The organism is Streptomyces sp. NPDC102258 (assembly GCF_055584685.1).
In genome coordinates, this window is sequence record NZ_JBVJLO010000025.1 from 1 (window position 1) to 81,876 (window position 81,876).

Here is an 81,876-nt window from a genome sequence, read left to right on the forward strand (position 1 = left end):
CCACCGAAATCGAAACCACCCTCACCACCCACCCCCACATCACCCAAGCCACCCTCGCCACCCACCCGGACCACCACCGCACGCCCCAGCTGACCGCCTACCTGGTCACCACCGACGCGGGCCTCTCGCCCCAGGACGTCCGCCTCTGGCTGCGCACGCTCCTGCCCGACCACATGGTCCCGGCCTTCGTCGTCCTGCTGGACCGGCTGCCGCTGACGCCCAACGGGAAGATCGACAAGAGCGCCCTGCCCGCACCGCAGGCCGTGACCACGGCGGGCGGCCGCGCCCCTCGCACGCCGCTGGAGGAGCGGGTGCGCACCTGGTTCAGCGAGGCCCTGGCCACGCCCTCCCCGCTGTCGATCGACGACAACTTCTTCGACCAGGGCGGCCACTCCCTCCTCGCCGCCCGTCTCACGCACCGCATCGGCAGCGCCCTCGGCGTCACCCTCACCCTGCGCGACGTCTTCCAGCACCCCACCCCCGCCACGCTCGCCCAGCACATCGAGACCCGGCTGCTGGCGCCCGCGGCGCCCGCACCCCGGCGCGCCAGGCCCGCCCTGCGCCGCCGCACCACCACCGACCAGGAACGGAGTTCCTCATGAGCGTCATGAGCACCGACGACCAGGACCAGGCCGGCTTCACCCCGGCGCCCGACGACGTCGTCTGGGACCTTCCGGGCGAGGGCCCGCAGCGCACGGCGCTGCTGGTCCTGCCGCACGCCGGCGGCAACGCCCACGCGTACGCGGAGTGGCGCGCGCACCTGCCGTCCGACGTGCGCCTGCTGATCGGCCAGTACCCGGGCCGGGGCGCCCGCTTCGCGGAGGACCTGCCCCGCGACATCGCCGACCTGGCCGGGCCGGTCGTGGCGGCGCTGCCCGCCGGGGTCACCGAGGACCTGGTGGTGCTCGGGCACAGCATGGGCTCGCTCGTCGCCTTCGAGGTGGTACGCCGCCTGGAGGCGGCCGGACACGCCCCCCGGGCCCTGGTCGCGTCGGCCTGCCGGGCCCCGTTCCTGGCCAACCCGTGCGCCGTGTACCCGGAGCTGCTGGACGACGACGAGCTGGTCGCCGCGATCAAGGAGCGCGGCGGCACCGACGACGGCATCCTGGACGAACCGGAGCTGAGGGAGATCATCCTGCCGTCCATCCGGGCCGACTTCGCCATCGACGACGTCTACCGCTGCGAGGAGTCCGACGCCAAGGTCTCCTGCCCGGTGACGGTGATCGGCGGAGACGCCGACCCGGTCGCCCCGGCCGTCTCGCTGGGCCGCTGGGCGCAGATCACCGACGGGGACTTCGACGCGTACGTCCTGCCCGGCGGCCACTTCTACTTCCAGGAGCAGCTGCCGGAGTTCTTCTCCGTGCTGGCTCCCGTGGTCGGCGGCCACACCACCGCCCCGGCCGCCGCCTGACCCGCCCCGGCCCGCGCCGCCGCTCCGCCTCCCGTAAATCCCGCTCTCCCCCTCAAGGACGTTCCATGACCACGTACGCAGAGTCCCCCGCCGCGGCCACCGGCGTCAGCCCGGTCCGCGAACCCGGCAAGCCCGTCGTCGTCCACACCCCGGCCGGCCTCGACCAGGCCGCCGCCGTGGCCTGGCTCACCGCGCACCGCCCCGCGATCCAGGCCGAGTTGCTGCGCAGCGGCGCCGTGCTGCTGCGCGGCCTGCCCGTCGAGGACGCGGCCTCGTTCGCCGCCGCCCGGGACGCGCTGATCGAGCGGCGCGCCGGGTACAAGGAGAAGGCCACGCCGCGCACCGACTTCGGCGAGGGCGTGTTCTCCTCCACCGATCTGCCGGCCGTCCAGCCGATCCGGCTGCACAACGAGAACAGCTACACCCTGGACTTCCCGGGCGTGCTGCTGTTCGGCTGCGTGACCGCCCCCGAGGAGGGCGGGGCGACCACCGTCGGTGACATGCGCGAGGCGCTGCGGCTGCTGCCGCCGGAGCTGGTCGCCCGGTTCGAGCGGGCCGGCTGGCTGCTGGTGCGCAACTACTCCGAACTCGCCGGGCTGCCCTGGTACAAGACGTTCGCCACGCGGGACAAGGCGGTCGCGGAGGCCTACTGCGAGGAGAACACGGTCGGTTACGAGTGGGTGGAGGAAGACGATTCGATGATCACCCGGCAGCGCCGGTCGGCGATCGTCACCCACCCCGTGACGGGCGAGCGGACCTGGTTCAACCACTTCGCGTTCTGGAACAGCCGCACCCTCGACCCGGACGTCCGCGAGGTGCTCGTGGAGACCTACGGCGAGGACGGGCTGCCCTTCAACACCTACCTGGGCGACGGCTCCCGGCTCACCGACGCCGAGGTCGACGCGGTCAACGCCGTGTACGACCGGGTCACGGTACGGGAGACCTGGCAGGCGGGCGACCTGATGCTCGTCGACAACATCCTGTGCGCGCACGGCCGCGAGGCCTTCAAGGGCGACCGGAAGATCCTCGTCGCCATGGGCGAGCCGGTCGCGCTGGCCGACTGCGCCCCCGCCACCCAGCCCGCCACCACCGTCTTCGCCGGGGAGTGACCGCCGTGACCGCCGTACTTCCCGAGCGCCCCCGCACCCACGCGGGGGGCACCGCCCCCGACCTGCTGGCGCGCCTCGCGCTGGCCCCGGCCGACCGGACCGCCGTCGTGGCGGGCGGGCGCGAGCTGGACTTCGGCGCGCTGCGCGCCGAGGCCGCGCGGATCGCGGCCCGGCTGGCCGCCCGCGGCATCGGGCCGGAGAGCGTGGTGGCGCTGTGCCTGCCGCGCGGGGCCGAGCTCGTCACCACCCTGATCGGCACCCTCACCGCGGGCGCCGCCTATCTGCCGGTGGACCCGAAGCTGCCGGCCGAGCGGCGGCGTTACCTGGTCGAGGACGCGGGCGCCGACCTGGTCGTCACCGCCGGGCCGGACACCGCGCCGCTCGCCGAGGGCGTCCCGCACCTGGCGGTGGAGGCGCTGACCGCGCCGGGCCCCGACCTCCCGTACACGCCGGCGGCGGTGACGGGCGACACCCTGGCCTATGTCATCTACACCTCCGGCTCCACCGGCCGCCCCAAGGGCGTCGAGGTCGGCCGGGCCGCCGCGTCCGCGCTGCTCGCCGAGCTGGAGGGCGCCGCGATCGCCGTCACCGAGGGCGGCCGGGTCGGCTGGAACGCCTCCCCGTCCTTCGACGCCTCCGTGCAGCAGTGGGTGCGCCTGTGCCGGGGCGACACCCTGGTGATGATCGACGACGAGACCCGCGCGGACCCGGCGTTGCTGGCCGCCCTGGTCGACGAACAGGCCCTGACCGACCTGGACATCACCCCCGCGCACGCCGATCCGCTGCTCGACCTGCTCAGCGCCGACGGCGGCCCCCGCCCGCTGACCCTGCTGATCGGCGGCGAGGCCCTCAGCCCGGCCCTGTGGCGGCGCCTCGGCGAGCTGGGGGCGCGCGGGGTGCTGCGTACGGTCAACCTCTACGGGCCCACCGAGTGCACCGTGGACGCCACGGCGGGCTGGGTGGACGCCGCCGACGCCCCGCACATCGGCACCGTCCTGCCGGGCCTGCGGATGCGGGTCCTGGACGAGAAGCTGAACCCGGTCGCCGAGGGCGCGAGCGGCGAACTGTACCTGGCGGGGCCCCGGGTGGGGCGCGGCTACCGGGGCCGGCCCGCGCTGACCGCCGAACGGTTCGTCGCGGACCCGGCCGGAGAGGGCGACGGCGGCCGCATGTACCGTACGGGCGACCTCGTACGGCTCCTGCCGGGCGGCCGGCTGGGCTACCTGGGCCGGGCCGACGGCCAGGTCAAGCTGCGCGGCCACCGCGTCGAACTGCCCGAGATCGAGGCGGCGGTGGCGGCCTCCCCCGGGGTCGCCGAGGCGGTCGTCGTCCTGCGCGAGGACGTGCACGGCGCCCCGGGCCTGGTGGCCTACTACCGGGCGGACCGGGCGGACCGGCAGGCCGGCGGGGTCACGGAGGCGGCGCTGCGCGAGCGGCTCGCGGCCGTCCTGCCCGGCTACATGGTCCCGGCCGTGTTCGTGCCCCTGGAACGGTTCCCCGTGACGGTGGGCGGCAAGGTCGACCGGGCCGCGCTGCCCGCCCCCACGGCGGCCCCCGCGCCCGCCCCCGCCGCGGCCGGGGGCATGACCGCCTCGCAGGCCCTGATCGCGGGCGTGTGGGCCGCGGTGCTCGGCGCCGAGCGGGTCGGTCCCGACGACAACTTCTTCAAGCTGGGCGGCCATTCGCTGCTCGCGATCAAGCTGGTCTCGCGGGTCCGCGCCGAACTGGGCGTCTCCCTCCCGGTGAAGGCCGTCTACGCCAACCCGCGCCTGCGGGACCTGGCCGCCCACCTCGACACGCTGGTCGCGGCCGCCGCGAGCCAGGACTCCTGAAGGACATCACCGTGATCCCGTTGTCGTACGCCCAGCGCCGGCTGTGGTTCCTGGGCCGGCTGCACGGCCCCTCCGCCACCTACAACGCCCCGGTCGTCCTGCACCTCGACGGCGAACCCGACGCCGGGGCCCTCGCCCTCGCGCTGGCCGACGTCGTGGACCGGCACGAGGTGCTGCGCACCGTCCTGCCGGCCGGCCCGGACGGAGAGCCGTACCAGCGGGTGCTGCGGGACGCCCCCGCCGCCCGGCTGACCGCCGAGGAGTGCGCGACGCCGGGCGAACGGGACACGGCGGTGGCCGCCTTCGTCCGCACCCCCCTGGACATCACCACCGAACCGCCCCTGCGCACACGGCTGTTCCTGCCGGGTGACGGCACCTCCACCCTGGTGCTGCTGATCCACCACGTGGCCACCGACGGCTGGTCGGTGCGCCCCCTGCTGCGCGACCTCGCCCGCTCGTACGGGGCCCGGCTGGCCGGACGGGCCCCCGGCGGGGAGCCGTTGCCGGTGCAGTACGCCGACTACGGCCAGTGGCAGCGCGAACTGCTCGGTGACCCGGCCGACCCGGACAGCCTGGCCGCCGAACAGGTGGCCTACTGGCGGACCGCGCTGGCCGGAGCCCCCGCCGTGCTGGACCTGCCCGCCGACCGGGTCCGGCCGGCCGAGCCCTCGGGCCGGGGGGCCGCGCTCACCGCCCGGCTGGACGCGGCCGCGCACGGCGGCCTGCTCGCCCTGGCCCGCGGCCACCGGGCCAGCCTGACCATGGTGGCCCGGGCGGCCCTCGCGGCGGCCCTGTCGGCGGCCGGGGCGGGCGAGGACGTGGTGATCGGGACACCCGTCGCGGGGCGCCCCGAGGAGGACCTGTACGACCTGGTCGGCTTCTTCGTGAACTCGCTGGCGCTGCGCACCGACCTGTCTGGCGATCCGGCCGTCGGGGAGCTGGTGGAGCGGGTGCGGGACGCGGACCTGGCGGCGTACGAGCACCAGGAGCTGCCCTTCGACCTGCTGGTGGAGCGGCTCAGCCCGGAACGGGCCCTCGGCCACCACCCCGTCTTCCAGACGATGCTGACCGTCGACGCGGGCGGCCCGGGCGGCGACGGCCGGGTGGAACTCGGCGGCGGCATCACCGGCCGCCTGGCCGACGTCGCGCTGGACGCGGCGAAGTTCGACCTCACCTGGTACTGCGCGCAGCGGCACACCGCCGACGGCCGCCCGGACGGCATCGACGTCAGCCTCCAGTACGCCGTCGACCTCTTCGACGAGGACACCGCCCGGCTGCTGCTGGACCTGTGCGTACGGGCCCTGGAAGCGTTCGCCGCCGATCCGGCGGCCCGCCTCGGCGCCCTGGAGCTGCTGGCCGCCGGCGCGGCGAAGGCCCTGGCGGCGCGGCCCCACCGCACCGCCGCGGCCCCGGCGCCCGCACCGGCCCGGGGCGCCGCCCCGGCCCGGCGGGACGTCCGCGCGCCCCGCGAGGAGATCCTGTGCGGGCTGTTCGCGGAGGTCCTCGGCCGCGCCGAGCCGGTCGCCGCCGACGCCAACTTCTTCCGCAGCGGCGGGCATTCGCTGCTCGCGAGCAAGCTCGTCAACCGGATCCGGGGCGCGCTCCGCCTGGAGCTCGGCATCCGGGACCTGTTCCTCGCGCCGACCCCGGCCGCCCTGCACCGGCGGCTGGCGGCGGCCGGCGGGGCGGGGGCGGCGCGGCCCGCGCTGGTCCCCGTACCGGACCGGCCCGAGCGGATCCCGCTGTCGGCGGCGCAGCGGGCGCTGTGGCTGCTGGGCCGCATCGAGGGCCCGTCGGCCGCCTACAACGCGCCGCTGGTGCTGCGGCTGGAGGCGGTCCCCGACCGGGTGGCGCTGGCCGCCGCGCTGGACGACCTGGTGGCCCGGCACGAGGTGCTGCGCACGGTGTACGGGTCCGAGGGCGGCGAACCGTACCAGCGGGTGCTGGCCGGTCCCGCCGAGCCCCTGGAGGTGAGCGGCTGCACACCGGCCGAACTGGAGGCGCTGGTCGACCGCTTCGGCCGGGAGACCTTCGACCTGGCCGGACGGCCACCGCTGCGGGCGCGGCTGTTCGTGCCGGGTGACGGGCGGGCCGTCCTGGTGCTGCTGGTGCACCACATCGCCACCGACGGCTGGTCCCTGGCCCCGCTGCTGCGCGACCTCGGCGAGGCGTACGCGGCGCGGCTGGCGGGCCGCGGCCCGGCCTGGGAGCCGCTGCCGGTGCAGTACGCCGACTACGCGCTGTGGCAGCGGGAGCTGCTGGCCGATCCGGCCGGCCTGCTCGGCTTCTGGCGCGAGACCCTGGCGGGCCTGCCCGCGCGGACCGCGCTGCCCGCCGACCGGCCGCGTCCGGCCGAGCCCTCGGGCCGGGGCGCCACCCTGTCGGCCGCGGTGGGCGCGGACGCGCACCGGGCGCTGGCGGCGCTGGCCCGGGAGCGGCGGGCGAGCCTGTTCCTGGTGGTCCGGGCGGCCCTCGCGGCGGCCCTGTCCGCCGCCGGGGCGGGCGAGGACCTCGCGATCGGCACGCCCGTCGCGGGCCGCCCCGACGAGGACCTGCACGAGCTGGTCGGCTGCTTCGTGAACTCCCTCGTCCTGCGCACCGACCTGTCCGGGGACCCGGCGGCCGGTGAGCTCGTCGAGCGGGTCCGGGACGCGGACCTGGCCGCCTTCGACCACCAGGACCTGCCCTTCGATCTGCTGGTCGAGCAAATGGCGACGCCGGACCGGGTGTTGGGCGAGCACCCGTTCTTCCAGGTGATGCTGACCGTACGGGAGGCCGCCGACGACCGGGTGCGGCTGGGCCCGCTGGCGGCCCGGGCCGGGAGCACCGACCTGGGCGCCGCCAAGTTCGACCTGAGCTTCCACTGCGCGGAGCGGCACACGGCCGACGGCGGCCCGGGCGGCCTCGACGTCCACGTGCAGTACGCCGTCGACCTCTTCGACGAGGACACCGCCCGGCTGCTGCTGGACCTGTGCGTACGGGCCCTGGAAGCGTTCGCCGCCGATCCGGCGGCCCGCCTCGGCGCCCTGGGGCTGCTCCGGGAGCCGGAGCGGCGGGCCCTGGCGGAGCGCCGGGCGCGGTGCGCGGCGCTCGCGGCGGCGGAGGTGGTACCCCAGGCCACAGCCGCCCCCGCCGTGCTCTCCCCGCGCGAGGAGATCCTGTGCGGGCTGTTCGCCAAGGTCCTGGGCAAGGGCGGGGCGTTCCCCGCCGACGCCAACTTCTTCAAGTCCGGCGGCCATTCGCTGCTGGCGAGCCGGCTCGTCAACCGGATCCGGGCCGTCCTCGGCGTCGAGGCGGGGATCCGCGACCTGTTCCTGGCCCCGACGCCGTCGGCGCTGCACCGGCGCCTCGGCGCGGCCGCCGGGGACGGGGCGGCACGGCCCGCGCTGGTCCCCGTACCGGACCGGCCCGAGCGGATCCCGCTGTCGTACGCGCAGCGCCGGCTGTGGTTCCTGGACCAGCTGGAGGGGCCGTCCGCCACCTACAACATCGCGCTGGTGCGGTGCCTGGAGCGGCCGCTGGAGCCGATGGCGCTCGCGGCGGCGCTGGCGGACGTCGCCGCCCGGCACGAGGTGCTGCGCACGGTGTACGGGGCCGAGGGCGGGGAGCCGTACCAGCGGGTGCTGGAGGGGGCCCGGCCCCAGCTGGAGCTGGTGCACACCGCCGACGTGGCGGCGGCCGTCGACGCGGCGGCCGGGCACGTCTTCGACCTGGCGCGGGACCTGCCGCTGCGGGCCTGGCTGCTGCTGCCGGAGGGCGGCGGCCCGCAGACCCTGGTGCTGCTGCTGCACCACATCGCGGCGGACGGCTGGTCCACCGGGCCGCTGCTGGCCGATCTGACGGCGGCGTACGAGGCCCGGGCGGCGACGGGCCGGGAGCCCGGCTGGTCGCCGCTGCCCGTGCAGTACGCGGACCACACGCTGTGGCAGCGTCGGCTGCTGGCGGACGCCGAGCCCGAAGCGGCCTACTGGCGCCGGGCGTTGGCGGGGATGGCGCCCCTGATCGACCTGCCGACCGAGCGGGAACGGCCGCCCGTGCCCTCGGGGCGGGGCGCCGTCACCGGCTTCGAGGTGGGCGCGGACACCCACCGGGCACTGCTGCGGATCGCGCACGCGCAGGGCGCCACCCTCTTCATGGTGGTCCAGGCCGCGCTGGCGGCGGCCCTGACCCGGGCCGGGGCGGGCACCGACCTGGCCATCGGCACCACGGTCGCGGGCCGCGACGACGACGCCATGTCGGGGCTGGTCGGCTTCTTCGTGAACACGCTGGTCCTGCGGACCGGCACGGCCGGCGACCCCGCCTTCGAGGAACTGGTGGCGCGGGTGCGGGAGGCGGACCTGGAGGCGTACGCGCACCAGGACCTGCCGTTCGACCTGCTGGTGGAAGCCCTCAACCCGCACCGCTCCTCGGCGCACGACCCGCTCGTCCAGGTGATGCTCCAGGTGAACCCGGCTCCCGCGGCGGCGCCCGGCGGGCCGCTGGCGGGCACGGAGCGGTCCTTCGCGGCGCGGACCGCGAAGTCCGAGCTCACCTTCGCCCTGACCGAGCGGCCCGGCGGCGGGCTGTCGGGGGTGCTGGAGTACGCCACCGACCTGTACGGGCCCTCGGGCGCGGGCCGGCTCGCGGCGCTGCTGGTATCGGCGCTGGAGCTGTTCGCGGCCGGCCCGGCGCGGCGCCTGTCGGAGCTGCCGGGCCCGGTGGACCGGCGGCCCGCCCGGCCGTCGGCCGGGGGTTATCCGGTGGACCCGGCCCGGGTGGCGGCGGTCCTGGCGGAGCACCCGGCGGTGGCGTCGGCCCGGGCCCGGGTGGAGGACGGCCGGCTGCTCGCGGAGGCGGTCCCGGCGGGCGGCGGCGGGGTGACGGAGGCGGAACTCCAGGCGTGGGCGGCGGAGCGGCTGCCGGAGTACGCGGTCCCCTCGGCGGTGCTCCTGCCGCGCGCCCCGGCCCCGGCCGCCCCGGATCCCGATCCGGCCGCCGCCACGCCCCTCACCGACGCCCTGCTGCGGCTGTTCGCGGAGGTGCTGGAGCGCGGCCGGGTCGGCCCGGACGACAACTTCTTCAAGTCCGGGGGGCATTCGCTGCTCGCGGTACGGCTGGTGAACCGGGTCCGGGCGGAGCTGGGCCGCGAGGTCACCCTGCGCGAGGTCTTCCGCCACCCCACCCCGTCCCGCCTGGCCACCCTCCTCGCCCAGACCCCCACCTCCCCGCCCCCCACCCCCACCCTCCGCCGCCGCACCCACGCGGGCTCCCGGGTCCACACCTGAGAGCCCCCCGCCCGCCGCTCATCGGCACCCGGCCGGTGAGCGGGGGGAGGGCACCTGCGAGCCGCCTGCTCCGGCCCCGCGCGTTCCCCCGCGCGGGGCCGTCCGCGTGTGGCTCCCCAGCGCCCCCGGCGGGCCCGGCGGCAGTGGGGAGCGGCAGTCGGGGTGGGGGGAGCTGCCGGAGGGACTGCCCGCCGGGGGTGGGGGTGGTGCCTAGCGTGGGGGCACGGACTGCGGTCCGCTCCCACCCCCTCGCCTGGAGGCCCCGCGATGCCCTCGACCGCCCCCACCGCCCGCGCCGTCCTGGACGGCGGCCCGGCGATCACCCCGGCTCCCGGTGTGCTCGACCGGCTCGACGCCCAGGTCGCCGCCGGACCCGGGCGGCTCGCGCTGGTGCACGGCAAGCGCCGGATGACGTACGGGCAGCTGGCCCTGGCGGTGGCGCTGCGGGCCGACGCGCTGGCCGCCGAGGGGGCCGGTCCCGGCCGGCTGGTGGCCGTACACCGCCCGCGCGGCCTCGACGCCGTCGTCGGTCTGCTCGCCGCGCTGCGGACCGGCGCCGCCTACCTGCCGCTCGACCCGGCCGCGCCCGCCGCCCGCAACGCCGCGATCCTCACCGACTGCACCGGCACCGAGGCCATCGCCCTGGCCGAGGGCGAGTTCACCCTGGACGGCGCCCACGTCCCGCCGGGCGCCGCCTACGTGATCTACACCTCGGGCTCCACCGGCACCCCGAACGGCGTCGTCGTCGGCCACGCCGCCCTCGCCCACTTCACGGCCGGCGCCACGGCCCGGTACGGGATCACCGCCGAGGACCGGGTGCTCCAGTTCGCGCCGCTGCACTTCGACGCCAGCGTGGAGGAGATCTTCCTCAGCCTCGGTGCGGGCGCCGCCCTCGTCCTGCGCGACGAGGAGATGCTCGACGTCCCCGGCCTGCTCGCCGGCTGCGCCGCCCACGGCATCACCGTCCTCGACCTGCCGACCGCCTACTGGCACGAGCTGGCCCACGCCCTGTCCACCGGAGTGGCCGAACTCCCCCCCACCCTGCGGACCGTGGTCATCGGCGGCGAGGCGGCCCTGCCCGAGCGGGTCGCGCAGTGGTGCCGGGCCGTGGACCCGGAGCGGGTGCGGCTGCTGAACACGTACGGGCCCACCGAGGCCACCGTCGTGGCGACCGTCGCCGACCTGTCGCGCCACCCCGGCGGCCCGGTGCCGATCGGCACCCCCCTGCCCGGGGTGCGGGCCGCCGTCGTGGACGGCGAACTGTGGCTGCTGGGCGGCGGCCTCGCCGAGGGCTACCTGGGCCGGCCGGAGCTGGACCGCACCCGCTTCGCCGCGCTGGACGGGGAGCGCGCGTACCGCACCGGGGACCTGGTCCACGTACGGGAGGACGGCCAACTGGGCTTCCAGGGCCGGGCGGACGACGAGGTGAAGATCAACGGGCACCGGGTGGACCCGGCCTCCGTGGAATCGGTGCTGACCGCCCACCCCGGGGTGCGGGAGGCGGCCGTGGTGGCCCAGGAGAGCGCGGACGGGGTCCGCCGGCTCGCCGCCTTCGTCGTCACCGACCCCGGCGTGGGCGCCGCCGAACTGCGGGACGCGGCCCGCGCGCGGCTCCCCGCGGCCGCCGTACCCGCCACCGTGACCCTCGTATCCGCGCTGCCCCGGACCCCCTCCGGCAAGATCGACCGCAAGGCGCTGCGGGCCCCCGCCCCGGACCCGTACGCGGTCTTCGACGGGGTGGTGCTGCCCACGGAGGACCGGGTCCCGCTCTCGTACGCGCAGCGGCGCCTGTGGTTCCTGGCCGGGCTGGAGGGCCCCTCGGCCACCTACCACCTGCCGGTCGTGCTGCGCCTGGACGCCGTCCCGGACCGGACCGCCCTGGCCGCCGCCCTCGCCGACGTGCTGGAGCGGCACGAGGTGCTGCGCACCGTGTACCCGGCGGTGGACTCCGAGCCGTACCAGCACGTGCTCCCGGCGCCTCCGGTGCCGCTCGCGGTACGCGACTGCGCGCCCGGGGAGGTCGCGGAGCTGGTGGCCCACTTCACCGCCACCGCCTTCGACCTCGGCGCCCATCTGCCGCTGCGGGCGGCCCTGTTCCTGCCCGGCGACGGCTCCGCCACCCTCGCCCTGCTGACCCACCACATCGCCACCGACGGCTGGTCCGTGGGCCCGCTGCTGCGCGACCTCGGCCGGGCGTACGCGGCCCGGCTGGCGGGCACCGGCCCCGACTGGGAGCCGCTGCCGGTGCAGTACGCCGACTACACCCTGTGGCAGCGCGAACTCCTGGAGGATCCGGCCGAGTTGCTGGCCTACTGGCGCGGGGCGCTGGAGGGGATGCCGGCCCTGCTGGACCTGCCCACCGACCGGCCCCGGCCCGCCGAGCCCACCGGGACGGGCGCCACCCTCACCGCCCGCCTCGACGCGGACGCGCACCGCCGCCTGGCCGCGCTCGCCGCCGAACGCGGCGCCAGCCTCCTCATGGTCCTCCAGCCCGCCCTCGCGCTGGCCCTGGCGGCCGTCGGCGCCGGGACGGACCTCGCGATCGGCACCCCGGTCGCGGGGCGCGGCGACGAGGCCCTGGACGACCTGGTCGGGTTCTTCGTCAACACCCTCGTGCTGCGCACCGACGTCTCGGGCGACGCCCCGTACGCGGAGCTGGTCGACCGGGCGCGGGACGCGGACCTGGCGGCGTACGCGCACCAGGAGCTCCCCTTCGACCTGCTGGTGGAGCACCTGCGGCCGCGCCGCGAGCTGGCCGTGAACCCGTTCTTCCAGGTGATGCTGACCGCGCAGGAGCATTCCGCCGCGGACACCGGCGTCGTCGCCGGGCCGCTGTCGGGGAAGTTCGTCGAAGCGGGCCTGGAGGCCGCCAAGTTCGACATCAGCGCCTCCTGCGTGGAGCTGCCGGGCGGCGGGCTGGAGGTGTGGTGGCAGTACGCGGCGGACCTGTTCGACGAGGGGACGGCGCGGCTGCTGCTGGACCTGTTCGTCCGGGCCCTGGAACGGGCCGCCGCCGACCCCGCCGCCGTGCTGGGCGGCCCGTCGCTGCTCACCCCCGAGGAGGGCGCCACGGTGGCCCGGCTCCGCGAACGGCGCGACGCCGACCGGCCCGCCGAGCCTGCCGCCGGGGCCCGGAACACCCCCGCCGAGCAGGTGCTGTGCGCGCTGTTCGGGGAGGTCATCGGCCTGCCCGGACCGGTGGCCCCGGACGCCAACTTCTTCTCCGAGGGCGGGCATTCCATGATGGGGGTGCGCCTGGTCAACCGGATCCGGGCCACGCTGGGCCTGGAGGCCCGGATCCGGGACCTGTTCCTCGCACCGACCCCGGCCGAGCTGGCGGTGCGCCTGACGCGGGCGGCCGGGCCGGCCGGGCGGCCCGCGCTGGTCCCCGTAACGGACCGGCCCGAGCGGGTGCCGCTGTCGTACGCGCAGCGCCGGCTGTGGTTCGTGGACCAGCTGGAGGGACCGTCGCGTTCGTACACGATCCCCTTCGCGCTGCGCCTGGAACGGCCGCTGGATCCGGCGGTGCTGGCGGACGCCCTGGCCGACGTCGCCGCGCGGCACGAGGTCCTGCGGACCGTGTATCCGGCGGTCGACGGGCAGCCGTACCAGCGGGTCTGCCCGGACGCGCGGCCCGTGCTGGACCTGGTGACCGCGCCGGAAGGGGGCCTGGAGCGGGCCCTGGACGCGGCGGCCGGGCACGTGTTCGCCCTCGCCTCCGATCTGCCGCTGCGGGCCACGCTGATCACCTGCGGGGAGGTCCAGGTCCTGGTGGTGCTGGTGCACCACATCGCCGCCGACGGCTGGTCCGCCGGGCCGCTCTTCGACGACCTGGCCGCCGCCTACGAGGCCCGCCTCGGCGGCTCGGCCCCCGCCTGGGAGCCGCTGCCGGTGCAGTACACCGACTACACGCTGTGGGAGCGGGCCGCCCTGGAGGGCGGGGCCACCGCCGAACACCTGGCCTTCTGGGAGCGGACCCTGGCGGGCGCGCCGCCGGTCCTGGAGACCACCTCGGCCCGCACCCGGCCCGCCGACGCCTCCCACCGGGGCGCGGCGACCCCGCTGGAGCTGGACGCCGGCACGCACGCCCGGCTGGAGCGCCTGGCCCTGGACCACGGCACCACCCTCTTCACGGTGGTCCAGGCGGCCCTGGCGGCCACCTTGACCCGGCACGGCGCGGGCACCGACCTGCCGCTGGGCACGGTCGTCGCCGGGCGCGACGACGAGGCGCTGGACGGTCTGGTCGGCTTCTTCGTGAACACCCTCGTGCTGCGCTGCGACACCTCGGGCGACCCCCGCTTCTCGGAGCTGGTGGACCGGGTGCGGGAGACGGGCCTGGCCGCGTACGCCCATCAGGAGCTGCCCTTCGACCTGGTCGTCGAGCACCTCAACCCGGAGCGCTCCACGGCCCGCCACCCGCTGGTCCAGGTGATCGTTCAGGTGCATCCGGCGGAGCAGCCGGCCGCGCCGGGCAGTGCGCTCGCCGGGACCCCGCTGGGCGCGGACTCCGGGTTCACCAAGTTCGACCTGACGCTGTCGCTGCGCGAGACGCGGGACGCGTACGGGGCGCCGGGCGGGCTGGCCGGCGTACTGGAGTACGCGACGGACCTGTACGACGAGGGGGCCGCGGCGCTGCTCGCCGATCACGTGGCGCGCACCCTGCGGGCGGTGGCCGAGGACCCGGAGCGGCGGATCGCGGACGTGCGGCTGCTGTCGCCGCAGGAGGAGCGGCGGCTGGCCGCCTACAACGACACCGCCGTGCCGGGCGCGGCGTGCGGGCTGGTGCACGAGCGGTTCGCGGAGCGGGCGCGCCGGACGCCGGGGCGGATCGCCGTCTCCTACGAGGAGGAGACGCTCACCTACGCGGAGCTGGACGCGCGGGCCAACGCGCTGGCGCACCGGCTGATCGAGGCGGGCGTGGGCCGGGACGCGGCGGTGGGGCTGCTGCTGGAACGCACCCCGTACCTGCTGGTGTCGGCGCTGGCGGTGCTCAAGTGCGGGGCGGCGTACGTACCGCTGGACCCCCGGCTGCCCGAGGCCCGGGTCGGCATGATCATGGAGGACGTGGGCGCGCGGGTGCTGCTGGTCCGCGAGGAGCACGCGGGGCTTCCCCAGGTGCGCCGCCAACTGGACGCCGGTGCGCGCGTGCTGTCGGTGGACACGGCCGTCCCCGGCTACCCGGAGAGCGACCCGGGGATCGCGGTGGGCGAGGACGCCCTGATGTACGTGATGTTCACGTCCGGGTCCACGGGCCGCCCCAAGGGCGTCGGCGTCACCCACCGCAACGTGGTGGAGCTGGTCACCGACCGCTGCTGGGACCTGGCCCACCACCGCCGGATGCTGGTCCACTCGGCGATCGGCTTCGACGCCTCCACGTACGAGCTGTGGGTGCCGCTGCTGAACGGCGGCCAGCTGGTGATCGCCCCGGGCGACGGCGCCGACGTCGCGGCACTGGACCACACGATCCGTACGCACCGGGTCTCGGCGGCCTACTTCACCATGGGCCTCTTCCACATCATGGCGGACGAGGGCCTGGACACCCTGAAGCTGCTGGACGAGGTGTGGACGGGCGGGGACGTGGCCTCCCCGAGCGCCCTCCAGCGGGTCCTGGACCACTGCCCCGAGACCGTCCTCGTCCATTCGTACGGGCCCACCGAGGCCACCTTCGCCTCGCACCAGCAGCGCTTCCCCCTCTCGCAGCGGGTGGTGCGCGGGGTGTACCTGGGCGCGGCCCTGGACAACACCCGCGTCCACGTCCTGGACGAGCGGCTGCGCCCGGTGCCGGCCGGGGTCGCCGGGGAGATGTACCTCGCCGGGACGCAGGTGGCGCGCGGTTACGTCGGCCGGCCCGGACTGACCGCCGAACGCTTCGTCGCCGACCCGTTCGCCGCGGACGGCGGCCGGATGTACCGCACCGGCGACCTGGTGCACTGGACCGCCGACGGGGAACTGCGCTTCATCGGGCGGGCGGACGGCCAGATCAAGCTGCGCGGTTTCCGCATCGAGCCCGGCGAGATCGAGGAGACCCTCGCCCGGCACCCGGGGGTGGGGCAGGTCGCGGTGGTGGTCTTCGAGGACGGCCCGGGCGGCAAGCGCCTCGTCGCGTACGCCGTCCCGCGCGCCGGACACACCCTGACGGACACCGGGCTGCTGCGCTGGGCGGCGGGTGAACTGCCCGAGCACATGGTCCCGTCGGCGGCGGTCCTGCTCGACGCGATCCCGCTCACCGTCAACGGCAAACCCGACCGGGCGGCCCTACCCGCCCCGGCCGTGGCCCCGCGCGGCACCGGGCGGGCGCCGCGCACCCCGCGCGAGGAGGTGCTGTGCGCCCTGTTCGCGGAGATCCTGGGCGTCGAGCGGATCGGCATTGACGACAACTTCTTTGCCCTGGGCGGGCATTCGCTGCTCGGGGTGCGGCTGGTGAGCCGGATACGGAGCGTGCTGGGGCTGGAGCGCGGGGTCCGTGACCTGTTCCGTACGCCGACCGTGGCCGGCCTGCTGGGCGACGAGCCCACCGGCTTCGACCCGATGGGCGTGGTGCTGCCGCTGCACACCGGGGGCTCCCGGCCGCCGCTGTTCTGCCTCCACCCGGGGACGGGCGTGGGCTGGCCGTACGCGGGCCTCGCCCAGCACCTGGGCCCGGACCAGCCGCTGTACGCGATCCAGGCGCGGGCGCTGAGCGAGCTGGGCCACTCCCCCGCCTCGGTGGAGGCGATGGTCGAGGACTACCTGCCGCTGATCCGGGAGGTCCAGCCGCACGGCCCGTACCGCTTCCTGGGCTGGTCCTTCGGCGGTACGGTCGCCCACGCGCTGGCGGTGCGCCTCGCCGAACTGGGTGAGCGCACCGACCTGCTGGCCATGATGGACGTGCACCTGCTGCCGACCGAGCCGGAGCGGCGCCGGATGACCCCGGCGCAGAAGCGGGACATGCTGGTCGGCGACGCCACCGGCGAGCCCGCGGACGCCCCCTTCGACGTGGACGCCCTGATCGGCCTGGTCCGGCTGAAGGACCCGGTGCTCGGCGCCTTCTCCGACGCGGAGATCCGCTCGGTCATCGGCGCCTCCATCAACCACGCCGAAATCATGAACCTGTACGCCCCGCGCCCGGTCGCCACCGATCTGCTCTTCCTGGCGGCCATCGAGGACGGGGAAACGGAGAACACCCTCGCCCAGCACTGGATTCCGTACATCGAAGGCCCCGTGGAAAACCATGTCATCGGGGTCCCGCACACCAGAATGGGCGAACCGGAACCTCTCGCACTGATCGGCCGTATCCTTTCCGAGAAATTGAGGAGTCTGTCATGACCAATCCTTTCGACGACACCGAGGGCACCTTCCACGTCGTGGTCAACGCCGAGGGCCAGCACGCCCTGTGGCCCGTGTTCGCCGAGGTCCCGGGCGGCTGGGAGGTGGTGTGGGGGGCGGGTACGCGCGCGGACGCGCTCGCGTACGTGGAGCGGAACTGGACCGACATCCGCCCCAAGAGCCTGATCGCCCAGTACGCGTAACAGCGCGACAGAATTGCCGAGGAAAAGCCGTGTCCCGCACCGCGGGCACGGCTTTTCCCATGCCTGACGACAGTCGCGTCGAATTCCCTGATACTGCCGCCGCAACTTCCCCTCGGCCGGTCCCGCGCTTCCTATATTCCTCGTATGCGACGACGGAATATGGACATCCTGCTGAGCGGTACGGCATCGGATTCCCACACCTGGAACCTGGTCTACCTCCAGCTCTTCCTGGAGGAACTGGGGCACCGGGTCCACAACCTGGGCCCCTGCGTACCGGACGACCTGCTGGCCGGCGCCTGCGCGGCCGACGTGCCGGGCGGCCCCGAGCTCGTGGTCGTCAGCAGTGTGAACGGACACGGCTACCGGGACGGGCTCAGCGCCGTCCGGGCCCTGCGCCGGGCCGGGGTGACCCTGCCCTGCGTCATCGGCGGCAAGCTCGGCGTCGCCGGGACCCCGGACCCGGAGCAGCGCGGCCGGCTCCTCGACGCGGGCTGTGACGCCGTCTTCGACGACGGGGACACCGACGCCCTGCGCGCGTTCCTCGACACCCTCGCCGGAGACACCCTCATCGAAGGCGCCCTCATCGGCGGCGCCCGCACCCGCAGCGCCGCCCGCCAGGCCGTGGCATGAGCGCCGGTGCCACGCTCCTGGCCCCGGCCGTGCCCCGCCCGCCGGCGATCCCGGCCGCCGCCACCGCCTCGTTCGGCGGGTTCGTCGCCCGCGCGGCCGCCGCCGGGCAGCTCGTCGTACAGCCCCGGATGGGCTTCAGCGACCCGCGGCGGATGCGGACCGGGCTGGAGCGCACCAAGCGGGCCGCCGCCACCACCGTCGGCACCCTCACCATCGACAGCTACACCCGGGTCGGTGACCACACCGGCGCCCGCGCCGCCGTCGCCGAGGGCACCCCGCTCAACGGGTACCCCATCGCCACCCACCCCACCGACCTCACCCGGCACCTGCTGGACGGCGTCGTGGACCCGGCGTTCCCGGTCCAGGTCCGGCACGGCTCCTCCCGCCCCGAGGCCATCATCCGGGCCCTCGCGGCGGCCGGGCTCGACGCCACCGAGGGCGGACCGGTCTCGTACTGCCTGCCCTACGGACGCACCCCGCTCGCCGAGTCCGTGGAGAACTGGGCCCGCTGCTGCGAACTGCTCGCCGAACTGGCGCCGGCGCCCCGGCTGCCGCACCTGGAGAGCTTCGGCGGCTGCATGCTCGGCCAGCTCTGCCCGCCCGGACTCCTGGTGGCGCTGAGCCTGCTGGAGTGCGTCTTCTTCGTCCGGCACGGCGTGCGCAGCGTCTCCCTCAGCTACGCCCAGCAGACCGACCCCGCGCAGGACGCCGAGGCGGTCCGGGCGCTGCGGCGCCTCGCGGACGAGTTCCTGCCCGCCGACGTCGACCGGCACATCGTCCTCTACACCTACATGGGCGTCTTCCCCCGTACGGCGGCGGGCGCGACCCGCGTCCTGGAGGACTCGGCGCGGCTCGCCGTCCGGTCCGGGGCGCAACGCCTGATCGTGAAGACCGCCGCCGAGGCGCACCGCATCCCGACCGTGCTGGAGAACGTACGGGCCCTGGAGACGGCGGCCGCCGCGGCCCGGTGCGCGCCGCCGGCCGATCCGCCCGGCCCGCCCGGCCCGGCCAGCCCGGCCGGCGGCGAGGTCTACCGCGAGGCGCGGGCCTTCGTGGAAGCCGTGCTGGAACTGGCCGAGGAGCCGGGCCGGGCGCTGCGCACCGCGTTCGCGCGCGGCGTGCTCGACGTCCCGTTCTGCCTGCACCCGGACAACGCGGGCCGCTCGCGCAGCTTCATCGGCGCGGACGGGCGGCTGCGCTGGTCCGAGACCGGCGCGATGCCGGTGCCCGCCGCCCGCGTGCGGGGGCCCGCCCGGCGGGCCCTGACCCCGGACGGGTTGCTGGTGGCCCTCGGGTCGGTGGCCCGGCGCTACGACGGCCCCGGGACCGGCGGCCCGTGAACCCCCTTTCGCTTCCCCCTTCCCCCTTCGGACAGCCAGGAGTCGGCATGGACCTTCGCACCCCTCCCCCGCTCGGCGAGCACCTGCGGTCCCCGCAGCTGCGGTCGGCGATGCTCGTCCAGCAGGAAGCCCTGTACGCCGTACGGGAGTTCCTGCGCGGCGCGGACTTCGTGGAGCTGCTGCCGCCGCTGGTCGGGCCGGTCACGGATCCCGGCGGGCGCGGCGCGAAAGCGCTCGACGTGGACTACTACGGGCAGCCGTACAAGCTGATGACCAGCGCGATCCTCTACAAGCAGGCGTCGCTGAAGGGTTTCCCGAGACTCTTCTACATCGCCCCGAACGTCCGGGTGGAGCCCCCGGAGACGGCGGGCACGGGCCGGCACCTGGTGGAGTTCCACCAGATCGACGTGGAGCTGGCGGGCGGGACCCGCGCCGACGCGCAGGAGGTGGCGGCCGGACTGCTGACCCACGTCGTGGAGCACGTGTGGACGGAGGTCCCGCACCTGCTGCGTGAACTGGGCCGGGAGGAGCTGGACTTCGCCGAGCTGCGGCAGGGCAAGTTCGACGCGCTGACCCACACGGAGGCCGTGGCCCGGCTGATCGGGCGCGGGCATCCGCAGAGCCCGGACGCGGAGATCGACTGGGAGGGCGAGAGGGTGCTCTCGCTGGAGGCGGACCGGCCCTTCTTCGTCAACGACTACCCGAAGGGCTCGCGCGGGTTCTACGACCGCGAGGACCCCGAACAGCCGGGCGTGCTGCGCAACTTCGACCTGATCGCGCACGGCGGGTACGGCGAGCTGGTCAGCGGCAGCGAGCGGGAGAGCCGGTACGCGGCGATCGTGACCCGGATGCGGGAGAGCGGGGAGAACCCGGCCAAGTACGCCTGGTACCTGGAGCTGGCCCGCGAGGGCATCGAGCCGAGCGCCGGTTTCGGCATGGGCCTCCAGCGCCTCGTCCGCTTCCTGACCGGACTCGACGCGTTGTGGCAGGTCAGCGCCTACCCGAAGCTGCCGGGGGTGATCGCGCCGTGAGCGGACTGCGGGCCGCCGGGTTCCCGGAGCAGGCGGTACGGGCCCGGGCGCGGGCCGGGACCGCGGAGGTGTTCCCGGAGGCGCGGGGGTATGGGGCCGCGCTGTTCGGGGCGGGCGCGGAGCCGCCTGCGCAGGGCGCAGACGGGGACGCGGACGCGCTGGACGAACTGCGGATCGTCCCGCCGGTGTTCATGCCCCGGCGGCTGGAGAAGCTCATCGACCTGGGCCGGGAGCCCTCGTACGAGGACGTGGACCTGCGCACGGAGCTCGGCGGCTTCGCCTCCGCCCTGCCCCTCTACCTCTCGGCGTTCGGCTCCACCCGGGCCGGCAGCGGCGACCTGGGCGTGGCCGCGGGCCGGCAGGCGGCGCGGCTCGGGATCCCGATGGTGATCGGCGAGAACATGGTCCCGGTGCACGGCTACGGCAGCAGCTCGGCGCTGCTGGAGCGGGTCGCGGCGTACGCGGACCACCTGCCCGACGGGGTGGGCGGGGTGGTGGTGCAGCAGTCCACCGAGGACGCCGACTCCGAGGTGTGGAACCTGCTCTACAGCGACCCGGGCACCCGGCCGCTGCGGGACTCCGGCCGGCTCGGCTTCGAACTGAAGGCGGGCCAGGGCGCGAAGCCGGGCCTCGGCGGGATGACGGTGGTCGGCGCCGCCGAAGCGGAGCGGCTCGGCGGGCAGTTCGCGGTACGGGACCTGCTGGGCGGCTCCGACGGCCGGCGGCTGCGGTGCGCCACCCCGGGGACGTTCACCGAGGAGATCGTGCGCCAGCAGCTGCGGTTCATGCGGAACAACTTCCCGCTGGCCCGCACCTGGGTGAAGTTCCACCCGGGCCGGGACATCGCCGCCGCGGCCGCCACCGCCTGGGCGGCGGGCGCGGACGCCGTCACCGTCGACGGCGCCGAGGGCGGCACCGGCTGGGCCCCGCGGGCGTTCCTCGCCGGGGCCGGGCTGCCGCTCGGCGAAGCCCTGCGGCGCATCGGCCGCCCGCCGGGGGTCCTGCTCGCGTCGGGCCGGATGTGGGAGGGCGGCCGGGCGGTACGGGCCCTGGCCCTGGGGGCGCGGGCGGTCGGCCTGGGCCGGGCGGCGCTGCTCGCGGTGGACGAGGACCCCGAGGAGGGGCTGGTCCGCCTGGTGGAGGCCCTCGCGCTGGAGGCCCGCCTGCTGATCAGCGCCCTCGGCAAGTACCACCCCGCCGACCTCGCCCCCGAGGACCTGTGGTCGCCCGGCACCCCGGCCGCCGGGGCCCCGTACGTCCCGGCCGCGGCTCCGGCTCCGGAACCCCGGTGACCGGGCCCGGACGCCCGAGAGGTGCTCCCGGAAGCCCGCCCGCCGCTCGGGGCGGGCCCGGGCGGGCCCGGCGGGGCGGGGGCCTGCGGGTGCGGTTCCGGTTCGCCGAGGTGCCCGGGGTGACCCTGGGCGCCCGGCCCGCCCCGCTCCCGGGCCCCGGGGCCCGCGCGGCCTGCGCGGCCGCCGCGAGGGCCCTGGCCGAAGCCGGGCTCGGGCACCTCGGGGGCCGCCTGGAACTGCGTACGTACGGACCCCCGCCCCGGGCCCCCCGGCTCGTCCGCGCCGCCCGCCGGGCCGTGGCCCTCGCGCTGACGGCCCGCCCCCGGCCCTGACCGACCGTCGATCCCATCCCCTGACCCCCTTGTGAAGAGAAGGTGCACCATGGACATCCCCGGACAGCCACGCGAGCGCGTGCAGTGGGGCCGCGTCAGCTCCCTGGTGGGCGGCCAGGCCGCCGTCCAGCTCGGCAGCTTCGCCCTGCTCATCGCCATGAACTGGACGGCCGTACAGCTCGGCGGCACCCGCGCGGTGACCGTGCTGATGCTCGCCGCGACCGTGCCCCGCGCGCTGATGCTGATCTTCGGCGGGGCGGTGGCCGACACCCTCGGCCCCCGCTTCGTCCTGCTGCGCACCACCGCCGCGCGCGTCGCACTGCTGGCCGTCGGCGCCGTACTCACCGCGACCGCCCAGCAGTTGTGGCCGCTGGTGGTGATCGCCCTGATCGAGGGGGTGCTGCTCGGGCTGGCCGGTCCCGCCTCGGGCGTGCTGCTGCCGATGTTCGCCCGGGGGGAGCAGCTGGCCCGTGCGAACTCCCTGTACGCGATGGTGCTGCGCGTCGCCCCGATCCTCGGCGCCCCGGCCGGGGCCTTCCTGATCACCGTCGGGGAGCTGTGGGTGGCCCTGCTGGCCGGGGCGGTCACGGGGGCGATCTGGTTCGGCTGCCTGCTGCACGTGACCCACGGCTTCGTGCGCCCCGAGCCCGAGCCCGGCGTCTCCCTCGTCAAGCGGTCCGGCGACGGGTTCCGGCTGCTGGCCCGCCACCCCCGGCTGCGCTGGATGTTCGTCGCCGCCCTCTGCCTGGACATGGCCTTCAGCTGGCCCGCCGAGGTGGCCCTGCCGCTGCTGGTCTCCGAGCGCGGCTGGGGCGTGAGCGCGGTGGGCGTGGTCCTGGCGGCCTTCAGCGTGGGCGCGCTGGGCTCCAGCGCGGTCGGCGCGGCGCTCGCCCACCGCATCCCGATGTTCGTCCGGCTCGTCGCGACCGGGGCCGGGCTGGCCGCCGGGATCCTGGTGATGGCGCTGATGCCGTCCGTGGTGTCGCTGACCGCCGTCGCGGCCGGGGTCGGGCTGCTGTCGGGGCTCAACGGGCCGGCCATCGTCACCCTGTACCAGCAGTCCGCCCCGGAGGAGCGGATGGGCGCCGCGATGTCGACGCTGTCGCTCGCCGGGATCGGTACGGCGCCGATCTCCATCGCCGTGTTCAGCTCCCTGTCACTGGCGCTGGGTGTGCAGACCACCTGGCTGGTCTGCGGGGCCATCGCCTTCGTGTCCCCGGTCGCCGCCGTCCTGGCCCTGCGCCACCCGGCGCACACCGAGGAACCCGCCACGCCGAAGCTCCCCGTCGCGGCGGCGGCATGACCACCCCGACGGCCCCGGCCCGGGGAACCCCCCGTACGGCCCTGAGCAGGCGGGCGGCGGTCTCCGGTGCCACGGCGGGAGCCGGCTCCGGGGGGCTTCCCGTCCCCGGGACGCTCCTGGTGCCCCGCCGGCTCACCGGGCCCGGGCCGGCGACCGCCGTGCCGGTGGCGGCCGGGGCGCCGCAGCTGTGGCTGGTGGACACCACCGCCTATCGGGAGCACGCGGCCCGGCACGCGCCCGGCACCCTGGACGCCCAGGAGCTGGCCCGCGCCGCCGAGTTCGCGCTCGCCGCCGACCGGGACAGCTACGTCTGCGCGCACGTCGCGCTGCGCCGCCTGCTCGGCGCGTACCTGGGGCTGGCCCCGCGCGAGGTCACCGTGGAGCGGGCGCCCTGCGCGCACTGCGACGAGCCGCACGGGCGGCCCGTACTCCCGGGCGGGGCCCTGCACTTCTCGCTCTCCCACTGCACCGGCATCAGCCTGCTGGCGTTCGCGGACACCCCGGTCGGCGTGGACGTGGAGGAGCTGGTGCGGCCCGAGGTGATCGCGGAGACGGCGGACGTCCTGCACCCCGAGGAGGCCGCCGAGCTGGCCGTGCTGCCCGCCGGGGAGCGGGCGTTGGCCTTCACCCGGGTGTGGACCCGCAAGGAGGCGTACCTGAAGGGGCTGGGGGTGGGCCTGTCGGAGGACCCGGCGGCGGACTACGTGGGCTCCGGCCCGCTGCCGGCGCGGATGCCGGGGTGGTCGCTGTCCGACGTACGGGTCCCGGAGGGGCACTGTGCGGCGCTCGCCCTCCAACTCCCGCCACCCATCTAGCGGTCACCTGTGACATGTGAAATATTACCTGCGCTCCGAGCCCCGGCCGGACCTCCCGGCCGGAACCCCGGACGGAACCCGGCCGAACTCCCCGAAAGGTCACCTCCGTTGCGCAGACTCGTCGCGACGGGAGCGGCGATATCCCTCGCCGCCCTCGCGCTCCTCTCCTCCCCCGCGGCGGCCGCCGCACCACCCCCCGCCCCGCCGGCGGCCACCGGCGGACCCGGCGCCGAGCACCGGGCCGCCGCGCCCCCGCTCGCCCCCCTCGAACTCCAGCGCCAGGCCCTGCGCCGCCAGGCCCTGGAGGAGGTCGCGGCGGGCGGCGGCGCCGGAACCGCGGCCGGCCTGCGCGCCGACGCCGACCGCACCCTTCCCCGTACGGTCAAGGTCGGCAAGCAGTACGTCGAGCTCGCCCAGGAACGCCACGACAAGGTCTTCGTCATCCTCGCGGAGTTCGGCGACCAGACGGACCCCCGCTTCGGCGGCACTCCCGGCCCCGCGCACAACACCATCGGCAAGCCCGCCGCGGACGACAACCACACCCTGTGGCGCAAGGACTTCGACCGGGCCTTCTACCAGCGGCAGTTCTTCTCCGACGAGCCCGGCGCGGCGAGCATGCGGGCCTACTACCGGATCCAGTCCTCCGGCCGCTACGACATGGACGGCACCGTCACGGACTGGGTCAAGCTCCCGTACAACGAGGCCCGTTACGGCACCGACGACTGCACCGAGACCGGTCAGTGCCGCACCAACTGGGACATGATCCGGGACGCCACCACCGCCTGGTACGACTCCGAGCGCGCGAAGGGCCGTACGCCGGAGCAGATCAAGGCGCAGCTCGCCGAGTACGACGTGTACGACCGCTACGACGCCGACCACGACGGGAACTTCGACGAGCCCGACGGCTACCTCGACCACCTGGTCGTCGTGCACGCGGGCAAGGACCAGACCTGGGGCGGCGGCGCCCAGGGCAAGGACGCCGTCTGGGCGCACCGCTGGTTCGCGTACTGGAACCAGGCCGGCAGCGCGGGCCCCGAGGGCAACAAGGCGGGCGGCACGCCGGTCGGCGACACCGGGATCTGGGCCGGTGACTACCTCACGGGCGGCGAGAACAGCGGCGCCGGCCTGTTCTCCCACGAGTTCGGCCACGACCTCGGGCTGCCGGACCTGTACAGCTCGGACGGGGACAACGGCGTCAACTTCTGGTCGCTGATGTCCTCGGCGTCCTACCTCGGCACGGGCCCCCGCACCACCGGGGAGGTCCCGGGCGACCTCGACCCGTGGAGCAAGCTCCAGCTGGGCTGGCTGGAGTACACGGAGGCCGACGCGGGCCGCCGCACCCGGGCCGTCCTCGGCGTCTCGGGGTACAACACCCCCGACCCACAGGCCCTCCTGGTCCATCTGCCGCCGTCGCAGACGCGCACCGAGCTCGCGGACCCGTACGAGGGCTCCAGCCAGTGGTGGAGCGGCACCGGCGACTTCATGGACAACACCCTGACCCGTACCGTCGAGCTCCCCGCCGGGGCCGCCGTCCTCTCCTCCCGGGTCTGGTACGACACCGAGCAGGACTTCGACTTCGTGACGGTGGAGGCCTCCACGGACGGCGGTCGGACCTTCACCGCCCTGCCCGGCAGCGTCAACGGCGCCCCCGTCCCCGCCAAGGGGCTGTCCGGCATCTCGGCGGGCTGGGCCGAACTGAGCGTCCCGCTGGACCGGTTCGCGGGCACTACGGTGCAACTGCGGCTCCGGGTCACCTCGGACGGCAACACGCACGGGCGCGGCGCGTCCTTCGACGACATCCGGATCACCGGCGACGGCGGCCGCGAGCTGCTGCGCGACGGCGCCGAGCAGGGCGCCAACGGCTGGACCGCGCTCAAGTGGTCGCGTACGGAGGGCCGTACCGGCAGTGAGCAGCACCCGCGCGCGTACCTGGTCGAGAACCGCCGCTACACCGGGTACGGCAGCCTGCTGAAGACCGGCCCGTACAACTTCGGCTTCACCGGCGACACAGTGGAGTTCTTCCCGTACCAGCAGGGCGTGCTGGTCTGGCTGTGGGACACCGCCTACAGCGACAACACCACGAAGGCCCACCCGGGCGCGGGGCTGCTGCTGCCGGTCGACGCCCGGCCGGAGCCGCTGAGGTTCGCGGACGGGAGCCTGCTGAACGCGCGCGCCCAGACGTTCGACGCCCCGTTCTCCACGAAGCCGACGGACCGCGTCACCCTGCACAAGGCGGGCACGCCGCTGAAGATCCCCGCCCGGCCGGGCATCGCGGTCTTCGACGACCACCGCGGCTCATACTGGAACCCGGAGCTGCCCCAGCTGGGCGTCAAGGTCCCCGACACGGGGACGCGGCTGCAGATCCTGAAGGAGTCCGGCACGCAGACCACCCTTCAGCTGAGCCCCTCCAGCTGAGGCCCGCCGGCTGATGCCTCGTACTGGGGGCGCCGACGCCCGGCCGGGATGTCCCCGGCCGGGCGTCCGGCGTCAGCCGCGCGGGACGACGGTGGAGAGGACCTGCGGCAGCGGGTACCAGTCCGCGGAGGTGATCGAGGCGTGGTGGCCGGCCATCAGGGCCAGGCGGGCGCGGGCCTCGGCCTCGGTGGGGTGGACCGCGTCGATGGCCGGGGCGACGTTCTGGGCGTCGGTGGCGATCAGGAGGTAGTGGTTGCGGTCGTACCAGCCCGTGTCGATGGACCCCGAGGCATAGGCCCCGGCGTCACCGTCGAAGACCACGAACCAGGGGCGCAGCGTGGCGTCCGCGTAGCGGCCCCGGGGGTCGCCCGCCTCGGCGCGGTGGACGGCCGGGAAGGCGGCGGCCTGGGCGAGGCGCCCCGCACCGGCGAGGGAGCGCAGGTGCTCCGCGTACTCCCGGTCCGTCCAGAGCTTGTCGGCGGCGTTGCCCTCCTCCAGCGTGCCGGGAATCAGCTCGACGAGGAACTTCCCGGCCATCGCCGAGCGAGCCGGCCAGGCTCCGGCGCGGGCGGCGGTGTCCAGGTCGGGGTGGCCGGCGGCGAGCTGGGCCGGGCGGTACAGGGCGTCGCCGAGCTTGGCGGAGAGCAGCGCGTCGAGGTCGGCGGGGCCGCGGCCCAGGTTGGCGGCGAAGCCGTCCTTCATTTCGAGCTTGAGGACGATGGGGCGGTGCCCGGGGTGGGCGTCGTGCCAGCTGCGGATGTCGGAGAGGCAGCCCGCGAGGTTCTGGTCGCGGGACTTGGTGCGCAGCTGGGCCGGGCTGGTGGCGTTCTCGCAGTTGCTGTTGTTGCCGAAGGGGTTGTCGTGGGCGACCCGCCAGGAGCTGCCGAAGAAGTTGGTCCACACGTCCAGCTCCAGCATCGCGGCGCCGGAGTCGAGGGCGTCCGCGAAGTAGGGGTACTTCGCCTTCTCGTACGCGTTGTGCACGCCGACGCCGGTCGAGCCCGCGTACGGCAGGTCCGCGACGGCGGCCCGCCCGGTTCCCGCGGCCCCGGCCGGGGCCGTGCCCAGGGCGAGGCCCAGCGCTGTGAGGCAGGCCACCGCCGCGCCCGTCGCACGCTTCCGTATGCTCATGTTTTCGGCTCCCGTTCGCCCGTACGTCTGTCCGGCTCAAGTCGGCTGGATCGTAGGGGAGTTGGGTGACGTGCGGAAGGACGGCAGATGGCGGTCGGCTTCGGAAGCGGGAACGGGAGCAGCACATGGCCGTCACGATGAGAAGCCGGGCGCTACGGCTCTGCGTCCTGGCCGGAGTCTGCTGCGCCCTGGTCGCCGCCGGACTGTCCTACCGCGCGGAGCTGCGCGCCCTGCTGGGCCCCGTCGCCGAGGGGGACCCCTCCCGTGGCCGGTACGTCCAGGACGAGGAGCTGGCCGACGAGGCGGCCCGGGCCGCGCTGGAGGGGCTCACCGAGCCGGCCCGGGGCGCCGAGGAGGCCCCGATCCTCGCGGAGACCGCCCCCGACGCCGCCCCCTGGCGGGACTCGGACCCGCTGGAGGCCGCGGTCGCCCCCGCCGAACCGGCGGTCGGGGCGCTGTTCTCCCCCGGCCCGGACTGGGACTCCGACCACCACTGCACGGCCGGCGTGGTCCACTCCCCCGCCGGGGACCTCGTCGCCACCGCCGCGCACTGCGTGTACGCGGGCGGCTTCCGCACCAACCTCGCCTTCGTCCCGGGATACGAGGACGGCACCGCCCCGTACGGGGTGTGGGTGCCGACCCGCGTGTACGTGGACCCGCGCTGGTCGGAGTCCTCGGACCCCGACCACGACGTGGCGTTCCTGCGGGTGCGCCGGCCGGGGCACCCCGGGCAGCGGCTGGAGGACCTCACGGGGGCGCGGACCATCGCCTTCCGGCCCCCGCTGCCCGCGCCCGCCCGCCTGGTGGGCTACCCGAACGACACCGAGCGGCCGCTGGCCTGCTCCCACACGGCGGTCGCCGAAGGGCCCACGCAGCTGCGGCTGGACTGCGCGGACGTACCGAACGGCACCAGCGGCGGGCCGATCCTGAGCGGGCGGACCCTGATCGGGGTGATCGGCGGGCGCGACGGGGGCGGCGACGAACTGACCTCGTACAGCAGCTACTTCGGCGACGGCACCCGCGCCCTGTACGAGCGCGCGGTGGGCGACACCCCCTGACGCGGGCCGGGCGGGGGCCGGGCGGGCTGGCGGGAGGGCGTCGACCGGCGGCCGTCGGCTCCTCGCCGATCCCGGGCCACCGCGTGGTCGCGGCCTGCTGGGTGGTTGTCCGGAGTGTCGTCCATGCCGAGGAGTTTCGTCGGCGCCCTCCCCCGGGGGTCACCCCGCAACCGGGGCGGACGGATGCACGACGGGGGCGGACGGACGCACGCCCGCGCGAGGCCTCACCGCACCCCGAGAACGATCACCCCGAGCAGCCCGAAGGCCACCACGACATAGGCCAGTTGCCGCCAGACCTCACTCACGCCACACCGGCCGTCTCCCGCTCGCGCAGCACCCTGACCATGCTCCGCACGATCCGGGCGAGGCCGCGCGCGTAGTTCCAGTTCGCGTGGTCCCCCGTGGTCAGCGGACCGGCGTCGAGGAAGTACGCCCAGTCGGCCAGCACGTGCCCGGCCCGCTCCCCCCGCTCGGCCCGCGGAAGCGCCGCCAGCGCGTCGTAGAGCGGCTGCCCGGCACTGATCAGCCGGTCGACGAGCCCCGCGACCCCGAGGGCGTCCATCCGCTCCCCATAGGGCACGAGGGCCTCCCGGGCCGTCTCCTCGGCGGCCCTCATCCGATCAGTCGTCATGGCGGTGCTCCCTACCGTCGTCCGGGGTGGTGAGACGACGGTAGGGACCCCCGGCAGGGGCGAGGGGGAGAGGTCCTACCCCCTTGACCGGGGGTAGCGTTCCTACCCCTCGCCCTTACACGGGGACGCCCAGTTCCTGTGCGAGGTGCCTGGCGTCGCCGCGGACCGTTCGGGGCCCCGTCTTCGCCAGCTCCGGGAGGACCATCCGGGTGTGCATGTTGTAGCGGACCGTCTCGGGGGACGCCTTGTGTGCCTTCTGCAAAAGGGCCACGGACGCGACACCCTCCCCGCGCAGCCCGTGCGCGCGGGCCATCTCGACCAGGTGGTAGGCGCGACGGGTCGCCGACGGCACCGTGTCCAGATCGAGCGCGGCCGCGACCTCCAGTGCCTTGCCGGGCTGCATCAGGTCGTTGTGCAGGGTGAGGGCGTACGCCTGCACGATGCCCTGTCCGAAGATCAGCCAGGGGTGTGCGTAGTCCGCGCCCAGACGGCCCGCAGCATCGTGCGCCCGGTCCCAGTACCGCCAGGCATCACCGGCTCGGCCGACCTTCGCAAAGCTGAGGGCGACGGCGAGTTGCAGCAGGCCCCATCGGGCGAGGTCTTCCTGGTCGTCCTGGCGCAGCAACCCGGCGGCCTGCTCGGCCAGCTCCACGCGAGCCTCCGCTGCCTCGTTGGCGTCGCGGTGGATGTGGTTCATGTACCAGGCCGCGCCGGCGATCGCGCGGGGGCTGTCCGCGTCCTGCGCGGCGGTCATGGCCCGGTCCCCGGTCATCATGACGAGCTCCGGCGCGGGCTGGAACGAAAGGAACAGTTGGACCAGGTGGTATGTCTGCGCCTGTGCCACCAGTGCTTGGCGCCGGGCCGCGCCCTCCAAAGCCCGTGCGGAGTGCTGGGTGTCCCTCAGCAAGTCCGGGAGCATCGCCGCGACCCGCGACCGATGGTCGCCGGGACCGTGCCACAGCTTCCAGGCCTGTCTCACGCGCGCGTGCAGGATCTCCGCCGACTCGGCCGGGTTGTCGGCATGGCTGAGCAGGTAGGTGGTCAAGGCCCTTTTAATGACGGGCAGTTCGGCATGCGACGCCTTGGTGTAGCTGGCGGCGCTGATTCGGTCGTCACCAGTCAGGTCGGCAACGTCACACTCGTAGATCGCCGCGAGGCGGATGAGCATGGGCAGTCGGGGCATTCCGATGGCGCCGGTCTCGATTCCCTTGACCCACTCGGCCGAGCGGCCGACGAGTCCGGCGGCGACGGGCCGGGTGAGCCCGGCGCGGTCTCTTGCGCTACGGGCGCGCTGGGCGAATGTCTGGGGGGCGGGTGCGGTGTCTTGCTGCTCGGGCATGCGGGACTCCGTTCTGGCCTGGACACTCAGAACGCTACTCCCGTTCGGCGACGAGGAAATGAATCCCGGGCGAGGCGGCCCCCAGGCAGCGAGACGGCCCGCCGGGCTCAGCGGGGCAGCGAGGCGTACGAGACGCCCGTGAGTTTCTCCGAGGCGGTCCAGAGGCGGGCTGAGGCCGCGTCGTCCAGGGTGCGCTTCGCGCGCCAGGACGGGGCCGGGGCGCCGCGCCAGCCGAGGCGGGGGCCGTAGAAGGCGTCCTGGGTGACTCCGGGGGCGGTGGCCGCGTACAGGGTGGGCAGCGCGCCGCCGGCGGCGGGCTGGGCGAGCAGGCCGTTGCCGAGGGCCATGACCCGGGATCCGAGCGTGCGGCCCTCCTGCGCGGACGCCCCCGCGTGCAGGTTGGTGGAGGCGTAGCCGGGGTGTGCGGCGGCGGCCGTGACCGTGGCGGCGGCCGCGGTGAAGCGCCGGGCGAGTTCGTGGGTGAAGAGCAGGTTGGCCGTCTTGGAGCGCCCGTACGCGGTCCAGCGGCGGTAGCCGTCCGCGCCGTGCGCCGGGTCGGGGTCCAGGTCCTCGGGGCGTACGTCGCCGAGGACGTGGAAGCCGCTGGAGACGTTCACGATCCGGGCCCCGGGGCCGGCCGCCCGCAGCCGCGGCAGGAGCAGGCCGGTCAGGGCGAAGTGCCCGAGGTGGTTCACGCCGAACTGGGTCTCGAACCCGTCGGCGGTCCGCCCGTACGGCAGCGCCATCACCCCGGCGTTGTTGATCAGGAGGTCCAGGCGGGGGTGCCGCGCCCCGTACGCACGCGCGAACTCCCGTACGGAGGCCAGCTCGGCCAGGTCCAGCGGGGCGAACTCCACCTCGGCCCCTGGCACTTCGGCGCGCAGCCGGACCACGGCGGCCCGGCCGCGCGCGGCGCTGCGGCAGGCCAGGGTCACGGCGGCGCCGTGCCGGGCGAGTTCGCGGGCGGTGACGTAACCGATGCCGCTGTTGGCCCCGGTCACGACGGCGGTCCGGCCGCTCTGGTCCGGGATGTGCGTGGCGTTCCAGCCGGTCACGGCGACTCCCTCGACTCCCTCGACACGAAGGTGCGGCCCACGGCACACCCGTCGCCACCCTACCCAGCCCCCACCCCCCACCGGCAGGGCCCCACACCACCCGCGCGAACCCCCGGGCCCGCACGGGGCCCCGGGCCACGCCGGAACAGGGCTCCCCGCATCCCCGCCGATCACCTGGCGCCGCTCCCGCCCCACGCAGACCCGGGCCCGCGGCCCGACCCGGACCACTAAGTCCCCCACGCCGCCGGGCCGCGCCCAACCCCGCCCCACCACGCCCACAAAGGCCCCGCCCCGGCGCCCCGCCCAGACCGCCGTATCCCGCCGGCCGCCCGGGGCCGTGCCCACGCCCCAACCCCCGCCCCACAGGCCCCCAGCCCCCACCCCACCCCGCAGGGATCCCGCAGGTCACCCGGCCCGGGATCGCCGGCGGGGGCGGCGGTAAGCTGCGGAGCCGCCCGTTCCCGCCCGCATCCCGAGGTACCCACCGTGAGCTCCGCAGCACCCCCCACCCCCGTCACGGTGGTCGGCGTCGGCGCCGACGGCTGGGCCGGGCTCACCGCCGCCGCCCGCGAGGCGCTGTCCGGCGCCGACGTCCTCATCGGCGGGCCCCGGCAGCTGGACCTGCTGCCGGCCGGCCCGTGCGCCGGACTGCGCGTGGCCTGGCCGAGCCCGCTGCGCCCCGCCGTCCCGAAGCTGATGGCCGAGCACGCCGGCCGCCGCATCGCGGTGCTGGCCAGCGGGGACCCGATGTTCTACGGGATCGGCCGCGCCCTCTGCGAAGAGCTCGGCGCCGGCGCCCTGCGGATCCACCCGCACCCCTCCTCCGTCTCCTACGCCTGCGCCCGCCTGGGCTGGCCGGTGGAGGACACCGAGGTGGTCACCGTGGTCGGCCGCCCCGTGGCCCGCCTCGCCGCCGCCCTGCACGAGGGCCGGCGCGTCCTGGTGCTGAGCGCGGGCGCGGGCAGCCCGGCCGAGATCGCCGCCCTGCTGTGCGAGCGCGGCTTCGGGCCGAGCCGGATGCGGGTGCTGGAGCGGCTCGGCTCCGAGCACGAGGACGCGTACGAGGGCACGGCCGCCCGCTGGGAGCACCCGCCGGGCGATCCCCTCAACGTCGTCGCCGTCGACTGCCGCCGCGACCCCGCCCACCCGGCGCCCCGGCTCGGCGCGACGCCCGGCCTGCCCGACGCCGCGTACGAGCACGACGGCCAGCTCACCAAGCGGCACGTGCGCGCCGCGACCCTGTGCGCGCTCGCCCCGGCCCCCGGCGAGCTGTTGTGGGACATCGGCGGCGGCTCCGGATCCATCGGCATCGAGTGGATGCGTACGCACCCCTCCTGCCGCGCCGTGACGGTCGAGCGCGTCCCGGAGCGCGCCGCCCGGATCGCCCGTAACGCCGCCGCACTCGGCGTCCCCGGCCTGCGCGTGGTCGTCGGCGCGGCGCCCACGGCCCTGGACGGCCTCCCGGCCCCCGACGCGGTGTTCATCGGCGGCGGCCTCACCGCACCCGGACTGATCGACGCCGCCTGGTCGGCGCTGGCCCCGGGCGGCCGGCTCGTCGTCAACACCGTCACCCTGGAATCGGAGGCGGTCCTCGCGGAGCGCTACCGGCGCCTCGGCGGCGACCTGGTCAAGCTGGCCGTCTCGCACGCCACGGCGGTCGGCGGCTTCACGGGCTGGCGGCCGGCGATGCCCGTCACCCAATGGTCGGTAACCAAGGAGAAGGATCAGTCATGACCGTGTACTTCATCGGAGCGGGCCCCGGCGCCGCCGACCTGATCACGGTGCGCGGTGCCCGGACCCTGGCCGCCGCCCCCGTCTGCCTGTACGCGGGCAGCCTGGTCCCCCGCGAACTGCTGGCCGAGTGCCCGCCGGGCGCCCGCCTGGTCGACACCGCCGGACTGAACCTGGACGAGATCGTCGCCGAGTTCGTACGGGCCCACGCGGCGGGCCAGGACGTGGCGCGGCTGCACTCCGGCGACCCCTCGGTGTTCAGCGCGGTCGCCGAGCAGATGCGCCGCCTGGACGCGGCGGGCATCCCCTACGAGGTGGTCCCGGGCGTACCGGCCTTCGCCGCGGCGGCCGCCGCGCTCAAGCGGGAGCTGACCGTCCCCACCGTCGGCCAGACCGTGATCCTGACCCGGATCGCCCAGCAGGCGACGCCGATGCCGCCCGGCGAGGACCTGGCCACCCTCGGGCGCAGCGGGGCGCTGCTGGTGCTCCACCTGGCCACGCGTTACGTCGAGCGGGTCGTGGACGAACTGCTGCCGCACTACGGCGCCGAGTGCCCGGTGGCGGTGGTCGCGATGGCGAGCCGCCCCGACGAGCTGATCCTGCGCGGCACCCTGGCCGACATCGCGCCGCAGGTGAAGGCGGCCGGGCTGGTGCGCACCGCCGTGATCATCGTGGGCCGGACGCTGGGCGCGGAGCAGTTCCCCGACAGCCACCTGTACTCCCCCGAGCGCGACCGGCATGTCTGCTGACCAGGCCCGTTCCCAGCCCCCGTCCCGGGCCCGGCCCCCCGCCCACGTCCTGATCCTGGGCGGTACCACGGAGGCCCGCCGGCTGGCGGAGGCGCTGGAGCACGACCCCTCGTACCGGGTGACGAACTCCCTCGCGGGCCGGGTCGCGGCCCCGGTGCCGCCCCCGGGCGAGACCCGGATCGGCGGCTTCGGCGGCGTCGCCGGGCTGGCCGGCTGGATCACCGCCCACGGCGTCACCCACGTCGTGGACGCCACCCACCCCTTCGCGGAGCGCATGAGCTTCCACGCCGCCGGGGCCGGGGCGCTCACCGGCGTGCCGCTGCTGGCACTGCGCCGCCCCGGCTGGACGCCCAGCCCCGGTGACGACTGGCTCCACGCCGACTCCCTGGAGGGGGTGGCCGGGCTGCTGGCGGAGCGGGGCGCGGACCGGGTCTTCCTGACCACCGGCCGGACGGGCCTGCACACCTTCGCGCACCTCACCGAGCCCTGGTTCCTGGTGCGTTCGGTGGACCCGCCCGACGGGCCGGTGCCGCCGCGGCTGGAAGTGCTGCTGGAGCGGGGCCCGTTCACCCTCGCCGACGAGCGGGAACTGCTCGCCCGGCACCGCATCGACGTCCTGGTCACCAAGGACAGCGGCGGCACCGCGACGGCCCCCAAGCTCACCGCCGCCCGCGAGGCCGGGATCCCGGTCCTCGTCGTACGCCGCCCCCCGGTTCCGGCGGGGGTCACCGAGGCCCCGTCGGTGCCGGCCGCCCTGCGCTGGCTCTCCACGACGGACGCCTCCGCCCGCAGGCCCTGAAGTGACCTCCGCACCCTCTAGGCTGAGGGAATGCGGATACGTCACTGCTTCGCCCTGGTCCTCGCCGTCACGGCGCTCGTCACCGGCTGCGGCGAGAAAGCGGCTCCCCGAGGGTGGGAGCCCGACGACGCGCTCCAGCGGGCCGACGAGGTCCTCGGCAAGGGCACGGGGAACGGCAAGGTGACGATGCGCGGCACCGCCTTCCTCGCCAAGGGGCTGGAGAAGAACCTGGAGACCGGCGGGGAGCGCCCGTACCGCTTCGACGTCGCCTGCGACAGCGAGGAGCGCCCCCGCGTCACCCTCGTTCTGTCCCGGGAGGGCGGCGCGGGCGACCGCTCGTTCGACGTGTCCTGCACCGCCGGGGAGGTCACCCGGCTCAACCTCCCGGCGGGGGCGGCGGTGTCCGCGCACATCGAGCCCGTGCAGCAGGACGACTCGCCCCCGGCCGGCGTCGTCTCCTGGCAGCTCCTCACCCTGGACCCCCGGGAGGTACAGGGCTGCGCCGACGTCCTGACGGGCTGCGCGGGCTGACCCCCCGCGGCCCTGAGGGTCAGCCCTAGCGGCGCGTGGTCACGTCATCCGCGACGTCAGCCGTAGCGGCGCGGGGTCCACGTCACCCGCGACCCGTCGGGCCGCTCGGTGACCCGCGTCTGCGAGGAGCCGACCAGCAGGATCGTGCGCATGTCGACCTCGGCGGGCTCCAGCTCCCCCAGCGTGAGGACGCGCACCGACTGCTCCGGCCCGCCCACGTCCCGGGCGACGACCACCGGCGTCTGCGCCGAACGCAGCTCCAGCAGCAGCTCCTTGGCCCGCTCCACCTGCCAGGTCCGGCTGCGCGAGCCCGGGTTGTACAGGGCCAGCACCAAGTCGGCGGCGGCCGCGGCGCGCAGCCGCTCCGCGATGACCTCCCACGGCTTGAGCCGGTCGGACAGCGAGACGGTGGCGTAGTCGTGGCCCAGCGGGGCCCCGGCCGCGGCCGCCGCCGCGTTGGCGGCGGTCACCCCCGGCAGCACCCGTACCGGCACGTCCGCGTACGCGGGCTGCGCGGCCACCTCCAGGACGGCGGTGGCCATGGCGAAGACGCCCGGGTCACCGCCGGAGACCACGGCCACCCGCCGGCCGCGCCGGGCGAGGTCGAGGGCGAACTCGGCCCGCTCGGACTCCACCTTGTTGTCGGAGCCGTGCCGCACCTGGCCCGGCCGTACGGGCACCCGGTTCAGGTACGTGGTGTACCCGACGAGCACCTCCGCGTCGGCCAGCGCCCGCCGCGTCTCGGCGGTCAGCCACAGCGGCCCGGCGGGCCCGGTGCCGACGACGGCGACCTGTCCGGGGCCGGAGGGCACGCTGCCCGGGTTGCCGGTCCGGCTCGGCACGACGGCCACGGCGAAGTACGGCACGCTGTCCGGGTCGGTGTCCGCGAGGAGGCCGGTGCGCTCGCCCTCCATGGTGGCGCGCTCCACGTAACGGGCCTCCGGCAGCCGCCCGGCGGCCTCCATCGCCCGCCGCACGGCGGGGAAGGTGCGGCCGAGCTTCATGACGACGGCCGAGTCGGTGGCGGCGAGGCGTGCGGTCAGCTCCTCCTCGGACAGGGTGCCGGGCAGGATCGTCAGCACCTCCTCGCCCTCGACGAGCGGGGTGCCGAGGCGGGCCGCGGCGGCGCTCACGGAGGTCACGCCGGGGATCACCTCGGTCGGGTACCGGTCGGCGAGCCGCTTGTGCATGTGCATGTACGAGCTGTAGAAGAGCGGGTCGCCCTCCGCGAGGACGGCCACGGTGCGCCCGGCGTCCAGGTGCGCGGCGAGGCGGGCCGCGGCGGCCTCGTAGAACTCCTCCATCGCCCCCTGGTAGCCGCCGGGGTGGTCGGTGGTCTCGGTGGTGACCGGGTAGACCAGCGGTTCCTCGATGTGGTCGGAGCGCAGGTGCTTCGCGGCGATCGAGCGGGCGATGGAACGGCCGTGGCGGGCGCTGTGGTAGGCGACCACGTCGGCTCCGGCGATGGCCTCGACGGCCCGCAGGGTCATCAGAGAGGGGTCGCCGGGGCCGAGCCCGACGCCGTACAGCTTGCTCATTCTTCCTCGCTCGCGATCGCGTTGACGGCGGCGGCCGCGATGGCGCTGCCACCGCGCCGGCCGCGCACGATCAGGTGGTCCAGGCCCGAGGGGTGCGCGGCGAGCGCGTCCTTGGACTCGGCGGCGCCGATGAAGCCGACGGGCACGCCGATCACGGCGGCCGGGCGCGGGGCGCCCTCCTCGATCATCTCCAGCAGCCGGAACAGCGCGGTGGGCGCGTTGCCGACGGCGATCACCGAGCCCTCCAACAGGCCCCGGTCCCGCCACACTTCGAGGGCGGCGGCGCTGCGCGTGGTGCCCATCTTCGCGGCGAGCGCGGGCACCGCCGGGTCGGAGAGGGTGCAGATCACCTCGTTGGCGGCGGGCAGCCGCTTGCGGGTGACGCCGCTGGCGACCATCTGCACGTCGCACAGGACCGGCGCGCCCGCGCGCAGCGCGGCGCGCGCCCGCAGCACGACGTCCGGGGTGTAGCCGAGGTCCCCGGGCAGGTCGGTCATCCCGCAGGCGTGAATCATGCGCACCGCGACCTGGGCGACGGAGGCGGGCAGCCCGGAAAGGTCCGCCTCGGCGCGGATCGTGGCAAAGGACTGCCGGTAGATCGCGGCGCCGTCCTTCTCGTACTCGAACACGGTGTACTCGCTCATTTCTTCACTGGGTGGTGCTGCGGGCGGTCGTCAGGGCCGCCGCCAGATCTGGGTGCCGGACGGTCGCGGGGGCGCGGCCGGCCGCGGAGACCTCGTAGCCGTCCGGGGTGGCGACGAGGTCCACCCAGGCGGCGGCGCGCGGATGCCCGCAGCGGCGTTCGCATCCGGACCAGTGCACGGGCAGCGGCCCGGGCGTCCGCCGTACGAGGGCCAGCGCGTCGGCGCGTACGTCGGCCCGGGACTTGGCGCAACCGGGCCGCCCGGTACAGGCGGTGACGGAGCGCCAGGGGTCTTCGGGGGTGGTGACGAGGCCGGCGTCGGCGGCGGCGGCGAGCGCGCGGGCGGCCGAGGGCCCGGTCAGTCCGGGGACGACGATCCCGCGCCAGGGTGTCAGCCGCAGCCCCGCGCGGCCGCCCGCTCGGGCCAGCGTGCGCCACTGGCCGCTGCTCAGCCGGCCGAGGGGGGCCAGTACGGACAGCGCGGCCCGCCCGTCCGCTCCGCGCACCAGCCCCGGCTCGGGCCCGTCACCCGGCGGGGGCACGGACGCGTCCGCGACCCGGCCGGTGATCCCGGCGGCGGCCAGCCGACCCGCCAACTCGTTGGTATCCAGGGCGTGTTCGGGGGGCAGTTCGCTCACCCGCCAGGCTCGCGTACCGGCCGACCGGGCGGCGTCGAGGAAGTGGCGGGCGGCGAGCAGCGCGGCCCGGGGGGCATGCTCCGCCGCGACGCGGACGCCCTCCCGGGCGCCGGCGGTGGACACCAGGGCCGTGCCGTCGGGGCGCGCGACCACGACGACGTCTCCGGCGAGGGCGGCCACGTCGCCGCGCCCGTCGTCGAGGGCGAACAGGAAGCGCCCGGAGAGCCCGGCCGCCGCCGGATCGGCGCACAACAGCCGGTCCAGCTCCGGCACCCAGGCCGACACATCGGGCAGGCCGGAGCGGTCCAGGCCGGTCAGCGGGGAGGCCACGATGTTGCGGACGCGCTCGTGCGAGGGCGCGGGGAGCAGCCCGGCCCGGTCCAGCAGCGCGGCGAGTTCCCCGCCGCAGGCCGCGCCGAGGCCGCGCAGTTGCGCGTTGCCGCGCGAGGTGAGGTCGAGGTGGCCGTCGCCGAGCCGGTCGGCGGCGTCGGCCAGCGCCACCGCCGCCGGGCCGTCGAGGAGCCCGCCGGGGATCCGGACGCGCGCCAGGAACCCGTCGTCCGCCGCGTGCAGGCGCAGCGCGCCGGGGCAGGCGTCACCGCGGTCCCGTATGACGGGTTCGTCCCGCGATGTGACGGAAGGGGGCTGGGGCATGGCCGCGAGCATACCCACGATTCCCCACGCCCGGCCTGTGTCAGACGCCACCCTCCCCACCCCGCAGCCCCCTCCCCCGTACGGTTCCCGCCGCCCCGTCGGCGTTTCGCGGCGCGGCCCCCGGGGCAGGTCCCCCGCGCTCCCGCCCGAGCGGGCCACCCCCACTCCCGGCCAGGGACGACGCCGCCTAGGATGACCTTCCGACGGGCCGTTCGGCCCGTCATCGCCGAGGACGGCGACATGGGAGGAAGCCCGGTGCGATTCCGGCGCGGTCCCGCCACTGTGAACCCCGCGGAGCGATCGGCGGGGTGAGTCAGGAACTCCCGTCGTCCTCACTGCCCGGGGCGCGGAAACCCCGAGGAAGGCCTGCCGCCGCATGATCCTGCTGCTGTCGACGTCCGACACCGATCTGCTGAGCGCTCGCGCCGCCGCGGACGGCCCCGTCCCGTACCGGTTCGCGAACCCCTCCCGCCTCCCCCTCGACGACCTCCCCGGGCTCCTCGACGGCGTCGGGCTGGTCGTCGTACGCCTCCTCGGCGGCCTCCGCGCCTGGCAGGAGGGCCTCGACGTCCTCCTGGCCCCCGGCCAGACCCGCCCGGTCGTGGTGCTGACCGGCGAACAGGCCCCGGACGCCCAGCTGATGGAGGCCTCCACCGTCCCCATCGGCATCGCGGCCGAGGCGCACGCCTACCTCGCGCACGGCGGCCCCGCCAACCTCGACCAGCTGGCCCGCTTCCTCTCCGACACCGTGCTCCTCACCGGCCACGGCTTCGAGCCCCCCGCCGCCTCCCCCACCTGGGGCCACCTGGAGCGCCCCGCCGCCGAGTCGGCCGAGGGCCCGCGCGTCGCGGTGCTCTACTACCGCGCCCACCAGATGAGCGGCAACACCGCCTTCGTGCACGCCCTCTGCGCGGCCATCGAGGCCAAGGGCGGCCGCCCCCTGCCGCTGTACGTGTCCTCCCTGCGCACCCCGGAGCCGGAACTGCTGGCCGAGCTGGCGGGCGTCGACGCGCTCATCACCACCGTCCTGGCCGCCGGCGGCACCCGCCCGGCCACCGCCTCCGCGGGCGGGGACGACGAGTCCTGGGACGCGGGCGCCCTCGCCTCGCTCGGCGTACCGATCCTCCAGGCCCTGTGCCTGACCGGCTCCCGCGGCGCCTGGGAGGAGAACGACGAGGGCCTCTCGCCGCTCGACGCCGCCACCCAGGTCGCGGTCCCGGAGTTCGACGGCCGCCTGATCACGGTGCCGTTCTCCTTCAAGGAGATCGACGAGGACGGCCTGCCCGCCTACGTCGCCGACCCCGAGCGGGCCGCCCGCGTCGCCGGCATCGCGGTGCGCCACGCCCGGCTGCGGCACATCGAGCGCCGCGACAAGCGGATCGCCCTCGTCCTGTCGGCGTACCCCACCAAGCACTCCCGCATCGGCAACGCCGTCGGCCTCGACACCCCGGCCAGCGCCGTGGAGCTGCTGCGCACCCTCATCGCGGGCGGCTACGACTTCGGCCCGGCGACCGATATCCCCGGCCTCGTCTCGGGCGACGGCGACGAGCTGATCCGCGCGCTGATCGAGGCGGGCGGCCACGACCAGGACTGGCTGACCGAGGAGCAGCTCGCCCGCAACCCGGTCCGCATCCCGGCGGCCGACTACCGCCGCTGGTTCGCCGAACTGCCCGCCGAGCTCCGCGAAAGCGTCGAGGAGCACTGGGGCGAGGCTCCCGGCAACATGTTCGTGGACCGTTCGGCGAACCCCGAGGGCGACATCGTCCTCGCGGCGCTGCGCCGCGGCAACCTGCTGATCCTGATCCAGCCGCCGCGCGGCTTCGGCGAGAACCCGATCGCGATCTACCACGATCCGGACCTGCCGCCCTCGCACCACTACCTGGCCGCGTACCGCTGGATCCAGGCGCGCGCGGAGGACGGCGGCTTCGGCGCCGACGCGATGATCCACCTGGGCAAGCACGGCAACCTCGAATGGCTGCCCGGCAAGAACGCCGGCCTCTCCGCCTCCTGCGCCCCGGACGCCGCCCTCGGCGACCTCCCCCTGATCTACCCCTTCCTCGTCAACGACCCGGGCGAGGGCACGCAGGCCAAGCGCCGCGTGCACGCCACCCTGGTCGACCACCTGGTGCCGCCGATGGCGCGCGCCGAGTCGTACGGGGACATCGCCCGGCTCGAACAGCACCTGGACGAGTACGCGCAGATCAGCGCCATGGACCCGGCGAAGCTGCCGGCGATCCGCGCGCAGATCTGGACGCTGATCCAGGCGGCGAAGCTGCACCACGACCTGGGCCTCGAAGAACGCCCGGACGACGAGGGCTTCGACGACTTCCTCCTCCACGTCGACGGCTGGCTGTGCGAGGTCAAGGACGCGCAGATCCGCGACGGCCTGCACGTCCTCGGCGGCGCCCCGACCGGCGAGGCCCGCGTCAACCTGGTCCTGGCGATCCTGCGGGCCCGCCAGATCTGGGGCGGTACGACGGCCCTCCCGGGCCTGCGCGAGGCCCTCGGCCTGGACGAGTCGGCCCCCACCCGCACCTCGGCGGACGCCGTCGAGGAGACGGCCCGCGCCCTGGTCCGGGCGATGGAGGACGCCGGCTGGTCCGCGGACGCGGTCGCCTCCGTCGCCGCCGGCCACCCCGCGGCGGTGGCGGACGTCCTCGCCTTTGCCGCCCGCGAGGTCGTCCCGCGCCTGGCGGGCACCACGGACGAGATCGCGCACGTCGTCCGGGCCCTGGACGGCGACTTCGTACCGGCGGGCCCCTCCGGCTCCCCGCTGCGCGGCCTGGTCAACGTCCTGCCGACCGGCCGCAACTTCTACTCGGTCGACCCGAAGGCCGTCCCCTCCCGGCTGGCGTGGGAGACGGGCCAGGCCCTCGCGGACTCCCTCCTCACCCGCTACCGCACCGACAACGACGGCGAATGGCCCGCCTCCGTCGGCCTCTCCCTGTGGGGCACGAGCGCGATGCGCACGGCGGGCGACGACATCGCGGAAGCCCTGGCCCTCCTCGGCGTCCGCCCGGTCTGGGACGAGGCCTCGCGCCGCGTCACGGGCATCGAGGCGATCCCGCTCACCGAACTCGGCCGCCCCCGCATCGACGTGACGCTCCGTATCTCGGGCTTCTTCCGCGACGCCTTCCCGCACGTCATCGGCCTGCTGGACGACGCGGTCCGGCTGGCGGCCGCCCTGGAGGAGCCCGCCGCGGACAACTACGTGCGTGCCCACGCCCAGGCGGACCTGGCCGAGCACGGTGACGAACGCCGCGCGACGACCCGTATCTTCGGCTCCCGCCCGGGCACCTACGGCGCCGGCATCCTCCAGCTGATCGACTCCCGCGACTGGCGCACCGACGCCGACCTGGCGGAGGTCTACACGGTCTGGGGCGGTTACGCCTACGGCCGCGGCCTGGAGGGCCGCCCGGCCCGCGCCGAGATGGAGTCGGCGTACAAGCGCATCACGGTGGCGGCGAAGAACACCGACACCCGTGAGCACGACATCGCGGACTCCGACGACTACTTCCAGTACCACGGCGGCATGGTGGCCACGGTCCGCGCCCTGCGCGGCACGGCTCCCGAGGCCTACATCGGCGACTCCACGCGCCCCGAAACGGTCAAGACCCGCACCCTGGTGGAGGAGACCAGCCGCGTCTTCCGCGCCCGCGTGGTCAACCCGAAGTGGATCGAGGCGATGCGCCGCCACGGCTACAAGGGCGCCTTCGAACTGGCGGCGACGGTCGACTACCTCTTCGGCTACGACGCCACGACGGGCGTGATCGCGGACTGGATGTACGACAAGCTGACGGAAACCTACGTCCTGGACCCGGTGAACCGCGCCTTCCTGGAGGAAGCCAACCCCTGGGCCCTGCACGGCATCGCGGAACGCCTCCTGGAAGCCGAATCCCGCGGCATGTGGGAAAAGCCGGACCCCCAGATCCTCGAATCCCTCCGCGAGGCCTACCTGGCCACGGAAGGCCACCTCGAAGCCGAAGCGGAATAACCGCCCGGACCACCGCCCGGCCCGGCCCCTCGTTGCGAGGGGTCGGGCCGGGCGGCGTTCGGGGGCTTAGCCGGTGTTCGGGGGTGGTGGGGGCGAACCGGGGGTGTGTCACCTGATGAAGTGAACTCCCCCTTATCCCACCGGCGGTGTGGGTAGGGCAGTGCTGATCTCATGCGGGGGCCGCGAGTGCCGGTCGCCGCAGTCTCGATGAAAGGCCCACGCCGCCGTGACGCAGCCGTTTCAACTGCCGGATTTCTACGTGCCCTATCCGGCGCGACTGAACCCCCACCTGGAGAGCGCGCGGGTCCACACCAAGGCGTGGGCGCGCGACCTCGGGATGCTGGAAGGTTCCGGCGTCTGGGAGGAGAAGGACCTCGACTCGCACGACTACGCGCTGCTCTGCTCCTACACGCACCCCGACTGCGACAGCGAGGCGCTGTCGCTGGTCACCGACTGGTACGTGTGGGTGTTCTTCTTCGACGACCACTTCCTGGAGATGTACAAGCGCTCCCAGGACCGCACCGGCGCCAAGGCCTACCTCGACCGGCTCGCCGCCTTCATGCCGATGGACCTCGCCGCCGGGTTCCCCGAGGCCACCAACCCCGTGGAGGCGGGGCTCGCCGACCTCTGGGCGCGGACCGTGCCGGCCATGTCGATGGACTGGCGGGAACGGTTCTCCCTGTCGACGGAGAACCTCCTCAACGAGTCGATGTGGGAGCTCGCCAACATCAACATCGGGCGGGTCGCCAACCCCCTCGAATACATCGAGATGCGCCGCAAGGTCGGCGGCGCCCCCTGGTCGGCCGGACTGATCGAGTACGTCTCCGCCGAAGTCCCGGCCCGCGTGGCGCATTCGCGGCCGCTCGCGGTGCTGCGCGACGCGTTCTCGGACGCCGTGCACATCAGGAACGACATCTTCTCCTACCAGCGCGAGGTGGCCGAGGAGGGCGAGCTCTCCAACGCCATCCTCGTCCTGGAGACCTTCCTCGGCTGCTCCACCCAGGAGGCCGCCGAGGCCTCCAACGACCTGCTCACCTCCCGCCTCCAGCAGTTCGAGCAGACCGCCCTCGCCGAACTCCCCCAGCTCTTCGCCGACCACGCCATGACCCCCGCCGAGATCGCGGCCGTCCTCGCCTACACCAAGGGACTGCAGGACTGGCAGTCCGGCGGCCACGAGTGGCACATGGTCTCCAGCCGCTACATGAACAAGGAGGCCAAGGGCACCACCCCCCTCACCCTCCCCTTCCTACCCACCGGGCTCGGCACCACCGCGCTCGATCTGGGCTCCCTCTTCAACCGGCGCTCGATGGACCTGCGCCGCCGCTCCTTCACGCACGTGCCGTTCGAGCGCACCGGCCCCTCCGTCATCCCCGACATCCACATGCCCTTCCCCCTCTCCCTCAGCCCCCACTACGCCCACGCCCGCGAGGGGTCGGTGGCCTGGGCGCGCCGCATGGGCCTGCTCGACCCGCAGCCCGGCGACCCCGGTTCCGCGATCTGGACCGAACAGCGGCTGCGCGGCTACGACTTCGCGCTCTGCTCGGCCGGCATCGACCCCGACGCCACGCCCGAGGCGCTGCTGCTGAACGCGTGCTGGCTGACCTGGGGGACGTACGGGGACGACTACTACCCGGTGGTCTTCGCCCAGGCCAAGAACCTCCAGGCCGCCAAGGCGGCCACGGCCCGGCTCGTGATGATGATCCCGGTCGACCACGCGGAGCAGGCGCTCCCGGTCACCGCGATGGAACGCGCCCTCGCCGACCTGTGGCTGCGCACCACCGCGGACATGAGCCCCCAGGTCCGCGCCGAGTTCCGGACCACGCTGGTGGAGATGCTGGAGAGCTGGGTGTGGGAGGTGGACAACCAGGTCCGCAACCGCATCCCCGACCCGGTGGACTACGCGGAGACGCGCCGCCACACCTTCGGCTCGCACCTGACGATGTACCTGTGCCGTCTCGGCCAGGCCGGGCGGGGCATCCCCGAGGCGATCTACCGGTCGGGGACCATCCGCTCGCTGGAGAACGCGGCGGCCGACACGGCGTGCCTGATCAACGACGTGTTCTCGTACCAGAAGGAGGTGGAGGTCGAGGGCGAGGTGCACAATTACGTCCTCGTCACCCGGAACTTCTTCGACATCGGCTACGAGGAGGCCCTGCGCGTCTGCCACGACCTGATGACGCGGCGCACCGAGGAGTTCGAGCACATCGTCGCGACACAGCTGCCGCTGCTGTACGAGGACTGGCAGCTGTCCGCCGGGGCCCGCGCCGGGCTGGACGCGTACGTCGGGGAGCTGAAGGACTGGCTGTCGGGCATCCTCAACTGGCACCGGCAGTGCCGCCGCTACCGCGAGGAGGACCTGCACCGGCTCGGCGACGCCCTGTCCACCGGGGTGTGGGGTTCCGGTTTCGGCATGGCGGCGGCCCGGATCGGCCTCCCCGCCTGAGGGCGCCACACGCCGGGGCGCCGGGATCGGCAGCGCGGGGGCACGGGCGCGTGCCCCCGCTTCAGGCGACCGAGCCGATCCGGCTGACCACCGTCTGGGACGGGTCGTGGTGGATCGGGGTGTGCGCGCCGGTCAGGGAGACGCCCGTGCCGCCCCGGCGGTTCGCGACGATCTCGGCGGCGATGGACAGCGCGGTCTCCTCCGGGGAGCGGGCGCCGAGGTCCAGGCCGATCGGGGAGCGCAGGCGGGCCAGCTCCCGCTCGCTCACGCCGACCGCGCGCAGGCGCTCGTCGCGGTCCAGGTGGGTGCGCCGGGAACCCATGGCGCCGACGTAGGCGACGGGGAGCCGCAGCGCGAGGGCGAGGAGCGGTACGTCGAACTTCGCGTCGTGGGTTAGCACGCACAGGACGGTCCGGCCGTCGACGCGGCCGGCCGCGGCCTCGCCCTCCAGGTAGCGGTGGGGCCAGTCGACCACGACCGCGTCCGCTTCGGGGAAACGATTCTGCGTGGCGAAGACGGGCCGGGCGTCACACACCGTGACGCGGTACCCGAGGAACGTGCCGATCCGCACCAGGGCGGCGGCGAAGTCGACGGCCCCGAAGACGATCATCCGCGGGGGCGGGACGCTGGACTCCACGAGCACCGTGAGCGGCTCTCCGCACAGCCCGCCGTCGGCGCCCACCTCCAGCACGCCGGTCCGGCCGGCGTCGAGCAGGGCGCGGGCCTCCCCGGCGACCGTGCGGTCCAGCTCGGGGTGGCCGCCGAAGCCCCCCGTGAAGGAGCCGTCGCCGTGGACGGCCACGGCGCGGCCCAGCAGCGGCGCGGAGCCGGTGGCGATCCGGGCCACGGCGGCCGCCCGCCCGTCGGCGGCGGCGGCCAGTACCCCGGCCAGCACGCCCCGCTGCGCAGCGTCCACCCCGACCGGGGTCACCAGGATGTCGATGGTCCCACCGCAGGTCAGGCCCACGGCGTAGGCGTCGTCGTCGCTGTAGCCGAAGCGCTCGTGGACGCTCTCGCCGTCTTCGAGCGCCTGCCGGCACAGCTCGTACACCGCGCCCTCCACGCATCCGCCGGACACCGACCCGATGACCGTGCCCTCGCCGTCGACGGCGAGGGCCGCGCCCGGCTGGCGCGGCGCGCTGCCGCCGACCGCCACGACCGTGGCGACGGCGAAGTCGCGTCCCTGCTCGACCCACCGGTGGAGTTCTTCGGCGATGTCCAGCATGTGCGGGCCTTCCTCCGGGGGCGTGTCGTTTCCAGTATCGGACGCGCGAAGGGATCAGGCGGCGCTCACGGCCCGGCCCGGGTCACGCCCGGCCCGGGCCACACCTGGCCCGAGCCACACCTGGCCCGGGCCACGCCCGGCCCGGGCCACACTCCGCCGGAACCACGCAGGGCCCCGCTCACCGCCCCGCCTACTTCACGCCCATCCACCCCTCGATCGGGTGCAGGGCGAAGAAGACCAGGAAGACACCGGTCAGGACCCACATGAAGGCCCCGACCTCGCGGGCCTTGCCCTGGGCCACCTTGATCGCCACGTACGAGATCACACCGGCGGCGACACCGGGGGTGATGGAGTACGTGAAGGGCATGATCACCACGGTCAGGAAGACCGGTATGGCCGTCGCCGTGTCGGCCCAGTCCACGTGGCGGGCGTTCTGCATCATCATCGCGCCGATGACCACCAGCGCCGCGGAGGCGACCTCGCTGGGGACGATCTGCGTGATCGGGGTGAAGAACAGGCAGGCGGCGAAGAAGAGGCCGGTCACGACGGAGGCGAGGCCCGTGCGGGCACCCTCGCCGACGCCGGTGGCGGACTCGACGAACACCGTCTGGCCGGAGCCGCCGGCGATGCCGCCGATGGCGCCACCGGCGCCGTCGATGAACAGCGCCTTGGACAGGCCCGGCATCCGGCCCTTGTCGTCGGCGAGCTTGGCCTCGGTGCCGACGCCGATGATGGTGGCCATCGCGTCGAAGAAGCCGGCGAGCACCAGGGTGAAGACGATCATGCCGACCGTCATGATGCCGACGTCGCCCCAGCCGCCGAACTCGACCTTGCCGAAGAGCGAGAAGTCGGGCATCGAGATGGCCGAGCCGGGCAGCTCCGGCGGCCCGCTCTTCCAGGCCTTCGGGTCGATGTCCGCGACCGCGTTCAGGACGGCCGCGACGACGGTGCCGCCGACGATGCCGATCAGGATCGCGCCCGGGACCTTGCGGGCCTGGAGCATGAAGATGGTCAGCAGGGTGAGGCAGAAGATCGCGACGGGCCAGCCGGCGAGCTCACCGACGGAGCCGAGCTGGACCGGTGGGCCGAACTCGGAGCCCTTGCCGACGAACCCGGCCTTGACCAGGCCGATCAGGGCGACGAACAGGCCGATGCCCATGGTGATGGCGTGCTTGAGCGCGAGGGGGATCGCGTTCATGATCATCTCGCGGAGGCCGGTGACGACCAGGAGACAGATCACGACGCCGTACATCACGCACATGCCCATGGCCTGCGGCCAGGTCATCTGGGGCGCCACCTGTGAGGACAGCACGCCGGAGACGGACAGGCCGGCCGCCAGGGCCAGCGGGACCTTGCCGATGAAGCCCATGAGCAGGGTGGTCAGCGCCGCGGCGAAGGCCGTGGCGGTGATCAGCGCCTTCTGGCTCATGGTGTCTCCGGCGACGTCCTTGCCGGAGAGGAGGAGCGGGTTGAGCAGCAGGATGTACGCCATCGCCATGAAGGTCGTGATACCGCCACGGACCTCGTTGCCGACGTTGGAGCCTCTGTGCGTGATGTGGAAGTACCGGTCGAGCCAAGAACGCCCGGCGGGGTTCAGAGAGCCGTCGCCGGCCTCTTCCGCACTGGTCTTGGGCTCCACTGAGGACTGGGTCATGGTGCCTAACTCCCAAGGTTCATAGGGGCACCCGCAAGAAGATTGGAGACGCGGGATTTGGGAAATTCCGTTGGCTGCACGACCCGGGGTGACGGCCCGAGGCGACGCAAAAGTGCACTGCGTGTACTGCGGGTAGAGCGGTGGTGACCGCTGGTTCTACGTGGGGGTGGCCCGGCATGGGTGCTGCCGGTTGGTGCGAGGACCGCGAGCGGAGCGGTACTGCGTGCTCCGGGCGGTGCGAGTGGAAGTGTGACGTTCCCGTGTCGCACCGCCCGGAAATCCAGGGGGTCCGGGTCAGAGCATGCCGGTGAGGGCTTCCGGACGGATCGGTGTCTTGTCGAGCTCCAGACCCGTCGCCTGCCGGATCGCCGCGAGGACGGCCGGGGTCGACGAGAGGGTCGGGGCCTCGCCCGCGCCGCGCAGGCCGTAGGGGGCCTTCGGGTCGGCGAGTTCCAGGACGTCGACCGGGATCGTCGGCGTGTCGAGGATGGTGGGGATCAGATAGTCCGTGAAGGACGGGTTGCGCACCTTCGCGGTCTTCGGGTCCACGATGATCTCCTCCATGATCGCGACACCCAGGCCCTGGGTGGTGCCACCCTGGATCTGACCGACCACGGAGAGCATGTTCACCGCCTTGCCGACGTCCTGGGCGGTCGCCAGCTCGACGACCTTGACCAGGCCCAGCTCGGTGTCCACCTCGACCACCGCGCGGTGCGCGGCGAAGCTGTACTGGACGTGGCCGTTGCCCTGGCCGGTGACCGGGTCGAACGGTTCGGTCGGCGCGTGCCGGAACTCCAGCTCCAGGTCGATGGCCTCGTCCTCCAGGAGGTCGGCGATGTCCGCGAGGACCTCGCCGCCGTCGGTGACGACCTTGCCGCCCTCCAGGAGCAGCTCGGCCGTGTTCCACGCCGGGTGGTACGAGCCGTTCTTGCGCCGGCCGATCTCCAGGAGCGCCTCGCGGACGGCCTCACAGGTGTTCTTCACCGCGCCGCCGGTCATGTACGTCTGCCGGGAGGCGGACGTGGAACCGGCGGAGCCGACCGTGGTGTCGGCCGGGTGGAGGGTCACCCGCGTGACGCCCAGCTCGGTACGGACGATCTGGGTGTGGACGGTGACGCCGCCCTGGCCGACCTCCGCCATGGCCGTGTGGACCATCGCGACGGGCTCGCCGTTGACGGCCTCCAGCCGGACGCGGGCGGTCGAGTAGTCGTCGAAGCCCTCGGAGAAGCCGACGTTCTTGATGCCGACCGCGTAGCCGACGCCGCGTACGACGCCCTCTCCGTGGGTGGTGTTCGACAGGCCGCCCGGCAGTGCGCGGATGTCCGCGCCCTCGCCGGCCGTCTCCCACTGGCGCTCGGGCGGCAGCGGGCGGGCCTTGACCCGGCGCAGCAGCTCGGCGACCGGCGCGGGGGCGTCCACGACCTGGCCGGTGGGCATGACCGTGCCCCGCTCCATGGCGTTCAGCCGGCGGAACTCGACCGGGTCCATGCCGAGCTTCGCCGCGAGCTTGTCCATCTGGGCCTCGTACGCGAAGCAGGCCTGGACGGCGCCGAAGCCGCGCATGGCGCCGCAGGGCGGGTTGTTCGTGTAGAGCGCGATGGCCTCGATGTCCACGTCGTCCAGGACGTAGGGGCCCACCGAGAGGGAGGAGGCGTTGCCCACGACCGCCGGGGAGGCGGACGCGTACGCGCCGCCGTCCAGGACGATCCTGCACTTCATGTGCGTGAGCTTGCCGTCCTTGGTGGCGCCGTGCTCGTAGTGGAGCTTCGCCGGGTGGCGGTGGACGTGGCCGAAGAAGGACTCGAACCGGTTGTAGACGATCTTGACGGGCTTCCGCGTGACCAGGGCCAGCAGGCAGGCGTGGATCTGCATCGAGAGGTCCTCGCGGCCGCCGAAGGCACCGCCGACGCCGGAGAGCGTCATGTGCACCTTCTCCTTGGGCAGGCCGAGGACGGGGGCGATCTGCCGGAGGTCCGAGTGCAGCCACTGGGTGGCGACGTACAGCTCGACACCGCCGTCCTCGCTGGGCACGGCGAGACCGGACTCCGGGCCGAGGAAGGCCTGGTCCTGCATGCCGAAGGTGTAGTCGCCCTCGACGATCACGTCGGCCCGCTCGCGGGCCCGCGCCACGTCGCCGCGGACGATCGGCTGGCGGTGCACGATGTTCGGGTGCGGGACGTGGCCGATGTGGTGGTCGGTGCGGTTCTCGTGGATCAGCGGCGCGTCGGGGGCGAGCGCGGAGGCCTCGTCCGTGACGAGCGGCAGCTCGCGGTAGTCGACCCTGATCTTGGCGGCCGCTCGGCGCGCGGTCTCCGGGTGGTCGGCGGCCACCAGGGCGACCGGCTCGCCGTGGTGGCGGACCCGGCCGTGGGCCAGCACGGGGGTGTCCTGGATCTCCAGGCCGTAGTGCTTCGTCGCGGCCGGCAGGTCGTCGTACGTCAGCACCGCGTACACGCCGGGCAGGGCGAGCGCCTCGGAGACGTCGATGGAGACGATCTCGGCGTGGGCGACGGTGCTGCGCAGGGTCTGGCCCCAGAGCATGTCCTCGTGCCACATGTCCGAGGAGTACGCGAACTCGCCGGTCACCTTCAGGGTGCCGTCCGGGCGCGGGACGGACTCGCCGACGCCGCCCCTGGGGTGCTGCTGGGTGACTTTCGCGGGCGTACCGGCGGGCGCGGTGCGGGTGTTCCGAGCCATGTCAGACCGCCTCTCCCTGACGGGCGGCCGCCAGGCGGACCGCGTCGAGGATCGTCTCGTAACCCGTGCAGCGGCAGAGGTTGCCGGACAGGGCCTCACGGATGTCCTGGTCGGACGGGTCGGGGTTCTCCTCCAGGAGGGCGTCCGCCTGGATGAGCAGACCCGGCGTGCAGAAACCGCACTGCACCGCACCGGCGTCGAGGAACGCCTGCTGGACGGCGGAGAGCGCAGTGCCCTCCCCGGCCCGGGAGTCCCCGGCGGGCGCGGCCCGCCACTGCCTGGCCGTGTCCAGGGACACGCCCTCGCCCTCGGGCCCGCAGCTGCCGCAGGCACCGCCGTGGCCGTGCTCCTCGCGCCGCCTGGAGAACGCGGCCAGACCCTCGACGGTGACGACGTCGCGGCCCTCCACCTGCCCGGCCGCGACCAGACAGGAGCAGACCGGCACGCCGTCGAGACGGACCGTGCAGGAACCGCATTCGCCCTGTTCACAGGCGTTCTTCGAACCCGGCAGGCCCAGCCGCTCGCGCAGGACGTAGAGGAGCGACTCGCCCTCCCAGACGTCGTCCGCTTCCAGCTGCCGGCCGTTGACGGTGAATGTGACGCGCATGATCACGCAGCTCCTTCGAGCGGGCGGCCGGAGCCGGCGGCGCGGTACTGCTCCCACGTCCAGACGAGCTGGCGGCGGGCCAGGATGCCGATCGCGTGCCGGCGGTACTCCGCCGTGCCGCGCACGTCGTCGATCGGGTTGGCCGCGCCGGAGGCGAGGGCGCCGAACTGCTTGACGACCGACGGGGTGACGACCCGCCCGGACTCCCAGAACCCGCCCTCGTCGAGCGCGGCGTTCAGGAACTCCTCGGCGGCCTTGGCCCGGATCGGAGTCGGCGCGGCCGACCCGATGCCGGTGCGGACCGTGCGGGTGGCCGGGTGCAGGGCCAGGCCGAAGGCGCACACCGCGATGACCATCGCGTTGCGGGAGCCGACCTTGGAGAACTGCTGGGGGCCGTCCGCCTTCCGTACGTGGACGGCCTTGATCAGCTCGTCCGCGGCCAGCGCGTTGCGCTTCACACCGGTGTAGAACGCGTCGATGGGGATCATGCGGGTCCCGCGTACGGACTCCACCTCGACCTCCGCGCCCGCCGCGAGCAGGGCGGGGTGGGAGTCACCGGCCGGTGAGGCGCAGCCGAGGTTGCCGCCGACGCCGCCGCGGTTGCGGATCTGCGGGGACGCGACCGTGTGCGAGGCGAGCGCGAGACCGGGCAGCTCCGTACGGAGGTTCTCCATGATCTGCGTGTACGTGACGCAGGCGCCGAGGCGGACGACGTCCTCCCCGGTCTCCCACTCGCGCAGCGGGGCGATGCGGTTCAGGTCCAGGAGGTACTCGGGCCTGCGGTGGTCGAAGTTGATCTCGACCATGACGTCGGTACCACCGGCGATCGGCACAGCGGTGGGGAACTCGGCCTTGGCGGCGAGCGCCTCCTCCCAGCCTGCGGGGCGAAGGAAGTCCATGACGGCCCTCTTCCTCTTCGTGTCGTTCACTTCGAGCCAGATGCCCGAGCCCCCGACTGGTCGTTCATGTGCTGTTAACGCGGTGTGGAGTCAGTACACAAGCCGCGCGTCCCCCGGGTGCAGTCACCGAAACCATGAAGGAGTTGGCTGACGACCTCCCTCGTCTTGTAGATTCGTATGAAAGGCAGGATGCGACGACCTGCCCGTTTTCCAACGGCAACATCGAGACAGATCGGCGGCGACATCATGCGGCTGCGCGCACTGCTGGAAACCGAGGCGCTGGGGCTGCGGCTGCTGGGCGGCGAGGAAGAACTCGACCGGACGGTCCGCGGGGTCATGACGACCGACCTACGTGATCCCAGCCGATATCTCTCCGGAGGCGAACTGGTGCTCACCGGCCTGGCCTGGCGAAGAAATCCAGCCGACTCCGAGCCGTTCGTACGAATCCTCGCCAGCGCGGGCGTCGCGGGCCTCGCGGCGGGCGAGGCCGAGCTCGGGGACATCCCGGACGACCTGGTCTCGGCCTGTCTGCGCAACCGGCTCCCGCTGTTCGTCGTGAACGAAAACGTCGCGTTCGCGACCATCACGGAGTACGTGGTGCGGCAGGTCTCCGGGGAGCGCGCGGGCGACCTCGCGGCCGTCGTCGACCGCCACCGGCGTCTGATGACCTCCGGTCCCGCCGGGGGCGGACCCGATGTGGTGCTGGATCTGCTCACCACGGACCTCGATCTGCGGGCCTGGGTGCTCTCGCCGACCGGCCGGCAGATCGCCGGAGCGGGTGAACCACTGGCGCCGGGCGTGTGCGCGGCGCTGGCGAGCGAACACCTGGCGACGGTCCGGACCGGCCGCAGGGGCCCGCACCGGATGTCCATCCAGGGTATTACCTACTCCCTGTTCCCGATCAGGGGCCACGGCCGCGGTCCGGGCCCCGCCGTCCGGGACGTGCGCGAGAGCGTGCTCTCGGACTGGCTGCTGGCCGTCGAGGCGGACGCGGGCGACTGGCCCGCCGAGCGCCTGGACCTGCTCCAGGGCGTCACCCAGCTGATCGCCGTCGAGCGGGAGCGCCGCGACGCCGCCCGTACGGTGCGCCGCCGGCTCGCCCAGGAGATCCTCGAACTGGTCCAGACGGGCGCCCCGCCGGCCGAGATCGCCGCCCGGCTGCGGGTGGCCGCGCCGGTCCTGCTCCCCGGACTGGGCACGGCCCCGCACTGGCAGGTCGTGGTGGCCCGGGTGGACTGGGAGGGCGGGGACGTCCCCGGCGGCCCGGTGGCCCAGTCGCTGCTGGAGGAGATCCTGGTCGACCCGTCGATGGCCGGACCCGAACCGTCCGACCGGATCGCGGTCGCGCACGCCGGGGACGAGGCCATCGCCCTCGTCCCGCTGGCCGCCCTCACGGGCGACGCCGGGGAGGACAAGGGCCCCGCCTCCCCCCTGCACGCCGACGCCCTGCTGGCGGCCGTACGCGAACCCCTGGCGGCCGGTCTGGCCGACGACGGGCGGCTCACCCTCGGCGTCAGCGCGTCCGTGCACTCCGCCGAGGGGCTGCGCGGGGCGCTGGAGGAGGCCAGGCACGCCCGCCGGGTCGCCGCGGCCCGCCCGGGCCGGGTCTGCGCCGCCGGCCACCACGAGCTCGCCTCGCACGTGCTGCTGCTGCCGTTCGTCCCGGACGACGTGCGCCGTGCCTTCACGGCCCGGCTGCTGGACCCGCTGCGGGACTACGACCGCCGCCACCGCGCGGAGCTCATCCCGACCCTGGAGGCGTTCCTCGACTGCGACGGCTCCTGGACCCGGTGCGCGACCCGGCTGCACCTCCACGTCAACACCCTGCGGTACCGGGTCGGGCGAATCGAGCAGCTGACGGGGCGTGACCTTTCCCGGCTGGAGGACAAGCTCGACTTCTTCCTGGCCCTGCGCATGAGCTGACCCCCGCCCCTCCCATCAGGCACGGCCCGTCCGAGGGGCCGGCCGGGGCCCGCTGACGCGCCGTCCGGACTTTGTGAAAGAGTTCACCCGACCCCTTGGCCGATGCACCCGATCCGTGCTCTCATTTCGCCCCAGGGCTCAAAGACGTGCTGCTTGGTTGCTTCGGGGAGGGCAATGTGGCGGATACCGCCATGTCCGGTGCGGGATCCACGGGGGGCGACGACCCCCTCCAGCGGGCGATATGGCGGCTGCGCTCGCGCGGCTGTTGGACCGACGCGGCGGCCCTGCTGACGCCGCACGCGAACGACGCCGGGGCGGCCGTACAGCGCACCGCGCTCCTGGTGGAGCGGTGCCTGTTCACCGGCCAGGGCTGGGCCGAGGCGGAGGACGCCCTGCGGGTGGCCGAGGCCGTGGCCCGCGACGACCACGAGCGCGGCGCGGCCGCCTGCGAGCGCGGCCAGCTGGCGTACGCGGCCACCGTGCTCGGGGTACGGGACCGGGCCGACGAGGCCCGCTCGGCGCTCGGGCGCGCGGCGGCGCTGCTGGCTCCCGGCTCGCGGGCCCGGCCGCTGCTGGACTTCCGCCGGGGGCTGGTCGCCGAACACCTGGCGGACGACCCGCAGGCGGCCCGTCCGGCGTACCACCGCGCCCACGCGGGAGCGGAAACGCACGGGGACACCCTGCTGCTGTCGTTCACCTGGCGGCACCTGGCCGCGCTGGCCCTGCGCGACGGTGAGGTGGCGGAGGCCCGCAAGGGCTTCGCGGAGTCGCTGCGCATCCGAGAGGACCTGGGCTTCCTGGTCGGCACGGCGCCCGCCCTGGCGGCCCTGGCCGAGGCCGAACCGGAACCGGAGGCCGCCCGGCTGCGCGCGGAGGCCCGCCGCCTGTTCCACCTGCTGGGCGGCATCCCCACCTGGCTCGCCGACCAGCTGGCCCCCGCCCCCGCGTAACGGGACCGCCGGGTCAGGCACCGCCCGCGAAGTGTTCGCGTACGAGGGACTCCACCACCGGGAGGTCCCGGGCGATCAGCGCCTCCAGGAGGGCCGCGTGTTCGGCCGCATCGGCGACCAGGTCGGCGCGGCGCACGCGCGGGGCGCCCGGCAGCGGCCACTGGGCGCGGCGGTGCAGCTCCTCGGCGGTACGGACGAGCTGGCCGTTGTCCGCCAGGGAGAGCACCGCGCGGTGGAAGGCCCGGTCGGCGTCCGCGTAGGCCGGCAGGTCTCCCGCCGTAGCCGCTTCGGCGGTGGCGCGGGCGGCCGGGCGCAGGGCCTCCCAGGTGGCGGTGGGCACGGCGCGGGCGAGCCGGAGCATCACCGGCACCTCGATCAGCGCCCGTACCTCGGCCAGCTCGGCCAGGGCCCGGGGGGTGCGGGAAAGCACGCGGAAGCCCCGGTTGGGCAGGCACTCCACCGCGCCTTCCAGCGCCAGCTGCTGCATGGCCTCGCGCACGGGGGTCGCGGAGACCCCGAACCGCTCGCCCAGCGCGGGTCCGGAGTAGATCTCGCCGGGGGCCAGCTCCCCGTCGACGAGGGCGGCGCGCAGCGCGTCCAGGACCTGTCCGCGCACCGAGTGGCGCAGCACCTTCTGGGCCGGCACCAGCGGTTTCGCCGGGGCAGCTCCGTCCCACGGCTCCTCGGACACCGGGGTGTGGGCCGCTTCGTGCACTCGGTCCTCCTCCAGGTCTCGACCGGTACCGAGGATAGGTGACGGCCCGGACGGCCTCGTGGAGACGGCGGGGTGAGGGGGTGAGGGTTACGGAACCGCGATGATCCGTTAAGGTAAGGCTTACCTTCTCTCGATCGACGATGCGGTGGTCCGCCATGTCCGGTTCGGCTGTTGACGTCCTGTCCCCGCCCGCCCCCGCCCCGGCCGCCCCCACCCCGGCCGGCTCGCCGCTGGCGGAGGCGTACGGGCGCCTGGCTGCGGTCTGTCCCGGCCTGCGGATCGAAGAGCTCGGGGCGCGCGAGGCGCGCCCCCGTGGCGCGGGGTGGGTCGGCGCGGACGAGCTCGCGGCCGGTGGCGCAGCCCTCGACGCCTACCTCGCCTGGGACGAGGCGCAGGTGCTGCGCGACTACGGCCGCCCGGCGCGGCCGGACGTGGTGGCCGGCTTCGGGCTGCACCGGTACGCCTGGGCCGCCTGCCTGGCCGTCACGGTCCCCTGGTTCCTGGCGCGCCGGGTGCCCCGGCTCCCGGTGGAGGCCGTGTCCTACCACCGGACCTCGGGCCGGATGGCCGTACGCGCCGACGGCTTCGCCTGCCTGCCGGACGACCCGGCGGCCGCCCTCCCCGGGGCCCGGGTCGTGCCCGGCGAGGAGGCGCTGCGCGAGGAGGTGCGGGCCGCCGTGGCCCGGCACCTCGGACCCCTGCTGGACGGCTTCGGCCCCCGGCTGCGGCGCGGCCCGCGGGCGCGCTGGGCCCTGGCCACCGACGAGGTCGTCGAGGGCCTCTGGTACGCCGGGAGCCTGCTCGGCGAGGAGGAGCGGGCCGTGCGCGAGCTGGACCTGCTGCTGCCGGGCACGAACGCCCCGTACACCGGCGGCGCGGGCTTCCGCGCCCTCGGCGGCCCCGGCGGGGCGCGGCTGACGACCCGCGACCGGGCCGGCTGCTGCTTCTTCTACACGATCCGCCCCGAGGACACCTGCACGACGTGCCCACGTACCTGCGACACCGACCGGGTCGCCCGGCTCACGGCAACGGCCGCCGCCGCCTGAACCCACCCGCACGGGTGAAGTCGATTCGAACGCAACTCAGCTGACACGGCAGTCCGTTCGATTCGCAACGCCCTATCCGACGGGCCGCGCCCCCCGATGGCGTCGTCTTGTCCCGAAACCCGCGTGCACCCCTGACCCGCTGCGCCACTATGGCGCCCGGAAAGCCGCATACGCGAGGCAAGGGACACCGCATGAGACTGACCGACATATCGCTGGACTGGCTGCTGCCCGGCGGCCTGCTGATCCTGGGCGTACTTGCGGCAGTGGCGGTGCTGGCCCGTGGCAAGCGGGAGAGCGAGAAGGCCGCCGCGGCCGAGGACAGCTGGGAACGCAGCGAGGAACGCAGGCGGCGCAAGGAAGCCGTCTACGGGACCGCTTCGTACGTCCTGCTCTTCTGCTGCGCGGCGGTGGCCGCCGCGCTCTCCTTCCACGGGCTGGTCGGCTTCGGCCGGCAGAACCTGAACCTCTCCGGAGGCTGGGAGTACCTGGTCCCCTTCGGCCTCGACGGCGCGGCCATGTTCTGCTCGGTCCTCGCCGTCCGCGAAGCCAGCCACGGTGACGCGGCGCTCGGCTCGCGCATGCTGGTCTGGCTGTTCGCGGGCGCGGCGGCCTGGTTCAACTGGGTGCACGCGCCCAGGGGTTCGGGACACGACGGGGCTCCGCAGTTCTTCGCCGGGATGTCGCTCTCGGCGGCCGTGCTCTTCGACCGCGCCCTCAAGCAGACCCGCCGGGCGGCGCTGCGCGAACAGGGCCTGATCCCGCGGCCGTTGCCGCAGATCCGGATGGTCCGCTGGCTGCGCGCCCCCCGGGAGACCTTCGGCGCCTGGTCACTGATGCTGCTGGAGGGCGTACGCACCCTCGACGAGGCGGTGGACGAGGTGCGCGAGGACAAGAAGGAGAAGGAGAACGACCGGCACCGCAGGCGGGAGCAACACCGCCTGGACCGCGCCCACATCAAGGCGCTGGGCCGGCAGAACAGGGCGTTCGGGCGGGCCCGGGCGCGTCAGGTCGACGTACCGGGGCTGGCCCCCGGCTCGGGCTCCGCGCCGGTCGGCACGGAGCCGGCCATATCGGAACCGGGACAGCTGCCCTTGCGCCGAAGGCCCTCCCTGCAAGCCGTGAACGCGAACGCGAACGCGAACGGAAGCGACGCACCTGATCCGTCCGGCCCCCGGACGGTGGACCTCACCGCCGAGGACGACACCCAGACCCTTCCCCGGCTCGACTCACTGGAGCGCAAACTGAAGGACCTGGAGCAGCAGTTCGGCTGACACCGGACCGCCGCACACCGCACCACCTGCCGCAGCGGGGCGCCGGGCGCCCCGCTGTGGCGCGTCCGGCGTCCGGCGTCAGGCCGGGGCCGCCGCCGCCAGTTCGAACCAGACCACCTTGCCGCGGCCCGGCACGAGCGGATCCACGCCCCAGGTGTCGGCCAGCTCCTGTACCAGGAACAGCCCCCGGCCGTGCGTACCGTCGTCGGCGGACGTGCCGTACGGGGTGAGGCGGCGGGCGTTGAAGTCGCGGACCTCCACCCGTAAGCGGGTGGGGGCCAGGCGCACGGACACTTCCGCACCCTGCTCGGTATGGACCAGGGCGTTCGTCACGAGCTCGGTGATCAGCAGTTCGGCCACGTCGGCGGTATCGGCCCGGCAGCGGTGGCGCATCAGCTCGCGCAGCGCCCGGCGGACCTCACCCACCGCCTTCAGGTCGGCCCGGCGCACGCTGCGCCTGATCTCGGTCGTACCCGCCCTCGCGGTCCCGCCCCCGGCGGACGGCTCGTACTGCACCGGGCTTCCCCTTCTCCACGGCTTCCCGGTATTCGCCCCCACTCGCACGGCGATGCCCCTCCCGCGTTCCGTCGTGCTCGAACAGGCCTACGGGATGCATGCCCCCCGGGGCGGTCCGCACTCCTGCGCGCTCCGGGGCGGGGGACGTTGCGCAGGGTTGGATCGAGCCATCTGGATCATTCGGCCCACACCGCCGTCCAGCACGATCTTGCTGGCCGACAGGGCGAAACCGGTCACCATGTCGGCACTGGTCTTCGAAGAAGGAAGGCCGGAAACCAACATTCCCAACTCAACCATGACGAGGGATGAGTTGGTGAAGAGGACCACTTTGACGGGCAGGTCGTACTGCACCAGGGTGAGGAAATCTCCCACCAGCATGGAGAAACCGCCGTCACCCGACATGGACACCACTTGACGGCTCCGGTCGGGACGGGGCTCTTGCCCGGACTACTGCCCGAGAATCTGGTGCGGCCCGTCGAGCCAGGCGCGCTGGCCCGCACTGTCCACGGTAATGCCGAACCGGGTGATGTGCGGCCGGCCCTTGATTTCGTACCAGGCGTAAGCCGCCGTCACCTCCGCCCAGAGATCGCGTGGACCCCACGAGCGGACCGCGCCCTCTTCCCACCAGCCGTCGTAATTGACGATCGTGGCCGACGTGCCGGCTTCGTCGACGAACTGCACTTGCCTGGCGGCGCCCTCCCCACGGTGTGAGTAGGAGACATCGGGGACATGGAGGCCCAGCGCGAAATCCTGGAGATAACCCCCCTCCAGGACCTGGGCGGGGTCGACCGGGGATCGTCGCGCGGTCGACGTGTCGGGGAGACGCAGGTCGACCGTCGGCCGCTCCGAGCGGATCCACATGTACGAGGACGCGCCGACGAAGCAGCCCTGAGCCGTTCCTCCGGCGCGGTCCACCCGGAGCCGCAGAAGCCCCGCGTTGCTGTAGGCCGTGCCGAACGGCGTCAGGATCACCCCGTTGCCCGTGGACTGTTCAAGCCATGCTCGCGGCACGTGCCGGAGCGATGCCGTGTTGATGATCCGCTCGAACGCACCCCTTCCGGGAGCGCCTTCGAGGCCGTCGCCGACGATCAGTTCCGGGTCGTAGCCCGCAGTCTTCAGGTTCGCGGCGCCGGTGCGGGCCAGTTCCCCGTCCACCTCGACGGCTGTCACCCTTTCCGGGCCGACGCGTTCGCAGAGCAGCGCCGTGTGATAGCCGGAGCCGTAGCCGATCTCCAGCACGCGGGACCGGGGCGTCAGGTCCAGGTGCCGGAGCTTGCGCATGACGACGTCGAGGGCGGACACCGACGACGTGAAGTCGCCCGCGCTCGGCCCCGGCGCCGTGCCGCCGTTGTCCAATTGCGTGACCACCGACTGGTACGGGTTCCAGACCGCACGACTCCAGGCTGCGACTTCCTCATTCCGGTCGATGAATTGCCAGAGTCCGTCATCGTTTTGCACGGGAAGCCACACGCCCTGCGGGACGAAGGCCTCTCGGTCGACCGCGTCGAAGGCTTTCTCCAGCCACGGCTCGCGAAGTAACCCGCCGGCGACCAGGGCCTCGCGGCAGATTTCCCGGTTCACTTCTTGCCCGGAGGCGGCGAAGAGGGCTGCGGGGCCGGGCGGTTGCCGTCGGGGCTGGACGGCGTCGTAGGCGGGGTCCACGGCTTGTCCGCGGGTGGTCCGTTGTGCTTGCCCATGTAGATCTCCTCGTCAGAGAACCCAAGAGATTGTTTCGTACCGCCTGTGGCGGTGTACAGGAGCGGGCAGGGTCCGCGCACGCCGACCTCACCAACGGCGCGAGCCCTGCCGCCCCTCCACCAGCCGACCGCCTCGCAGCCGGCGGTGGGTCTATGAGGACGTGTCGTCCAGTCGTTGCCGCATGTGCCATGCGAGCGACCCGACGACCTCGACGGTGTCCTCCAGCCAGTCGATCTCGTCGCGCTCTTCCGCCATCCCCGCTGCGGCAGCCGCCTTCAGCTCGTCATGAACTGATCGTCATACCGGTATCCCGCCATGGACGGCCGATCCTCTCAGTGGGGATGCCGCCGGATCTCGACGGCCACGTCCGACGCCCGGGACGGATTGAACTCCGGCCCGCGCGGGTTCTTCAGCTCGCGCCACTGCTTGATGAGCGCTCCGCAGACGTCGCACCCGGCGGGGGGGACGGGGGCTGGCGGGGGAAGTGAGGTGGAGGGCATGGCAGCACCCTCCGTACGTCAACGCCGGCTTGGCGCGGAGCTGAGAAGCCTGCGGGAGCGGTCAGCATTGAAGGGTGCGGATGTCGTCCGTCAGGTGAACGAGCGTCAAGCAGCGGAACGGCAGGCCGGGGATCTCGACCAGCCGCGCTTGTCGCGCATCGAAGGCGGTCGGCTCGGGATCAAGCCCGGCGTCCTCGACACGCTCCTCGACGTTTACGGCGTAGACGACCCGGCCAAGCGCGACGTCCTTCACGCCCTGGCTCGGCACGGCAGCCGTCGCGGTTGGTGGCAGACGTACAAGGACATCATCTCGCCGGCCTACGCCGAGCTGATCAGTCTGGAGGCTGACGCGAAGAACCTCCGCAGCTACCAGACGCTCCTGATCCCCGGCCTCCTGCAAACAGCCGCCTACGCCCGCGCCTCGATCTCAGCGATCAACCTCGGGTCCACCCCCGATCAGGTGAACGCACTCGTCGAAGTGCGGCAGGCGCGTCAAGCCGTGCTGTCGCGCCCGGCGCCGCTGGAGGTCTGGGCGATCATCCACGAGGCGGCTCTACGGCCGAAGGCCGGGGACCCCTCGGTCATGCGAGACCAGTGTCAGCGCCTACTCGATCTCATGGATCTGCCGCATGTCTCCATACAGATCCTCCCGCTCGATGCTCCGTTGCACCCCGGAACGGCGGGCTCCTTCACCGTGCTGGGCTTTCCTGAGTCCGCCGACCTTGACGTGGTGCACGTGGAGCACCTGGCGAACGCGCTGTACGTTGAAGACGCCGCCGATGTGTCGGTGTACGGCGCCGCGTTCGATGCTCTACGGGCCCACGCGCTTCCCTTCGACAGGTCGGCCGACCTCACCGCAAGAATCAAGCAGGAGCACAGATGATCAGTATCGCCAGCACCTCAGGCCGCCCCCTCACGTGGACCAAGTCCAGCTACAGCAGCGACGGCGGAAACTGCGTAGAGACTGCCGCCGGGCAGCTTCCGGGACTCGTACCGGTCCGCGACTCGAAGCTGATCGACGGGCCCGCCGTCGCGTTCGGCAACCCGTCCTGGGGCGTCTTCCTCGACGCCGTCAAGGGCGGTCAGCTCTAGCACGCGCCGCGGCGAACGCCCGCTCCCAGGGGGCGCGGGCGTTCGCAGCGGTCGGCGTCAGGGGCGGGGCACGTTGCGCAGGTTGGACCGAGCCATCTGGAGCATCCGGCCCACACCGCCGTCCAGCACGATCTTGCTGGCCGACAGGGCGAAACCGGTCACCATGTCGGCACTGATCTTCGGTGGGATGGACAGGGCGTTGGGATCGGTCACCACATCCACCAGCGCAGGGCCCTTGTGCCGGAAAGCGTCCTTCAGGGCCCCCGCCAGCTGCTTGGGCTTCTCGACGCGGACCCCGTAGGCACCCGCCGCCCGGGCGACGGCGGCGAAGTCCGGGTTGTGGTTCGCCGTTCCGAAGGAGGGAAGGCCGGAAACCAACATTTCCAACTCGACCATGCCCAGCGACGAGTTGTTGAAGAGGACCACTTTGACGGGCAGGTCGTACTGCACCAGGGTGAGGAAATCCCCCATCAGCATGGAGAAGCCGCCGTCACCCGACATGGACACCACTTGACGGCTCCGGTCGGTGAACTGCGCCCCGATGGCCTGCGGGAGGGCGTTGGCCATGGAGCCGTGGCTGAAGGAACCGATGATGCGCCGCTTGCCGTTCGGGGAAAGATAGCGCGCCGCCCAGACGTTGCACATGCCCGTATCGACGGTGAACACCGCGTCCTCGTCGGCGAGTTCGTCGAGTACGGAGGCCACGTACTCGGGGTGGATCGGGGTGTGCTTCTCCACCTTGCGGGTGTACGCCTTCACCACCCCCTCCAGGGCGTCGGCGTGCTTCTTCAGCATCCGGTCCAGGAAGCGGCGGTCCGTCTTGGTCCGCACCCGCGTGTTCAGGGCGCGCAGGGTCTCCCGTACGTCACCCCACACGCCGAGGTCCAACTGGGAGCGGCGGCCGAGGTGTTCGGGGCGGATGTCGACCTGGACGATCTTCACGTCGTCGGGGAGGAAGGCGTTGTACGGGAAGTCGGTGCCGAGCAGGATCAGCAGATCGCACTCGTGGGTGGCCTCGTAGGCCGCGCCGTAGCCGAGCAGCCCGCTCATCCCGACGTCGTACGGATTGTCGTACTGGATCCACTCCTTGCCGCGCAGGGCGTGGCCGACGGGGGCCTTGACCCGGCCCGCGAACTCCATCACCTCGGCGTGCGCCCCGGCGGTGCCGCTGCCGCAGAAGAGGGTGACCCGCTCGGCCTCGTCCACGAGCCGGACCAGCTTGTCGATCTCCGCGTCGCCCGGCCGCACGGTGGGCCGGGCCGTGACCAGGGCGTGCTGCACCGCCTTCTCGGGGGCCGGTTGGGAGGCCACGTCCCCGGGCAGCGCGACGACGCTGACACCGCTGCGTCCGATGGCGTGCTGGACGGCGGTCTGGAGCAGCCGGGGCATCTGCTTCGGGTTGGAGATGAGCTCGCTGTAGTGGCTGCAGTCTCGGAACAGCCGATCGGGGTGGGTCTCCTGGAAGTAGGCGAGGCCGATCTCGCTGGAGGGGATGTGGGAGGCCAGGGCGAGGACGGGGGCCATGGAGCGCTGGGCGTCGTACAGGCCGTTGATCAAGTGGAGGTTGCCGGGCCCGCAGGAGCCCGCGCAGGCGGCGAGGCGGCCGGTGATCTGGGCCTCTGCGCCGGCCGCGAAGGCGGCCGTCTCCTCGTGGCGGACCTGGATCCAGTCGATGCCGTCGGTGCGGCGGATGGCGTCGACCACCGGGTTCAGGCTGTCGCCGACGACCCCGTACATCCGGCGCACGCCGGCGCGCACGAGGATGTCGACGAACTGCTCCGCGACGTTCTGCTTGGCCATGGAGGGTCGCCCCTTCTGCTTCGGTGCCGGGTGCTCCGGGACCATCCACGCACGTTCCGCGCGGTTACGCCTCCCAGACCGCGGCCGCCGTCCGGTCGTCCGCGTACCCCTTGAGGCGGAGCTGGGTGTCCGCGAGGAAGGGCGCGAGACCCGGGGGCTCGCCCTGCGACCAGCGGGCGGCGAGCTCGTCCGGGAGCAGGTCCTCCTCGCGCATCGGCTCGGCGAGGCCGCCGGAACAGAGCAGCAGGGTGTCCCCCGGGCGGGCCACGGAGGCGCGGAAGCGGAACCCGCCGGCGCCGGGCTCGTCGGCCTCCAGGTCCTGCCAGCGGCCCGTGCGGAGCCGGAAGAGGCCGCCCGCGCCCGCGCCGAAGCACACCCGGTGGGGGCAGGCGGGGTCCAGGGGGAGGAGGAGGCCGCGCAGCCCGGCGGTGTACGCCTCCTCGGCGAGCCCGAGCTCGGCGGCGCGGGCCCGCAGGCGGCCGTACCCCCGGTCGGTGAGGCGCTGGAGGCCGGAGAGCAGGGCTTCGCGGCGGCCCGCCCGGACGTCGTCGGCCAGCCGCTCGCGGCTGCGGCCGACGGCCGCGGCGACGCAGTGGCCCAGTTCGGCGGCGGCCTCGCGGGCGCCGGGAGCGGAGCGGTCGCCGCCGGCCAGCACCACGAGGAGCACGCCCGTATCGGCGGCGCCGAAGCGGGCGGTGAGCAGGAAGTCCCGGCGGGCCTCGCCCCGGAACCGGGCGGAGTCCCCGCGCACGGAGGCGGCGCGCAGGGTGTACCCGCCGTAACGGGCGCCCTCCAGGACGGTGTCGGGGGTCAGGTGGCCGAGGGCGGCCGGGTCGGCGTCGGGGAGGGCGGTGGGCTCGGCGGCGTAGGTGGGGGCCCGGTCCCCGAGGTGCCGGACCGCGGGCCGCGGATCTCGCGGGGGCCGCGGGGGTTCGCCGGGCGGCGTCACCCACCGGCCGCCCTCGACGGGCGGCACGGCCACGTCACCCCGCGCGTAGCTGGTCACCCCGGCCACCCGCGGATCCACGGCCCCGCGCTGGGCCGCCGGCGGTACGGGGGCGTCCCCCGGGCGGGGCGGAGCGGGGGGAGGCGGCGGGGGCGGGGGGACGGCGGCGGGGGGCGGGAAGGGGGGTGCGGAGGCGTCCGGAGCGACCCGCGCGTGCGGGACCAGTCCGGACCCCGCCGTCCCGGGCCGGCCGGGCACCAGGCGCTGGGGCGGCTCCGGCGGGGGCGCGGACGTACGCGGCGGCCCGACGGGCGGGGCCGGGGGCACCGGCGCGGGCGGCCCGGCGGGCGGGGGCGGTGTGGCGCCCCGCCCCATTGGCCCCGGAGCGCCCTCCGGACCGACCCGCGCGGGCGGGACCGGCCCCGGCGGGGCGGCAACGGGCCGGGGCGGCGCGGTGGCGTCAGGGGTGGGGCGGCCGGGCGGTCCCGGGTCGGCGGGGGCCGCCGGGGGTGGGGGCGTCGTCAGGACCGAGGCCGAGCGGAAGCGTTGGTCCAGGGATTCTCCCGGGTCGGGGTCGGGGACCGCGTCCGGGTCCGCGTACAGCTTCTGCCACCAGTCCTCCGCGCCCTGCTGACTCATGCCCACATTGTCGGCATCCGGGGGCCCCGAAAAACCCGGAACGCGCGAAAAGGACCCACCGGGCCGCCGCCCGGTGGACCCCTTCCGCATAACCCGGACGGAGGAACGGACTTCGTACGCCCACTCGACCGTCTGGGTGACCATGGCGCCGCTCGCGTCGGCCAGTTCGACCGGGGAGTGCCGTACGCGATACCGGGCGCATCACTCTCCAGGCGAACTCCAACCAAAGGCTCTCCTACAGGGCATGACGGGCATGACGGGGCATGACGGCCCCGCACCTGCCCCATGACCGGCGGTGGCTGGTGCTGCGGTGGCGTCACTTTGGCAGAGGGACGGGAGGAACGGAGATGATGTCCGCGGCGGGTTCGCGCCGTGGCCGCTTCCCGCCAGGAACGGCACCGAGAGTGGGGTGGACGGGTTGCTGGGTGCGATAGGCCTGGACGAGGGCCAGGAGGCGGCGTACCGCGCGCTGGTGGCACTGGGGGCGGCGGAGGTACCGGACCTCGCGCACCGGCTGACGCTGCCGGTGCCGCAGACGGAACGGACCTTGCGGCATCTGGAGCGGCAGGGCCTCGCGGCGCAGTCCTCGGCCCGGCCGGGCCGCTGGGTGGCGGCGCCGCCCGGGGTCGCGCTGGGCGCGCTCCTGACGCAGCAGCGGCACGAGCTGGAACAGGCGGAGCTGGCGGCGGCGCTGCTGGCGCGGGAGTACCGGGCGGAGGCCGCCGAGCCGGCCGTCCACGACCTGGTGGAGGTGGTGACGGGGGCGAGTGCGGTGGCGCACCGCTTCCACCAGCTCCAGCTCGGCGCGGCGGAGGAGGTCTGCGCGCTGGTCACCGCGCGGCCGCAGGTGGTGACGGGGATGGAGAACGAGGCCGAGGAACGGGCCGCGATGCGGGGGGTCGCGTACCGGGTGGTGATCGAACGGGACGTCCTCGCCCGGCCGAACGGGATCCGGGAGGCGTCGACGGCGCTGGCCCGCGGGGAGCGCGTCCGGGTGACGCGCGAGGTCCCGACGAAGCTGGTGATCGCGGACCGGTCCCTCGCCATGGTCCCCCTCACCACCCGGGGGGCGGAGCCGGCGGCGCTGGTGGTGCACGCGTCGGGCCTGCTGGAATCCCTGAGGGGGCTGTTCGAGGCGGTGTGGCGGGAGTCGCTGCCGCTGCGGCTGGGCGCGACGGGGCACGCGGAGGAGGGCGACGGCGGTCCGGACACCATCGACCTGGAGATCCTCTCCCTGCTGCTGGCGGGGATGACGGACGCGAGCGTGGCCAAGCACCTGGAACTGGGGCTGCGGACGGTGCAGCGGCGGGTGAAGGGGCTGATGGAACTGTCCGGGGTCACGACCCGGCTCCAGCTCGGCTGGTACGCGTACGAGCGGGGCTGGGTGGCCCGCTAGCCGCAGGTCGGTCACGCTGGGCAGATGGATCTGCCTCAGCTGCTCCTGGTGGGGCTGGTGCTGTTGCTCGGAACGCTCGGGGTGCTGGTCCCGGGCGTGCCGGGGACCTGGCTGGTGTGGGCCGGGCTGCTGTGGTGGGCGCTGCACGTGCGGTCGGGCCCGGCGTGGACCCTGCTGGTCGCGGCGACGGCCCTGCTGCTGGTGGTGCAGGTGGTGAAGTGGCTCCTCCCGCCGCGCCGGCTGCGCGGCACGGCGGCGTCGCGCCGCATGGCGGTGTACGCGGGCGGGGGCGCGGTCCTCGGCTTCGTCCTGCTGCCGGTGGTCGGGGCGGTCCCGGGCTTCGTGGGCGGCATCTACCTGTGCGAACGCCGCCGCCTGGGCACGCACGGCGAAGCCTGGTCCTCGACCCGCACGGTGATGCGGGCGGCAGGAACGAGCATCCTGACAGAACTCCTGGCCTGCCTCACCGCAACGGCCGCCTGGCTGTACGTGGCCCTGTGGGGGCCGTGACCCGCCGCCCCCGGCCCCGGGGGCGGGGGCGGGGGCGGGCCCCGCGCCGGGAGCCGCCCCCGACAGGCCTGGACGATGCGCGCCGCTGCCGGGGGCCGGCCCCCGGACCCCCGCGCCTCAACGCCAGCGAGGCTGGGTTGTGCCAACGGAGCCAGGTCGCGCCGCAGGGGCTGGGATTGCCCGCAGGGCAATCCCAGCCCCGCCGGCGCTTGAGGCGCGGGCGCGAAGCGCCGTGTAGTGAGCCGCGCCGGCGCTTGAGGCGGGAACGGTGGAAGGGCGGGTAGGGGACAGCCCCGCGCAGCGGCAACCACCCGCACGCGACAACCCGCCCCCACCACGGCCACCGGCCCCGCCCGTCAGCCCGACGGACGGAGTCCGGCACAGCGCCGCGCAGCCGGGGAGGCCGCCCGCGGCCGAGCCGTGCAAGCGGCGCGTCGGAAAGGGGCCCGGCGCATCAAAAAGGGCTCACACCCGCCCACCCCGCTTCGCCGCATAATTCGCCCGCCCCTCCGCCGACTTCACCCGCCAGTCCCGCCGCAGCTCCGCCCGCAACCGCGCATCCGTCTTGGCGACGATCCGCTGGTTCTCCCGCAGCAGCTTCCGGTAGCTCTCCAGCCGGCGCTCCGGCAGCTCCCCCGACTCCACCGCCGCCAACACCGCACACCCCGGCTCCGCCTCGTGCGCGCAGTCGTGGAAACGGCAACGGGCCGCGTACTCCTCGATCTCCGAGAAGACCTGTCCGACCCCCGCCTCCGCGTCGAAGAGACCCACCCCCCGCAGCCCGGGGGTGTCGATCAGGACTCCCCCGCCGGGCAGCACCAGAAGGTTGCGGGTGGTGGTGGTGTGACGGCCCTTGCCGTCGACGTCACGGGTCTCCTGCACCTCCATGACGTCCGACCCCAGCAGCGCGTTCGCCAGCGTGGACTTGCCGGCGCCGGAAATCCCGAGCAGCACGCTCGTACCGTCGCCGACGACCGCCGCGAGCACGTCGGTGCCCTCCCCCGTGTGGGAGGAGACGGTGAGCACCTGGACGCCGGGCGCGGCGGCCTCCACGTCCTGGACGAGGTGGGCGAGAACGGCCGGGTCCGGCACCAGGTCGGCCTTGGTCAGGACGACGAGGGGCTGCGCCCCCGACTCCCAGGCCAGCGCGAGGAACCGCTCGATACGGCCCAGGTCGAGCTCGACCGCGAGCGAGACGGCGATGATCGCGTGGTCGACGTTGGCGGCGAGGATCTGCCCCTCCGAACGCTGCGAGGAGGTGGACCGCACGAAGGCGGTCCGGCGCGGCAGATACGCCTTCACGTAGCGCGGGTTCCCGCCGGCCTCGACGGCGGCCCAGTCACCGGTGCAGATGACGCGCAGCGGGTCGTGCGGGGTGACGAACGCGGTGTCGGCACGCACGACGCCATCCGCGGTCACGACATCGCACTGCCCCCGGTCCACCCGCACGACCCGGCCCGGGAGCAGTCCCTGATCGGCGTACGGGGCGAACTCCGCGGCCCACGCGTCGTCCCACCCAAAGGGCACGAGAGCATGCGGAAGGGAGGAGGAAGAAGAGAAGAGATCGGAAGAAAGCGAAGACGACAAGGGAAACCCTTCACAGGGCGGCCCCGGCAACACGCGCACGTCGGCGCGCGGCAAAGTGTGTGGTCAGCCGGAGGCCACGGAGGTGGAAACGATGATGAACTCCTGAATGCGGGCCGTGCCCGTCTCCGTGACAGTCATCAATGTCCTCACCTCCTGATTCCTCTGCGTTCTCGACTCCCGAACCGTAAAGGGCCGCCGCCCGAGGGCGCCACCGATTTTTTCCGGCCTTCTTCGAACGTGCGGATCAGGCCACCCGCAGACGTCCGCTCAGTGCTTGCGCAACCGGGACGTGTAGTCCTCCGGGGGGAGGAACTTTGACCAGCGTTCCGGGAATTCCGAGGGCATTCCGGCGTCCTCGTCGTCCTCGGACTCCCCCTCCGCCAGGGCCCGCCAGGCGGCGGCGCGGGCCACCAGTTGGGCGGCTTCGGCCTCGCGGACGCGTTCGTTGGCCTCGCGGGCCGCCGCCGTGGCGACCGACGGCCAGACCCGGTCGATGGCGGCGTTGACGGCCGCGCCGACGAGCACCGCGAAGGCCGAGATGCCGATCCACAGCAGGATCGCGACGGGCGCGGCGAGGGAGCCGTAGATCGTCGGCCCCTCCACGGTGTTGGTCAGGTAGATCCGCAGCAGGAACGAGCCCAGGACCCACATGGCCAGCGCCACCAGCGCCCCCGGCACGTCCTCGATCCACGGCGAGCGGACGGGGACGGACACGTGGTAGAGGGTGGTCAGGAAGGCGATGGAGAGCAGGGTGACCGTGGGCCAGTACAGGACCGCGATCACCTCCGTGCTCCACGGCACCAGCCGGACCACCGCGTCGGGGCCGACGACCATCAGCGGCAGCACGATCGCGCCGATCAGCAGGGCGGCCACGTACAGGAGGAAGGCGAGCAGCCGGGTCTTGACGATGCCCCGCTGTCCGTCGAGCCCGTACATGACGGTGATGGTGTCGATGAAGACGTTGACGGCGCGCGATCCCGACCACAGGGCGAAGGCGAAGCCCAGCGAGATCAGGTCGGGCCGGCCGCGGCTGGTGACGTCGTCGAGCATGGGTTTCGCGATGTCGTTGACGCCCCGGTCGGACAGGACGGTGCCGACCGCGCGCAGGATGTTCTCCTCGATGCTCTGCACGGACTGGGTGTCCGTCCAGCCGTCCACATAGCCGAGGAGGCCCAGCAGGCCGAGGAAGAGCGGCGGCAGGGAGAGCAGGGTGAAGAAGGCCGCCTCGGCCGCGAGCCCGAGGATGCGGTACTCGATGCACGAGTTGACGGTGTCTTTGAGCAGCAGCCAGGCCATCTTTCGCTTGGAGACGTTGCGATAGACGGCGCGGGCCCGGTGGAGCCGTCCTGGGATCCGCTCGGGTGTTTCTTTTGCTGGCTGCACGTCCTTACGGTATCCGCATGGCAGCCACCACCCACACAGTCAGCAATCAGGTCCCGCCGCTCGTGGGCCACGAGGTCTACCTCGGCGACCGCGCCCTCACCGAAGGCGTCGAGCGGCACCTCGCCGACGCGGCGCCCGGGCTCCGCGCCGAGGTGACGGGGGAGCTCACCGCGCTGGGGCGGGCCGCGGGCTCCGCCGAGGCCCAGGAGTGGGGCCGGCAGGCGAACGAGAACCCGCCGGTCCTGCGTACGCACGACCGGTACGGGAACCGGATCGACGAGGTCGAATTCCACCCGGCCTGGCACCGTCTGCTCGGGCACGCGGTGTCCTCGGGGCTCACCGACGCCTGGGGGCGCCCGGCGGGCCACCTGCGGCGCGCGGCGGGCTTCTTCCTCTGGTCGCAGGCCGAGTCGGGGCACGGCTGCCCGGTCTCGATGACGCACGCCGCCGTGCCGGCGCTGCGCACCGACCCGGAGCTGGCCGCGGAGTGGGAGCCCCGGCTGACCTCGCACGTGTACGAGGAGGGGCTGCGCCCGGCCGCCGAGAAGGCCGGGGTGCTCTTCGGGATGGGCATGACGGAGAAGCAGGGCGGCAGCGACGTCCGGGCGAACACGACGGTGGCGGCGCCGCTGGGCACCGACGGCGCGTACGTGCTGACGGGGCACAAGTGGTTCTGCTCGGCGCCCATGTCGGACGCCTTCCTGGTGCTGGCGCAGGCGCCGGGCGGGCTGACCTGCTTCCTGGTGCCCCGGGTGCTGCCGGACGGGACGCGCAACGCGTTCGCGATCCAGCGGCTGAAGGACAAGCTGGGCAACAAGTCGAACGCGTCGAGCGAGATCGAGTTCGACGGGACGACGTGGGCCCGGCGGGTGGGCGAGGAGGGCCGGGGGGTGCGGACCATCATCGAGATGGTCGCGGCGACCCGGATGGACTGCGTGATCGGTTCGGCGTCGCTGATGCGCCAGGCGCTGACGCAGGCCGTCCACCACGCGGAGTACCGCTCCGCTTTCGGGGCGCGACTCGTCGACCAGCCGCTGATGCGCAACGTCCTCGCCGACCTCGCCCTGGAGTCGGAGGCGGCGACCGCCCTCACCCTGCGCCTCGCGGCCGCCCAGGACGCCGCCGACGGGGCCGGATCGGAGCAGGAGCGGGCCTTCCTGCGCCTCGCGGTGCCCACGGCCAAGTACTGGGTGACCAAGCGCTGTACGCCGATGGTCGCCGAGGCCCTGGAGTGCCTGGGCGGCAACGGCTACGTCGAGGAGTCCGGGCTGCCCCGCCTGCTGCGCGAATCCCCGGTCAACTCCATCTGGGAGGGGTCGGGCAACGTCCAGGCGCTGGACGTGCTGCGCGCCCTCCAGCGCGAGCCGCAGGCACTGAACGCGTTCCTCCGGGAGGTCGGCCTGGCCCGGGGCGCCGACCACCGGCTGGACGCGGCGATCAAGGACCTGCTGACCGACCTGGCCGACCTCGACGGGATCCAGGCGCGGGCCCGCCGGGTGGTGGAGCGGATGGCGCTGGTGCTCCAGGGTTCGCTGCTGGTGCGGTGGGCGCCGCCGGAGGTGGCCGACGCGTTCTGCGCCTCACGGCTGGGCGGGGACTGGGGCGCGGCCTTCGGGACGCTGCCGCACACCCTGGATCTGGGGGCGGTGGTGGCACGGGCGCGGATCGCGGGCTGAGGGCGGTCCCCCTGGGCGGCCGTGGTCCCCAAACCACTGCGGCCCGAACCGCTCAGCGCCGGGATCCGGCCCGTGAAGGTGGGACCGGGGGGTGGCGCCGCGCCGACTCGGCGCCACCCCGCGATCCGAGAAGCCCCGAGGAAGGAGCTGTCACGCCGCTCGGCGGCGTGCCGATAGTTTCGGTCGGGTGACCGGGGGTTGGCGAGGGTTGCATACCGTTGCAACCCTGCGGACCCCCGGTCGGCGGGCCGCCCGCCGCACGTGCCCGGGGAAGATGCACGGACGGAGCCCGGGGGGCCCGCGCAGTACGTCCTGTTCAGCACGGGGAGGTTCCGGTGGCCAACACCGCAGGCAGCACGGTCGACGTGGCACGCATCTCGGCCATGGACGCGCGGAAGGCGGCGCGTCTGCTCAAGGGGGTACGGGCGGCCGCCCTGGCCGGAGACCGGCCCCCGGCCGCGCCCCGCCCGGAGATCGCCGAGTCCTGGCGGCGGATGCTGGCCGGCGGGGTGCACCCCGACCGGGACGCCCGCTCCCGGCTGCTGTCGGCGGCGGAGACCGAGGAGCGCCGGCAGGTCTCCCCGCTGCGGGAGGTGCTGCCCGTGCTGCGCGAGGGGCTGCTGCCCACGCTCGACGAGGCCCTGCACATCATGGTCGTCGCCGACGCCGACGGCCGGCTGCTGTGGCGGGAGGGGCACAGCTCGATCCTGCGCAAGGCGGACCGGCTGGGTTTCGCGGTGGGGGCCGACTGGGACGAGGCGGTGGTCGGCACCAACGGGGTGGGCACCGCGCTGGTGACCCGGCGGCCGGTGCAGGTGTTCTCCGCCGAGCACTTCGTCTCCAGCCACCACGACTGGACCTGCGCGGGGGCGCCCGTACGCGATCCACGGGACGGGCAGCTGCTGGGGGTGGTCGACGTGAGCGGGCCGCTGGCCACCATGCACCCGGCGACCCTGGCCTGGGTCAGCTCCGTGGCCCGGCTGGCCGAGCGCGAGCTGCGGGTGCGGCACCTGGAGTCCCTGGAGCGGCTGCGGGCCGTCGCGGCCCCGCTGCTGGCCCGGCTGCCCGGCCGGGCCGTCGCCGTGGACCCGCACGGCTGGACGGCGGCCGTCACCGGGCTGGCACCCGCCGACCGGATGCCGCTGCCGAAGGGGCTCGGGCCCGGGCGGCTGTGGATCCCGCAGCTCGGGGACTGCGTGGCCGAGCCGCTGCCCGGCGGCTGGCTGCTGCGGCTGGTGGACACCTCCGCCGCCGCGCCCGCCGTGAGCCGGGTCGTGCTGGACCTCAGCCGGCCCCGCTCCTGGTCGGCGACCGTGTACGGGGCCGCGGGCAGCTGGTCCCAGGAGCTGAGCCCGCGCCACGCGGAGCTGCTGTTCCTGCTGGCGGAGAGCCCGCGCGGGCGCACCGCCGCCGAGCTGGCCACGGAGCTCTTCGGGGACCCGACCCGTACCGTGACGGTCCGCGCCGAGCTGTCCCGGGTCCGCCGGCACCTCGCCGGGGTGCTGAGCCACCGGCCGTACCGGTTCGCGGAGGACGTGGAGGTGGAGCTGATCCGCCCCGAGGACCCGGCCCGGCTGCTGCCCCACTCGACGGCGCCGGCCGTGGTCCGGGCCCGCCTCGGGGGCGGGGGCGCAGGGGGCTCCCGGGGCGTGTGATTCCCTGAAACGCATGAGCACCAACACCCTGACCACCTGGTCCCTCGAAATGACGTCCCCCGGGGACCTCGTCCCGGCGGCCGTGCCCGGCCCCGAGATCCGCGTCGAGCGCGCCGAGGTCCCCTCCCCGGAGTTCAGCCGGTTCCTGTACGCCTCGGTGGGCGGGGACATCCACTGGACGGACCGGCTGTCGCTGACCCGCGCGCAGTGGGTGGAGTGGCTGGGGCGGCCGGGCGTGGAGACCTGGGTGGCGTACGACCGGGGCACCCCGGCCGGGTACATGGAGCTGGACCCGCAGCCCGACGGGGTGGTGGAGATCATGTACTTCGGGCTGCTGCCGGACTTCCGGGGCCGCCGGATCGGTGGTCACCTGCTGACGGTCGGCACCGAGCGCGCCTGGGACCTCGCGGACCGCTGGCCCGGCCGCGAGCGGACCCGCCGGGTCTGGGTGCACACGTGCAGCCAGGACGGGCCGACGGCGATGGACAACTACCGGCGCCGGGGCTTCGAGGTCTTCAGGACCGAGACGGAGGAGAAGCAGGACACCCCCACCCCGGGCCCCTGGCCCGGCGCGTAACCCTCCGGGGGCCAGCCGCACACCCCTCCCCGGCGCGCCTCCCCCGGCCCCCGCCCCCGCCGCCCCGCGGCGGCCCGGCCGGAATGCGCCCCTCCGGGCGGTCTCCGGCCGGGGTCCCGGCCCCCCTCCCCACCTGCGCGAATGCCGTCCCCGAGGTGACCCCCGTCACGTCATCCCACGATCCGGGACGACTTCGTCCACATCATGGACAGTAGTGGACTCCTCCAATCGGGCCATGACACGCTTCCGCCATGAATGGAGCTGGAATTGCCTTGGTGAGTCGGCGGCACGTCGACCTCGGCCGCATGTCCAGCGCCATCTGTCCGGCGCGCTGACGGAACCAGCCACCGCCGCACATCGCCGTCGTCCCGCTCCGCGGACGCGTCGATCACCCGCAGTCCCCTGAAGGCCGAAACCGCCCCCAGGCACCGGCAAACCCGGTCAAAGGGCGGCGATCAGCCACACCTGCTCAGAGTCGCCAGCATGCCAGGGGTCACGCCGCCGCTCCCCCTGCCCTTGCCTTGAGCCGTTGAAGAAGGACGTACCCGTCATGGCCGCCACCCCCGAAACGCCCGCAGCCGCACCCGCTGCCGCAGCCGCCGCGCGCCGCAAGACCGGCCGTCACCGCGGCGAGGGCCAGTGGGCCGTCGGACACCACACGCCCCTCAACGGCAACGAGCAGTTCAAGAGGGACGACGACGGTCTCAACGTGCGGACACGCATTGAGACGATCTACTCCAAGTCGGGCTTCGACTCGATCGACCCCAACGACCTGCGCGGCCGGATGCGCTGGTGGGGCCTCTACACCCAGCGCAAGCCCGGGATCGACGGCGGCAAGACCGCGATCCTGGAGCCGGAGGAGCTGGACGACAAGTACTTCATGCTGCGCGTCCGCATCGACGGCGGCCGGCTGACCACCGAGCAGCTCCGCGTCATCGGCGAGATCTCCCAGGAGTTCGCCCGCGGCACCGCGGACCTCACGGACCGCCAGAACGTGCAGTACCACTGGATCCGCATCGAGGACGTCCCCGAGATCTGGCGCCGGCTGGAGGCCGTCGGCCTGTCCACCACCGAGGCCTGCGGCGACACGCCCCGCGTCATCCTCGGCTCGCCCGTCGCCGGCATCGCCGAGGACGAGATCATCGACGGCACGCCCGCCATCGAGGAGATCTACCGCCGCATCGTCGGCAACAAGGACTTCTCGAACCTGCCCCGCAAGTTCAAGTCGGCGGTCTCCGGCTCGCCGCTGCTCGACGTCGCGCACGAGATCAACGACATCGCCTTCGTCGGCGTGCACCACCCCGAGCACGGCCCCGGCTTCGACGTCTGGGTCGGCGGCGGCCTCTCCACCAACCCCAAGCTCGGCGTCCGGCTGGGCACCTGGGTCTCCCTCGACGAGGTCCCGGACGTCTACGAGGGCGTCATCTCGATCTTCCGCGACTACGGCTACCGCCGTCTGCGCACCCGCGCCCGCCTGAAGTTCCTCGTCGCCGACTGGGGCCCGGCCAAGTTCCGCCAGGTCCTGGAGGACGAGTACCTGCGGCGCAAGCTGACCGACGGCCCCGCGCCCGAGCAGCCCAGCGGCCAGTGGCGCGACCACGTCGGCGTGCACCGGCAGCAGGACGGCCGGTTCTACGTCGGCTTCGCGCCCCGCGTCGGCCGCGTCGACGGCGCCACCCTCACCAAGATCGCCGACGTCGCCGAGCAGCACGGCTCCGGCCGCCTGCGCACCACCGCCGAGCAGAAGATGATCGTGCTCGACATCGAGGCCGGCCAGGTGGACTCGCTCGTCGCGGCCCTGGAGGCACTGGACCTGCGCGTCCAGCCGTCCCCGTTCCGCCGCGGCACGATGGCCTGCACCGGCATCGAGTTCTGCAAGCTGGCCATCGTCGAGACCAAGGCGCGCGGCGCCTCGCTGATCGACGAGCTGGAGCGGCGCCTGCCCGACTTCGCCGAGCCGATCACCATCAACATCAACGGCTGCCCGAACGCCTGCGCCCGTATCCAGGTGGCGGACATCGGTCTCAAGGGCCAGCTGGTCCTGGACGACGACGGCAACCAGGTGGAGGGCTACCAGGTCCACCTGGGCGGCGCCCTCGGCCTGAAGGCCGGCTTCGGCCGCAAGGTCCGCGGCCTCAAGGTCACCTCGGCCGGCCTGCCGGACTACGTCGAGCGTGTCGTCACCCGCTTCGAGGAGCAGCGCGAGGACGGCGAGCGCTTCGCCGCCTGGGTCACCCGCGCCGGCGACGAGGACCTGTCGTGAGCGAGCGCGCCGCACCGTTCTACTGCCCCTACTGCGGCGACGAGGACCTGTTCCCGAACGAAACCGGTCACGGCGCCTGGGAATGCCGCGCCTGCAACCGGGCCTTCCAGCTGAAGTACCTCGGGCTGCTGGCCCGGGGTGTTCAGACCAACTCCGTTGGAGGGGACGAGATATGACGACACCTCAGACGCCACAGGCACCTCAGGAGACCGACGACCTGCGGGCACTGGCCGAGCGGGCGGGCCGGGAGCTGGAGGACGCCTCCGCGCTGGAGATCCTCACCTGGGCCGCCGAGACCTTCGGGAGCAAGTTCTGCGTGACCTCCTCCATGGAGGACGCGGTCGTCGCGCACCTGGCCTCCCGCGCCTTCCCGGGTGTGGACGTGGTGTTCCTCGACACGGGTTATCACTTCGAGGAGACGATCGGGACGCGGGACGCGGTGGACGCGGTGATGGACGTGAACGTCATCACCCTCACCCCGCGCCAGAGCGTCGCCGAGCAGGACGCCGCGTACGGTGCCCGGCTGCATGACCGTGATCCGGACCTGTGCTGCGCGCTGCGCAAGGTCAGGCCGCTGGAAGAGGGCCTGACGGCGTACGAGGCGTGGGCGACGGGTCTGCGCCGGGACGAGTCCCCGACCCGGGCGAACACCCCGGTGGTGGGCTGGGACGAGCGGCGGCGGAAGGTCAAGGTCTCCCCGATCGCCCGCTGGAGCCAGGGCGACGTGGACGCGTACGTCGCGGAACACGGTGTGCTGACCAACCCGCTGCTGATGGACGGCTACGCCTCCGTCGGCTGCGCCCCGTGCACCCGCCGGGTGGCGGCGGGCGAGGACGCGCGGGCCGGCCGGTGGGCGGGGCGGGGCAAGACCGAGTGCGGACTGCACGGCTGATGACGACGAGCGAAGAACCAACGGAGAAGAAGCAGATGAGCGTGAGCGACCAGGGCGCCACCGTGTGGCTGACCGGGCTGCCGAGCGCCGGGAAGACCACCATCGCCTACGCGCTGGCCGACCGGCTGCGCGCTGAGGGCCACCGGGTGGAGGTCCTGGACGGGGACGAGATCCGCGAGTTCCTCTCGGCCGGGCTCGGTTTCAGCCGTGAGGACCGGCACACGAACGTGCAGCGGATCGGCTTCGTCGCCGAGCTCCTCGCGCGCAACGGCGTCAAGGCCCTGGTCCCGGTGATCGCGCCGTTCGCGGACAGCCGGGAGGCCGTCCGCAAGCGGCACGCCGCCGAGGGCACCCCGTACCTGGAAGTGCACGTCGCGACCCCGGTCGAAGTCTGCTCCGTACGTGACGTGAAGGGCCTGTACGCCAAGCAGGCGGCGGGCGAGATCACCGGGCTGACCGGGGTCGACGACCCCTACGAGGCACCGCAAACCCCGGACCTGCGCATCGAGTCGCACACGCAGACCGTGCGGGAGTCGGCTTCGGCCCTGCACGCGCTGCTCACCGAGAGGGGTCTGGCATGACCACCGTCGCCCACCTGCACGAAGGGACCGACGCGCCCTACGCGCTGTCGCACCTCGACGCCCTCGAATCCGAGGCCGTGCACATCTTCCGCGAGGTGGCGGGCGAGTTCGAGAAGCCGGTGATCCTCTTCTCCGGCGGCAAGGACTCCATCGTCATGCTGCACCTGGCGCTGAAGGCGTTCGCGCCCGCGCCGGTGCCCTTCACGCTGCTGCACGTCGACACGGGCCACAACTTCCCCGAGGTCCTGGAGTACCGCGACCGCACGGTCGCCGAGCACGGCCTGCGCCTGCACGTGGCCTCCGTCCAGGAGTACATCGACGCCGGGACGCTCCGCGAGCGCCCCGACGGCACCCGCAACCCGCTCCAGACCCTCCCGCTGACCGAGGCGATCCAGCGGCTGAAGTTCGACGCCGTCTTCGGCGGCGGCCGCCGCGACGAGGAGAAGGCCCGCGCCAAGGAACGGGTGTTCAGCCTGCGCGACGAGTTCTCCCAGTGGGACCCGCGCCGCCAGCGCCCCGAGCTGTGGCAGCTCTACAACGGCCGCCACGCCCCGGGCGAGCACGTGCGCGTCTTCCCGCTGTCCAACTGGACCGAGCTGGACGTCTGGCAGTACATCGCCCGCGAGGGCATCGCACTGCCGCAGATCTACTTCGCCCACGAGCGCGAGGTCTTCCAGCGGGGCGGCATGTGGCTGACGGCCGGCGACTGGGGCGGTCCCAAGGAGGGCGAGACGCCCGAGACGCGTCTCATCCGCTACCGCACCGTCGGCGACATGTCCTGCACCGGCGCCGTCGACTCCGACGCCGCCACGCTGGACGCCGTGATCGCCGAGATCGCCGTCTCCCGCCTCACCGAGCGGGGCGCGACCCGCGCCGACGACAAGATGTCCGAGGCCGCGATGGAAGACCGCAAGCGCGAAGGGTACTTCTAGCCATGACCTCCACCACCACCGAGCAGTTCGCCGACCTCTCGGCGACCACGCTGCTGCGTTTCGCGACCGCCGGTTCCGTCGACGACGGCAAGTCCACCCTGGTCGGCCGGCTCCTGCACGACTCCAAATCGGTCCTGACCGACCAGATGGAAGCCGTCGAAGCCGCCTCCGCCCGGCGCGGCCAGGAAGCCCCCGACCTCGCCCTCCTCACCGACGGCCTGCGCGCCGAACGCGAGCAGGGCATCACCATCGACGTGGCCTACCGCTACTTCGCCACCGCCCGCCGCCGGTTCATCCTCGCCGACACCCCCGGGCACGTGCAGTACACCCGCAACATGGTCACCGGCGCCTCCACCGCCGACCTCGCCGTGGTCCTGGTCGACGCCCGCAACGGCGTCATCGAGCAGACCCGCCGCCACGCCGCCGTCGCCGCCCTCCTGCGCGTCCCCCACGTCGTCCTCGCCGTCAACAAGATGGACCTGGTCGGCTACGAGGAGAAGGTCTTCGCGGCGATCGCCGAGGAGTTCACCGCCTACGCCTCCGACCTGGGCGTGCCGGAGATCACCGCGATCCCGATCTCGGCCCTGGCCGGGGACAACGTCGTCGAACCGTCCTCCCACATGGACTGGTACGGCGGCCCGACGGTGCTGGAGCACCTGGAGACCGTCCCGGTCAGCCACGACCTCACCGCCTGCCCGGCCCGCTTCCCCGTGCAGTACGTGATCCGCCCCCAGTCCGCCGAGCACCCCGACTACCGGGGCTACGCGGGCCAGATCGCCTCCGGCGTCCTGCGCGTCGGCGAAGCCGTCACCGTCCTGCCGTCCGGCCGCACCAGCACCATCGTGGGCATCGACGCGCTCGGCGAGAGCGTGGACATCGCCTGGGCCCCGCAGTCGGTGACCCTGCGCCTGGCCGACGACATCGACATCTCGCGCGGTGACCTGATCGCGCCGTCCGCGAGCGCCCCGGCCACCACCCAGGACGTCGAGGCCACGGTCTGCCACGTGGCGGACCAGCCCCTGTCGGTGGGCGCCCGGGTGCTGATCAAGCACACGACGCGCACGGTCAAGGCGATCGTCAAGGAGATCCCCTCGCGGCTGACCCTGGACGACCTGTCCCAGCACCCGAACCCCGGCCGGCTGGTGGCCAACGACATCGGCCGTGTGGTCGTCCGGACCGCCGAACCGCTCGCCCTCGACGCGTACGCCGACTCGCGCCGCACCGGGTCCTTCCTGCTGATCGACCCGGCCGACGGAACCACTCTGGCGGCGGGCATGGCGGGCGAGTCCTTCGCCTCCCAGGCCGATACGGCCGTCCAGGCGGACGAAGAAGGGTGGGACTTCTAGATCATGATCGCCGATCTGTACTCCACCTTCGCGAAGGAGGGCGGCCGCGTGGGCAGCGGCACCCTCGGCAGTGGCCAGGGAGGGGTGGCGCGATGTGCGTGATGACGTACGCGCACCGCATGCGCGCCCTCACCCCCCACGAGCCCCACCTGCCCCCGTTCCACCGACGAAGACGTGCGTCATGAGATGACCACGTCACGAGAGGAAGCCCTCCCGTGCCTGCCATCCGCCCCACCCGCAAGTCCCCGCGCCGCGGCGTCGTCGCCGCTGCCGCCCTGCCGCTGCTGATCGGCGTCCTCGCCTCCTGCGGCTACGGCTCCCAGACCGACAAGGCGGAGGACAAGACGGCACCCGCCGCCGCGACCGGCGCCAAGAAGCTTTCGGCCCCCGAGGTCCGCATCGGGTACTTCCCGAACCTGACGCACGCCACCGCCCTGGTCGGCCTCCAGGAGGGCCTGATCCAGAAGGAACTGGGCGCCACCGCCGTCAAGCCGCAGTCCTTCAACGCCGGTCCGTCCGAGATCGAGGCCCTCAACGGCGGCTCTCTCGACATCGGCTTCATCGGCCCCTCGCCCGCGCTCAACGGCTACGTGAAGTCCAAGGGGCAGAACCTGCGGATCATCTCCGGCTCCGCCTCGGGCGGCGTCAAGCTCGTCGTGAACCCGGACAAGATCAAGACCCTGGACGACCTCAAGGGCAAGCGGATCGCCACCCCGCAGAAGGGGAACACGCAGGACGTCGCGTTCCTCAACTGGATCGCCGAGAAGGGCTGGAAGGTCGACGCGGAGTCCGGCAAGGGCGACGTCTCCGTGGTCCGTACGGACAACAAGGTCACCCCGGACGCCTTCAAGCAGGGTTCGATCGACGGTGCCTGGGTGCCGGAGCCGACGGCCTCCAAGCTCGTCTCCGAAGGCGGTTCCGTCCTCCTCGACGAGACCTCCCTGTGGCCCGACAAGAAGTTCGTGATCACGAACGTCATCGTGTCGCAGAAGTTCCTCAAGGAGCACCCGGACGTGGTCGAGGCCGTCCTTGCGGGCACGGTGAAGACCAACGACTGGATCAACGCCCACCCCGACCAGGCGAAGGCCTCCGCCAACGCCAAGCTGGCCGCTGACAGCGGCAAGGCCCTGGACGCGAAGGTCCTCGACCCGGCGTGGCCGTCGATCCTCGTCACCGACGACCCGCTGGCCTCCACGCTGAAGACGGAGTCCGACTGGGCGGTCAAGGCCCGGCTCATCGAGCAGCCCGACCTGGCCGGCATCTACGACCTGACGCTCCTGAACAAGGTCCTCAAGGCCGCGGGCAAGCCCGAGGTCTCCGACGCCGGTCTCGGCGCCAAGTAAGCACGTAGTCCAGCGACCCCAGGAGGTGACGACCATGGCCACCACGCTCGCCAAGGCTGCCGAGGGCACCGTTGCGGAGCACGCGCACGCCGCCCGCATCGAGCACGTCTCGAAGTCCTTCTCCGGCCCGGCCGGAACACAGCTCGTCCTGGACGACATCAGCCTCGATGTCGCCCCCGGCGAGTTCGTCACCCTCCTGGGGGCCTCGGGGTGTGGCAAGTCCACCCTGCTGAACCTGGTCGCGGGACTGGACGAGCCGTCCGCTGGGTCCATCGCGACCCCCGGCGGCCGTCCGGCCCTGATGTTCCAGGAGCACGCCCTGTTCCCGTGGCTCACCGCGG

General features: G+C 74.0%; 62 protein-coding genes, 1 pseudogene and 1 riboswitch. Of the genes and pseudogenes, 42 read left to right on the plus strand and 21 right to left on the minus strand.

Annotation, left to right across the window (positions count from 1 at the left end):
* From ACZ6ZT_RS31000 to ACZ6ZT_RS31070, 15 genes are all read left to right on the plus strand, one after another.
* A partial coding sequence (locus tag ACZ6ZT_RS31000) for a phosphopantetheine-binding protein (protein ID WP_469723484.1) occupies positions 1 to 602 on the plus strand: 602 nt, incomplete at its 5' end.
* Positions 599 to 1,411: a thioesterase II family protein gene (locus ACZ6ZT_RS31005; RefSeq protein ID WP_469723486.1), complete on the plus strand. Its 813-nt coding sequence runs from the start codon at positions 599 to 601 to the stop codon at positions 1,409 to 1,411. The genes ACZ6ZT_RS31000 and ACZ6ZT_RS31005, both read left to right, overlap by 4 nt.
* 65 nt (positions 1,412 to 1,476) lie before the next feature.
* Positions 1,477 to 2,520 carry a TauD/TfdA family dioxygenase gene (locus tag ACZ6ZT_RS31010; RefSeq protein WP_469723487.1) on the plus strand — a complete coding sequence of 348 codons (1,044 nt, stop codon included), beginning with the start codon at positions 1,477 to 1,479 and terminating at the stop codon, positions 2,518 to 2,520.
* Positions 2,521 to 2,525: 5 nt separating this feature from the next.
* Complete coding sequence (locus tag ACZ6ZT_RS31015; RefSeq protein ID WP_469723488.1) at positions 2,526 to 4,352, plus strand: non-ribosomal peptide synthetase; 1,827 nt, start codon at positions 2,526 to 2,528, stop codon at positions 4,350 to 4,352.
* A gap of 11 nt (positions 4,353 to 4,363) precedes the next feature.
* Positions 4,364 to 9,616 (plus strand): condensation domain-containing protein, encoded by a 5,253-nt coding sequence (locus ACZ6ZT_RS31020; protein WP_469723489.1) that lies wholly within the window; start codon positions 4,364 to 4,366, stop codon positions 9,614 to 9,616.
* A 267-nt stretch (positions 9,617 to 9,883) separates the two neighbouring features.
* On the plus strand, positions 9,884 to 16,921 hold the full coding sequence (locus tag ACZ6ZT_RS31025; RefSeq protein ID WP_469723490.1) for an amino acid adenylation domain-containing protein: 7,038 nt from the start codon (positions 9,884 to 9,886) through the stop codon (positions 16,919 to 16,921).
* Positions 16,918 to 17,124, plus strand: a complete 207-nt coding sequence (locus ACZ6ZT_RS31030) for an MbtH family protein (protein ID WP_469723491.1) — start codon at positions 16,918 to 16,920, stop codon at positions 17,122 to 17,124. The genes ACZ6ZT_RS31025 and ACZ6ZT_RS31030 overlap by 4 nt, the downstream gene beginning before the upstream one ends.
* A gap of 159 nt (positions 17,125 to 17,283) precedes the next feature.
* On the plus strand, positions 17,284 to 17,754 hold the full coding sequence (locus ACZ6ZT_RS31035) for a cobalamin B12-binding domain-containing protein (protein WP_469723558.1): 471 nt from the start codon (positions 17,284 to 17,286) through the stop codon (positions 17,752 to 17,754).
* Positions 17,751 to 19,094, plus strand: a complete 1,344-nt coding sequence (locus tag ACZ6ZT_RS31040; protein WP_469723492.1) for a methylaspartate mutase — start codon at positions 17,751 to 17,753, stop codon at positions 19,092 to 19,094. The genes ACZ6ZT_RS31035 and ACZ6ZT_RS31040 overlap by 4 nt, the downstream gene beginning before the upstream one ends.
* Before the next feature lie 47 nt (positions 19,095 to 19,141).
* A complete protein-coding gene (locus tag ACZ6ZT_RS31045) occupies positions 19,142 to 20,125 on the plus strand; it encodes an asparagine synthetase A (RefSeq protein ID WP_469723493.1) in 984 nt (327 codons plus the stop codon).
* Positions 20,122 to 21,417 (plus strand): glutamate synthase-related protein, encoded by a 1,296-nt coding sequence (locus tag ACZ6ZT_RS31050; RefSeq protein WP_469723494.1) that lies wholly within the window; start codon positions 20,122 to 20,124, stop codon positions 21,415 to 21,417. The genes ACZ6ZT_RS31045 and ACZ6ZT_RS31050 overlap by 4 nt, the downstream gene beginning before the upstream one ends.
* Before the next feature lie 89 nt (positions 21,418 to 21,506).
* A complete protein-coding gene (locus tag ACZ6ZT_RS31055) occupies positions 21,507 to 21,749 on the plus strand; it encodes a hypothetical protein (RefSeq protein WP_469723495.1) in 243 nt (80 codons plus the stop codon).
* 49 nt (positions 21,750 to 21,798) lie between these two features.
* On the plus strand, positions 21,799 to 23,052 hold the full coding sequence (locus ACZ6ZT_RS31060) for an MFS transporter (RefSeq protein WP_469723496.1): 1,254 nt from the start codon (positions 21,799 to 21,801) through the stop codon (positions 23,050 to 23,052).
* Complete coding sequence (locus ACZ6ZT_RS31065; RefSeq protein ID WP_469723497.1) at positions 23,049 to 23,867, plus strand: 4'-phosphopantetheinyl transferase family protein; 819 nt, start codon at positions 23,049 to 23,051, stop codon at positions 23,865 to 23,867. Before ACZ6ZT_RS31060 ends, ACZ6ZT_RS31065 begins: the two co-directional genes overlap by 4 nt.
* Before the next feature lie 108 nt (positions 23,868 to 23,975).
* Positions 23,976 to 26,282 carry an immune inhibitor A domain-containing protein gene (locus ACZ6ZT_RS31070; protein ID WP_469723498.1) on the plus strand — a complete coding sequence of 769 codons (2,307 nt, stop codon included), beginning with the start codon at positions 23,976 to 23,978 and terminating at the stop codon, positions 26,280 to 26,282.
* Between the two features lie 72 nt (positions 26,283 to 26,354).
* On the opposite strand, the gene ACZ6ZT_RS31075 is transcribed toward ACZ6ZT_RS31070, so the two are convergent.
* Positions 26,355 to 27,413 (minus strand): phosphatidylinositol-specific phospholipase C domain-containing protein, encoded by a 1,059-nt coding sequence (locus ACZ6ZT_RS31075; RefSeq protein WP_469723499.1) that lies wholly within the window; start codon positions 27,411 to 27,413, stop codon positions 26,355 to 26,357.
* Positions 27,414 to 27,538: 125 nt separating this feature from the next.
* On the opposite strand from ACZ6ZT_RS31075, the gene ACZ6ZT_RS31080 reads away from it, so the two are divergent.
* Positions 27,539 to 28,471: a trypsin-like serine peptidase gene (locus ACZ6ZT_RS31080; RefSeq protein WP_469723500.1), complete on the plus strand. Its 933-nt coding sequence runs from the start codon at positions 27,539 to 27,541 to the stop codon at positions 28,469 to 28,471.
* 301 nt (positions 28,472 to 28,772) lie between these two features.
* Here ACZ6ZT_RS31080 and ACZ6ZT_RS31085 read toward each other — a convergent pair whose 3' ends face one another.
* The 3 genes from ACZ6ZT_RS31085 to ACZ6ZT_RS31095 all read right to left on the minus strand — a co-directional run bounded on the left by ACZ6ZT_RS31085 (position 28,773) and on the right by ACZ6ZT_RS31095 (position 31,496).
* Positions 28,773 to 29,102, minus strand: a complete 330-nt coding sequence (locus tag ACZ6ZT_RS31085) for a hypothetical protein (protein ID WP_469723501.1) — start codon at positions 29,100 to 29,102, stop codon at positions 28,773 to 28,775.
* Positions 29,103 to 29,217: 115 nt separating this feature from the next.
* Positions 29,218 to 30,441: a helix-turn-helix domain-containing protein gene (locus ACZ6ZT_RS31090; protein ID WP_469723503.1), complete on the minus strand. Its 1,224-nt coding sequence runs from the start codon at positions 30,439 to 30,441 to the stop codon at positions 29,218 to 29,220.
* Positions 30,442 to 30,548: 107 nt separating this feature from the next.
* Positions 30,549 to 31,496 (minus strand): oxidoreductase, encoded by a 948-nt coding sequence (locus tag ACZ6ZT_RS31095; RefSeq protein ID WP_469723504.1) that lies wholly within the window; start codon positions 31,494 to 31,496, stop codon positions 30,549 to 30,551.
* A 486-nt stretch (positions 31,497 to 31,982) separates the two neighbouring features.
* Here ACZ6ZT_RS31095 and cbiE point away from each other — a divergent pair, with 486 nt between their 5' ends.
* The 4 genes from cbiE to ACZ6ZT_RS31115 are packed head-to-tail and all read left to right on the plus strand — an operon-like array spanning position 31,983 to position 35,306.
* The gene (gene cbiE, locus ACZ6ZT_RS31100; protein ID WP_469723505.1) at positions 31,983 to 33,230 is read left to right on the plus strand and encodes a precorrin-6y C5,15-methyltransferase (decarboxylating) subunit CbiE; all 1,248 of its coding nucleotides are present in this window, start codon (positions 31,983 to 31,985) and stop codon (positions 33,228 to 33,230) included.
* The gene (gene cobM, locus ACZ6ZT_RS31105; RefSeq protein WP_469723506.1) at positions 33,227 to 33,976 is read left to right on the plus strand and encodes a precorrin-4 C(11)-methyltransferase; all 750 of its coding nucleotides are present in this window, start codon (positions 33,227 to 33,229) and stop codon (positions 33,974 to 33,976) included. Before cbiE ends, cobM begins: the two co-directional genes overlap by 4 nt.
* Positions 33,966 to 34,775 carry a cobalt-precorrin-6A reductase gene (locus ACZ6ZT_RS31110; RefSeq protein WP_469723508.1) on the plus strand — a complete coding sequence of 270 codons (810 nt, stop codon included), beginning with the start codon at positions 33,966 to 33,968 and terminating at the stop codon, positions 34,773 to 34,775. The genes cobM and ACZ6ZT_RS31110 overlap by 11 nt, the downstream gene beginning before the upstream one ends.
* Positions 34,776 to 34,805: 30 nt before the next feature.
* Positions 34,806 to 35,306 carry a hypothetical protein gene (locus tag ACZ6ZT_RS31115; RefSeq protein WP_469723509.1) on the plus strand — a complete coding sequence of 167 codons (501 nt, stop codon included), beginning with the start codon at positions 34,806 to 34,808 and terminating at the stop codon, positions 35,304 to 35,306.
* Between the two features lie 56 nt (positions 35,307 to 35,362).
* On the opposite strand, the gene ACZ6ZT_RS31120 is transcribed toward ACZ6ZT_RS31115, so the two are convergent.
* From ACZ6ZT_RS31120 to cobG, 3 genes are read right to left on the minus strand one after another with little or no spacing between them, the layout of a single operon-like run.
* The gene (locus ACZ6ZT_RS31120) at positions 35,363 to 36,844 is read right to left on the minus strand and encodes a precorrin-2 C(20)-methyltransferase (protein ID WP_469723510.1); all 1,482 of its coding nucleotides are present in this window, start codon (positions 36,842 to 36,844) and stop codon (positions 35,363 to 35,365) included.
* Positions 36,841 to 37,488: a precorrin-8X methylmutase gene (locus ACZ6ZT_RS31125; RefSeq protein ID WP_469723512.1), complete on the minus strand. Its 648-nt coding sequence runs from the start codon at positions 37,486 to 37,488 to the stop codon at positions 36,841 to 36,843. The genes ACZ6ZT_RS31120 and ACZ6ZT_RS31125 overlap by 4 nt, the downstream gene beginning before the upstream one ends.
* Before the next feature lie 4 nt (positions 37,489 to 37,492).
* Positions 37,493 to 38,779 (minus strand): precorrin-3B synthase, encoded by a 1,287-nt coding sequence (gene cobG, locus ACZ6ZT_RS31130; protein ID WP_469723513.1) that lies wholly within the window; start codon positions 38,777 to 38,779, stop codon positions 37,493 to 37,495.
* Positions 38,780 to 38,989: 210 nt separating this feature from the next.
* Positions 38,990 to 39,115, plus strand: a riboswitch (cobalamin riboswitch).
* Between the two features lie 40 nt (positions 39,116 to 39,155).
* On the opposite strand from cobG, the gene cobN reads away from it, so the two are divergent.
* Complete coding sequence (cobN, locus tag ACZ6ZT_RS31135; RefSeq protein ID WP_469723514.1) at positions 39,156 to 42,773, plus strand: cobaltochelatase subunit CobN; 3,618 nt, start codon at positions 39,156 to 39,158, stop codon at positions 42,771 to 42,773.
* 226 nt (positions 42,774 to 42,999) lie between these two features.
* Positions 43,000 to 45,216: a terpene synthase family protein gene (locus ACZ6ZT_RS31140; protein ID WP_469723516.1), complete on the plus strand. Its 2,217-nt coding sequence runs from the start codon at positions 43,000 to 43,002 to the stop codon at positions 45,214 to 45,216.
* 61 nt (positions 45,217 to 45,277) lie between these two features.
* On the opposite strand, the gene ACZ6ZT_RS31145 is transcribed toward ACZ6ZT_RS31140, so the two are convergent.
* The 5 genes from ACZ6ZT_RS31145 to ACZ6ZT_RS31165 form a co-directional block, all read right to left on the minus strand.
* Complete coding sequence (locus ACZ6ZT_RS31145; protein ID WP_469723518.1) at positions 45,278 to 46,441, minus strand: XdhC family protein; 1,164 nt, start codon at positions 46,439 to 46,441, stop codon at positions 45,278 to 45,280.
* Positions 46,442 to 46,631: 190 nt separating this feature from the next.
* Positions 46,632 to 48,095 (minus strand): NCS2 family permease, encoded by a 1,464-nt coding sequence (locus ACZ6ZT_RS31150; protein WP_469723519.1) that lies wholly within the window; start codon positions 48,093 to 48,095, stop codon positions 46,632 to 46,634.
* A 294-nt stretch (positions 48,096 to 48,389) separates the two neighbouring features.
* Entirely contained in the window at positions 48,390 to 50,792 is a 2,403-nt protein-coding gene (locus tag ACZ6ZT_RS31155) for a xanthine dehydrogenase family protein molybdopterin-binding subunit (RefSeq protein WP_469723521.1), read from the minus strand.
* 1 nt (position 50,793) lies between these two features.
* Positions 50,794 to 51,399 carry a (2Fe-2S)-binding protein gene (locus ACZ6ZT_RS31160; RefSeq protein ID WP_469723522.1) on the minus strand — a complete coding sequence of 202 codons (606 nt, stop codon included), beginning with the start codon at positions 51,397 to 51,399 and terminating at the stop codon, positions 50,794 to 50,796.
* 2 nt (positions 51,400 to 51,401) lie between these two features.
* Entirely contained in the window at positions 51,402 to 52,298 is an 897-nt protein-coding gene (locus tag ACZ6ZT_RS31165) for an FAD binding domain-containing protein (protein ID WP_469723524.1), read from the minus strand.
* A 246-nt stretch (positions 52,299 to 52,544) separates the two neighbouring features.
* Here ACZ6ZT_RS31165 and ACZ6ZT_RS31170 point away from each other — a divergent pair, with 246 nt between their 5' ends.
* Positions 52,545 to 54,221, plus strand: a complete 1,677-nt coding sequence (locus tag ACZ6ZT_RS31170; protein ID WP_469723559.1) for a PucR family transcriptional regulator — start codon at positions 52,545 to 52,547, stop codon at positions 54,219 to 54,221.
* A gap of 191 nt (positions 54,222 to 54,412) precedes the next feature.
* Positions 54,413 to 55,171, plus strand: a complete 759-nt coding sequence (locus tag ACZ6ZT_RS31175) for a hypothetical protein (RefSeq protein WP_469723525.1) — start codon at positions 54,413 to 54,415, stop codon at positions 55,169 to 55,171.
* A 13-nt stretch (positions 55,172 to 55,184) separates the two neighbouring features.
* Here ACZ6ZT_RS31175 and ACZ6ZT_RS31180 read toward each other — a convergent pair whose 3' ends face one another.
* On the minus strand, positions 55,185 to 55,862 hold the full coding sequence (locus ACZ6ZT_RS31180; RefSeq protein WP_469723561.1) for a GntR family transcriptional regulator: 678 nt from the start codon (positions 55,860 to 55,862) through the stop codon (positions 55,185 to 55,187).
* A 164-nt stretch (positions 55,863 to 56,026) separates the two neighbouring features.
* On the opposite strand from ACZ6ZT_RS31180, the gene ACZ6ZT_RS31185 reads away from it, so the two are divergent.
* Entirely contained in the window at positions 56,027 to 56,932 is a 906-nt protein-coding gene (locus tag ACZ6ZT_RS31185; RefSeq protein ID WP_469723526.1) for a (2Fe-2S)-binding protein, read from the plus strand.
* A gap of 191 nt (positions 56,933 to 57,123) precedes the next feature.
* Positions 57,124 to 58,203 carry a DUF2637 domain-containing protein gene (locus ACZ6ZT_RS31190; protein WP_469723527.1) on the plus strand — a complete coding sequence of 360 codons (1,080 nt, stop codon included), beginning with the start codon at positions 57,124 to 57,126 and terminating at the stop codon, positions 58,201 to 58,203.
* A gap of 78 nt (positions 58,204 to 58,281) precedes the next feature.
* Here ACZ6ZT_RS31190 and ACZ6ZT_RS31195 read toward each other — a convergent pair whose 3' ends face one another.
* The 4 genes and pseudogenes from ACZ6ZT_RS31195 to ACZ6ZT_RS31210 all read right to left on the minus strand — a co-directional run bounded on the left by ACZ6ZT_RS31195 (position 58,282) and on the right by ACZ6ZT_RS31210 (position 60,917).
* Positions 58,282 to 58,719, minus strand: coding sequence for an ATP-binding protein (locus tag ACZ6ZT_RS31195; RefSeq protein ID WP_469723528.1), 438 nt, complete (start codon positions 58,717 to 58,719; stop codon positions 58,282 to 58,284).
* Positions 58,635 to 59,145, minus strand: a pseudogene (locus ACZ6ZT_RS31200) (thiamine pyrophosphate-dependent enzyme); the annotation flags it as partial. The gene ACZ6ZT_RS31195 and the pseudogene ACZ6ZT_RS31200, both read right to left, overlap by 85 nt.
* A 21-nt stretch (positions 59,146 to 59,166) precedes the next feature.
* Positions 59,167 to 60,381, minus strand: a complete 1,215-nt coding sequence (locus ACZ6ZT_RS31205) for a protein-L-isoaspartate O-methyltransferase family protein (RefSeq protein ID WP_469723529.1) — start codon at positions 60,379 to 60,381, stop codon at positions 59,167 to 59,169.
* Between the two features lie 368 nt (positions 60,382 to 60,749).
* Positions 60,750 to 60,917: a hypothetical protein gene (locus tag ACZ6ZT_RS31210; protein WP_469723530.1), complete on the minus strand. Its 168-nt coding sequence runs from the start codon at positions 60,915 to 60,917 to the stop codon at positions 60,750 to 60,752.
* Here ACZ6ZT_RS31210 and ACZ6ZT_RS31215 point away from each other — a divergent pair.
* Both ACZ6ZT_RS31215 and ACZ6ZT_RS31220 read left to right on the plus strand, forming a co-directional pair.
* Positions 60,916 to 61,800, plus strand: a complete 885-nt coding sequence (locus ACZ6ZT_RS31215; protein WP_469723531.1) for a helix-turn-helix domain-containing protein — start codon at positions 60,916 to 60,918, stop codon at positions 61,798 to 61,800. The genes ACZ6ZT_RS31210 and ACZ6ZT_RS31215 overlap by 2 nt on opposite strands.
* On the plus strand, positions 61,797 to 62,009 hold the full coding sequence (locus ACZ6ZT_RS31220) for a DUF397 domain-containing protein (RefSeq protein WP_469723532.1): 213 nt from the start codon (positions 61,797 to 61,799) through the stop codon (positions 62,007 to 62,009). The genes ACZ6ZT_RS31215 and ACZ6ZT_RS31220 overlap by 4 nt, the downstream gene beginning before the upstream one ends.
* A gap of 57 nt (positions 62,010 to 62,066) precedes the next feature.
* On the opposite strand, the gene ACZ6ZT_RS31225 is transcribed toward ACZ6ZT_RS31220, so the two are convergent.
* Complete coding sequence (locus ACZ6ZT_RS31225) at positions 62,067 to 63,809, minus strand: pyruvate dehydrogenase (RefSeq protein WP_469723533.1); 1,743 nt, start codon at positions 63,807 to 63,809, stop codon at positions 62,067 to 62,069.
* 64 nt (positions 63,810 to 63,873) lie between these two features.
* Positions 63,874 to 65,394, minus strand: coding sequence for a protein phosphatase 2C domain-containing protein (locus ACZ6ZT_RS31230; protein WP_469723535.1), 1,521 nt, complete (start codon positions 65,392 to 65,394; stop codon positions 63,874 to 63,876).
* A gap of 418 nt (positions 65,395 to 65,812) precedes the next feature.
* Here ACZ6ZT_RS31230 and ACZ6ZT_RS31235 point away from each other — a divergent pair, with 418 nt between their 5' ends.
* Both ACZ6ZT_RS31235 and ACZ6ZT_RS31240 read left to right on the plus strand, forming a co-directional pair.
* Complete coding sequence (locus ACZ6ZT_RS31235; protein WP_469723562.1) at positions 65,813 to 66,790, plus strand: helix-turn-helix domain-containing protein; 978 nt, start codon at positions 65,813 to 65,815, stop codon at positions 66,788 to 66,790.
* A gap of 24 nt (positions 66,791 to 66,814) precedes the next feature.
* Positions 66,815 to 67,300 (plus strand): DUF456 domain-containing protein, encoded by a 486-nt coding sequence (locus ACZ6ZT_RS31240; protein WP_469723536.1) that lies wholly within the window; start codon positions 66,815 to 66,817, stop codon positions 67,298 to 67,300.
* Positions 67,301 to 67,765: 465 nt separating this feature from the next.
* Here the strand turns inward: ACZ6ZT_RS31240 and rsgA are convergent, their stop codons facing one another.
* Positions 67,766 to 68,887: a ribosome small subunit-dependent GTPase A gene (gene rsgA, locus ACZ6ZT_RS31245; RefSeq protein WP_469723538.1), complete on the minus strand. Its 1,122-nt coding sequence runs from the start codon at positions 68,885 to 68,887 to the stop codon at positions 67,766 to 67,768.
* Positions 68,888 to 69,154: 267 nt separating this feature from the next.
* On the minus strand, positions 69,155 to 70,270 hold the full coding sequence (locus ACZ6ZT_RS31250) for a YihY/virulence factor BrkB family protein (RefSeq protein ID WP_469723540.1): 1,116 nt from the start codon (positions 70,268 to 70,270) through the stop codon (positions 69,155 to 69,157).
* Between the two features lie 17 nt (positions 70,271 to 70,287).
* Between ACZ6ZT_RS31250 and ACZ6ZT_RS31255 the strand changes: the two genes are divergently transcribed.
* The 12 genes from ACZ6ZT_RS31255 to ACZ6ZT_RS31310 form a co-directional block, all read left to right on the plus strand.
* The gene (locus tag ACZ6ZT_RS31255; RefSeq protein WP_469723541.1) at positions 70,288 to 71,946 is read left to right on the plus strand and encodes an acyl-CoA dehydrogenase family protein; all 1,659 of its coding nucleotides are present in this window, start codon (positions 70,288 to 70,290) and stop codon (positions 71,944 to 71,946) included.
* 383 nt (positions 71,947 to 72,329) lie between these two features.
* Entirely contained in the window at positions 72,330 to 73,601 is a 1,272-nt protein-coding gene (locus tag ACZ6ZT_RS31260) for a GAF domain-containing protein (protein ID WP_469723564.1), read from the plus strand.
* Positions 73,602 to 73,614: 13 nt separating this feature from the next.
* Entirely contained in the window at positions 73,615 to 74,178 is a 564-nt protein-coding gene (locus tag ACZ6ZT_RS31265) for a GNAT family N-acetyltransferase (RefSeq protein WP_469723543.1), read from the plus strand.
* Positions 74,179 to 74,429: 251 nt separating this feature from the next.
* A complete protein-coding gene (locus ACZ6ZT_RS31270; RefSeq protein ID WP_312847410.1) occupies positions 74,430 to 74,513 on the plus strand; it encodes a putative leader peptide in 84 nt (27 codons plus the stop codon).
* A 215-nt stretch (positions 74,514 to 74,728) separates the two neighbouring features.
* On the plus strand, positions 74,729 to 76,441 hold the full coding sequence (locus ACZ6ZT_RS31275; protein WP_469723545.1) for a nitrite/sulfite reductase: 1,713 nt from the start codon (positions 74,729 to 74,731) through the stop codon (positions 76,439 to 76,441).
* Positions 76,438 to 76,617: a hypothetical protein gene (locus ACZ6ZT_RS31280; RefSeq protein WP_469723547.1), complete on the plus strand. Its 180-nt coding sequence runs from the start codon at positions 76,438 to 76,440 to the stop codon at positions 76,615 to 76,617. The genes ACZ6ZT_RS31275 and ACZ6ZT_RS31280 overlap by 4 nt, the downstream gene beginning before the upstream one ends.
* Positions 76,614 to 77,333, plus strand: a complete 720-nt coding sequence (locus ACZ6ZT_RS31285; protein WP_469723549.1) for a phosphoadenylyl-sulfate reductase — start codon at positions 76,614 to 76,616, stop codon at positions 77,331 to 77,333. Before ACZ6ZT_RS31280 ends, ACZ6ZT_RS31285 begins: the two co-directional genes overlap by 4 nt.
* 35 nt (positions 77,334 to 77,368) lie before the next feature.
* Complete coding sequence (cysC, locus tag ACZ6ZT_RS31290) at positions 77,369 to 77,914, plus strand: adenylyl-sulfate kinase (RefSeq protein WP_469723565.1); 546 nt, start codon at positions 77,369 to 77,371, stop codon at positions 77,912 to 77,914.
* Positions 77,911 to 78,846: a sulfate adenylyltransferase subunit CysD gene (gene cysD / locus ACZ6ZT_RS31295; RefSeq protein ID WP_469723550.1), complete on the plus strand. Its 936-nt coding sequence runs from the start codon at positions 77,911 to 77,913 to the stop codon at positions 78,844 to 78,846. The genes cysC and cysD overlap by 4 nt, the downstream gene beginning before the upstream one ends.
* A gap of 2 nt (positions 78,847 to 78,848) precedes the next feature.
* On the plus strand, positions 78,849 to 80,192 hold the full coding sequence (locus ACZ6ZT_RS31300) for a sulfate adenylyltransferase subunit 1 (protein WP_469723552.1): 1,344 nt from the start codon (positions 78,849 to 78,851) through the stop codon (positions 80,190 to 80,192).
* A 215-nt stretch (positions 80,193 to 80,407) separates the two neighbouring features.
* The gene (locus ACZ6ZT_RS31305; protein WP_469723554.1) at positions 80,408 to 81,535 is read left to right on the plus strand and encodes an aliphatic sulfonate ABC transporter substrate-binding protein; all 1,128 of its coding nucleotides are present in this window, start codon (positions 80,408 to 80,410) and stop codon (positions 81,533 to 81,535) included.
* 34 nt (positions 81,536 to 81,569) lie between these two features.
* Positions 81,570 to 81,876, plus strand: a 307-nt coding sequence (locus ACZ6ZT_RS31310; protein ID WP_469723556.1) for an ATP-binding cassette domain-containing protein, incomplete at its 3' end; no start/stop codon positions are given.

Coding starts and splice junctions, on each gene's coding strand:
- ACZ6ZT_RS31005 (WP_469723486.1), top strand. CDS start 599: ATGAGCGTCATGAGCACCGACGACCAGGACCAGGCCGGCTTCACCCCG.
- ACZ6ZT_RS31010 (WP_469723487.1), top strand. CDS start 1,477: ATGACCACGTACGCAGAGTCCCCCGCCGCGGCCACCGGCGTCAGCCCG.
- ACZ6ZT_RS31025 (WP_469723490.1), top strand. CDS start 9,884: ATGCCCTCGACCGCCCCCACCGCCCGCGCCGTCCTGGACGGCGGCCCG.
- ACZ6ZT_RS31030 (WP_469723491.1), top strand. CDS start 16,918: ATGACCAATCCTTTCGACGACACCGAGGGCACCTTCCACGTCGTGGTC.
- ACZ6ZT_RS31035 (WP_469723558.1), top strand. CDS start 17,284: ATGGACATCCTGCTGAGCGGTACGGCATCGGATTCCCACACCTGGAAC.
- ACZ6ZT_RS31040 (WP_469723492.1), top strand. CDS start 17,751: ATGAGCGCCGGTGCCACGCTCCTGGCCCCGGCCGTGCCCCGCCCGCCG.
- ACZ6ZT_RS31045 (WP_469723493.1), top strand. CDS start 19,142: ATGGACCTTCGCACCCCTCCCCCGCTCGGCGAGCACCTGCGGTCCCCG.
- ACZ6ZT_RS31060 (WP_469723496.1), top strand. CDS start 21,799: ATGGACATCCCCGGACAGCCACGCGAGCGCGTGCAGTGGGGCCGCGTC.
- ACZ6ZT_RS31065 (WP_469723497.1), top strand. CDS start 23,049: ATGACCACCCCGACGGCCCCGGCCCGGGGAACCCCCCGTACGGCCCTG.
- ACZ6ZT_RS31075 (WP_469723499.1), bottom strand. CDS start 27,413: ATGAGCATACGGAAGCGTGCGACGGGCGCGGCGGTGGCCTGCCTCACA.
- ACZ6ZT_RS31080 (WP_469723500.1), top strand. CDS start 27,539: ATGGCCGTCACGATGAGAAGCCGGGCGCTACGGCTCTGCGTCCTGGCC.
- ACZ6ZT_RS31085 (WP_469723501.1), bottom strand. CDS start 29,102: ATGACGACTGATCGGATGAGGGCCGCCGAGGAGACGGCCCGGGAGGCC.
- ACZ6ZT_RS31090 (WP_469723503.1), bottom strand. CDS start 30,441: ATGCCCGAGCAGCAAGACACCGCACCCGCCCCCCAGACATTCGCCCAG.
- cobM (WP_469723506.1), top strand. CDS start 33,227: ATGACCGTGTACTTCATCGGAGCGGGCCCCGGCGCCGCCGACCTGATC.
- ACZ6ZT_RS31110 (WP_469723508.1), top strand. CDS start 33,966: ATGTCTGCTGACCAGGCCCGTTCCCAGCCCCCGTCCCGGGCCCGGCCC.
- ACZ6ZT_RS31115 (WP_469723509.1), top strand. CDS start 34,806: ATGCGGATACGTCACTGCTTCGCCCTGGTCCTCGCCGTCACGGCGCTC.
- ACZ6ZT_RS31120 (WP_469723510.1), bottom strand. CDS start 36,844: ATGAGCAAGCTGTACGGCGTCGGGCTCGGCCCCGGCGACCCCTCTCTG.
- ACZ6ZT_RS31125 (WP_469723512.1), bottom strand. CDS start 37,488: ATGAGCGAGTACACCGTGTTCGAGTACGAGAAGGACGGCGCCGCGATC.
- cobG (WP_469723513.1), bottom strand. CDS start 38,779: ATGCCCCAGCCCCCTTCCGTCACATCGCGGGACGAACCCGTCATACGG.
- cobN (WP_469723514.1), top strand. CDS start 39,156: ATGATCCTGCTGCTGTCGACGTCCGACACCGATCTGCTGAGCGCTCGC.
- ACZ6ZT_RS31145 (WP_469723518.1), bottom strand. CDS start 46,441: ATGCTGGACATCGCCGAAGAACTCCACCGGTGGGTCGAGCAGGGACGC.
- ACZ6ZT_RS31150 (WP_469723519.1), bottom strand. CDS start 48,095: ATGACCCAGTCCTCAGTGGAGCCCAAGACCAGTGCGGAAGAGGCCGGC.
- ACZ6ZT_RS31155 (WP_469723521.1), bottom strand. CDS start 50,792: ATGGCTCGGAACACCCGCACCGCGCCCGCCGGTACGCCCGCGAAAGTC.
- ACZ6ZT_RS31160 (WP_469723522.1), bottom strand. CDS start 51,399: ATGCGCGTCACATTCACCGTCAACGGCCGGCAGCTGGAAGCGGACGAC.
- ACZ6ZT_RS31165 (WP_469723524.1), bottom strand. CDS start 52,298: ATGGACTTCCTTCGCCCCGCAGGCTGGGAGGAGGCGCTCGCCGCCAAG.
- ACZ6ZT_RS31170 (WP_469723559.1), top strand. CDS start 52,545: ATGCGGCTGCGCGCACTGCTGGAAACCGAGGCGCTGGGGCTGCGGCTG.
- ACZ6ZT_RS31175 (WP_469723525.1), top strand. CDS start 54,413: ATGTCCGGTGCGGGATCCACGGGGGGCGACGACCCCCTCCAGCGGGCG.
- ACZ6ZT_RS31185 (WP_469723526.1), top strand. CDS start 56,027: ATGCGGTGGTCCGCCATGTCCGGTTCGGCTGTTGACGTCCTGTCCCCG.
- ACZ6ZT_RS31190 (WP_469723527.1), top strand. CDS start 57,124: ATGAGACTGACCGACATATCGCTGGACTGGCTGCTGCCCGGCGGCCTG.
- ACZ6ZT_RS31215 (WP_469723531.1), top strand. CDS start 60,916: ATGGCAGCACCCTCCGTACGTCAACGCCGGCTTGGCGCGGAGCTGAGA.
- ACZ6ZT_RS31210 (WP_469723530.1), bottom strand. CDS start 60,917: ATGCCCTCCACCTCACTTCCCCCGCCAGCCCCCGTCCCCCCCGCCGGG.
- ACZ6ZT_RS31220 (WP_469723532.1), top strand. CDS start 61,797: ATGATCAGTATCGCCAGCACCTCAGGCCGCCCCCTCACGTGGACCAAG.
- ACZ6ZT_RS31225 (WP_469723533.1), bottom strand. CDS start 63,809: ATGGCCAAGCAGAACGTCGCGGAGCAGTTCGTCGACATCCTCGTGCGC.
- ACZ6ZT_RS31230 (WP_469723535.1), bottom strand. CDS start 65,394: ATGAGTCAGCAGGGCGCGGAGGACTGGTGGCAGAAGCTGTACGCGGAC.
- ACZ6ZT_RS31240 (WP_469723536.1), top strand. CDS start 66,815: ATGGATCTGCCTCAGCTGCTCCTGGTGGGGCTGGTGCTGTTGCTCGGA.
- ACZ6ZT_RS31255 (WP_469723541.1), top strand. CDS start 70,288: ATGGCAGCCACCACCCACACAGTCAGCAATCAGGTCCCGCCGCTCGTG.
- ACZ6ZT_RS31260 (WP_469723564.1), top strand. CDS start 72,330: ATGGACGCGCGGAAGGCGGCGCGTCTGCTCAAGGGGGTACGGGCGGCC.
- ACZ6ZT_RS31265 (WP_469723543.1), top strand. CDS start 73,615: ATGAGCACCAACACCCTGACCACCTGGTCCCTCGAAATGACGTCCCCC.
- ACZ6ZT_RS31270 (WP_312847410.1), top strand. CDS start 74,430: ATGAATGGAGCTGGAATTGCCTTGGTGAGTCGGCGGCACGTCGACCTC.
- ACZ6ZT_RS31275 (WP_469723545.1), top strand. CDS start 74,729: ATGGCCGCCACCCCCGAAACGCCCGCAGCCGCACCCGCTGCCGCAGCC.
- ACZ6ZT_RS31285 (WP_469723549.1), top strand. CDS start 76,614: ATGACGACACCTCAGACGCCACAGGCACCTCAGGAGACCGACGACCTG.
- cysC (WP_469723565.1), top strand. CDS start 77,369: ATGAGCGTGAGCGACCAGGGCGCCACCGTGTGGCTGACCGGGCTGCCG.
- cysD (WP_469723550.1), top strand. CDS start 77,911: ATGACCACCGTCGCCCACCTGCACGAAGGGACCGACGCGCCCTACGCG.
- ACZ6ZT_RS31300 (WP_469723552.1), top strand. CDS start 78,849: ATGACCTCCACCACCACCGAGCAGTTCGCCGACCTCTCGGCGACCACG.